This is a genomic window from Streptomyces sp. S07_1.15 (assembly GCF_020739505.1).
Taxonomy (GTDB): Bacteria; Actinomycetota; Actinomycetes; order Streptomycetales; family Streptomycetaceae; genus Streptomyces; species Streptomyces xinghaiensis.
Map to the genome: position 1 here is coordinate 1425719 of NZ_JAJBZK010000001.1, position 115343 is coordinate 1541061.

The window sequence follows — 115343 nt, forward strand, 5'->3', positions numbered from 1 at the left end:
AACTCGTCTCCCGCGGCCGGTATCCGCACCAGGGGCTGCTGCGCCAGTGGTCGTCGGAGGACGAGCGGGTCGTCGCCGCGTCGATGGACGCCACGGGGATCACCGACCTCGCCGACCGCACCGTGGACGAACTCTCCGGCGGGCAGCGGCAGCGTGTGTGGATCGCCATGGCCCTGGCGCAGCAGACACCGCTGCTGCTCCTGGACGAGCCGACGACCTTCCTGGACCTCGCCCACCAGATCGAGATCCTGGACCTGTGCGCCCGCCTCCACGAGGAGGAGGGCCGCACTCTGGTCGCCGTCCTCCACGACCTCAACCACGCGGCCCGGTACGCCACCCACCTCATCGCCATGCGCGAGGGGCGCATCGTCGCCTCCGGGCCGCCCGCGGAGATCGTCACGGCGGAGCTGGTCGAGGACGTGTTCGGCCTCGCCTGCCGGGTCATCGACGACCCCGAGACCGGCACACCGCTGGTCGTACCGGCGGCCAGGAACCGCCGCGGGGTGCCGTCGGACAAAACGGCGAAGACGGCGAAGACGCCGGAGACGCGGCCGGTGACGGAGGGGGCGGCGGGGACGGGGCGCTGACGGGCGCGTCGCCGGACACGGGCCCCGGCCGCTCCGGGCCCCGGGCCCCGGGCCTCGTGGCGCCGTCCCCGGGCCCGCCCGCGTTATCCGGATGTACGGACCTCTTCCGTTTTCCTCCCGCGGCGGCCGGTCGTCGGGGACCATGGGGGCCGATATCCCTACGCCCCTGCTGGAGCCCGAACATGGCGGAGAGCGTGCCGGTGCGCTGCCCCTCGTGCCGCCGCGAGCACTCGTACACCCCGAACACCTACCCCTGCGCCTGCGGTTCCCCGCTGACCCCGCGCATCCTGCGCGGCGGGCCTCCCGTCCGGGTCGAACACCACACCTGGGAGGACACCTGGGTCACCGTGCGCTGCGATGCCTGCGGACGGCGCAGCCAGTGGCCGCGGCCCGAACTGGGCTGCCCGTGCGGGCTGTTGCTGCGGCTGCCCGTCGCGCCGCTGACCAGTGCCTCCCCGGCCGTCCCGGACTCCCCCGCGGAACCGCCCCGGCAGCCCGCCCCGACCTCGGCGGTGCCGCGGCCCGCGTTCCGGCCGGTGACGATCCGCACCGGCCGGGACGCGGTCAACGCCGCCGCGAAGTACCTGCGCTGGCTGGGCTTCCGCGACGTCCTCGCCTGCGACGACCGCCCCGGCACCGGTGTGGACCTGCGCGGCACCGGGGTCGTCGCCCAGGTCGACCCGACCACCCGGCCGTCCGCGCTGCGCGAGGTCGAGTGCCTCTGGCTCAACGGGCTCAACGCCTCGGCGGTCGGGGTGTTCTTCTCCCTGGCCGGTTACGCCCACGACGCCCGGACCCGCGCCGACGAGTTACTGGTGCCGCTGTTCGTCATGGATCTCACCGGCACACCGCAGCCCGTGAACGACGCGGCGGACGACCTCATCCGGATGGGCGCCTGAGGCCGGGCGGGCCGGGCGGGGGCCCGGGCGCGCTCAGTCCCGCCGCCCCGTGCCGGTGAGTTCTCCGGTGGTGCGGTCGAGGAAGGCGGCGGCCCAGACCAGGGGCGCGTTCCAGTTGACGGCGTTCTCCTTGGAGCTCCAGGCCCCGGGAGCCGTGCGGGGGCCCGCGTAGGACTTGGCGGCGGGGCGGCCCTTGGGGGTGGCCTTGTCGTTGACGAGGGTGTTGTTGGGCCCGCCGGCCAGCCAGCCGCGGGGGAACGGGGCACGCGGGAAGCGGCCCCAGGCCCAGCGGTCGTGGAGGTCGGTCTCGCTGTGCTCGCCGTACCCGGTGATGTAGGAGAGGCGCAGGGCGTTGGTCCCCATGAGGTAGTCCATGGCGCGGTGCGCACCGCGCAGATAGCGCCGGTCGCCGGTCAGGTCGTAGGCGGTGCCGAGCAGCAGGATGCGGTTGACGACGGCGGAGTTGGAGCCCCACGGGTACTTCCGGTCCCCGGCGAGCGGGACGGGGTAGCCCTCCTTGCCGAGGACGGCCAGGATCCGGTCGGCCTCGGCGCGCAGGCGCCGCGTCATCCGGACCCGGTCGGCGGCGGGCAGGTCGTTGCGGGCGGCCAGCAGGGAGAGGGTGCCGGTGGTCGCGGTCCGCGCCCAGGAGAAGCGGCGGGTGATCTCCCGGTAGTGGCGGGAGCCGGTGACGGCCGTGCGGTAGGCGGCGGTTGAGGGGTCGGCGCGGCGGTGTCCGGTGAGGTAGAGCTCGGCCGCGGCGGCGTAGCGGTCGTCGCTGTTGCCGCGGTCCTCGTAGTCGCCGCCGCCCTCGGCGTCCTCGACGGCAGCGGTGTAGTCGGTGTCGGGGCGGGCCTCGGCGCGGGACCAGGCGTCCTCGGCGGTGCGCCAGAGGGCGGCGGCGCGCCGCGGGTCGTGGGGGGCGAGCACGCGGGAGAGGTGGGCGGTGGTGCGGGCGACCGCGTAGGTGGCGTTGGTGGAGGGCGGCATGGCGGAGCGCTTCATGGCGTTCTCGGCGGCCACCGACTCGGGCGGGAAGCCGCTCCACGCGTGGTTGTGGACCTTGTGCGAGGCGAGGCCCTCGCGGGGCAGCATGCCGGGGATGAAGCGGGAGCCGTAGGCGGTCTCGTCGAGGACGTCGGGGCGGCCGTTGGAGCGTTCGGGGATCGCGAGGGATCCGTCGGGCAGGGCCCGGGGGTCGCGTTCGTGGAGGTTGAGCAGGGTCCAGGCGGCGAGGGCGTGGTTGACCGGGTAGACGCCGAAATCGCCGGCGTCCGCCCAGGCGCCGCGGACGTCCAGCCGCTGCTTGCCGCACCACCGGCGGTAACAGGGGACGGACGCGTCGCCGGGGTGCAGGGCCTCGTGGGCGTGCGCCGGGTACTGGAGGTGGCGGGCCTCGACGGGGGTGCCCATCCGGTGGAAGTAGAAGTAGCCCATCGCGTCGCGGGCCAGCGCCGGGTAGAGGGCGCGGTCCCGTACGGAGAACGGGACGCTGCGGCCCGCGCCGTCCGCCTCCAGCACATAGCGGCCGGGGGTGCGGTGCCGGGAGAAGTCGGCGTGGTGGACATGGTCGCCGGAGGCCCGGTCGTGGCCGTGCACCCGGGTGCGGCCCGATGCCGCGACGGCGCCGGAGCCGTGGATCCGCAGCCGCCAGCCGACCGGCTTCCCGGCCGCGCTGACGACGGCGGCCACCTTGGCGGCTCCGGTGAGATAGCCGATCTGGTTGACGCGGACGGCGTCGCCGCTGCCGTCCTTCTCGCTGCCGCCCTCCTTCTCGCCGCCGCCGTCCTCCTGGCGGTCGCCGTCCTCCTGGCGGCCGCTGTCCTCGGCTCGCGCGGACGGCGGGCCGCCCTCGGCGGCCTGGGGGGTGAGGGCGGCGAGCGCGAGCCCGGCGGCCAGGGCGGCCGCCGCTCGCGCGTGCGGCCGCCGGGGCGGGCGTGGTCGGTTGGCCGGCATGGGGCATCCCCTTCGGTCGACGATGACGGGGCTTCGCTACCGTCATCGCCGCCCGGGGGTCCACCGGACTCACCCGTCCGGCCCGGGGGTTCACCCCGGAGGGTGTACGGCACGGGCCTGCCGCCACCGCGGCCGGTGGGTGACTCCGCCGCCGGTCACGTCCCGGCGCGGGCGCGTTCCGGGGAGCGCGACTGCTGCGGGGTACGCGCCGGTGCCGTAAAGCCCTCGCGCAGCTCGACCTTGCGCACCTTGCCGCTGACGGTGGTGGGGAAGGAGTCCATGACCCGCAGATGGCGGGGGACCTTGAAGTGCGCGAGCCGGCCGCGGCAGTAGCGGGCGAGCTCGTCGCGGGTCAGGGGGTCCGCCGGGTCGCGGAGGATGACGCAGGCGAGGATCTCCTCGCCGTAGGTCTCGTCCGGCACCCCGACCACCTGCACATCGGCGATCTTGGGGTGGCTGTACAGGAACTCCTCGATCTCCCGCGGATAGACGTTCTCGCCCCCGCGGATGATCATGTCCTTGATGCGTCCGACGATCCGGACGTAGCCGTCCTCGCCCATCACCGCCAGATCACCGGTGTGCATCCAGCGGGCGTGGTCGATGACCTCCGCGGTGCGCTCGGGCTCCTCCCAGTAGCCGAGCATCACCGAGTAGCCGCGGGTGCAGAGTTCACCCGCGGTGCCGCGCGGCACGGTGAGGCCGGTCGCCGGGTCGGTGATCTTCACCTCCAGGTGCGGCAGCACCCGGCCGACGGTGCCGACGCGGCGCTCCAGGTCGTCCTCGCGCCGGGTCTGCGTGGAGACCGGGGAGGTTTCGGTCATGCCGTAGCAGATCGACACCTCGGCCATGTTCATCTCGCTGACGACCCGCTTCATCACCTCCACCGGGCAGGGCGAGCCGGCCATGATGCCCGTCCGCAGCGAGGAGAGGTCGTAGTCCTCGAAGCCGGGCAGGCCGAGTTCGGCGATGAACATCGTCGGCACCCCGTAGAGGGAGGTGCAGCGTTCGGCGGCGACGGCTTCGAGGGTGGCCGCGGGGTCGAACGAGCGGGCCGGGATGACGATGCAGGCGCCGTGGGTGGTGGCGGCGAGATTGCCCATGACCATGCCGAAGCAGTGGTAGAAGGGCACGGGCAGGCAGATGCGGTCCTGCTCGGTGTAGTGGATCAGCTCGCCCACCCAGAAGCCGTTGTTGAGGATGTTGTGGTGGGAGAGGGTGGCGCCCTTGGGGAAGCCGGTGGTGCCCGAGGTGTACTGGATGTTGACGGGGTCGTCGCAGCTGAGTTCGGCGGCGCGCGCGGCCAGGCGCTCGCGCGGCACGCCCTGGCCGGCCCGGATGAGGCCCTGCCAGGTGGAGTCCTCGATGTAGACGACGTCGCGCAGGGCGGGGGCGTGGGCGCGGACCTGTTCGACCATGCGCCGGTAGTCGCTGGTCTTGTGCTCGACGGAGGAGACCATCACCCCGATCCCGGCCTGCTTGAGCACATACGCCAGTTCGTGCACGCGGTAGGCCGGGTTGATGTTGACCATGATGGCGCCGATGCGCGCGGTCGCGTACTGCACGAGGACCCACTCGGGGCAGTTGACGGCCCAGATGCCGACCCGGTCGCCCTTGAGGACGCCCTTGGCGAGCAGGCCGAGCGCCACCTCGTCGACGGCGGCGCCGAACTCGGCGTAGGTCCAGCGGCGGCCGGACACCACGTCCACGAGCGCCTCGCGGTCGGGGTGGGCGGCGATCGCGCGGTCGAGGTTGGCCCCGATGGTGTCGCCGAGCAGTGGCCCGTCCGCGGTGCCGGCGGCGTACGAGAGCTCGCCGGCCGCCGGTGTGGCGGCGCCGGCCGGGTCCGTCCCCTCCGGGGCGGTGCCGTCGCCCTCTGCGGTGCCGTCGGCGGAAACGGCGGAGCGCTTGCTCATGAGTGGTCCCCCTCGCGGTATGCGGTGGCGCTTGTGGTGCTTCCCTCTGCGGTACGTCGCCGCAGCTCGATCCGGCGGATCTTGCCCGAGACCGTCTTGGGCAGTTCGGCGAACTCGATCAGACGGACCCGTTTGTAGGGTGCCAAGTTCCGCCGGGAATGGGCGAAAAGCTCCCGGGCGGTCTCCGGCCCGGGCGTCCAGCCCTCGGCCAGGACGACATACGCCTTGGGCACCGAGAGCCGCAGCGGATCCGGCGCGGGGACGACGGCGGCCTCGGCGACCGCCTCGTGCTCCAGCAGCGCGCTCTCCAGCTCGAAGGGCGAGATCTTGTAGTCGGAGGACTTGAAGACGTCGTCGTCGCGGCCGACATAGGTGAGGTGGCCCCCGGCGTCGCGGGAGGCGAGGTCCCCGGTGTGGTAGTGGCCGCCGGCCATCACCTCCGCGGTGCGGGAGGCGTCGCCGTGGTAGCCGGTCATGAGCCCGACGGGGCGCTCGCCGTCGGGGCCGGTGAGGCGGACGCACACCTCGCCCTCGTCGCCGGGCTCGCCGGTGGCCGGGTCGAGCAGATCGATGGCGAAGCCGGGCATCGGGCGGCCCATGGACCCGGGTCTCACGGGCTGCCCGGGGCTGTTGGCGATCTGGACGGCGGTCTCCGTCTGGCCGAAGCCGTCCCGGATCGTCACCCCCCAGTCCGCCCGGACCCGTTCGATGACCTCCGGGTTGAGCGGCTCCCCCGCCGCGACCACCTCGCGCGGCGGGGTGGCCAGCCGGGTCAGGTCGGCCTGGACGAGCATCCGCCAGACGGTGGGCGGGGCGCAGAAGCTGGTGACGCCGAGGCGGTCCATGTGCTCCATGAGCCGGGCCGCGTCGAAGCGGGTGTAGTTGTGCACGACGACGGTGGCCTCGGCGTTCCACGGCGCGAAGAGGCTGCTCCAGGCGTGCTTGGCCCAGCCGGGCGAGGAGATGTTGAGGTGGGTGTCGCCGGGCCGCAGCCCGATCCAGTACATGGTGGCCAGATGGCCTACCGGATACGAGAGATGGGTGTGCTCGACGAGTTTGGGGCGGGCCGTGGTGCCCGAGGTGAAGTACAGCAGCAGCGGGTCGCCGGCGGCGGTGGGGCCGTCCGGGGCGAAGGCGTCCGGGAAGCCGCGGGCCTCTTCGTACGGGAGCCAGCCGGGCGGCGGGCCGGGGGCGTCCGGGCCGGTGCCGCAGACGGCGATCCGGGTGTAGTCGCCGGGGACGTCCGCGAACTTGGCGGTGTCCCCGGCCCGGACGACGACGTGCCCCGCCCGGCCGCGGGCGACGCGGTCGGCCAGGTCGGCCGGGCCGAGCAGCGGGGTGGCGGGGATGACGACGGCGCGCAGCTTCATGGCGGCGAGCGCGGTCTCCCACAGCTCGGTCTGGTTGCCGAGCATGACGACGATCCGGTCGCCGGCCCGCACCCCCTGGGCACGGAGCCAGTTGGCGACCCGGCCGGAGCGGGCGGAGAGCTCGGCGAAGGAGCTGCGGCTCTCGCGGCCGTCCTCCTCGACGATGTGCAGCGCGGTGCGGTCGTTGCCCTCGGCCACCCGGTCGAACCAGTCCAGGGCCCAGTTGAAGCGGGACGGGCGCGGCCAGCGGAACCCGGCGCGGGCGGCCTCGTAGTCCTCCCGGTGGCGGAGGAGGAAATCGCGGGCCCGGCGGAACTCCTCCGTGGCCTCCGTGGCGGCGGGCGGCTCACCGGCGCCGGCCGACGCCGTGATTCCGCTTCCCGTCATCTGTCCTCCTCGTGGTGGTGCGGCTCAGTAGCATCTTGAGGCAGTGACCTGCGTCTCACTACCCCCGGACGGGGGTGACACCGGTATATGCGTACGGGGGAGGGGAGTTGACCGTGGCCGAACTGGAGCACGGGGGCGCGAACGCGGAGGGGCCGCGTACGCCGGGCGCGACCGCCGAGGTCAGAGCGGCGCTGCTGCGCCTGCGGCGGACCAGCGGGCTGCCGGTGGCCTTCGGCGGGCTGCTGGTGGACGGCACGCGGCTGCGCATCGGCGAGCTCAGCGGCGCGTCCACCGGCTCCCTGGCGGGCCTGTCGGTGACGACCGGCAACGGCCTGGGCGGCAAGGCCCTGGCCCTGTCCCGGCCGGTGACGGTGACCGACTACCCGGCCTCACGGACCATCAGCCACGAGTACGACGGCGCGGTGGCGGCCGAGGGCCTGCGCGCCGTCCTCGCGGTCCCGGTGATCGTGGGACGGCAGGTGCGGGGCGTGCTCTACGGGGCGCTGCGGCAGCCGGTGCCGCTGGGTGACCGCACCCTGCACGCCGCGATGGGCGCGGCACGGGAGCTGGAACGGACCCTGGCGGTCCGTGACGAGGCACAGCGGCTGCTGGCGCGGGGACGGACCGGCACGGCGCGGGCGGCAGGGCCCGCCGGGGCGGGAGCGGCCGGGGTGTTCGCGGGACCCGGGGGCGCGGCGGACGCCGCCGGTGCGGGTGCGGGTGCCCTCGGCGGTCCCGGGGGTCCGGGTGGTTCGGGGCTCGGCGGGCCCGGTGGTCCGGACGGCTTCGGCGGCCCCGGCGACGCCGGTGATCCGGACGGGGCCGGCGGGGTGATGTCCGGAGCGGCGTGGGAGAGGGTGCGCGAGGCGCACGCCCGGCTGCGCGCACTGGCGCCGCGAGTGGCGGACCCGGAGCTGCGCGACGAGGTGCTGGCCGTCTGCGAACGGCTGGCCGAGGCCGGTTCGGCCGAGCCGGCGGCGGCGGACCGCCGCGGGGCCCCGGGCGGCACGGGACTGGCACCGCGCGAACTGGACGTCCTGGCGTGCGTGGCGGCGGGTGCCACCAACGCCGACGCGGCGGAGCGGCTGGGGGTGCGGCCGGAGACGGTGAAGGCGTACCTGCGGTCGGCGATGCGGAGGCTGGGAGCGCACAGCCGGCTGGAGGCGGTGGTGGCGGCACGGCGGGCGGGGCTGCTGCCCTGAGCCCACGGGCCGGGGTTGCCGCCCTGAGCCCACGGGTGACGGCGACGGACCGCGGACCGCGGGCCGCGCGCCACGGGCGAGCGGGGAGCCGGTCACCGTGAGCAGCAACTGGCCCGGTTCGCCGGCGGGCCGGCACGGCGGCCGGGCATCAGCGGGGGAACACCGGCCGCCGGCTTGTCCGCCCGCGGGGCCCTGCCTCCGGCAGCCCCCGGCTTCGGGCCCCGTCCGCGATCGGCACCGGCGCCGAGGCCCTCACCCGGGGCCTCCGGGCCTCCGGCCTCCGGCATCCGGCACGGCATCCGGCATCCGGCATCCGGCATCCGAAGGGAGAACTCCCGGCACGGCCCCGGCCTGCCGGTCCGGCCGAGCGGGTGCGCAGGAGCGCAGGACGCGATTGGCTGGCCGGGGGGCTCTTCTTGTAGATTCGAACAAAAGGCGGGGCCCGGGCCGCCGGAACGATCCCACCGGCCCGCGCCCCCTCCCCCACGCCTCCCCTGCACCCGTTTCCGACCGATCGGCGAGCGACCATGCGGCTCAGCGCCCTGCTGGAGAACGACGTCCTGGGCCTGCGCCTGCTCAGCGGCGAGGCGGAGCTGGACCGCACCGTGCGCGGCGTCATGACCACGGACCTGCGCGATCCCGGCCGCTATCTGTCGGGCGGCGAACTGGTGCTCAGCGGTCTGGCCTGGCACCACGGGCCGGAGGACTCGGAGCGGTTCGTCCGGATCCTCACCGATGCCGGCGCCGCGGGTCTGGCGGCCGGCGAGGCCGAGTTGCGTGCCGTCCCGGCGGACCTCGTGGCCGCCTGCGAGCGGCACCGGCTGCCGCTCTTCGCGGTGGACGAGAGGGTGGCATTCGCCACCATCACCGAGCACGTGGTGCGCCGGGTCTCCGGCGAGCGGGCCGGTGATCTGGCTGCCGTCGTCGACCGGCACCGCAGGATGATGACGGCCGGGCCGTCGGGCCGGGGCCCGGACGTGGTCCTCGATCTGCTCGGCGGCGATCTGGACCTGCGCGCCTGGGTGCTCTCGCCCACCGGCCGGCTCGTCGCGGGCCCCGGAGCCGGCGCGGAACCGGACGCCGGCGGGGAGCGGCCGGACCCGGAGCTGTGCGCGGCCCTCGCGGGCGAGCACCTGGCCGCGGAGACCGCCGGGCGGGCGGCCCCGCACCGGCTCGCCGCCTCCGGCACCGTCCATTCGCTCTTCCCCGTCCGCGCCACCGGCCCCGCCTCCGCACGGGAGACCGGCGACGCGCCGGCGGCCGTGCTCTCCGACTGGCTGCTGGCCGTCGAGGCCGACGCGGGCGACTGGCCCGCCGAGCGGCTCGACCTGCTGCACGGGGTCACCCAGCTGATCGCCGCCGAACGCGGCCACCGGGACGCCGCCCGGGCGGTACGGCGGCGGCTGGCCCAGGAGGTCGTGGACCTGCTGCGGGACGGCGCGCCGCTCGCCGAGACCGCGGCCCGGCTGCGGGCCGCCGCGCCCGTGCTGCTCCCGGGTCTCGGCAGCGCGCCGCACTGGCAGATCGTGGTCGCCCGGCTCGAACAGGAGCCCCCGGGCCCGGCGGAGGCCGCCGCGACGGGCGGGCCCGTCCGCCCCATCGGGGGCGAGCCCGGCGGGCCGGCGGCGCGGGCACTGCTGGAGGAGATCCTCCTCGACCCGCGCGCGGGCGGCCCGGAACCGGCGGACCGCAGCGCCGTGGCCTGCGGCGGTGACGAAGCCGTCGCGCTGATACCGCTGCCCGCGGTGGCGGGCCCGGACGGCGGAGGCCCGGACGGCACCGGCCAGGACGGCGGAGGCCAGGACGGCGGAGGTGTACGGACCGAGGATCTGCTCGCCGCCGCACGCGGGCCGCTGGAACGCGGCCTGGAGGCGGGCGGCGGGCGGCTCACCCTGGGCATCAGCGCGGTGGTGCTCACCCCCGAGGGCCTGCGCGGCGCGCTGGAGGAGGCCCGGCACGCCCGGCGGGTCGCCGCGGCCCGGACCGGCCGGGTGTGCGCGGCGGGGCATCAGGAGCTGGCCTCGCACGTGCTGCTGCTGCCGTTCGTACCGGACGATGTGCGGCGCGCCTTCACCGCGCGCCTCCTGGAGCCGCTGCGGGACTACGACCGCCGGCACCGTGCGGAACTGATCCCGACGCTGGAGTCCTTCCTCGACAGCGACGGCTCCTGGACCCGCTGCGCGGCCCGGCTCCATCTGCACGTCAACACCCTGCGCTACCGCGTGGGCCGTATCGAGCAGTTGACGGGCCGGGACCTGTCCCGCCTGGAGGACAAGCTCGACTTCTTCCTCGCCCTGCGGATGAGCTGACCCCGACCGCACCGCGGACGGGGGCGCCGGTCCGGTGGACGCCGCCGGTGCGGACGTCCTGCGGCTCCCGGAGGAGCAGACGCGCCCGGTGCACGACCCGGCCGCCTGCCGGAGACCGGTGCGGTACCGGCCCCGGGGGCTGGGGCGGCCCCGGGCGGACCCGGTCCGGTGGTTCCGCGGGCCCCGACGATCCTCGCGGAAGCAGGCGATCCTCACGGAAGCCGGCAAACCTCGCCGAAGCGGCGCGGGACCGCGGAGCCGGCGGCAGCACGGAAGCCGGGCGAAGTACGGAACCCGGCGGTCCGCATCCCATGGCGACGTCCCACGGCGGCGCCCGGAAGCCTACCGTCCGCTTATCGGGCACGACCCTCCGCGCGCCCCCTCCGCCGGGGCCGCGACACGGCCCCGCGCCCCCGTGCGCGAGCACCCTCCGCAGCCCGCTATCCTGCGCGTGACCTGGGTCACAGCAGTCTCGCGGTGCTTTGTGAATCCGTTCACCCAACCCCTTGGCTCCGCACCATGATTCATGCTGAGATTCGCCCACGGCTTTCCGGGCTCGACGGCGCGCATGGGAGGGAATGTGGCGGATACCGCCATGTCACGTTCTGGACCGAAGAACCCCGCTACGGAACCGGTCCCCTGGGACGACCCGCTCCAGAGCGCCGTGTGGCGGCTCCGCTCCCGCGGCTGCTGGGAGGACGCCGCCGCGCTGCTCGCCCCCTCGGCCCTCACGGAATCGGCGGCCGCGCTCGGGCGCACCGCCATCCTCGTGGAGCGGTGCCTGTTCACGGCCACGGGCTGGGAGGAGGCCGACGACGCCCTCCGCGCGGCCGAGGCGCTGGTCACCGGTGACGAGGAACGGGGCAGCGCCGCCTGCGAACGCGGCCATCTCGCCTACGCCTCCACCCTGTTCGGGGTGCGGGACCGCGCCGACGAGGCCCGCTCGGCCCTCGGCCGCGCCGCCGCGCTGCTGCCGCCCGGCTCGCCGAACCGCCCGCTGCTGGACTTCCGGCGCGGTCTCGTCGCCCAGCACCTGGCCGGGGACCCGCGCGGCGCCCAGGCGGCGTTCACCCGCGCGCACGCGGGGGCCTCCACGCTCGGCGACGACCTGCTGCTCTCGTTCACCTGGCGGCATCTGGCCTCGATGGCGGAGCAGGAGGGCAACCGGGCGGAGGCCCGGCACGGCTTCGCGGAATCACTGCGCATCCGCGAGGAGCTCGGCTACCTGATCGGCATCGCCCCGGCTCTGTCGGCCCTGGCCGACGTCGAACCGGAGCCCGACGCGTCCCGGCTGCGCGCGGAGGCCCTGCGGCTGGTGCGGCTGCTGGGCGGCGTGCCGTCCTGGCTGGCGGACCGGCTCCGGCCCGCCGGTGCGGCCGCCGCGGTGGAGACGGTGGAAACGGTGGAAACGGTGGAGGCGGCCGCAGCCGGGGACGCGGCACCGTCCGAGGAGACGGCGGACCTCGCGGTGACCGCTCCGGCGGGGGAGGCGGCCGCACCGGCCGCCACGGCGACGGCCACGGCGCCCCCGGCGGCGACTCCGGCCCGGACTCTCCCCCGCCCCGACTGACGGACCTTGGGTGACCGGCCCCGGCCGGCGGAGACCGGCCGGCGGAGACCGGCCGGGCCCGCGGCCGGGCGGCGGCGGTTCAGACCCGGGGCGGCCGGGCGGCGGTGAAGTGCTCGCGGGCGAGTTGCTCGACGGCCGCCGTGTCGCCCGTGCTCAGGGCGTCCAGCAGGGCGTTGTGTTCGGCCGCCTCCGCCAGGAGTCCCGCGGTCCCGGTGGCCCGGGTGCGGCCCGCCGGCGTCTGGCCCCGCCGGTGCAGTTCGTCGCCGATCAGGGCGAGCTGGCGGTTGCCCGAGAGGGCGAGCACTGCGTGGTGGAAGGCGCGGTCGGCCTCGGCGTAGCCGACGCGGTCGCCCCGGGCCGCCGCCGCCACGCCGGCCGCGGCGAGCGGGCGCAGCTCCTCCCAGCTCGCGGGCGGCCGGGTCCGCGCCAGCCGGAGCAGCACCGGGACCTCCAACAGGGCGCGCACCTCGGCCAGTTCGGCGAGGTCGCGCTCGCTGCGGCGGGCCACGCGGAAGCCCCGGTTGGGGACGACCTCCACGGCGCCCTCGGCGGCGAGCTGCTGCATCGCCTCCCGCACGGGCGTCGGGGAGACCCCGAACCGCGCGCCGAGGGCGGGCGCCGAGTACACCTCGCCGGGCAGGAGGTCGCCGCCGACCAGCGCGGTACGGAGGGCGTCGAGGATCTGGCCGCGCACGGAGTGGCGGGCGGGGAGCTTGCGCGGCGCCGGGCGCCCGGGGGCCCGCGCCGTCCCGTCCGGCTGTTCCCCGGTGCCGTAGGCGTGCGCGCCGGGCGCGGGCCCGTCCGCCGTGGGCCTCCCCCGGGTGCCCGCGCCCCGGCCGGGCTCGCCGCTCCCGCGCTCACCGGCTGCGTGCTCGCCGCTTCCGTGCTCCCGGGGTTCGCGGCGTGCCTGCGGGGACGGGTCCGGCCACGGCGCGCCCCGCGCACCGGCCCCGTACGAGCCGCGCCCGTGGTCCTCACGGACCGCCTCGCCCGGGCGGGTGCCGTCCGCCGGCGGGGAGATTCCCGGCCGCGGCGCACCCGCGCCCCGCCCGGCCTCTCCGCTCCCCCGGGGTGCTGCGGCTCGCGACTGCTCCATCGGGTCCTCCTGTGGTCCCACAGAACGATAAGCGGACCACCCCGCACGTCAAAGGTCCGAGCTGTCGGGTAAGGTAAGGCTTACCTGCAAACGATCGCGTTGAGTTGGTGGTCCCCGCATGTCCGTGGCACCGGCCGTACCGGCCCTCTCGCACCACCCCGTGACGGGGGCGTACTCCCGGCTCGCCGAGGTACTCCCCGCCGTGCGGCTGCTGGAGGGCGCTCCGCGCTCCGGCGGCGGCTGGGTGAAAGCCGGTGAGCTGGCGTCGGGCGGCCCCGCCCTCGACGCCTTCCTCGCCGCCGAGGAGGCCGAGGTCGTCGGCAACTACGGGCGGCCGGCCCGTCCCGACGTGACCGCCGGTTTCGGGCTGCACCGCTACGCCTGGTCCGCGTGTCTGCTCATCACCGTCCCCTGGTTCCTGCTCCGCCGCGTGCCGCGGCTGCCGGCCGGCGAGGTCGCGTACCACCGCGCACAGGGCCGGATGACCGCCCGGGTCCGGGAGTTCGCCTGCCTGCCGGACGACCCGGCGGCCGGGGTGCCGGGCGCGCGGGTCGTCAGCGGGGAGGACGTCCTGCGGGCCGAGGTCCGCGGAGCGCTCGCCGAGCATCTGGAGCCGGTGCTGGAGGGCTTCCGCCCCCGGATGCGGCGCGGACCGCGCGCCATGTGGGGCATGGCCACCGACGAGATCGTCGAGAGCCTCTGGTACGCGGGCCACCTGCTCGGCGAGGAGCGCCGGGCGATCGCGGAGCTGGAAGCCCTGCTGCCCGGGGCCACGAAGCCGTTCGTCGGCGCGCCGTCGTTCCGGGAGCTGACCGGGCCGGCCGGGGAGACGCTGTCCACCCGTGACCGGGCGAGCTGCTGCATGTTCTACACCCTGCGGCCGGAGGACACCTGTGTCACCTGCCCGCGCACCTGCGACGCGGAGCGCGTGGCCCGGCTCAGCGGCGCCTGACCGCGCGGGACGTCCGACCGCTCCGGAGACCGGGGCGGGAAGCCGGGGCCCGGTGCGGCGCCGTCCCGCGATGCGTCGGCGTCCGACGCCACCCGCGCCCGGCGGGGTCCGGTTCGGACCGGCGAACGACCGCCCCCGCACCGGGAAGCGAGCCCCCGACCCTACGGTCACGACCCGCGCTCCGTCCGCATGATCAGACCATTCGACCGGTTCTGATCGTGCGGACATATTTTCGGTTGCGTCTTCTGCCCATTGTCGATCCCTTGCCCTGAATCCGCCTGGCACAAGAACCGATTCCGCCAAGATGTCGCGGCAAGACCGCACGCGACACGGCACGGGCGGGACGGAAGCGAGGCGAGGAACCCGAGATGAGACTGACGGACATGGCGCTGAACTGGGTGTTGCCGGGCGCGGTGTTGCTCGTCGGCATCGCGGGCGCGGCGGTGGTCCTCGCCCGCGGCCGGCGCGCGACGGCCGAGAACGACGGCAACCTCGCCGACTCCTGGGAACGCAGCGAGGAACGCCGGCGGCGCAAGGAGGCCATCTACGGCTCCGCCTCGTACGTCCTGCTGTTCTGCTGCGCCGCGGTCGCCGCCGCCCTCTCCTTCCACGGTCTGGTCGGCTTCGGCCGGCAGAACCTCAACCTCTCCGGCGGCTGGGAGTACCTGGTCCCCTTCGGCCTCGACGGCGCGGCGATGTTCTGTTCGGTCCTGGCGGTGCGGGAGGCCAGCCACGGTGACGCGGCCCTCGGCTCCCGCCTGCTCGTCTGGACGTTCGCGGGCGCGGCGGCCTGGTTCAACTGGGTGCACGCGCCGCGCGGCCTCGACCACGCGGGCGCCCCGCAGTTCTTCGCCGGGATGTCCCTGTCCGCCGCGGTCCTCTTCGACCGGGCGCTCAAGCAGACCCGCAGGGCGGCGCTGCGCGAGCAGGGGCTGGTCCCGCGGCCGCTGCCGCAGATCCGCATCGTCCGCTGGCTGCGCGCACCGCGCGAGACCTTCGCCGCCTGGTCGCTGATGCTGCTGGAGGGCGTGCGGACCCTGGACGAAGCGGTCGACGAGGTCCGCGAGGACCGGCGGATCAAGCAGCAGAACCGGCAGCGGCGGCGGGACGAGGAGAAGCGCGAGCGCGCCCGCATCAAGGCCCTGAACCGGCAGCACCGGGTGTGGGGGCGGGCCCGGGGCGGCCGCCAGGTCGAACTGCCGGGGCTGCTGCCGGCCGGCGCCGCCCAGGCCGGCTCCGAACCCGCCAGAGCGGACGGACAGCCGGCGGCACTCCCCTCCTCCTCGCCCGCGGACGCCCCGGCAGGCGGCGGCCCGCTCCTGCAGGCCGTCCGCGTCGACCGGACTGACACCCCGGGAAGCGCCGGCTCCGGCTCGGACCCGGGTGGCGGCCGTACGGAGCGCGCTTCCCGGACCGTCGACCTCACGGCCGAGGACGACACCCTGACGATCCCCCGCCTCGACTCCCTGGAACGCAAACTCCAGGACCTGGAGCAGCAGTTCGGCTGACGGGGGGACGCCGGCGCCGGTCGGGGGAAACGGGACGGCAGCACCGGCTGAGCCGCCGGGCCACGGCTGCGGCCTCCGGGTCGCTCCGCCCGGCCCGGTCCTCGAACAGACCGCCGCCCCAGGGCTGCGCCGGCCACAGGAGGGCCACGCGGCCGGCGGGTCTCAGCGCCGTCCCGCACCGGCCCCGGAGGCAGCGCCTCGCGGGCTCGGCCGCCGGGCCGGCGGAGGTGACGGCCGGCCGGCCGGGTGCGGCGGCCCCGACCGGCGTGGTGCCCGGACAGGGCAATGCCCGGCACCGCCGGGAGTACGGTGCCGGGCATTCAGGGGAGGACGTTCGCGCGGTGGAGATCCGCGGCGCAACAGTCACTGACAGGTGGATTCCCCGGGTTCTTTCCCTACATGTCATGTATCCCGCTTTTCACGCGATTGCCGTAACCGCGGGACGCCGGGCGCTGGTACCGCCCCGGGCGGATCCCCCGCCCCGCCCGGTGGCTCCCCCGGCCGGAGCAGCGGCCCGGGCACGCGTACAGCGGCCGGGCCCGCGTACAGCCGCCGGGGCGGCGCGTCAGTCCTCCCAGACGGCGGCGGCCGTGCGGTCGTCGGCGTAGCCCTTCACCCGGAGCTGCACGTCGGAGAGGAACGCGGCCAGGCCCGGCGCCGGGGACACGGCCCAGCGCGCCGCCAGGAGGCCGGCCAGCGCGGGCTCGCCCCGCAGCGGGTCCGCGAGTCCGGCGGAGCACAGCAGCAGGGTGTCCCCCGGACGGGCGACGGAGGCGCGGAACCGGAAGGGCGCGGCACCCGGGTCGCCCGGCGACGCGGGACGGCCCGGGCCGCGGGTGCCCAGATCCACGGTGAGCCGGTCCCCGGCAGGCCCGGAGATCCGGTCGGCTCCCCCGGCCTCCCCACCGCCCGGCGGACGCGCCGTACCGTCGCCGGCGGGCGGCACGGCCGGGGCGGAGTCCGTCACAGCCGGCCCGGCCGCCTCCGGACCGACGGCGGCGGCCGGGCCGCGCGGGCCGCCTCCCTGGCCCGGCAGGACGGCGCCGGAGCCGGCCGGGGACCCGCCCGCGGCCTGCGGCTGCGCGGGCACCGAGGGCTCCAGGTCCTGCCACTCGCCGTCCCGCAGCCGGAACAGCCCGCCCTCGCCGATCCCGAAGAACACCCGGGTGCGGCACGCCGGATCGACGGGCAGCAGCAGACAGCGCAGCCCCGAGGTGTACGCGGCGGGCCGCAGGCCCAGCTCCGCCGCCCGCGCCCGCAGCTTGCCGTACGAACGGTCCGTCAGCCGGTGCAGCCCCGACTTGAGGGCGCCGCGCCGACCCTCCCTGATGTCCTCGGCCAGCCGGACATGGGCGCGGCCGACCGCTTCGGCGACCCACCGGCAGACGTCGGCGGCGGCCCGGTGCGCGTCCTCCGCGGCCCGGCCGCCGGTGGCCGTGGCGATCAGCAGCAGCGCCTGGTCGCCGCTGCCGAACCGGGCCGTCAGCAGCGCGTCCCGGCGCGGTTCGCCCCGGTAGCGCGCGGAGTCGCCGCGCAGCGAGGCGGCCCGGAGGGTCATCGTGCCGTAACGGGCGCCGTCGAGGACCGTGTCGGGGACGAGATCGTCCAGGTCCTTGGGGTCGGCCTCGGGGAGAGCCGTCGGCTCGCCCTGATAGGTGGGCGGGCGCTCGCCGACGTACCCGGGCTCCACGCCGGCCCGCACGCCCCCTCCGGTACTCACGGCCCCGGAACTCACAGCTCCGGTACTCCCGGCTCCGACGGGGCCCCCGTACCGCCCGCCGTCTCCGGCGGCCTCGTCGCCGTCGCGCCGAAGCATGCCCACTGCCACATGTCCTCCATCGGTCCGCGCCACCGCCCCGGTCCGGACCGGACCGGGATCGGCCGGTGTCCCGGCCGACGTGCTCTGCGCGCTCTGGTCGTTCTGGATGTCCTGGGTGCCCTGGTCGTTCTGGGTGAACTGGGTGCCCTGGGTGCCCTGGATGGTGTTACGGGCGTCCGGTCCGATCTGTTCGGTCCGCTCGGCCTGCTCGGTCCGCTGGTCCCGCCACAGCGGCACCACGGGGTTGTACGGGTCGGGAGCCGCTCCGTCCGTTCCGGCGGACCCGCCGTCCGGGCGGCTTTCCGCGCCGCTTTCCGGGCCGGTCTCCGTCGCATGGTACGGCCGTCCGGTCCGGCCGTACGGAGCGGTGGATGACGAGGTGCCGGGCTGACGGTCCCCCACCGGACCCCCGGTCGCGGCCTCTTCACCGTCCCATGACTCCGACGGGTCGAGCGGCGGCTCCCACGGGGCGCGCGGGGGCGTCATGGAGCGCATGGGGCGGGCGTTCCGTGGCGCCGGCGACGCGGCGGGAAGTCCGGCCGGCGGCTCCGGGCTTCGCGGGCCGGGCTCCGGTCCCCCTCCGGGCACGGCCGGCCCGGACCGTCCGTCCGCCGTGGTGGGGGTTCCGCCGGCCGGCGGGGCGGAGGACGGAGGGGCGGAGGACGGAGGGATGGAGGACGGAGGCGCGGCGGGTCCAACGGCTCCCGTGAAGGGCCGAGTTGTGCCGGATGTCGTGCCCGGCGGCTGCCACGGTGCGCCGGGGCCGGGCGCGGACGGGGGCGAGGGCGGGGGTGTGGCGGAGTTCCCGGAGGGCTGCGCACGGTCCCCGGAGGCCGTCGATCCGGCGGCGGGCCAGGGGGTGGCCGGGGTGCTGAACCACCATTCGTCCGGCGCCGGCTCCGTGGAGGGCGGGGACACGGCGGCCGTGTCCCAAGGGCCTCCGCTCCCGGCTTCTCCGGTCTCCCGAGGCGGAGGCGGGACCTGCGGCCGCGGCGGCTCCGTCCACTGCTCGGGAGCGGCGAACTCGGCGGGAGCGGGAATCTCCGTACCGGCATCGGTGGCGTCATCCGCGTCTGCGGGCTCGGCAGGAGCGTCCAGGCGGGCGGTAGGGCTTCCGGCGGCACCGGCTTCCGGTTCCGTGCGGTCGCCGGTGCCGGCCCCTCCGCCCCGGGGGCCGCCGCCGGTCCCGGACCAGTGGCCGGTGCCGCCGGCGCGGTGGCCGGTACCCATGGCACCGGTGCCGTCGGCGCCGGGCCCGGTGACGGGTTCTCCGCCCGGACCGGAACCGGCACGGGCACCGGCGTCCGGGACCTCGGCACCGGCATCCGACTGGGAGACAGGGCCGCCGGGGGCGCCACCGGCACCCGCTTCCGCCCGGTCGGCGGTACCGGTTCCGCCGGCGGCACTGGTGCCGGGCCCGGTGACGAGCTCGCGCGGGCCGGCACCGGGGTCTGCCCCAGCGGAACCGGCATCCATCCGGGCGGCGGGGCCTCCGGGAGCGTCGCCTGTGTCTGTTTCGCCTTCCACACGGTCGGCGGCGCCGGTTCCGTCGGCGGCACCGGTGCCGGGCCCGGTGCCGGTTCCGTCTGCGGCGCCGGTGCCCTCGGTGGCGCCGCTGCCGGGCCCGGTGACGGGTTCCTCACCCGGGCCGGGCGGCGGGCCGCCCTCGTGCCCCGGGGCCGGCGGGCCGCCGTGGGGGAAACCCCGGGCGGCGAACCATCCGGGCCGGGGGTCTCTCCCCGCCGGGCTCTCCCGGCCGGAGCGCTCCGGTGCCGGTCCGGGGTCGGCCGACGGTGGGCCGACCGCGCGGGAGGCCGAGTCGAAACGGTCGTCCAGGGAATCGTCCGCCGCGGCCGGTCCCGCGTCCGGCTTCTCCTCGCCGTACAACTCGCGCCACCACGCGTCCTCGTGGCTGTTCCGCTCCCCGTACTGACTCATGCCCATATCGTCCATCCTGCCCGCCCCGGGCCGGGGCTGCGCATTCCTCACCCGCCGGACGGCGGTCCGGCCGGTCCGGTGGGGCGGTGGCGGGGAACGGTGGCAGGGAGGGGCGGGGTACGGGGATGATGTGCCGATACGGGAGGGGAGACATGCCGGGTGCAACAGACTTGGACGAGGACCACGAGTCCGCGTACCGCACGCTCGTCGGACTGGGCGGCGCCGAACCGGCCGAGCTGGCCGCCCGGTTGACGCTCCCCGAGGAGGACGCCGCAAGGATTCTGCGGCGGCTGGAGCGGCACGGGCTGGCGGTACGTTCACCGGCCCGCCCCGGCCGGTGGCTCGCGGCCGGGACCGCGCGGCCGGACGGTACCGGGGCCCCGCGGCAGCGGCAGCCCGTACCCGAGGCGGGGGGTCCCGCACCCGGGGGAACGCGGCAGACGGCCGATCCCGCCGGGCCGGCCGGGCCGGAGGGCCACCGGGCCGGGACGCACGCGGCCGGTGCCGCCGGTGCCGGGGAAGGGGTGGGCGCGGAGTCCGCCCGGCCCGCCGTACAGGGCACCGCCGAGGGGCCGGACGCCGTGGATCTGCGCATCCTGTCCCTGCTGCTCGCCGGGCTGACCGACGCGAGCGCCGCGAAACAGCTCGACCTCGGCTTGCGCACCGTCCAGCGGCGGGTGAAACGGCTGATGGAGATCGCCGGGGTCTCCACCCGGCTCCAACTGGGCTGGTACGCCTGCGAACACGGCTGGCCGGCACGGACCCCCACCGGAAGGACGGCCGCCGGCTCCGGTCACGGCACCGGCACCGCCGCGGGCGCCGGCGCCGGGTCCTCTTCCGGGGCCGGGGCCGGAGCTGTATCCGGGACCTTAACCGGGACCGGCGTCCACGCCGGCGCCCACACCGGCGTCCACACCGGGGCCGCAACGGTGCAACGGGCGGCGGACGCGGAGCCCCTGCCCGGCCATCCGCCGCCCGTCACCGATCGCTGATCGCCGATCGCTGATCGCTGATCGCTGATCGCTGATCGCTGATCGCTGATCGCTGAACCCGGCCGCGCGGCGCGACTGGTACGCCGCCCGCCCCGCCCGCGCCATCCGCGCGCAGCCGGTACGCCGCCGGGCGCGCCGGGCATCGTCGTGCGACGCGTCGTGCACGACGATGCCCGGCGCGCCGCACAGCCGCCGCACGGTCCGGACGCGCGCCCGTGCGCTACCCGTGCGCTACCCGTGCGGCGCCTGCGCGGCCCCGGTGCGCGATCGGGGATCAGCGGTGCCCCGGGTGCGGCGCGGTCAGCGCTGCGGACCGCGCTTGCGCTGCACCAGGTGCTTGCCGAGTGCCTGCCGCTGCTTCCAGACCCCGCGGCGCTCGGCCCGCAGCCGGGCGTCCGTGCGGGAGGCGATCCACTCGTTCTCGCGGATCAGCTTGCGGTAGCTGTCCAGCCGGCGTTCCTGCAGGGTGCCGTCCTCCAGCGCGGCGAGGACCGCGCAGCCCGGCTCGGCGGTGTGCGCGCAGTCGTGGAACCGGCAGTCGCCGGCCAGTTCCTCGATCTCCGAGAAGACCTGCGCGACTCCGCCCTCGGCGTCCCACAGGCCGACTCCGCGCAGCCCGGGGGTGTCGATGAGCACGCCCCCGCCCGGCAGCGGAAGCGGCAGCAGGTCGCGTGTGGTGGTGGTGTGGCGGCCCTTGCCGTCGCTGTCGCGGACGGTTCGCACGGCCTGGGTCTCGCTGCCGAGCAGGGCGTTGGCGAGCGTGGACTTGCCCGCGCCGGACTGGCCGAGGAGGACGGTGGTGCCGCCGGCGACGGCGGCCGTCAGGACGTCCACGCCGTCACCGGTCGCCGCGCTCACCGTCAGCACGGAGACCCCCGGGGCCGTGGCCTCCACGTCCGCCACGAGATGGGCGAGCGTGGCCGGGTCCGGTACGAGGTCCGCCTTGGTGAGCACGACGAGGGGCTGGGCGCCGCTCTCCCAGGCGAGGGCGAGGAACCGTTCGGCCCGGCCGAGGTCGAGCTCGGCCGCGAGGGAGACCGCGATCAGGACGTGGTCGACGTTGGCCGCGAGGACCTGGCCGTCGGACCGCTTCGAGGAGGCGGAGCGCAGGACGGCCGTACGGCGCGGCAGCAGGGCCCGGACCGCGCGCTCGTCCGGATCGTAGGCGACCCAGTCGCCGGTGCAGGCCCAGCGGGTCGGGTCCGGGTCGGAGACGGGACCGAGGTCGGCCCTGACCGTGCGGAGCCCCGCGGCCGCCTCGGCGGAACCGGTACGGGGGCCGGACGGGACCGGGACGACGGCGTCGCACAGGCCCCGGTCGACCCGGACGATCCGGCCGGGCAGCAGCCCGTCCGCCGCATACGGGGCGAAGTCCGCGGCGAAGCCCTCGTCCCAGCCGTAGCGGGCGAGAGCGGCGGGGGACGCGGAGGGAGTGGAGTGGGAGGACGGAACAGAAGAGAGGTGATGCGCTTGCTGACGCAACGGGATGACCCTTCACGGGGGGGGCGGTCCCGGCTGCGGGTGCGCGCAGGGGCGGCGGCGCGATGGTGCGCCGTGGGGCCCTGCTGGAAGTGGCGTGAGCCGTCAGCCGGTGACCGCGGGAGTGGGATTGCTGGACTTCGGGACCCGGGCAGCGCCCGTCACAACGACCGTCGTCATCACAGTCCTCACCTCCCCTTGCGTTCGCTCACACGTCCGGTGCCGGCGGCTGTCCGCCGCCGTCCGGTTCGCCGGTCAGCCTAAGCCCGGACCGGAGACGGGCGCCAGCCGTTTTCCCGCGCGGCGCCCGGACCGTCCGCCGTCGGGCACGAGGAGCCGCGCAGAGCCGGGAGGTCCGTACGGCTGCTCCGTTTCGGGTGCTGCCGGTCGGCCGGTGGTCCGTGCGGGGTCGGCCGGTTGTCCGTGCGGGTCGGCCCGTTGTCCGTGCGGGGTCAGCCGCGGCCGCCTCGCCGCCCGGCATCCGTGTCCGCAGCCGTGTCGGCAGCCGTGTTCGCGTCCGTGTCCGTGTCCGCAGCCGTGTCCGCCGCCGGCGGCTGCCCGGGGCCCGTGCTCTCCCCCTGCGCCGGTCCCCCACGGCCCTCCGGCCGCTCCGCCCCCCGCCTCTGCTCCGTCGTCCCCCCGCGCCCGGTCCGTCCCGGCTCCCCCGACCCGGGGGCCGCATCGCTCTCCGTGCCGCCGGGCTCCTCCCCCGCGTCCGGCGCCTTGCCCTTGCGTCCCCGGCGGGTGTGCAGCGGGCTGTGCAGCCGGGAGCGTATGTCGTCCGGCGGCAGGAAGCGCGCCCAGCGTTCGGGGAACTCGGGCGGGGGCTCGCGGTCCGGGCCGTCCTCCCGCTCGTCCCAGTCGTCGTCCGTCTCGTCCGCCGCGGACCGTCCGCGGGCCGCGCGTTCGGCCTCCGCCCGGGCGATGATCTCGGCGGCCTCCGCCTCCCGCAGCCGCAGGTTCCGTTCCCGCGCCGCGGCGGTGGCGACGGACGGCCAGACACGGTCGATGGCGGCGTTGACCGCCGCGCCCACGAGCACCGCGAAGGCGGAGACGCCGATCCACAGCAGGACGGCCACCGGCGCGGCCAGCGAGCCGTAGATGGTGGGACCCTCGACGGTGCTGCTCAGGTAGATGCGCAGCAGGAAGCTGCCGAGCACCCACATGGCGAGGGCGACCAGGGCCCCGGGGACGTCCTCCACCCAGGGCGAGCGCACCGGCACCGACACGTGGTAGAGCGTGGTGAGGAAGACCACCGACAGCACCAGCACGACCGGCCAGTAGAGCACCCGGACGACCGCCGTGCTCCACGGCACGATCTCGATGACGGTGTCCGGGCCGGCGATCATCAGCGGCAGCACGACCGCCCCGATCACCAGTGCGACCAGGTACAGCAGGAAGGCCAGCAGCCGGGTCTTGACAATCCCCCGGTGCCCGTCCAGCCCGTACATGACGGTGATCGTGTCGATGAAGACGTTGACCGCCCGGGAGCCGGACCACAGGGCGAGCGCGAAGCCCAGGGAGATGACGTCGGGGCGGCCGCCCCGGGTCACGTCGTCGAGCAGCGGCCGGATGAGCTGCTCGACGCCCCGCTCGGAGAGGACGGTGCGGGAGGCGGTGAAGATGTTCTGCCGGATGCCCTCGATGGTCTCGGTGCCGATCCAGGCGTCGAGGTAGCCGAGGAGCCCGATCAGGCCGAGGAGCAGCGGGGGCAGGGAGAGCAGGGTGAAGAACGCCGCCTCGGCGGCGAGTCCGAGGATGCGGTACTCGATGCCGGAGTTGACGGTGTCCTTCAGCAGCAGCCAGGCCACTTTGCGCTTGGAGACGTGGGGGTACAGGGCGCGGGCCCTGCGCAGACGGCTCTGGGGCCGTTCGGGGGATGACTCGGCTGCGTGCACGCGCTTAACGTATCCGGCATGGCAGCCACCACACACACCGTGACCAACCAGGCTCCGCCGCTGGTCGGATATGACGTCTTCGCCGCGGACGCGGTCCTCACGGAGGGCGTCGCCCGGTACGCGGCGCCGGAGCGGCTCGGGGAGATCCGGACCGGGCTGGGCGAGCTCGGCCGGGCCGCCGGCTCGTCCCAGGCGCAGCGGTGGGGGGCGCAGGCCAACGAGCACCGCCCGGTGCTGCGCACCCACGACCGGTACGGCAACCGGCTGGACGAGGTCGAGTTCCACCCCGCCTACCACCGGCTGCTGGGGCACGCCGTCTCCGCCGGGCTCACCGGCGCCTGGTCCCGCCCCGACGGCCATCTGCGGCGGGCGGCGGGGTTCATGGTCTGGTCGCAGGTGGACGCGGGGCACGGCTGCCCGGTGTCGATGACGCACGCCGCGGTGCCGGCGCTGCGCTCCGACCCGGAGCTGGCGGCCGAGTGGGAGCCCCGGCTGACCTCGGACGCCTACGAGCCGGAGCTGCTGCCGCCGGGCGGCAAGCCGGGCGCGCTGTTCGGCATGGGGATGACGGAGAAGCAGGGCGGTTCGGACGTCCGGGCCAACACGACGGTCGCGCAGCCGCTGGCCGAGGAGGGGGCGTACACCCTCACCGGCCACAAGTGGTTCTGTTCGGCCCCGATGTCGGACGCCTTCCTGGTGCTGGCGCAGGCGCCCGGCGGCGTCACCTGCTTCCTGCTGCCCCGGGTGCTGCCGGACGGCAGCCGCAACACCTTCCGTCTTCAGCGGCTCAAGGACAAGCTCGGCAACCACTCGAACGCCTCCTCGGAGGTCGAGTTCGACGGCACCACCCGGGTGCGCCGGGTCGGCGAGGAGGGGCGCGGGGTCTCCACGATCATCGGGATGGTCGCGGCGACCAGGCTGGACTGCGTGCTCGGTTCGGCGGCGCTGATGCGCCAGGCCGTCGTCCAGGCCGTGCACCACGCCGCGCACCGCAGCGCCTTCGGCGGCCTGCTGGTCGACAAGCCGCTGATGCGCAACGTGCTGGCCGACATGGCGCTGGAGTCCGAGGCGGCGACGACCGTGGGGCTGCGGCTGGCGGCCGCCATGGACTCGGGGGACGAGCGGGACCGGCTGCTGCTGCGCCTCGCCGTCCCGGCCGCCAAGTACTGGGTGACGAAGCGGGCCCCGGTGCTCGCCGCGGAGGCGCTGGAGTGCCTGGGCGGCAACGGCTACGTGGAGGAGTCGGGGATGCCGCGGCTGCTGCGCGAGGCCCCGGTCAACTCGGTGTGGGAGGGCTCCGGCAACGTCCAGGCGCTCGACGTGCTGCGCGCCCTGCGGCGCGAGCCGGAGGCGCTCAACGCCTTCCTCACGGAGGTCGGCCTGGCCCGCGGCGCCGACCACCGGCTGGACGGCGCCATCAAGGACCTGCTCTCCGAACTCGCCGATCTGGAGGGCATCGAGGGCCGCGCGCGGCGGCTGGTGGAGCGGATGGCGCTGGTGCTGCAGGGCTCGCTGCTCGTCCGGTACGCGCCGCCGGAGACGGCCGACGCCTTCTGCGCCTCGCGGCTGGGCGGCGACTGGGGCGGCGCGTTCGGCACACTGCCGCACACCCTGGACCTGGCGTCGGTGGTGGAACGGGCCCGGGTGCCGTTCTGAGGGCGGGAGGGCCGGCCGGGAGCCGGGGCGGGCCCGGCCCGGGGAGCCCGGGGAGAGGGGCCCCGGCCCCGCTCCGGGTCGCCGGGGAGGGCTTGACCCGGAGCGTGGAGCGGTGGGTGGTGCTGCGCCGTCACGGCACCACCCCCGCCGCGGGAACGCCGCCTCCGCGGCACCCCAGTGCGCGTCGTACGGCGTCACCCCACTGTGCTGCGGCGCGTGGCCGGGTACAAAGGTTGCAGAGGTTGCGGCGGGTTGCAGCATTTGCGTCAAGTGGTGTGCTGTTCAGGCCGCTTGGGCGGCACCATGGGGGAAGCCGCCGTTCCGCCGGTGCCGACGCCGCCACCGGCCACCCCCTCCTTGACGGAGACCGCACCGTGAACCACACACCGCAGAAGCCGGCCCCGGCCGCACCCGGGGGTACGCGCGAAACCGCCCGGGTGCTCAGCGGTCTGCGGGAGGCCGGGCTCTCCGGTCTGCGTCCGCCGCCGGCCGCCCACCCGCTGATCGGCGAGTCCTGGATGCGGGTGCTGCGGCTCGGCCTGGACCCGGACCGCGGGGCCCCGGCCCGGCTGCTGCCGCTCGACGAACTGGAGCACCGCCGCCGCACCTCCCCGCTGGCCGCCGTCCTCCCGACGCTCCGGGAGGGGCTGGTGTCGGTCGCGGACGCGGCGCGGCACATCATGGTGGTCACCGACGCGGACGGCCGGGTGCTGTGGCGGGACGGCAACGCCCGGGTGCGGCTGGAGGCGGACCGTATCGGCCTGGAGCCGGGCTCCAGCTGGGCCGAGGAGTCGGTCGGCACGAACGGCATCGGCACCGCCCTGGTCACCGGCAGGCCGGTCCGGGTGCACTCCGCGGAGCACTTCGTCCGCAGCCACCACTCCTGGACCTGCGCCGCCGCGCCGCTGCACGATCCGCGGGACGGACGGCTGCTGGGCGTGGTGGACGTCAGCGGGCCGGCCGCCACCGTGCATCCGGCGACGGCGCGGCTCGTGGCGTCCGTCGCCCGGCTCGGGGAGAGCGAGCTGCGGGAGCGGCATCTGGAGACCATCGAGCGGCTGCGGGCCGTGGCGGCTCCCCTGCTGTGCCGGCTGGGCGGCGCCCGGGCCGTGGCGATCGACCGCTCCGGCTGGACGGCCGCCGTCACCGGGATGCCGCCCCCGGGGCGGCTGGCGCTGCCGGAGAACTTCGGCACGGGCAGCCGCCGGCTTCCCGCCCTGGGCCCCTGCACCGTGGAGCCGCTGCCGGACGGCTGGCTGATCCGGCTGGACGAGGTGTCCCCGCCCGGCCCCGGCGACGCCCCGCCGGTCACGGGCGTCGCGCTGGACCTGCGCCGGCCGGGCCGCCCCACCCTGACCGTCACCGGCGGTACGGGCGACTGGACGCAGCCGCTGAGCCCGCGCCACGCGGAGATGCTGTACGCGCTGGCGCGCCGCCCCGCCGGACGGTCCGCGGCCCAGCTCGCCGCGGACCTGTTCGGGGACCCGTCCCGCACGGTGACCGTCCGGGCGGAGATGTCCCGGCTGCGGCGGACCCTCGCCGGAGTCCTGGACCACCGCCCGTACCGCTTCGCGGACGGTGTGGACGTGCGGCTGCTCGCGCCGGATCACCCCGGTGACCTGCTGCCGCGCTCCACGGCCCCGCTGGTCGTCGCGGCCCGCCGGGCGGAGGACGGGCCGGCACCGTCCCGGCCGCCGCTGCCGGGGAGTTGAGCCCGGGGGCCCGGGGGCCCGGCGGGCCGGGGCCCCAAGGCGGCCGCTCGCCGAGGGCCGCCCGCCCGGGGGCGGGGCACCCGTTCGCACCACCGCTGTGGCCGTGCCCGTTCCGCGCCTCTAGCGTGCGAGAGGGGCGGTCGGCGTGCGACAAGGGGCCGGTCCGGCGCGGCGGAGGGCCCGCCCCGAGGGAGAGCGATGGACGGCGGCGGCAGCGGCGGCGAGGAGCGGGGCCCGGGCGGCCCCCGCCGCGCACGGCCCGGGCGCCGCGCTCGCCCCGGGACCGGCGTCTGGGGGCTGCTCGCGCTGCTCCTCCTCGCCGGGCTCACACTGCTGCACCAGGGCACGGCCGGCTCCGGCGGTCCGCCGCAGCCCGCGAACGCCCTGGCGGACCTGCGGAGTCCGCCCGCCGTGCGGGCCGCCGAGCCGCTGCCGCGTTCCGTGCCGCGGCGGGTGCGCGTCCCCGCCGTCCGCGTCGACGCCCCCCTGACGTCCGTCACCACGGACGGCGACGGCTGGATCGAGGCGCCGCCCGCCCGGGAGCGGAACCTCGCCGGCTGGTTCGCGGAGGCGGTGACCCCCGGGGAGCGCGGCACCTCGGTCCTGGTCGGGCATGTCGACAACGCGTCCGGACCGGCCGTCTTCTACCCCCTCGGGGCCGTCCGGCCCGGCATGGACGTCGAGGTGTCCCGGGCGGACGGGCGCACCGCGGTGTTCGGGGTCTACCGCGTCGAGGTGGTGGCCAAGGACCCCTTCCCGGCCGAGCGGGTGTACGACGGCACGGGCCACGCGGAGCTGCGGGTCCTCACCTGCGGGGGCGGTTACGACGAGAAGACCGGCTACGCGGGCAACGTCGTCGTCTACGCCCGGCTGACCTCGGTGCGGTGAGCACGGCCGCCCGGCTCCGGACCCCGGTCCGCGCCGCGGGCGTGACGGGGGTGACGAGGGTGACGGGGGCGCGGCGGGAGCGTGCGGGAGGCGTGATGGGATGACGCCATGAGCAGCAGCGTCACCGTGACCACCTGGTACCTGGAGCAGACCTCGGCCGCCGATCTGGTGCCCGCCGCGGCGCCGGCGGACGGGCGGGGGCCGCGCGTCGAGCGGGCGGAGATCCCCTCCCCCGAGTTCAGCCGCTTCCTCTACACGGCGGTCGGCGGCGACGTGACATGGACGGACCGGCTGGACTGGCCGTACGCCCGCTGGCGGGAGTTCCTCGGCCGGCCCGGCGTCGAGACGTGGGTGGCGTACGACCGGGGCACCCCGGCCGGGTACATCGAACTGGAGGCGCAGGAGGACGGGGTGGTGGAGATCGTCTACTTCGGCCTGATCCCGTCCTTCCGCGGCCGCCGCATCGGCGGGCATCTGCTGAGCCTGGGCACGGCACGCGCCTGGGACCTCGCCGTGCGGTGGCCGGGGCTCGCCCCGACGCGGCGGGTGTGGGTGCACACCTGCAGCAAGGACGGCCCGTACGCGCTGGACAACTACCGGCGGCGCGGCTTCCGGCTGTACGACACGCGCACCGCGGAGGAGCCGGCCACGCCGCCCCCCGGTCCCTGGCCCGGGGCCTTCTGACCCGGTCTCCGGCCCGCCTCCCCCGCCCTCCCCGCGCCTGTCCCGTCCTCACCGGCCTCGTCCTCACCGGCCCCGTTCGCCCGGAGGCCCCCGGCGCCTAACGGATCCGGCTGCGGACGGCGGCATCCGGCCACGGCCTGGGCGGCCCGGCCTGTGACCCCGGCCACAAGCGTCCACATTTCGAAACATTGTTGTCCAATTGGCGGACAACAATGGACTGCCCCACGAGCGCCATGGCACGCTCTCGGCATGTCTGAAGCTGGAATTGCCTTGGTGAGTCGGCGCCACGTCGATCTCTGCCGCATGTCCAGCGCCATCTGTCCGGCGGGCTGACAGTCCCAGCGCCACCGAGCTTCCCGCCGTCCCCGCCCTCGCGGACGAGCGAGCACCCCTGACCACCGCATGACCACCGCGGCGCCGCGGGCTCCGCCGCGCCGCGCGGTGGACTCGTGCCGCAGCACAGGTCAGCAGGGGTGTGCCCCGTTCACCTTGCGCTTCCGGCCCGACCGGCGGGAGGCATGCCCCCCTTGTCTCCTCCTGAGCAGCCCGAGAAGGACACCACCGCCATGGCCGCCACCTCAGAACGCGCCAGTACCGCCACGACCCGCCGGAAGGCCGGCCGCCACCGCGGCGAGGGCCAGTGGGGCGTCGGGCACCACACCCCGCTCAACGGCAACGAGCAGTTCAAGAAGGACGACGACGGTCTCAATGTGCGGACACGCATTGAGACGATCTACGCCAAGGCCGGTTTCGACTCCATCGACCCCACGGACCTCCGCGGCCGGATGCGCTGGTGGGGCCTCTACACCCAGCGCCGCCCCGGGATCGACGGCGGCAAGACCGCCGTCCTGGAGCCCGAGGAGCTGGAGGACACGTACTTCATGCTGCGGGTCCGCGTCGACGGCGGGCGCCTGACCACCGCTCAGCTCCGCGCCATCGGCGAGGTGTCGGAGAGCTACGCCCGCGGCACCGCCGACATCACCGACCGGCAGAACGTCCAGCTGCACTGGGTCCGCATCGAGGACGTCCCCGCCATCTGGGAGAAGCTGGAGGCCGTCGGGCTGTCGACCACCGAGGCCTGCGGCGACTGCCCCCGCGTGATCATCGGCTCCCCGGTGGCCGGCATCGCCGCCGACGAGATCATCGACGGCACCCCCGCCGTGGAGGAGATCCACCGCCGCTACATCGGCAGCAAGGAGTTCTCCAACCTGCCGCGCAAGTTCAAGACCGCGGTCTCCGGCTCCCCGGTCCAGGACGTCGTCCACGAGATCAACGACATCGCCTTCGTCGGCGTCGACCACCCCGAGCACGGCCCCGGCTTCGACCTCTGGGTGGGCGGCGGGCTGTCCACCAACCCCAAGCTCGCCCAGCGCCTCGGCGCCTGGGTGCCGCTGGACGAGGTCCCGGACGTCTGGGCCGGCGTCACCGGTATCTTCCGCGACTACGGCTACCGCCGCCTCCGCAATCGCGCCCGGCTGAAGTTCCTCGTCGCCGACTGGGGCACCGAGAAGTTCCGGCAGGTGCTGGAGGACGAGTACCTGAAGCGGAAGCTCACGGACGGCCCCGCCCCGCCGGAGCCCTCCACCCAGTGGCGCGACCACGTCGGCGTCCACCGGCAGCACGACGGCCGCTACTACGTGGGCTTCGCCCCGCGCGTCGGCCGCGTCGACGGCGCCACCCTCACCCGCCTCGCCGACCTGGCGGCCGCCCACGGCTCGGACCGGCTCAACACCACCGTCGAGCAGAAGATGATCATCCTCGACGTGGAGAAGGACCGGATCGACTCCCTCGTCTCCGGTCTGGAGGAGCTCGGCTTCCAGGTCAGCCCCTCGCCGTTCCGGCGCGGTGTCATCGCCTGCACCGGCATCGAGTTCTGCAAGCTCGCCATCGTCGAGACCAAGGCGCGCGGCATCACCCTCATCGAGGAACTCGAGGCCCGGATGCCGGACTTCGAGGAGCCGGTGACCATCAACATCAACGGCTGCCCCAACGCCTGCGCCCGCATCCAGACCGCCGACATCGGCCTCAAGGGCCAGCTGATGCTGGACGCCGACGGCAACCAGGTCGAGGGCTACCAGGTGCACTTGGGCGGCTCCCTCGGCTTCGACGCCGCCTTCGGCCGCAAGGTCCGCGGCCTCAAGGTCACCTCCGCCGAACTCCCCGACTACGTCGAGCGGGTGCTGCGCCGCTTCGAGAAGCAGCGCGAGGACGGCGAGCGGTTCGCCACCTGGGCGGCACGCGCCTCCGCGGAGGACCTGTCATGAGCGACCGCGCCGCGCCGTTCCACTGCCCGTACTGCGGCGACGAGGACCTGCGGCCCTCCGAGGAGGGCCACGGCGCCTGGGAGTGCGGGTCCTGCGCCCGCGCCTTCCGGCTCTCCTTCCTCGGGCTGCTCTCCGGCCCGCGCACCGGCCACCACGAAGGGGGAACCACCGCATGACCACCGCACCCTCACCCCGCCACACCACCGCCGAACTCCGCGCCCTCGCCGAGAAGGGCGCCGCCGAGTTCGGCGACGCCGGCCCCGAGGAGGTCCTGCGCTGGGCCGCGGACACCTTCGGCAGCCGCTTCTGCGTCACCTCCTCGATGGAGGACGCGGTCGTCGCCCACCTGGCGTCCCGCGTCCAGCCGGGCGTGGACGTGGTGTTCCTCGACACCGGCTACCACTTCCCCGAGACCATCGGCACCCGCGACGCCGTGGCCGCCGTCATGGACGTCAACGTGATCAGCGTGACGCCGCGGCAGACCGTCGCCGAGCAGGACGCCGAGTACGGGCCGAAGCTGCACGACCGCGACCCCGACCTGTGCTGCGCCCTGCGCAAGGTGGCCCCCCTCGAAGAAGGGCTGTCGGGCTACGACGCCTGGGCGACCGGGCTGCGCCGCGACAACGGCCCCACCCGGGCCGCCACCCCGGTCGTCGACTGGGACGCCAAGCGCCAGAAGGTCAAGATCTCGCCGATCGCCACCTGGACGCAGGACGACCTGGACGCCTACGTCGCCGAGCACGGCGTGCTCACCAACCCGCTGCTGACCGACGGCTACCCCTCGATCGGCTGCGCCCCCTGCACCCGGCGCGTCAAGCCGGGCGAGGACGTCCGGGCCGGCCGCTGGGCGGGCCGCGGCAAGACCGAGTGCGGACTGCACACCTGATGAGCGATCGCCCGGCTGGAGCCGCAGACCGAGAAGGACCCGGGGCGAACCGGGAAGACGGGCGCCGAGGAGGAGGGCCGACCATGACCACCACGACCGAGGCGGACGGGACCGCCGGGCCGGACGGACGGACCGCACCCGCCGCGAGCACGGACGCCGCGGAGGGCGCGGGCGCGGAGGGCACGGACACGGAGGGCACGGACACCGCCAGAGCCGGCGGCAGCCCGTACGCCCTGTCGCACCTGGACGCGCTGGAGTCCGAGGCCGTGCACATCTTCCGCGAGGTGGCGGGCGAGTTCGAGCGGCCGGTGATCCTCTTCTCCGGCGGCAAGGACTCCATCGTCATGCTCCACCTGGCGCTGAAGGCCTTCGCCCCCGCCGCCGTCCCGTTCTCCCTGCTCCATGTGGACACCGGGCACAACTTCCCCGAGGTGCTGGACTTCCGCGACCGCACCGTCGCCGAGCACGGCCTGCGCCTCCATGTGGCGTCCGTCCAGGAGTTCATCGACGCGGGCAAGCTCCGCGAGCGCCCGGACGGCACCCGCAACCCGCTGCAGACCGTCCCGCTGCTGGACGCCATCGAACGGAACCGCTTCGACGCCGTCTTCGGCGGCGGCCGGCGCGACGAGGAGAAGGCCCGCGCCAAGGAGCGCGTGTTCTCCCTGCGCGACGAGTTCGGCGGCTGGAACCCGCGCCGCCAGCGCCCCGAGCTGTGGCAGCTCTACAACGGCCGCCACTCCCCCGGCGAGCACGTCCGCGTCTTCCCGCTCTCCAACTGGACCGAGCTGGACGTGTGGCAGTACATCGCCCGGGAGAAGATCGAACTCCCCGCCATCTACTACGCCCACGAGCGGGAGGTGTTCGCCCGCAACGGCATGTGGCTCGCCCCCGGCGCGTGGGGCGGCCCCAAGGACGGCGAGCGGACCGAGACCCGCAAGGTGCGCTACCGCACGGTCGGCGACATGTCCTGCACCGGGGCCGTGGACTCCGGCGCCGACACCATCGAGGCCGTCATCACCGAGATCGCCGCCTCCCGGCTCACCGAGCGGGGCGCCACCCGCGCCGACGACAAGCTGTCCGAGGCCGCCATGGAGGACCGCAAGCGCGAGGGGTACTTCTAGCCATGAGCAGCACCGACACACCCGCCACCGCCGCCGCGGCGGCCGCCGCCGAGAGCCTGACCGCCGCCGGCGAGGCCGCCACGCTGCTGCGGTTCGCCACCGCCGGCAGCGTCGACGACGGCAAGTCCACCCTGGTGGGCCGGCTCCTGCACGACTCCAAGTCCGTCCTGGCCGACCAGCTGGAGGCCGTCGAGCACGCCTCCCGCAGCCGCGGCCAGGAAGCGCCCGACCTCGCGCTGCTGACGGACGGGCTGCGGGCGGAGCGCGAGCAGGGCATCACCATCGACGTGGCCTACCGCTACTTCGCCACCCCGCGCCGCCGGTTCATCCTCGCCGACACCCCCGGCCATGTGCAGTACACGCGGAACATGGTCACCGGGGCGTCGACGGCCGAACTGGCCGTCGTCCTCGTCGACGCCCGCAACGGCGTCGTGGAGCAGACCCGCCGGCACGCCGCCGTCGCCGCGCTGCTCCGGGTGCCGCACGTCGTCCTCGCCGTCAACAAGATGGACCTCGTCGGCTACGAGGAGTCCGTCTTCGCCCGGATCGCCGGGGAGTTCACGGCCTACGCGGCCGCGCTCGGCGTCCCGGAGATCACCGCCATCCCGATCTCCGCGCTGGCCGGGGACAACGTGGTCACCCCGTCCGCCACCATGGACTGGTACGGCGGCCCGACCGTCCTGGAGCACCTGGAGACGGTGCCCGTCACCGACGACCCGTCGGGTGACCCGGTGCGCTTCCCCGTCCAGTACGTCATCCGCCCGCAGACCCCCGAACACCCGGACTACCGGGGCTACGCGGGCCAGCTGGCCTCCGGGGTGCTGCGGGTGGGAGACCCGGTGACCGTGCTGCCGTCCGGCCGCACCAGCACCGTCACGGCCATCGACGCCCTCGGGGAGAACGTGGACGCGGCCTGGTCGCCGCAGTCCGTCACCGTCCTCCTCGACGACGACCTCGACATCTCGCGCGGCGACATCATCGTCACCACCGCGACCGCCCCGGCCGTCACCCAGGACGTCGAGGCGACCGTCTGCCATCTGCACGACCGGCCGCTGGCCGTCGGCGACCGGGTGCTGCTCAAGCACACCACCCGCACGGTCAAGGCGATCGTCAAGGACATCCCGTCCCGGCTGGCGCTCAGCGAGCCCGACGAGCACGGCGGTCTCGCGCGCCACCCGGCGCCGGGCGAGCTGGCGGCCAACGACATCGGCCGGATCGTGCTGCGCACCTCCGAGCCGCTCGCCCTCGACGCCTACGCCGACTCCCGCCGCACCGGATCGTTCCTGCTGATCGACCCGGCGGACGGCACGACGCTCACGGCCGGCATGGCGGGCGACGCGTTCACCGAGTCCGCGAACGGCACCGCGCGGGCCGCGGACGGCGCGGCCGACGACGGCTGGGACTTCTGACCGTGACCACCACGGCCCGTCCCGCCACCGAGAGCTGGTCGACCTTCGCCAAGGAGGGCGGCCGGGTCGGCAGCGGCGCCCTCGGCAGCGGCGAGGGCGGCGTCGGGCGATGTGCCCGCGGCTGAGCGGCTGACCCCGCGCACCGCACTCGCACCCACACCCGCACCGTCCCGAAATCGCCGCCCCGCCGGGCGCGCCGCCACCCCGCACCGAGCCCGGCCGCCCTCCGAGAGGACACCCCTCCCGTGCCTGCCGACCATCCCGCCCCGCTCCGGGGGCCGCGCCGCGCCCGCCGGGGGCACCGCCCCCGGCACCGGTACGCCACCGCGGCCGTCGCCGCCGCGCTCGCCGCGCTGCTGGCCGTCGCGCTCGGCGCCTGCGGCTACGGCTCCCGGGCCGAGACCGGCGGCGTCGCCAAGGTGCAGCCGCGCGGTGAACGCACCGGCGGGCTGGACGAGGTACGGCTGGGCTACTTCGCCAACGTCACCCACGCCACCGCGCTCGTCGGCGACCGGGAGGGTTTCTTCCAGAAGGAGCTGGGCGGGACCAAGGTAACCGCGCAGGTGTTCGGCGCCGGCCCGTCCGCCGTCGAGGCGCTCAACGCGGGATCCGTGGACATCGCCTGGCTCGGCCCCTCGCCCGCCGTCAACGGCTACACCAAGGCCGGCGGCCGGAACCTCCGGATCATCTCCGGCTCGGCCTCCGGCGGGGTCTCCCTCGTCGCCCACCCCGACCGGGTGAGCGGCCCGGACGACCTGCGCGGCAAGCGGATCGCCACACCCCAGCTCGGCAACACCCAGGACGTGGCGCTGCTCCACCACCTCGCGGAGAAGGGTCTGCGGGTCGATCCGGACAGCGGCGAGGGCGATGCGACCGTGCTGCGCATCGACAACAAGGAGACCCCGGCCTTCTTCCGGCGCGGCGACATCGACGCCGCCTGGGTGCCGGAGCCCACCGCCTCGCAGCTCACCGCCCAGGGCGGCAGGGTCCTGCTGGACGAGCGGGACCTGTGGGAGGACGGCCGGCACGTCATCACCACCATGGTCGTCTCGCAGAAGTTCCTCGCCCGGCACCCGGAGGCGGTGGAGGCCGTGCTGCGCGGCTCCGTGAAGGCCAACGCCTGGATCGGGAGCCACCCCGAGGAGGCCAGGGCCTCGCTCAACACCGCGCTGGAGCGGCAGGGCGGCAAGGCCCTGCCGCCCGAGGTGCTCGAGCCGGCGTTCGAGCACATCGAGGTGCTCGACGACCCGCTCGCCGCCACGCTCGCCCGCCAGGCCGAACACGCCGAGCGGGCCGGGCTGCTGGAGAAGCCCGACCTGCGCGGCATCTACGACCTGAGGCTGCTCAACAAGGTGCTGGCGGAGCGGGGCGCGCGGAAGGTCTCCGCCGCCGGCCTGGGCACCGGCTGACCGGCACCGCCCGCACCCGCATGGCCCGCACCGGCACCGCCCGTATCAGCACCGCCCGCCGCAGCACCGTCCACCGCAGCGCCGAACCCGTCCCCCCGGAGGTGACACCGATGGCCACCACGCTCCTCGCGCCGCACACCGAGGCCCCGGCCGACCACGCCGTACGGCTCGATCACGTGTCCAAGTCGTTCGGCCGCGGCGGCGGCCGCCAGCTCGTCCTGGACGACATCAGCCTCGATGTGGCGAACGGCGAGTTCGTCTGTCTGCTGGGCGCGTCGGGCTGCGGGAAGTCCACGCTGCTCAACCTGGTGGCGGGGCTCGACCGGCCCACCTCCGGGGAGATCGGCGTCCCCCACGGCCGGCCCGCCCTGATGTTCCAGGAGCACGCCCTGTTCCCGTGGCTCACCGCGGGACGCAACATCGAACTGGCCCTGCGCATGCGGGGCGTGCCCAAGGCGGACCGGCGCCCGGAGGCCGAGCGGCTGCTGGAGCTGGTCCGGCTGAAGGGCGCGTACGGCAAGCGGGTGCACGAACTGTCCGGCGGGATGCGGCAGCGGGTGGCGCTGGCCCGGGCGCTGGCCCAGGACAGCAATCTGCTGCTGATGGACGAGCCGTTCGCGGCCCTCGACGCCATCACGCGCGACGTGCTGCACGAGGAACTGACCCGGATCTGGACCGAGACGAACCTCTCCGTCCTCTTCGTCACCCACAACGTGCGCGAGGCGGTCCGGCTCGCGCAGCGCGTGGTGCTGCTGTCCTCCCGCCCCGGCCGGATCGCCCGGGAGTGGCGGGTGGACATCCCGCAGCCGCGCCGGATCGAGGACGCGGGCGTGGCCCGGCTCTCCGTGGAGATCACCGAACAGCTGCGGGGGGAGATCCGCCGGCATGGGCAGCACTGACACCCGGGGCGGCGCGGACGGCGCCGGGGGCGCCTCCCCGTCCCCGTCGTCCGCGGCCGCCTCCGCGAACGGCTCCCCCAACGACCTGGAGGGGCTGGAGGCCGGTCTCGACGCCCTGGAGACACACACCGCGTCCCGGGTGCCGTTCGGCCGGCTCCTGCTCGACAAGGTGCTGCCGCCGGTCGTCGCGATCGTCATCGTGCTGGCGCTGTGGCAGCTCGCGTACATCCTGGAGATCAAGCCGCACTACCAGCTGCCCGGGCCGCTGGACGTGTGGAACGCCCTTGCCGACGAGTGGTACAAGGGCACGATCCTCGGCGTGGTCTGGAACAGCGTCTCCCGGGGCGCGCTGGGCTTCGCCGCCTCGCTGGCCATCGGCACCCCGCTGGGCCTGATCGTGGCCCGGGTGAAGCCGGTGCGGGCGGCGCTCGGGCCCATCCTGTCCGGGCTGCAGTCGCTGCCGTCGGTCGCCTGGGTGCCCGCGGCCATCATCTGGTTCGGTCTCTCGGACGCGACGATCTACACGGTGGTGCTGCTGGGCGCCGTACCGTCGATCGCGAACGGCCTGGTCGCGGGCGTGGACCGGATCCCGCCGCTGTATCTGCGCGCCGGGCAGGTCATCGGCGCCACCGGGCTCAGGGGCGTACGGCATGTGCTGCTGCCCGCCGCGATGCCCGGCTACATCTCGGGCCTCAAGCAGGGCTGGGCGTTCTCCTGGCGTGCGCTGATGGCCGCCGAACTGATCGCCAAGTCACCGGAGCTGGGCGTCGGCCTGGGACAGCTCCTGGAAACGGGCCGGGTCTACCAGGACATGCCGCTGGTGCTCGGCGCCATCACCCTCATCCTCGTCGTCGGCATCGGCATCGAACTGCTCGTCTTCGCGCCCGTCGAACGCCGCGTGCTGCGCAGCCGCGGCCTGATCGCCGGCGCCCGCTGAACGGACACCGCCACCATGACCAGACAGCCCCTCCCGCACGGCCCGCACCTCCCGCACGCCGCTTCCGCCGCCCCCACCCTGGTGATCACCGCCCACGGCAGCCGCGACCCGCGCCACGCCGCGACCGTCACCGCGCTCGCCGAGCGGGTCCGCTCCCTGCGGCCGGGCCTGCGCGTCGAGACGGGCTACCTGGACTTCTGCGCTCCGAGCGTGCCGCGGCTGCTGGACCGCCTGGACGCGGAGGGCGTCCGCGAGGTCATCGCCCTCCCGCTGCTGCTGACCCGGGCCTTCCACGCCAAGTCCGACATCCCCGGGGTGCTGGGCGAGGCCCGCGCGCGGCTGCCCCGCCTGACGATCACCCAGGCGGACGTTCTCGGCCCGTCCCCGCTCCTCCTCGACGCCCTCGAACAGCGCCTGTACGAAGCCGGACTGGCCCCGGACGACCGCGCGTCGACCGGGATCGTCCTGGCCTCGGCGGGCTCCTCGGACCCGGAGGCGATCGCAGTGATCGCAGCAATCGCGCGGGAGTGGCGGCGCACCGGTTGGTGTGCCGTGCGGCCTGCGTTCGCCTCCGCTCAGCTCCCCCGCACGGCGGACGCCGTCCGCGCCCTGCGCGCGGACGGGGCCCGCCGGGTGGCGGTGGCCCCGTACGTCATCGCCCCCGGCCGCCTCCCGGACCGCATCGCGGCGGGCGCGCGGGAGGCGGGCGCGGACGTCCTGGCCAGCGTCCTCGGCCCGGACGAACGGCTGGCGCGGCTGCTCCTCGCCCGCTACGACGCGTCCCGCGCGGCCCGCCCGGCCCTCACGGCGCTGAGCGCCTGACCGGCCCGCCGCACGCTGCTCTTCGGGATGGCTCGCCGCCTCCGCGCTACTCGCTCAGCAACGCCGCAAGGCGGACGGCGGTCTTCTCGCCCGCCCGCTGCTTGATCAGACCTTCCTTGGCCGCCGCACGGAGCCCGACCGCCGAACCGCCCTCCCCGTCCCGTGTCACCAGAGCGGTGACCACGACGGGATTCATCCCGCCGACGCCGGCGCCGACGACGACCCGGATCGTCCACCGGTCCCCGCCGGGCTCGACGCGCACGGGCTCAACGGCCCGCCCGGCTCCTCCGAGCACGTCGGCGACACGCTTGACGGCGTCGTCGAACGGCAAGGGGATGACCAGGTCGATCTCGTGGACGTTCTTCTTCAACCGCTTGGCCACACCCCCGGTCAAGCGGCCACTGGCCCCGACCACCGTGCCCAGTGCCGCAATCTCTCCGGTCAGGATCTCGTCCTCACTCGGGTCCACAAGCCCCACCCTTCGCTGTTGGGCCACCCCTGCGGTCGGCCACGGGCCCCGCCGGTGGCGGTCGCCCGCCGGTCATCACCGCGGCCCGCCCACCGGACCGTATCGCGAACACCCGGGAGGGGCGGCGCGGGCCGTTCCCCCCGCTCCACCGGGACCCTGTCGGGAACGGCCAGTGTCAGACCGTCCCCCTAGGTTGCCCCCATGAGCGAATACGTACTGACGGCAGGCGCGTGGCTCGGAGCGTGGGCGTGGGACGAGGTGGTCCCGGAACTACGGGCGGCCGGGCACGGCGTGCATCCCCTGACACTGTCCGGGCTCGCCGAGAAGAAGGGCGTGCCCGCCGGACAGCAGACGCACGTGCAGGACATCGTCGGGGAGATCGAGCGCCGGGATCTGCGCGATGTCGTGCTGGTCGGGCACAGCTACGCGGGCATCCCGGCCGGCCAGGCCGCCGAGCGGATCGGTGACCGACTGGCCCGGGTGGTCTTCGTGGACTCCAACGTCCCGGCCGACGGCGAGTCGTTCGTCTCCGCCTGGCCGGACGGCAGAGCGATGGTCGAGGCGGCGATCGCCGCGAACGGAGGATTCTGGCCCGTCCTGGACGCGGACGAATTCGCCGGCCAAGGGCTCAGCCCTGGGCAGATAGACCGGATCACGGCCGATGGGACCCCGCACCCGGGTGCCACGCTCATCGAACCGGCTGTGCTGACCCGCCCGCTCGGCGAGCTTCCCGCGACGTACATCAAGTGCCTGCTCGACTGGCCCGAGCCGAGCCCCGACGTGGCCGAGTTGCTGAAGAGCGACCGGTGGCGGCTGGTCACGATGGACACCGGCCACTGGCCCATGTTTTCCCAGCCGCGCGAACTGGCCCGGATACTCCTCGCCGCGGGACCCGGCGAGTGAGCCCGAGAGGGAGCGGACCAGCCCCGGCACCGGTGGAGCACAACCCCGTCGATATTGGCTTGGCCGATCCGCCGCACGGTGCTGGGATGGCCGGATGGACACCGCCGCGATACTCGCCCTGTACGACGACCAGATGCGCCGGGGTGCGCCCGCGGACTCCCCTGGGGCCCGGGTCGAGCGGGTCGGTGACGTGGTGCGGCAGCTCGGGGCGGAAGGCGACTGGAACTGCGTGCTCTGGTCGGACCTCGGCGCCGGCTCCGCCGATGCGGCCATCGCCGCCCAGATCCGCCATTTCGCCTCGCTTGGGCAAGAGTTCGAGTGGAAGCTGTACGGCCACGACCGGCCCGCCGATCTCGGCGAGCGGCTGCGGGCGGCCGGGTTGGTTCCCGAGCCGGAGGAGACCCTGATGGTCGCCCCGACACAGGAGTTGAGCACCGCCGTCGAGCTGCCCGAGGGGCTGGCCCTGCGGCCGGTGACCGACTCGGACGGGGTGGAACTGATGGTGCGCGTCCACGAAGAGGTGTTCGGGCCGGGCCGGTCGCTGCGGCAGCATCTGACCGCACAACTCGCGGAACAGCCGGAGACCGTGGTGATGACCGTCGTCATGGCCGGCGAGCTGCCCGTCTCATCGGCCCGGCTGGAGCTGTACCCGGGCACGGACTTCGCCGGACTGTGGGGCGGCGGCACCCTGCCCGCCTGGCGGGGCCGGGGCGTCTACCGGGCCCTGGTCGCGCACCGCGCCCGGATCGCCGCCGAACGCGGCTACCGCTACCTCCAGGTCGACGCCTCCGACGAGAGCCGCCCGATCCTGCACCGCCTCGGCTTCACCGCCCTGAGCACCACCACCCCGTACGTCTTCCGGCCCTGACGGGCGGCGGCCCGGGCCTACGCGTATCCGGACCGGCCGCAGCGGAACCCGGGCACCGCACAACGCCCCCGGGCTCGCGAGCGGTTTCGTCTCTCAGCCGCCCACGGTCCACTGTCCGCCGCGCATGAGATCCCGCCCCTTGAGTTCATTGGCCTCGCGCCACGCCTGGAGCCGGTCCGGCGAGACCCGGTAGTAGAGGTACGCACCGGCTTCCTCGCGCGGATCGAAGCCCGTTCCGGCGGCGAACGCTTCGCCCAGGCCCTCCGGCAGTTCGTCGGCCGTCAGGGCGTCCACCGTGCCCTCGATCAGCACGACATCCCGGGTCGGCCCGATGCCCAGGCGGACCCTGCCCGTGGACCGCAGATTGCGGCCGGTCGGGCTGGACGCCGGGGTGGCCAGCCACAGGGAGGTGCCGTCCCAGAGGAAGGAGAGCGGGACCAGGTACGGAGTGCCCGTCTCCGGATCGGCCGTGGCCACCCAGGCGTCGACGTCGTTCTCGAGCCGCTCCAGCACGTCGCGTCTGCGTTGCTCCGGGGAACGGGCGGGCGCGGTCATCTCGGTGGGCCTCCTCGTATGGCCGGTCGTGACGGGATGGCGGAAGACCGCGTTCTCCCCACCCGAGCGGGTGTCATGGGAACGGCGACTCTCCGGCCATCCACCCTCTCCCGGCGGGCACCGGCACGGCAACGGCTGATCCTGTCCGATAACCAAGCGTCGGCACCGGGCACCCTCTAGGGTCCTCGCCGTGACCGGACTTTCCTCATCCCACCAAGCGACAGCCGACGCCTACGATGCCGTTGCCGTTCTCTATGCCGACCTCTTCCGCGACGCGCTCGACGCTCTGCCGCTGGACCGCGCGGTGCTCGCCGCGTTCGCCGAGACGGTGCGGGCCGCCGGTCCCGGGCCCGTCGCCGAGCTAGGATGCGGCCCCGGATTTCTCACGGCGCACCTGCGGGATCTGGGGCTGGACGTCTTCGGCGTCGACCTTTCGCCGGTGATGATCGGTCTCGCCCGGGAGGCGTACCCGGATCTGCGGTTCGAGGTCGGTTCCATGGACGCCCTGGACCTCGCCGACGGCAGGCTGCACGGCGTCGCGTCCTGGTACTCGGTCATCCACGCCCCGCCGGCGGATGTGCCCTCGTACTTCGCCGAGTTCCGCCGGGTCCTCGCGCCCGGCGGAACACTGCTGCTCGGCTTCTTCGAGTCGGAGGGCGAGCCGGTCACGGCGTTCGACCACAAGGTGACCACGGCCTACCGATGGCCGGTCGACGGTCTCGCGGGGCTGGCCGGTGAGGCCGGCTTCACCGAGGTCGGCCGGATGCTGCGGGAGCCGCTGGAGGGGGAACGATTCCGCCAGGGGCGCCTGCTGATGCGCGCGGGGAACTGACTCGGGGTGACGCGTGCCGCCATCGACGGCGCGCGCCCCCCGGAGCGGCGGTCTCGCCGCGCAGTGGGGGCTCGGCCGGGAGCAGCCACCGTCCGGTCCTACTCGCCCGGTCCGGTGGGCTGTTCCTCTCCGTCACTCCGCCATACGGCGGTCAGGGCGGCGATCTTCTCGGTGGTCCAGTTCTCCGCGGCCGCCTTGTCGATGCCGAGTGCGGTGAGCGGGCCCGCGCCGTCCTCGAACTCCAGCAGGGCCAGCAGGATGTGCTCGGTGCCGATGTAGTTGTGGCCGAGCCGGAGCGCCTGCCGGTAGGTCAGTTCGAGTGCCTTGCGCGCGTCCGCGTCGTACGGGATCAGGTCGGGGGCCTGTCCGGCTGCCGACGGCAGGGCTGCCGTCGCCGCCTGCCGCACGGCGTCCAGAAAGACACCCTGGTCGGTGATCGCCTTGGCGCCGAGCCCCTCGGGTTCCGCCAGCAAGCCGAGGAGCAGATGAGCCGGTCCGATGGTGTCGTTGCCGGCCGCGCGGGCCTCGTTCTGGGCGGCCATCACCACGTTCTTGGCGCGCGGGGTGAACCGGCTGAAGCCCTGGCTCGGGTCGAGGTCCTGCGCTTCGCCCGAGCCCTTCGGCACGAAGCGCTTCTGTGCCGCCTGCCGGGTCACGCCCATGCTGCGGCCGATGTCCGTCCAGGAGGCGCCCGAGCGGCGCGCCTGGTCCACGAAGTGGCCGATCAGGTGGTCGGCCACATCTCCGAGATGGTCCGCCGCGACGACCGCGTCGGTGAGTTGTTCCAGCGCGTCGGAGTGGGTCTTCTTGATCGCGTCGATGAGGTCGTCGAGCCGGACCGGATGCGTCATGCGTACGGGTTCCGTCATGAGGCAACCGTAGGTTGACAGTTGATGAGTGTCAACCTTGCGTTGACAGCCGCTCCGGGTTCGTCCCGCCCAGCCGTTCCTGCGGCCCGACACGCCAACCCCGCACAGAGGCCGCCCGGTTGGCCCAGCGCCGCCGGACGCGGCCGAAGCGGGGCGCTTGGCGGCCGACCCATCGGGACCCCGCGCGTGAGCCCGGCCGCCACCCCGGGAAAGGGTGACGGCCGGACTCCGGGGGGATGCGGATGAGCTGTTACTCGACAACCTTCAGCAGCCGGTTCGGGGTGGAACCGGTCGCGTTGGTGATGGCGCCGGCGGTGGCACCGCTGCTCAGGGCACTCGCGACCTGGGCCGGGGTGGCGCCGGTGTGGCGGCCCAGGTAGATGGCGGCGGCCCCGGCGACGTGCGGGCTGGCCATGGAGGTGCCGGAGATGGTGTTGGTGGAGGTGTCGCTGCTCCGCCAGGCCGAGGTGATGGAGGAGCCGGGTGCGTACAGGTCCACCACACTGCCGTAGTTGGAGTAGTACGGCTCCGAGTCGCTGCTGGTGCTGGCGGCGACGGTGATCGCCTCCTGGACCCGCGCCGGTGAGTAATTGGCCGCGTTGGCCGCCGAGTTGCCCGCCGCCACGGCGAAGGTGACACCCGAGGCGATCGCGGAGCGCACGGCCGCGTCCAGGGCCGCGTCGGCCCCGCCGCCGAGGCTCATGTTGGCCACGGACGGGCCGGAGGCGTTCCGCTGGACCCAGTCGATGCCGGCGACGACGCCGGCGGTGGTGCCGGAGCCGTTGTTGTCGAGCACGCGGACGGCGACGATCCTCGCCTTCTTGGCGACACCGTGCGCCGCGCCGGCGACGGTGCCCGCCACGTGCGTCCCGTGCCCGTGGCCGTCGGTGGCGGAGTTGTCACCGTCAATGGCGTCGTAGCCGAGGCTGGCACGGCCCCCGAAGTCCTGGTGGGTGACGCGCACGCCGGTGTCGATGACGTAGACGGTCACGCCCTCGCCGGCGCTGTCCGGATAGCTGTAGACGCCGTCCCGCGACCGGGAGGTCTGGTCGATCCGGTCCAGGCCCCAGGACGGCGGGTTCGCCTGGGAGCCGGTAATGCGGAAGGTCTTGTTCTGCACCACCTTGTCGACGGCCGGGTCGGCGGCGAGGCGTCTCGCCTCGGTCTCGCTGAGGCCGGTGGCGGAGAAGCCGTCCAGGGCGGCGTAGTTGTGGTCGAGCTTGCCGCCGTAGGTCTTGGCCAGCTCCTTCTTGCCGGTGGCCTTGAGGGTCTTGGCGGCGGCGCCGTCCTTGAGCAGGACGACGTAGCTGCCGTCGATGGCGGTCTTGGCACCGGCGCCGTAGATCTTGCCCTCGGCCGGGGCGGGGGCGGCTCCGGCGGGAACGGCCGCGAGGCCGGTGCCCGCGACGGCCGCGGTGGCGGCTATGGCGACGGTGAGGCGGCGCAGAGCGGAACGCGAGCGAGTTGCCATGAGGGGTCTCCTCGTGCACTGGGTGGGGGTGTGCGGGGGCGGAACGTCGCGGCAGGCCGTGGGGTCGAGGCCCGCTCCGATGAGTCAGCACGGTGACTGATTGACGCGCTCATATCAATACGTTCGCTCAGCGGTGTGACATGGGTTACATCGTCCGGTAATCGCGAATATCTGCGTGACGACGGAATCCGGCCACCGTCGGCAGTCGCTGACGTGGCGTCACTGGCCTCACTGGCCTCACTGGCCTCACTGGCGTCACTGGCGTCACTGGCGGGACCCTGCGGCCGCTCCCGGCCATGGCGACGGAAGACGAAGACTCGACGGGGGCACCCTCATGGACCGGCGCGGCGCCGTGGGCGTGAGGCCTGCGCCCGGCGGAGCGGGGGAGGAGGTTTCCGGGGCGGCGGGGTGCCGGGCCGGGCCGAGGACGCGGAAGGCATTCCCTGCCCGGTCGGCCGGAACCCACCGGGGGAAGCCGCCCCGTCCGCGTCGGCGGGCGCCGCGCCGAACTGCCTCAGGGCGCGGCCGGCTCCGTGTGGTGTGCGGCGGTGGCGAGTCCGGTCAGCTCTCCACCAGAGCCAGCAGTTTGGTGACGGTGCTCCAGTTCCTGGTCGTCGCCTCGACGCCCAGCTTCCGCTTGTCCAGGAACGGCGCGAGCCTGCTGCGGCCCTGGCCGTTCGGGAAGTACGCGTAGAGCTCACGGCCGCCGTCGGCCAGACGGTACTCGTCCGGGGCGTAGAGCGCCGGGTCGACCGCGTCCAGTTGTTCCGGGTCCGCCCGGCCGGCCAGAAAGGTGACCGTGTGTTTCGCGGGTTCGGCGGCCGGGTCCGGGAAGGGGTTGGCCTCCACGGCGGCGCGCAGTTCCCCGGCGGTGCGGACCACGACGGCGACCGGGAAGCCGAACCACTCGGCGAGGGCCTGCTCGACCTCGGCGGCCAGACGGCCGGGATCCCGGTGGTCCGGGGCGGCGAAGACGGCGTTGCCGCTCTGCAGCAGGGTGCGCACGTTCTCGTAGCCGAGGCCGGTCAGCACGGACCGCAGTTCGGCCATGGGGACCCTGTTGTTGCCGCCCACATTGATGCCCCGCAGCAGGGCCGCGTATGTCGTCGTCACAGACGGCACGCTACGGGAAGTGCGCCGGGGCCGGGCGCCTTCGCCGGCACGGCGTCCGGGGGCCGCCCCCGAACCGCGTACGCCCCCGTACCACGAGGGCACGGGCGGGGCGGGGCGCACGAGCCCCCGCCGACATGAGTCCGGCCGCCTCCCCGCGCGGGCGGGAGGGCGGCCGGACTCCGGCGGTGCGCACGCCGTCCGGCCCGGGGGCGGACCCGGGCCGGAGCCTGTGACTACTCGACGATCTTCAGCAGCTTGTTCGGGGTGCCGCCGGTCGCGTTCTTGATGGCACCCGAGGTGGCGCCGCCGGTCAGGGCGGAGGCGACCTGCGCCGGGGTGGCGGTGGTGTGGCCGCTCAGGTAGACGGCCGCGGCGCCCGCGACGTGCGGGGTGGCCATGGACGTGCCGGAGATGGTGTTGGTGGAGCTGTCGCCGCTGTTCCAGGTCGAGGTGATGGAGGAGCCGGGCGCGTAGAGGTCCACCACACTGCCGAAGTTGGAGAAGGACGACTGCTGGTCACCGCTGGTGCTGGAGGCGACGGTGATCGCCTCGGTGACGCGGGCCGGGGAACCGGTCGAGGCGTTCCTCGACTCGTTGCCCGCCGCGACGGCGAAGGTGACGCCCGAGGAGATCGCGGTGCGCACGGCCGCGTCCAGGGCCGCGTCGGCGCCGCCACCGAGGCTCATGTTGGCGACGGAGGGGCCGGAGGCGTTCTCGGCGACCCAGTCGATGCCGGCGACCACACCGGCGGTGGTGCCGGAGCCGTTGTCGTCGAGCACGCGGACGGCGACGATCTCCGCCTTCTTGGCGACTCCGTGCGAGGCACCGGCGATGGTGCCGGCCACGTGGGTGCCGTGGCCGTGGCCGTCGTCGGCCGAGTTGTCGCCGTCGATGGCGTCGAAGCCGAGGCTGGCGCGGCCCTCGAAGTCCTGGTGGGTGACGCGCACGCCGGTGTCGATGACGTACGCGGTGACGCCCTGGCCCGCGCTGTCCGGGTAGGTGTACGCGCCGTCGCCGGCGGTCGCGGTCTGGTCGATCCGGTCCAGTCCCCAGGACGGCGGGTTGTTCTGGGTTCCGGTGATGGTGAACTTCTGGTCCCGGACGACCTTGTCGACGGCCGGGTCGGCGGCGAGGCGCTTGGCCTCGGACTCGCTGAGGCCGGTGGCGGAGAAGCCCTCCAGCGCCGAGTAGTTGCGGGCCAGCTTGCCGCCGTAGGTCGTGGCGAGGTCCTTCTTGCCGGCCGTCTTCAGGGTCTTGGCGGCGGCACCGTCCTTGAGCAGGACGACGTAGCTGCCGCTGACGGCGCTCTTGGCGTCCGCGCCGTAGATCTTGCCTTCGGCGGGGGCCGCTCCGGCCGGGAGGGCCATGAGGGTGGTGCCCACGACCGCCGCGGCGGCGGTGACGGCAACGGCCAGGCGGCGCTTGCCGGAACGCGAGTGAGTAGCCATGAAGGGGGGTCTCCTCGTGCACTGAGTGGGGGGAGGTGGGGGGGATGTGGGGACGGCGCGGTGTCGTGGCGTGTCAGGGCCGTGGGGGGTGGCGGGACTCCGCGTGTCCGAAACCCTGACCGATTGACGCGCGCATTTCAATGTGTTCGCTCAGCGGTGTGACGTGGCTAACACTGTCCGGTAATCGCAAAGTCCGGCAGAACGGGCGCAGTTGGGGCAACGACAGCGGCACCGTGCGACGGCGTACCAGGAGTTGACGGCCGTCCGAGAGCGGGACGTGCGCTCCGGTCGGCTGCGGCGCCCGGTGCCGTCCGCTGACCGGACGAGCCCGACCCGGCCGCCGGATTCCCGGCCGCGCGGGCGCACCCGGAGCGGGCCGGAGAAGCCGGGGCGGACAGGCGGAGCGCCCGGGCGGAGACGGGAAGGCGGCGTGCCGGCCCCGGTCCCGGCCTCTGCCGGAGAGGCCGGGGGAGCACGGGGAAGCACGGGCGGGCGGGGAGGAGCCGGGGCGAGGGAGGTCCGTACAGGCGGACGGGCCCGGGGCGGTGTGCCCCGGGCCCGTGCCCGTCGCCCGCGGCGTGTGCCGCGTGCGGTGATCCTTCTCGTTCCGCTCCCCCGCTGCCACCCGCTCCCCCGTGACCGGGTGCACCCGGCCCGGGCTCAGGCCGCGGTCGTCGTCTCCCGGGGTGCCGACGGAACCTCCGGAGCCGGAGCCGGAGCCGGAGCGACGGCGGCGGCGGCCACGGCGGCCTCGGCACCCGCCGCGTCGAAGGACTCGAGGGTGCGGGTGAAGTCCCGCGTGGAGAGCAGCAGCTTGTAGATGATCGCCAGTTCGAAGACGAGCAGCAGCGCCGCGGCACCGATGGTCACCGGGGCGACGGCGCCCACCGCCGGGGCGATGATGAAGACCGCCATCTGGAACTCGATACCGCTGACCAGGTGGGTGCGGATGCGGTGGCGCAGCAGCAGGTTCCGGAACCGCCCGTACCAGGGGAAACGGCTCTTGAACTCCTGGTGCAGGTCGATGACCGGCCCCGCCGGCCGGGCGCCGGGAAGGACGGCCGCGTCCGCCGCCGCGGTCTCCCCCTCCATGCCGGCGTCGTGGCGCGCGGGCTCCGGCCCGTCGTCGGCGGCGGTGCGGTCCTCTTGGTCGAAGTCCGCCTCGGGGTTCTCGCGGAGCAGGTCCTCCATGAAGGAGACCCGCCGCTCGTCGTCCGCCCGCCGGGCCGCCCGGGCGCGAGCCTTGATCTGCTTGCGCATCCCGTGCCGGATCTTGAAGATCTGCAGGGCGTCGACGTACCGCAGCATGTCGAGGAAGACGACGGCGAGGGCCAGCCACAGGAAGACGACGTCCCCGGTGCGGGAGTACTGGCCGCCCATCAGCGCGATGGCGCAGACCAGGACCCGCACCCGGTCGAAGACGTAGTCGAGCCAGGCGCCGAAGACGGTGCCGGTACCGGTGAGCCGGGCCAGCTTCCCGTCCATGCAGTCCAGGATGAAGCTGAGGTGGTAGAGAGCCGCGCCCGCCAGCAGCCAGCCCCAGCTTCCGGTCGCGAAGCAGGCGGCCGCGCCGAGGCCGAGGAAGAGCGCGGCCCAGGTGATCTGGTTGGGGGTGATACGGGTCCACATCGCCGTCCAGCGGACGAGCGGGGTGGCCAGCGGGTCCACGAGCAGCACCGTCCACCAGGCGTCGCGCTTCTTCTCGGTGGTGCGGCGTACCTCCGCGAGCGGAGGAATATCTCTGCGCATGGTGAACTCTCTTGTCCGTTCCGGCTGTTCACCCGACGTTAAGAACCCCGCCACCCAAAGGACAAGATTCGCGCCGTACAACCTTTACCCATGGGTAAGGGTCGTCTTGGGTGGCCGTGTCCATGGATGCGTCAGGCTCGGACGCCCCCGGCGCCCGATGGCCCGGGCAGTTCCGCCTCGATGAGGCCGGCGGCGCGGGCGGTACCGCCCTCACCGGCCACATCGGACCGTACGGCCGCGCAGCGCTCCCTGACCCCGGGGTCATCGGCAAGGGCGAGCACCAGGTCCCGCAGCCGGTCCGCCGTGACCTCGCCCTTGGGCAGATGCCGGCCCACGCCGAGCCCCTGCGGCATATCGGCGTTCATCGGCCGGCCGGGCGGCTGCGGACGGGCCGCAGCGTGCGGAAGACCGTGAGCCACTGCTCCGGTGTGACATATGCGACGACGACGGAGCGGTCCAGCCGCGCTCCACGGAACGCGGCGTCGAGCGGCCCCGCCCGGTGGGCCCGGCGCAGCGACGCGTACAGCGATCCGCCCACCCCGGAGAACCCCAGCTCCACCATGCGGTGGTAGTCGCCGAGGGCGGCGGACGGCAGCAGGGGGCGCTCGCGCCGCTCGATCCGGAGGATGCCCGAGTCCACACGGGGCACCGGCCGGAACTCCCGGCGGGAGATCCGGCCGAGCAGCCGCCACTCGTGGCAGGGCCAGGTCCGCACCGTCAGCAGGCTCCAGCGTCCGTAGTCGCCGGTCCGCTTGCGGGCGTACTCGAGCTGGGTGACGAAGGTCGCCGAGGTGAGCGTGCGCGCCCGCAGCGCCCAGTCCACGATCTCCGCGGTGCGGGAGTAGGGGATGTTGCCCGCGAGGGCGAACGGCTCGCGGGGAACGGGGGCGGCCAGGAAGTCGCCGCCGCTGATCCGCACGTGGGCGTGGTGCGGGCCGCCGAACCGGTCGCGCAGCGCGGGCAGCAGACGGGGGTCGATCTCGTGGGCGACCAGCCGCCCGCAGTACGGGGCCAGCGCCTCGGTCAGGACGCCGCGCCCGGCGCCGACCTCCAGCAGTAGTCCGCCGGGGACCGGCCGGACCAGGCGTGCGACGCGCTCGGCGACGGCCCGGCGGGCGAGGAAGTTCTGCGAGAGCTCGCGCCGGGCGCGGGCAGGGCTGCGGCCGCCGTCGCGGCTGCCGGCGTTGCCGGGACTGCCGGGACTGCCGGGGCTGCCGGGGTCGGCGGGGCTGCGATCACGGTCACGGTCACGGCCGGGGGCGCGATCCGCACGGGTGCCGTACGACGGGTGGGCGCGGGAGGTCTCCCGCGAGCGGGCAGGGTGGGGCGATCGGCGTGCACGGGCCACGGCCGGTGTCCATTTCTCCGGAAGGTTCGGGGGGCGGACGGCACGGGGCCCCGACCGGAGAAAGGGAAAAGGAACAGGCGGCGGAAGACGGCAGCACGGCGCGCGCGGACGCCGGACGTGCGGGCGTCGTTCAGGCGCGCGGCAGGTGCCGCGGTGGTACTGCCGGGGAAGAGATCAGCAGACGGAGGCCGCCGGGCCGGTCGGGGCACCGGGGCCGCGTCGCGGCCGACGCGTCATCGGGAACGCGGTACAGACGGCGGCGGGAACAGCGCGGCCCTGGGTGGCCGGACCGCCGATACCCATACTCATGAGGACCACCTCTCGAGACGTGCCGCCAGGCGCCGAAGCGCGTGGACGCGGGCACGGAAAGCCGCCGTTGTCTGCTGCACCGGGAACGGTAGGCAGGGCACGGCTCACCCACAACTCCTTTTCCCCGCTCCCGGTGCCCGGCGGAGGCGGCCCCACCGGCGGAGCTGGGAGAATGCCATCGCACGAGCACACGAGCACAGACCGCGGAACGCACAGCTCACGACGCACGACGCACGACGACACCATCAGCGGAGGCCACAGTGCCGGAGGCAGCAGCGGGAACGGGAGCCGGGACGGCCGTGTTCAGCGAGCACCGGGCGCGGGAGGTGCTGGCGGCCGCCGGGCACCCCGGAGCGGCGGCGGACGCGCCCCTGATCGCGTTCGGCGAGAACGCCGTCCTGGCGCTCGGCGACGAGGGGCCGGTCGTCAAGATCGGCCGCAGCCCCGAACTGCTCGGCCGCGCCCGCCGCGAACTGGGCATCGCCCACTGGCTCGCCGAGCAGAACCTGCCCTCCGTGCGGCCCGCCGAGCCCGAGGCGCGGCTCGTGGACGGGCATCCGGTGACGTACTGGTACCGGCTGCCGGCGGCCGTCCGGCCGGCCCGCGCCGCCGACCTGGCGGAGCTGCTGAGAATGGTGCACGCCCTGCCGGATCCCCCCTTCGCCCTGCCCCGCCGGGAACTGCTGGGCGGCGTCGAGCGCTGGCTGCGGCTCGCCGGTGACGCGATCGACCCGGCCGACGCCGCCTATCTGCGGGAGCGCCGCGACCGGTTCGCGGAGACCGCGGCCGGGCTGGTGCCCCGGCTGGCGCCCGGCCCGATCCACGGGGACGCGCTCCCCCGCAATGTGCACATCGGCCCGGACGGCCCCGTGCTCGTCGATCTGGAGACCTTCTCGCACGATCTGCGCGAGCACGACCTGGTGGTGATGGCCCTCTCCCGGGACCGGTACGGCCTCCCGGCCGAGGAGTACACGGCCTTCACCCGCGGCTACGGCTGGGATGTGCGGGAGTGGGACGGCTGCGCCCTGCTGCGCGGTGCCCGGGAGACGGCCAGCTGTGCCTGGGTCGCCCAGAGCGCCCCGGGCAACCCGGCGGCGCTGGCGGAGTTCCGCCGCCGGGTGGCCTCGCTGCGGGAGGGCGACTCCGAGGTCCGCTGGCACCCGTTCTGACCGCGCCGGCCGGACGGCGGGCGGACAGACGGGCGGACGGGCGGGCGGACGGGCAGTGATCACCGCGCCGGGCAGCCGAACGGCTCCGGCCGCTCAGCCGCCCGGACCGGTACTCGCCGCACGACGCGCGGGCCCGACGCGCCGGACGGACCGGCACCTCAGCTCCCCGCGCCACCGGCCTCGGCGCCGCCTCCCGGCACCGGGCCGCCCACGCGCTCCCGCTGGGCGGGGATCAGCGGCCAGGCCCGCTCCACATACGCCCGCGGATCGGACGTCCGGCGCAGATAGCGCTGGAAGGAGGCCGCCTGGTCCGCCGCCGCCCGTATCTGGAGGTCGTGGAGCGCCGCCGGTTCCAGTGAGCCGACCGAGGCGTGCCGCCGGCCGATGCACGCGGCGACACCGGCGGCCGCGAAGGCGTCCGCCCCGGCGTCGTGAGCCCCCGTCAGCGGGATGTCGTAGTGCTCGCAGAGGGCCTGCAGGGTCCGCTTCCCCTTGCGGTAGCGGTCCACGTGCTTGTCGAGGACGAGAGGGTCGATCACCGGGCCCGGTTCCCGGCCGAGCCGGGCCGCGAGCGGGGTGATGCCGTACCGCCGGCACTCCCGGTCCAGCAGGGAGAGGTCGTAACGGGCGTTCATGACGGCCAACGGCCGCCCGGAACGCAGCACTTCGGCGACCGCGGTCACGATCTCCGCTACGCCGGCGGCGGCCGGAAGGCCGTCCCGCACGGCGCGCTCGGTGGTGATGCCGTGGATCGCGGCGGCCTCCCCGGGCACCGGGATGCCCGGGTCGAGCAGCCAGGTCCGTACGGAACCGGCCCGGCCGTCCGGCGTCAGCTCGGCGAGCGCGGCCGTCACGATGCGGTCCGTCTCGATGTCGGTGCCCGTCGTCTCCAGGTCGAACCCGATCAGCGCTTCGCGGTGCCACCCCATGACGGCTCTCCTTCTGTTGTGCGTCCCCCGATGTGCTCCACTCTCCCACCGGCCACTGACAGCGCGCCCGTTGGCGCCGGGAGCCGGACCGCGGGCCGCGGGCCGGCCGGGGACGCGGCCGCCGGCCCGGCCGGCCCGGAGTTCAGGACACCGGCCGGGAGTCGGCCCAGGCGCTCTCGAACTCCTCGCGGTAGGTGTCGAAAAGCCCCGCTTCCCGCTCCTTCCCGCCGTCCTCCCGCAGCGTCTGCCGCCGCCCGCCCCGCAGCACGAACACGGGCGCCTCCATGCCCCGCGCGCGGCGCAGATAGGGCTGCACCACCGCCAGGCCGTCCGAGCCGTCGCCGTTGACGAGGTAGGCGGTGAAGCGCGGGGTCTCGTCGAAGACGTTGATCTGGAAGGCCCCGGTGTCCCGCAGCCTCGCCCGCACCCGCCGCATGTGAAGGATGTTCATCTCGACGGAGCGGCTCAGCTCGTTCTTCTTCAGGCCGAGTTCGCGCTCGCGGCGGCGCACGGCGCTGCTGGCCGGGTTGAGGAAGAGCAGCCGGGTGCGGCACCCGGCCTCGGCGAGCCGGACGAGCCGCCGCCCGGAGTAGTTCTGCACCAGCAGGTTGAGTCCGATGCCGATTCCGTCGAGCCGGCGGGCACCGCCGAAGAGGTCCTCGGCGGGCAGCTGCCGCTGGAGCCGGACCCGGTCCGGGTGGACGCCGACGACGTCCGCGTAGCGGTCGCCGACCAGGTCCTCCACGGCGTCGACGGGCAGCCGGTCGGACGACGGGGTACCGGCCCCGGTGCCGAGGATGCGGAGCAGCCGGGCGGAGGCCCGCTCGGCCTGCGCCAGGACGGCCTCGGACAGGGCCCGGTTGCGGGAGACGACGTTGCGCGCCACCTCCAGCTCGTCCAGGGCGAGTTCGAGATCGCGGCGGTCGTCGAGATAGGGCTCGAAGCACGGCCAGTGCTGCACCATCAGCTCGCGCAGCTGCGGCAGGGTCAGGAAGCTGAGGACGTTGTCGTCGGCCGGGTCGAGCAGATAGCCCTTCCGCCGGCTGACCTCGCGGACGGCGACGGCGCGCTGCACCCATTCGTGCCCGGCGGGCCCGGCGGCGGCCACCACCCACTCGTCGCCGTGCACCGGTTCGTAGATCGGCCGGAGGACCGCGGCGACGACCGCGCGCAGCCGCTGCTCGACGAGATTCAGCCATATGTAGGCCCGTCCGGCCCGGCGGGCGCGTGTCCGCACCTCGTTCCAGGCGTCGGGGCCCCAGTCCAGCTCCGCACCGATCTCCATCGGCCGGGCCAGGGACACCGCGCCGGGAGGGACGTCCGTGGCGCCGCCGTCCTGACCACTGTCACCAGGTGGCAGCTCCAACCCGCCCGAGCTCACCTGTGCACCGCCTTCCGCCCCCGGGTCTTCGATCACCGGAGCCTACTGCGTGCGCGGGAGCCGGTGCACCCGGAACCCCGACGGGAACCGTGAGGGATCGATGACGGACCGCCACCCCCGGAGGACAACGGCGCGTCATTGCCCCCACTTGCCCAGCTGTCCTGGTTTTCCCCTGTAAAACAGCATAGGGAGCAGAAGGCCCCGGCCGGAGGATGAGGAGAAACCGTAGGAGGATGCTCCCTTTTCACGAGAGATCTGACGAAAGCGCCCCGGCGCGCCGCTGGTTGGGCGAGGATTCCTGTCCTGCCGGGGCCATCCCGTCCCGCGGAGCCCGGATCAGGAGTGGAAGAGTCGACATCATGCAGGTCTGGCCCGGACAGGCGTATCCTCTCGGCGCGACGTACGACGGCGCCGGCACCAACTTCGCGGTCTTCTCGGAAACCGCACGGAGAATCGAGTTGTGCCTGCTGCACGACGACGGTTCGGAGACGGCGGTGGAACTCCGCGAGTCCGACGCCTTCGTGCGGCACGCCTATCTGCCGGGCATCATGCCGGGCCAGCGGTACGGCTTCCGGGTCCACGGCCCGTACGATCCCGGCCGCGGCCACCGCTGCAACTCGGCCAAACTTCTGCTCGATCCGTATGCCAAGGCGATGAGCGGCAGCATCGACTGGAACGAGGCGGTCTACGGCTACCACTTCGGCAAGCCGCACGAGCGGAACGATCTCGACTCGGCACCGCACACGATGGCCTCGGTCGTGATCAACCCCTACTTCGACTGGGGCGACGACCGGCCGCCGCGCACGGACTACCACCGCACCGTGCTCTACGAGGCGCACGTCAAGGGCCTGACGATGACGCACCCGGCGCTGCCGGAGGAGATGCGCGGCACCTACGCGGGGCTGGCACACCCCGCGATCATCGAGCATCTGACCGAGCTCGGGGTGACGGCGCTCGAACTGATGCCCGTACATCAGTTCGTCCACGACCACCGGCTGGTCGATGTCGGGCTCGCCAACTACTGGGGCTACAACACCATCGGTTTCTTCGCCCCGCACAACGCCTACGCCTCCTGGGGCGACCGGGGCCAGCAGGTGCTGGAGTTCAAGTCGGCGGTGCGGGCGCTCCACCAGGCCGGGATCGAGGTGATCCTCGACGTGGTCTACAACCACACGGCCGAGGGCAACCACCTGGGCCCGACGCTGTCCTTCCGCGGCCTGGACAACGCCTCGTACTACCGGCTCACCGAGGACCCGACCTACTACATGGACACCACGGGCACCGGCAACTCCCTGCTGATGCGCAGCCCGCACGTGCTCCAGCTGATCATGGACTCGCTGCGCTACTGGGTGACCGAGATGCGGGTGGACGGCTTCCGCTTCGATCTCGCCGCGACCCTCGCCCGCCAGTTCCACGAGGTCGACCGGCTGTCCTCGTTCTTCGACCTGGTGCAGCAGGACCCGGTCGTCAGCCAGGTGAAGCTGATCGCCGAGCCCTGGGACGTCGGCGAGGGCGGCTACCAGGTCGGCAACTTCCCGCCGCTGTGGACCGAGTGGAACGGCATGTACCGCGACACCGTCCGCGACATGTGGCGGGGCGAGCCGCGCACGCTGGCCGAGTTCGCCTCCCGTCTCACCGGCTCCTCCGACCTCTACCAGGACGACGGCCGGCGGCCGCTCGCCTCGGTCAACTTCGTCACCTGCCACGACGGTTTCACCCTGCGCGACCTGGTCAGTTACGACCGCAAGCACAACGAGGCCAACGGCGAGGGCAACCGGGACGGTGAGTCGCACAACCGGTCCTGGAACTGCGGGGCGGAGGGGCCGACCGACGACCCGGGCGTACTCGCCCTACGCTCCCGGCAGCAGCGGAACTTCATCGCCACCCTGATGCTCTCCCAGGGCGTCCCGATGCTCAGCCACGGTGACGAGTTCGGGCGCACGCAAGCCGGCAACAACAACGCCTACTGCCAGGACAACGCGCTGGCCTGGGTGCACTGGCCCACGCCCGACGGCGGGGGCGGGGGCGGGGACGAGGGCGGGGCCGGGGACGAGGCCGCCGGCGGCCGGACGGGCGGCGGCCGGGCGGGCGGCGGGCGCGGCCGGGGCGGGGAACGCGGCGGCCGGCGCCGGGGCCCCGTCGAGGAGGGCACCGACCGGGAGCTGCTGGAGTTCACCCGTTCGATGGTGTGGCTGCGGCGCGACCACCCCGTGTTCCGGCGGCGCCGCTTCTTCCACGGCCGGCCGGTCGAGGGCACCCACGACGAGCTCTCCGACATCGCCTGGTTCACCCCGGACGGCGAGGAGATGACCCAGCGGGACTGGCAGGCGGCGCACGCGAAGTCCCTCACCGTCTTCCTCAACGGCAGCGCGATCTCCGAGCCGGGCCCGCGCGGCGAGCGGATCCGGGACGACTCCTTCCTGCTGCTGTTCAACGCCGGGGACACAGCCCTCGACTTCACCGTCCCCGTCAACCACGGACGGCAGTGGCAGGTCGTCGTCGACACGGCGCTCCCGCGCGGGGTGGAGCCGGGCAGCGGGCGGAGGGTCAAGGCCGGGGACCGGCTCACCCTCATCGACCGCAGCCTGACGGTGCTCCAGCGCCCGGCCTGAGCCCTCCGGACTCCCCTCTCCGGCTCTCCGGCTCTCCGGTCGCACCCTCCGGGACCCCGCCGGACCCGGTCTCCCCGCCGCGCCGCCGCCTCCCCTCACCCGGACGGCGCAACGGGCCGGGGTGGTCCGGGGTGGCCCGGATGCGCCGTTCAGCAGGCACGGGAGGCGTCCGTCCGGGTACATCCTTCCCATGACCTCCGAGCCGCTCGCGCCGTCCCCGGAACCGTCCGCCGCAGCGCGGGACGGCGGGAACACCCCACCGGGCGCCATACCCGGCGCCGTACCGACCGCGACCTACCGGCTGCAGATCCAGCCGGACTTCCCCTTCTCCGCGGCCGAGGCCGCCGTGCCCCACCTCGCCGCGCTCGGCGTCTCCCATCTGCATCTGTCGCCGGTGCTGGAGGCCGTGCCGGGCTCCGGTCACGGCTACGACGTGGTGGACCACTCCGCCGTGCGGGCCGAGCTGGGCGGCGAGGCGGGGCTGAGGCGGCTGGCGGCCACCGCGCGGGCCCACGGCCTGGGCATCGTCCTGGACATCGTGCCGAACCACATGGCCGTCCCCGTGCCGGAGCGGCTGAACCATGCGCTGTGGAGCGTGCTGCGGGACGGCCCCGGCTCACCGTACGCGCGCTGGTTCGACATCGACTGGGAGGCCGGGGCCGCGAACGCCCCCGGTGAGCACCGGGGGCGGATACTCCTGCCGGTCCTCGGCGGCCGGCTGGAGCGGGAACTGCGGCACTTCCGTCTCGAACGGGAGGACGAAGCGGGGGGCGGGGAGGACGGCCGAACGGGCAGCAGGGCGGCTGCCGGGGAGGACGCCGGGTATGTGCTGCGCTACTTCGATCACGTGTTCCCCGTCCGGCCGGGTACGGAGCGGCTGCCGCTGCCCGAACTGGTGGCCGCCCAGTGGTACCGGCCGGCCTGGTGGCGGCTGGCCCGCACCGAGCTGAACTACCGGCGGTTCTTCACCATTTCGGGACTGATCGGGGTGCGGGTCCAGGACCCGGCCGTGTTCGACGCCACCCACGCGACGGTGCTGCGGCTGCTGCGCGACGGTGTCGTCCAGGGCCTGCGCGTCGACCACCCGGACGGGCTGGCCGATCCGGAGGGCTATCTGCGGCGGCTCCGGGACGCCGGCGGCGGCTGCTGGACCGTGGTGGAGAAGATCCTGACCGGCGAGGAGGAACTGCCGGGGAGCTGGCCCGTCGCCGGCACCACCGGCTACGACGCGCTGCGCCGGGCCGACGGCCTGTTCACCGACCCGGCAGGCGCCCGCGAACTGGACTTTCTGCACCGGGAGTTCACCGGTGCCCCCGCCGACCGGGGCGGTGCGTGGGAGGCGACGGCCGCGCGGGCCGCGCGCGAGGTGGTGGAGCACGACCTGGCCGCCGAGGTGTCGGCGCTGACCCGCACGGCCGTCCGGATCTGCGGGACGGCGCCCGTACCGCCCGACCACGCCCCCTGGGCCCTGCGCACCGCGATCCGCGAGCTCCTGCTGCGCGTCCCGGTCTACCGCCCCTACACCGCCCCGGGGAAGGCCGTGCCGGAGCGGGACGCGGCGATGCTGCGCGAGGCCGCCGAGGGGGCGCGCACCGCCTTCGCCGTACCGGAGGAGGCCGGCGCGGTGGACCTGGTGCGCGATCTGGTGCTCGGCACCGCCGGTGACTCCCCCGCCCACCGGGAGTTCTGTGCGCGCTTCGCCCAGACCTCCTCCGCGCTGCGCGCCAAGTCGGCCGAGGACACCGCCTTCTACCGGTACACGCCTCTGCTGTCGGCCGCGGAGGTGGGCGGCGAGCCGGGCCGGCCGGGCGTCTTCCCGGAGGAGTTCCACACGTTCTGCGCGCGGCTCCAGCGCGACTGGCCGGAGACGGCGACGGTGCTGTCCACGCACGACACCAAGCGCAGCGCGGACGTCCGGGCGCGCATCGCGCTGCTGTCGGAGTCGCCCCTGGAGTGGGCGGAGCTGGTGGAGCGGCTGACCAAGGAGACGGCGCGCGCGAGCGGCGCCGGGGTGCCGGACGCCCATCTGGCCTGGACCGCCTGGCAGACCGCCTTCGGCCTCGGCTACGGCCTGTCCGGGCCGCTGCCGGCGGAGCGGCTCGTCCCGGCCGTCCTGAAGGCCGCGCGGGAGGCGGGGCTGCGGACCACCTGGACCGAGCAGGACGCGGCCTACGAGGACGCCGTACGGGCGTTCACGGAGGCGGGCCCGTGCGGGCCGCCGCATCCGGCGGCCGTGGCCTTCGCCCGCGCGCTGGGCGCGCACGCCCGCGCGAACATCCTCGGCGCGGCTCTCGTCCATCTGACGATGCCGGGGGTTCCCGACGTCTACCAGGGCACCGAACGGGAGTTCAGGGCCCTGGTCGACCCGGACAACCGGCCGCCGTTCCGGGCCCGCCCGGAGGAGCTCGCGGGGCTCGACGAGGGGCGGCCGCCGCGCAGCCTGCCGGAGGAGAAGCTGCGGCTCACCGCGGCCGCCCTCCGGCTGCGCCGGGAGCACCCGGACTGGTTCGGCCGCGCGGGCTCGTACCGGCCGCTGGCGGCGGAGGGCCCCGCGGCGGAGCACTGTGTGGCCTTCGGCCGCTCCGGCCGGGCGGTCACGGTCGTGACCCGGCTCTCCCGGCTGCTGGACCGCTCCGGCGGCTGGCGGGACACCGCGCTGCGGCTGCCCCCGGGCCGCTGGCGGGACCGGTTGACCGGGGCGGAGGCCGAGGGCTCAGTGGCCCTGGCCGAGTTGCTGGAACGGTGGCCGGTGGCCCTGCTGGTCCGCGTCTGAGGGGCGACCGGGCCGCCGGTGAGGGGCGGCCGGGGCCCGTCAGCGGGAGACGAGGCGGAAGCTCAGGCGGCCGAAGCCGACCTGGTCGCCGGGGTGCACGACGGCCGTGTCCGTCACCCGGCGGCCGTTGACGCAGGTGCCGTTGGCGGAGCCCAGGTCGCGCAGGATCCAGATCCCGCCGTGCGACACCAGTTCGGCGTGGAAGCGGGAGACGGTCTCGTCGCCGAGCCGCAGTCCGTTGGTCGGTTCCCGGCCGATCCGCAGCGGGCGGGGGCCCGGCTCCGGGAGCAGCAGCCGGGGCAGGCGCTCGGTCTGCCAGGCCCGGCGCAGCCGCACGGTGAAGGAGGAGACGGCCGCCACCGAGCCGAACACCGCCCGGGACCACCGGCTTTCGTCGGGGAGGTCCGCGGTGAGGGCGCGCAGGTCGTCCCGGGCGCGGGCCGCGAGGGCGAGTTCCATGCGGCGCAGGAAGGTGTCCTGGGACAGCCGGCCCTCGGCGGCGCCTTCCCGGAGCCGGCTGATCGCCCGGTCCCGGTCGGCGTCCGACACCCGGGCGGGACCGCGCGGGACCGGGCCCGGCCGGGGCTGGAGCTCGTGGGACGACGTCACGGGCCCGATTCTCCGATCACGGACCCTGACATGTCCAGTGCGCCGTGTACCAGGACCGTACCGGGACCGCACCGGCCGGCGCGGGATCCGTCAGTCCCGGTCCGGGGCGGCGATGCCGTGGAAGGCCAGGGAGAGGAGCAGCCGCACCTGGGCGGGGGCGTCCTCGCAGCGCCGCTCCGCCCAGTCGCGCAGGGCGGCCTCGTAGGCCCGTCCCACATGGGCGGCGAGGAGCGGGGCGGGCACATCGGCGCGGAGCACGCCCGCGCCGGCCGCCTCGGTGAGCATGCTCTCCACCGTGTCGAGCACCGGTGGCCGCGCGCCCTCGCCGAGCAGCGCGGCGTGGCGGATGGGCAGGGTGTAGACGAAGCGGGCCAGCACCTCGTCCCCCAGCATCCGTTCCGCCGTGGCGACGAGCAGGTCCTCCACGCGCTCCAGGGTGCGTTCGGGGCCGCCCGGCGGGGCGGGGACGGGCTCGCGGCCGAGGAGCCGGGCGAACAACTCGGCGAGGATCTCCTCGCGCTCGGAGAAGTACTTGTAGAAGGTGGCCCGGGAGATGCCCGCCTCGGTGGCGATGTCCTCGACCCTGACCCCGATGTATCCGCGCTCGGAGAACAGCCGCAGCGCCGTCTCCACCACCTGGTCCCGGGCCTTCTCCCGCCGCTCGGCCCTGGGGCTGCCGAATCCGGGTGGCCGTACGGTCATCGTTCCTCCTGTTGCGCCGGTCGCGCCGCCGGGGCGGGTGCGGTCGGTGGCCCGTGCCGGTCGTGCTCGCCCCCGATCTTCCTCGGCGGCCCGCTCCTTCCGCAACGCCGGTCCTGCGGGCCCGTGCCGCACCCCGCTCCGGACGGTTCCGCACCTCTCACCTCAGACGCATGTTTGGCAGCTGCGTAGACATGTGTCTACTCTTGCGTCAAGGCACGTGTCGCGGAGTGAGTCCGAGTGAGCCCGGAGTGGGCCCGGCCCCCCGCGCGCCCCGACCCATGGAGGCCGTCTTGCTCTCTGCCCTGGCTCGTTTCTCGGTGCGGCACCGGTGGCTGGTGATCGCCCTCTGGCTGCTGGCGGTGGCCGGCGCCGGCCTCTCCGCCCGTGCGGCGGGCGGTGAGTTCTCCAACGACCTCACGCTCAGCGACTCCGACTCCCAGGCCGCCTACGACACCCTCCGCGAGCGCTACCCGGACATGTCCGGGGACGGGATGCAGGTGGTGATCCACAGCGGCGGGGACGTGGCCTCGCCGGAGGTGAAGGCCGCCGTCGCGGACGCCCTCACGGCGGTGCGCGGCTCGGAGGACGTCGCGGCGGCGCGGTCCCCGTACGGCCCGGGCCCCGCCATGGTCTCGGCGGACGGGCACACCGCGATGGCCACCGTGCAGTTCGAGGGGCGCGCCAAGGACGTGCCCGAGGAGTCGGTGGAGGCCGCGCAGGAGGCGTTCGCACCGGTACGGGACGCGGGCGCGCAGGTCGAGTTCGGCGGCGCCGTGCTCCAGGCCGAGAGCGGCCCGTCCGGCAGCGAGGCGATCGGCCTGGCCGCGGCCGTGCTGGTGCTGCTGGTGGCCTTCGGCTCGGTCTTCGCCATGGTCGTGCCACTGGTGACGGCGCTGTTCGCGCTCGCCCTGGGGCTGTCGGCCGTCCACCTGGCCGCCGGTCTCACCACCATCGGCACCTCCGGCCCCGTGGTCGCGGCCATGATCGGGCTCGGGGTGGGCATCGACTACGCGCTGCTGGTCGTGACCCGCCACCGGGAGGCCCTGCACGCCGGGCACGCCCCCGCCGAGTCGATCCCGCTCGCACTGGCCACCGCCGGACGGTCGGTGCTGGTGGCGGGGGCCACGGTGATCGTGGCCATCCTCAGCCTCTATCTGATCGGCATACCCTTCGTGTCGGCGCTCGGCCTGGCCAGCGCCCTCACGGTGGCGGCCACCCTGCTGGCCGCCGTCACCCTGCTGCCGGCGCTGCTGGCGGTCTTCGGGCACCGGCTGGACCGGTTCCGCGTCCGGCGGCTCCGCTTCGACCACGGCAGCGGCCGGGTGAGCGGCTGGCACCGCTGGACCGGCCACGTCCAGCGCCACCCCTGGCCGTACCTGCTGGCCTCGGCCGTCGCCCTCGTCGCCCTCGCCCTGCCCCTGTTCTCCCTGCGCCTCGGTACGGCCGACGGCGGATCGGCCCCCGAGAACACCACCGAGCGCCGCGCCTACGAACTGGTCGCGGAGGACTTCGGCCCCGGCTGGACGGGCCCCCTGGTCGTCACCGCGGACTTCGGCGAGGACGGGTCCCGGGCGGAGGTGAAGCGGCGGGCCGCGGATCTCCGCACCGAACTGGCGGGCACGGAAGGGGTGGACGAGGTGCGCCCGCCACGGCTCGACGGGAGCGGGACGACCGCCCTCTACACCGTCGTCCCCGAGGGCTCCCCGGACGAGGAGTCCACCGAGGAACTGGTGCACCGGCTGCGGGACGACGTGCTGCCCGGCGCCGTGGCGGACACGGAGGGCGGCGAGGCGCATGTCGGCGGCTCCACCGCCACCGCCATCGACCTCGCCGACCGGCTCGGCCGGGAGATGGCCTGGTTCATGACCTTCGTGGTGAGCCTGAGCTTCCTGCTGCTGATGGTCGAATTCCGTTCCCTGGTCGTCCCGTTGAAGGCCGCGGTGATGAACCTGCTCTCCGTGGGAGCGGCCTACGGCGTCGTGGTCGCCGTCTTCCAGTGGGGCTGGGGCGCCGGGCTGCTCGGGGCCGAGCCGGGGCCGGTGGAGTCCTTCGCCCCGATCATGCTCTTCGCGGTGCTCTTCGGGCTCTCGATGGACTACGAGGTGTTCCTGCTCAGCCGGGTCCGCGAGGAGTATCTGCGCACCGGGGACACCGGGGGCTCCGTCCGGGACGGCATTGCCGCCACCGCCCGGGTCATCACGGCCGCCGCGTCCGTCATGGTCGTGGTCTTCGGCAGCTTCCAGCTGAACGATCAGCGGGTCGTCAACCTCTTCGGCTTCGGTCTGGCCGTCGCCATCGCGATCGACGCCACCCTCGTCCGGCTGGTGCTCGTCCCGTCCGTGATGGCGGTGCTGGGCCGGGCCGCCTGGTGGATGCCGCGCCCGCTGCTCCGGCTGCTGCCGCGGCTGCCCGGCGAGGCGGCGGCCGGGGGCGGCCGGACGGCCGCCGTGCCCGGAAGCGGCCCGGCCGGTGACGGCACACCGGGCGGCGGGCCGCGGCACGACGGCGGGTCGCCGGCCGGGCCGCCCCACGAGCGCGCCCCCGAGGACGGCCGGGTGCCCGGGAGGCGCTCATGACGGACGGGAAGCGGGCCGGGGGCTCCCCCGCCCGGCCCGCTTCCCGTCCGCTCCGCCCCTCGCCGTGCCGCGCCACGGCACCGGGCCCCGGCCGGTCCGCAGGACCGGTTCACACTCCGCGAGCAAGGAAAGGCAGGACACCCCATGACCGGACACCCCATGCCCCTCGACGACGGCCCTGAGCACGACGGCCGCGCCACCCCCGGTGCCGCCGCCTCCGGCGCCGGGACGGCGGGGCGGCGGAACGCCCCCGATGTGGACGTCCTCATCGTGGGCGCCGGCCCCACGGGGCTGACCGCCGCCTGCGAGGCCCGCCGCCACGGCCTCACGGCACGGATCGTCGACCGGGCGACGGGCCGCTCGGGCTTCTCCAAGGCGCTGGTCGTCCACGCGCGGACCATGGAGGTCTTCGAGACCATGGGGGTGGCCGACCGCGTCCGGGCCGCGGGCGCCCGGTTCGCGGCCCTCAACGTGAACACCCGGAACCGCGCCCCCGTCCGCGTCGATCTGCTCGGCCTCCCGTGGGGCGACACCGCCTACCCCTTCTGGCTGTCGGTCCCCCAGTACGCCACCGAGCACATTCTCGAATCGCACCTCACCGCCGGGGGCGGTGAGGTCGAGTGGGGCGTCGCGCTCAAGGATCTCCGCGAAGGCGGCGAGGGCGGCGGCGACGGCTCGGTCGAGGCGATGCTGGAGCACGGGGACGGCCGCCGCGAGACGGTCCGCGCCCGGTGGGTGATCGGCTGCGACGGCGGCCGCAGCCGGGTCCGGGAAGCGGCCGGACTGCGGCTCGACCGCTCGGACGCCGGGGCGGTCTTCGTCCTGGCCGATGTCCTGACCACCGCGGACCTCACCGAGGACGAGGGGCACGTCTTCCTCGGCCCCGAGGGCCTGCTGCTGATCGTCCCCATGCCGGAGCCCCGCCGCTGGCGCGTCATCGCGCATGTCCCGGGGGCCCGCGGGGAAGAACGTCTCACCCTCGACGCGCCCTTCCTGGACGAGCTGATCCGCCGCCGTGCCGGAATCGCGTTCGGCAGCCACGGGGTGACCTGGCAGTCGCGGTTCGCCCTCGGCCACGGCCTGGCGGACCACTACCGCCGGGGCCGGGTCTTCCTCGCCGGCGACGCCGCGCACATCCACAGCCCGGTCGGCGGCCAGGGACTCAACACCGGTGTGCAGGATGCCCACAACCTGCTGTGGAAGCTGGCCGCCGCCCGGCGCACCGAACCGGCCCGGGCCGAGGCGCTGCTCGACAGCTACGAGGCCGAACGGCGGCCCGTGGCCCGGGCCATGGTGTGCGGCACCGCCCGGGCGACCAGAGCGCTCACCACCCGAACGGGTATGACGCGCGCCCTCCTGGGCACGGTCGCGCCCACCCTGCTCGGCCGCCGCCCCGTACAGGCCCGCCTCGGCCGCGGTGTCGGCATGCTGGACATCGGCTACCCGGACGGCGGCCCGGCCGCGGGCCGGACCGGGCGGGGAGCCCGCACCGCGGCGGGCCGCCGGCTCCCCAACCCCGTGCTGGGCGACGGCGGCGGACGGCTCCACCAGCGGCTGGCCCCCCTCGGCTTCACCTGGGTCGTCCGGGCGCGTCCCGGCGAGACATGGCCGGCGGGCGACGACCGGGCGTGGGCGGGGATACCGGTGGTCTTCCTCTCCGACGAGGAGTGGGCGGGGCTCTCCGGGCCGGGAACGGCGGCACCCGTCATACTCGTCCGCCCCGACCGGTACATCGCGGCCGCGGGCAGCACAGCGGCCTCCGTCCTGTCGGCGGTGGGACCGCGCATGCTCCCGGGCACCGCTCCGCGCCGTCCCGGGCGCCTCACCGGCTGACGGCCCGCGGGCCGCGCACCCGGTGGCGGAACCGGGCCCGGACGCGGAAGCGGGCCCGGACGCGGAAGCGGACGGCGGAGGCCGGAGCGGACCTCGGACCCGGGCACCGCGCGCCTCCCGCGGAAAGGCGTTCGACAACCCCGACCACCGCCGCTATGTTCACCGTTGACGCCCAACGACCAGCCGGAGAGGAGGCGAGAGCCGTGCACATCACCGCCATGCCACGCTCCCGCCCCGTCCGACGGGCGTCCCACGGCTGAGCCGACCGCCGTCCGGGAGCGCGCACCCGCTTTCCGGAAGGACCCCATGACCGAGCTGGTCTTCCGCGCGCTCACCGAGAGCGACGCACATCTGTTCACCTCCCTCTCCCACCCCGACACCGGCCTCGTCGGCCGCGCGTCGCTGGGGCACGTCCACCGCCCCGTCCACGAGGGCGGCGAATACCGCCCCGACTGGACCCGGGTCGCGCTGCGCGACGGCCGGGTCGTGGCGCGCGCCGCCTGGTGGGGAGCGCCCGGCGACACGGAGCCGGTGCTGCTCAACTGGTTCGACTTCGCCGAGGGCGAGGACGAGGCGGCCGCCGAACTCCTGCGCACCTCACCGCTGCGGACCGAGTACGAACTGATGCTCCCCACCGGCTGGCGTGACCAGCCACGGGTGCGAGCCGCAGCCGAACGGCGGCTCGGCGCGGCGCGCGCCGCCGGGCTGCGGCCCCTCGTCGAACGCTTCCGCTACACGTGGACGCCCGGCTGCGGTCTGCCCGAGCGGCCGGGCCGGCTGCGCTTCCGCGCCGAGCCGGACGACGCCGTGTTCCTGGACGCCCTGCGCCGGATCGCGGAGGGCAGCCTCGACGCCCACACCCGGAACACCGCCGCCCGGCACGGTGCCGAGGCCGCGGCCCGGGAGGAGCTGGACTTCTTCCACTGGTGCCCGTCACCCCGCGCGTGGTGGCAGCTGGCCCACGCCCCGGACGGCACCCTGGCCGGGATGCACATCCCCGCCCACAACCCGGGCGGTCCCTGTGTGGGCTTCATCGGGGTGCTGCCGGAGCACCGGGGCAACGGCTACGCGTACGAACTGCTGGCCGAGTGCACGCACAAGCTGGCCGCCGAGGGCGCGGACCGCATCGCCGCCGCCACCGACCAGGGCAACTTCCCCATGGCCGCGGCCTTCGCCAAGGCGGGCTATCCCCTCACACAGGAGCGGATCTGCCTCGTGCCGCCGCCCGCGGACGGCTGACGGCTGACGGCTGACGGGGCAGAACGGCCCCGCGGCCCGGCGGCCGCCGCCCCGGACGCCGCCCCCGGCCCGCACGGCCCGGGGCGGCGTCCTCCTGGCTCCGCTGCGCCCCAGCTGCCGCGCCCTGCTGCGCCCCCGCCCCCGATCGCGGAGCATGGAGGCCCGGCCGTTCCCGGCCGGCGGGGGCGCCGGCGCGCGGCCCCGACGCGAGCACCGGCAGGAGGAGCGTCCGTGGACTTCGAGGTGTGGGCACCGCGAGCCGGTGCCGTCGCGCTGCACGTGGAGGACGGCGACGGTGCGGTCACCGCCATGGAGCGCGACCCCGTCCGCCCCGGCTGGTGGCGGGCGGAGGCACCGGCCGCGGACGGCACGCGCTACGGCTTCGCCCTGGACGGCGGCCCCGTGCGGCCCGACCCGCGCGCCCCGCGCCTCCCCGACGGCCCCGGCGGCACGGGCGCCGTCGTGGACCACGGCCTGTTCGACTGGCGGCATCCCTGGTACGGGCGGCCGCTGCCCGGAGCCGTGCTGTACGAGCTGCACATCGGCACGTTCACGCCCGAGGGCACGTTCGGCGCGGCCGCCCGGCGGCTGGGCCATCTGGCCGACCTGGGCATCACCCACGTCGAACTGATGCCCGTCTGCCCGTTCCCCGGTACGCACGGCTGGGGCTACGACGGGGTGGCGCCCTGGGCGGTGCACGAGCCGTACGGCGGGCCCGACGGGCTCAAGCGGTTCATCGACGCGGCGCACGGGCACGGGCTCGGCGTCGTCCTGGACGTGGTCCACAACCATCTCGGCCCCTCCGGCAACCAGCTCCCGGAATTCGGCCCGTACTTCACGGAGCGTCACCACACCCCGTGGGGCGCGGCGGTCAATCTGGACGCCCCCGGCTCCGACGAGGTCCGCGCGTACCTCACCGGCAGCGCCCTGTCCTGGCTGCGCGACTACCGCGCCGACGGCCTGCGGCTCGACGCCGTGCACGCCCTGCGCGACGACCGGGCCCGCCACTTCCTCGCCGAGCTCTCCGCGGCCGTGGACGCGCTGGCCGCGCGGACCGGGCGGCCGCTCTTCCTGATCGCCGAGTCCGACGTCAACGACCCGCGCACCACCACACCCCGCGCGGCGGGCGGCCACGGGGTCCACGCCCAGTGGAACGACGACTTCCACCACGCCCTGCACACCGCGCTCACCGGCGAACACCAGGGCTACTACGCCGACTTCGCCGAGGACCCGCTGCACGCCCTCGCCAAGACGCTCACCGGCGGCTTCTTCCACGACGGCGGCTGGTCCAGCTTCCGGGAGCGCTCGCACGGCGCCCCGCTCGACCCGCGCACCACGCCCGCGCACCGGCTGCTGGCCTACGCCCAGACGCACGACCAGATCGGCAACCGCGCCCTCGGCGACCGGCTCGCCGCCGGCCTCTCCCCCGGCCTGCTGGCCTGCGCCGCCGCGCTCGTCCTCACCTCGCCGTACACGCCGATGCTGTTCATGGGCGAGGAGTGGGGCGCCCGCACACCCTGGCAGTACTTCACCGACCACCCGGACCCGGAGCTGGCGGAGGCCGTACGGCGCGGCCGGCGGCGGGAGTTCGCCTCGCACGGCTGGGCGGAGGAGGACATCCCCGACCCGCAGGACCCGGCGACCCGCGGCCGCAGCTGCCTGGACTGGAGCGAGCCGGAACGCGATCCGCACGCCCGGCTGCTCGCCTGGCACCGCGAGCTGATCGCCCTGCGCCGCGTCCAGCCGGAGCCGGCCGCCGGCCCCGGCCTGGACGGGACGCGGGTCTCCCACGACCGGGCCGGGCGCTGGCTGTGCGTCGCCCGGGGCGCGCTGCGCACCGTGGTGAACCTGTCCGCCGGCCGCGAGGCCCGCGTGCCCGCGGAAGCCCCGCACGCCCGGGTGCTGGCGGCGTGGGGCGACTGCGGGGCCCCGGGCGCCGACGGGGTGGTCCGGCTGTCCCCGGAGTCGGCGGCGGTGCTGGCGGTGCCGTGATGCCGAGCTTCTTCGGGGCCCGCGCGGCGGGACGGCCGGGGCCGGTGCGGCCGCCCCGCCCGCCGCACGCCCCGTCCGCCCCTGCCCCGTCCGCCCCTGCCCCGTCTACCCGCTGCCCCGTCTACCCGCCGCCCCGTCCGCCCGGTGCGCGCCCGTACGCACGCGCCCCCGGCCGGGACACCGGTCCACGGGGCGGGCCGCCGCTCAGCTCGTGGCCGCGCTCCACGTCCGCTCGCGGTGGTCCCGCGCGATGGCGATCAGTTCGTCCAGGGTGTGCCGGGTCCGTATGAGGTCGTCGATGTGTTCGGAGAGCCGGGCCCGCTCCCGCTCCATCCGATCCAGCGCGGCGCCGGAGGTCTGCTCGCTGGGTGCGTCGACGCAGGGCAGCAGTCCGGCGATGGTGCGGCTCGACAGCCCGGCGGCGTAGAACCGCTGGAGGAACCGCACGCGCTCGACGGCCTCCTCCCGGTAGTACCGCTGCCCGCCGGGGCTGCGGCCGCTGGTGAGCAGGCCCTGCTCCTCGTAGTAGCGCAGCGACCTGACGCTGGCGCCGGTACGCGCCGCGAGCTCCCCGATCCGCATGACTGGCCTCCCGCTGAGGTCCGCCGGCCGGGGATCACCACTGTGAACCGCGACACAGCACTTGCCCCTCACATCAGTGTCAGGTTTTAGCGTAACCCCGTGCCCGCGACATCCGGGCACGGGACCTGATGGAGGAGACCAACATGCCCACCCTGTTCAGCAGTTACCGGCTCGGCGCCCTGACGCTGCCCAACCGGGTCGTGATGGCCCCGATGACCCGGGTGCGGGCCGCCGCCGGCGGCCTGGCCACCCCCTCGATGGCGGCGTACTACGCGCAGCGGGCCACGGCCGGGCTGATCGTGTCGGAGGGCGTACAGCCCAGTGTCATCGGGCAGTCCAACCCGGGCACGCCCGGACTCCACACCGACGAGCAGGTCGCGTCCTGGCGGCCGGTCACGGAGGCCGTGCACGTCAACGGCGGCCGCATCTTCGCCCAGATCATGCACGGCGGCCGGGTGTCGCACCCCGCCACCACCGGCTGCCGGCCCGTCGGCCCCTCGGCCGTGCCGGCCGTCGGCGAAGTCTTCACTCCGGCAGGCCGGCAGCCGGCGCCCGTGCCCCGGGCACTGGCGGCGGACGAGGTGCCCGAGCACGTCCGGTCCTACGCCGACGCGGCCCGCCGCGCGGTGGACGCGGGCTTCGACGGGGTCGAACTGCACGGCGCCAACGGCTACTTGATCTCGCAGTTCCTCTCCTCCAACGCCAATCTGCGCACGGACCGCTACGGCGGCGGCATCACCGGCCGGATCCGGTTCGCCGTCGAGGCGGCCGCCGCAACCGCCGACGCCGTGGGCGCGCACCGAACGGGCATCCGCCTCTCACCCGGCGGCGGCTTCTGGGGTGTCGAGGAGACCGACGCCGCCGAGCTCAACACCGCGCTGCTGACCGAACTGGCCCGCCTGGACCTGGCGTACGTCCATCTGGAGGCGACAGCCGGGGAGGATGTGCTCCGGGGGCTGCGCACGGCCTGGCCCGGCCCTCTGATCATGAACCCGGTGCTGCCGCTGGGCCCGCGGCAGGCCGGTCCCGACGAGGCCCGTCACTGGCTGGGGCTGGGCGCCGACCTCATCAGCTTCGGCCGCGGCTTCATCGCCAACCCCGACCTGGTCGAACGCCTCCGCGCGGGCCTGCCCCTGGCCCCCGTGGACGAGTCCACGTACTTCATGGGCGGCGACGCGGGCTACCTCACCTACCCGGCGTACCGGTACGGGGCCGGCGATCCCGTCTCCGTTCCCGCGTGAGGCGGTCAGCCCTCGTCCGGGGCCAGGCGGAGCGAGATGGAGTTGATGCAGTACCGCTGGTCCGTGGGCGTCGGGTAGCCCTCGCCCTCGAAGACGTGGCCGAGGTGGGAGCCGCAGCGGGCGCAGCGGACCTCGGTGCGGACCATGCCGTGCGAGCGGTCCTCGACCAGTTCGACGGCGTCCGAGTCCTTGGGGTCGTAGAAGGACGGCCAGCCGCAGTGCGACTCGAACTTGGTGTCGGACCGGAAGAGTTCGGCGCCGCAGGCCCGGCAGGAGTAGACACCGGCGGCCTTGGTGTCGGTGTACTCACCGGTGTACGCGGGTTCGGTGCCCGCCTTGCGGAGCACGGCGTACTCGTCCGGGGACAGCTCCGCGCGCCACTGCTCGTCGGTCTTGTCGATCTCGTACGGCATCTGCGGTCCTCTCCTCGTGCGTACCTGCGTACGTGTGTGCGGGCGCGGGCCGGGCGGCGGCTCAGCTCTCCAGCCGGGCCAGGATCCGCGGGCCCAGCTCGGTGACGTCGCCCGCGCCCATGGTGAGAACCAGGTCGCCGGGCCGGGCCATTCCCGCGATCAGCTCCGGCACCGCCTCCATGGCGTGCTCGGCCCGGACGTCGGCGCCCTTGGCGGTGGCCGCGTCGATGATCAGGGCGCTGGTGACGCCGGGGACCGGGTCCTCGCGGGCCGGGTAGATGTCCAGGACGACGGAGGAGTCGGCGAGGGTCAGCGCCTCGCCCATCTCGATGCCCAGCTCCTGGGTGCGGCTGAAGAGGTGCGGCTGGAAGACGACGAGGACACGGCCGTCACCGGCGCTGCCGCGGATGGCCTCCAGGTCGGCGGCGATCTCGGTGGGGTGGTGCGCGTAGGAGTCGATGACCTGCACACCGTTCACGGTGCCCTGGAGCTGGAGGCGGCGCTTGACGCCGGTGTACGAGCCGAGGGCCGAGGCGAGGTTGTGCACGGGCAGGCCGAGCGCGGTGCCGGCGACCAGGGCGGCGACGGCGTTGCCCGCGTAGTGGCGGCCGGGGACGGAGACGGTGAAGGTGATCACGCGGCCCTCGAAGACCACGGTGACCTCGCTGGTCAGCCCGCGCGGCTTGATGGTGACGATCCTGACGTCGGCGTCCTCGGCCTCGCCGTAGGTGACGATCCGGAGGTCCCGGCCCGGGGCCCCGCCCGCGGTGACCCGCGCGGTGAGCTCCCGGGCGCCCGGCTGGTCGGCGGAGACCACGAGGGTGCCGCCGGGGCGGACGCGGTCGGCGAAGGTCTGGAAGGACTCGTAGATCTCTTCCATGGAGGCGTAGTTGGCGTGGTGGTCCAGCTCCACGTTGAGCACGACGGCCACCTCGGGCGCGTACTTGTGGAAGCTGCGGTCGCTCTCGTCCGCCTCGGCCACGAAGATCTCGCCGTTGCCGTGCAGCGCGTTGGAGCCGGGCGCGTCCAGGTCGCCGCCGATGGCGTACGAGGGCTCGCGGCCGAGGGTGGTCAGGGCGACGGCCAGCATGGAGGTGGTGGTGGTCTTGCCGTGGGTGCCGGCGACGGCGATCGGCCGCAGCCCCTCCATCAGCGCGGCGAGGGCGTCGGAGCGGTGGATCACGGGAATGCCGCGTTCGGCGGCCGCCGCCAGCTCCGGGTTGTCGGCGCGGATGGCGCTGGAGACGATCACGCAGCTCGCGTCGGCGGCCAGATGCTCCGCCGCGTGGCCGATGTGCACGGTGGCGCCGAGCCCGCGCAGCGCCTCGGCGGTCGCCGAGTCCCGGGAGTCGCTGCCCGCCACGCGCGCCCCGCGCATGGCGAGGATCTTGGCGATTCCCGACATGCCCGCACCGCCGATGCCGATGAGGTGCGGGCGGTCCATGGCGGACGGGACGGCGGGTGCCATGCGGGTATCTCCTGGGGTCGCTGCGGGCCGGCGGGCCCGGGGGTGTGAGCGGCCTCAGCCTATTCGGTGTGGGCGTAGAGCTTGAGCACCGGGACGCCGACCTTGTGCCGGGCGCGGGAGGTCCAGTCGCGGTGGAAGAACTCCTCGACGAGGTGCGGCGCCGTCAGCACGATGACCTCGTCGGCGCGTGTCTGTTCGACGACGCTCTTCAGCAGGTCGAGCGGGTGTTCCTCGACGATCTGCCCGACCGCCTCGGCGCCGGCCGCCCGCAGCGACTCCAGGGAGTGGGCGAGGGCGCGCTCCGCCGGGCCGGCCGCCTCCTCGCCCTCGGGCTCGTCCGCCTCGCGGATCGCCTCCCCCAGTTCGCCGAGGGCCACGTCGTCGAGGGCTCTGAGCAGCCGGTCCTGGTCGCCGTGGGGCTGCATCAGCACGACGAACGCGACGGGTTCGTCCCCGTGGAGCGTGGTGACGAGCTCCACGTCGGCGGGCACCAGCGGCTTCTCGATCATGAGTACGGAGGTGAACACGGCGAGCGCCCTTCTTCCTCTCGGGCCCGGGGGCCCTACAGAAACCATCCTGCCCCGCGCTCGCTCGCACGGGGTCCGTCCAGCCAAGCCTGCCGCCCGACGGGGTCAAGCGGAACGATATCTTCCGGGAGTTGACCGGCTCCCGGCTTCCCCGTCCGGGCGTTCACCCCGGCTCCCTGCGGTAACGGGTGAAGAGAAACCCGTCCTCCTCCAGGACCGAGGCGAGAGCGAATCGTTCCGGCACGGTGATCGCCGGGCCCTCCATGATGCGGGGCGCCGCTCCTGCGGTGACCACCGGGGCCAGGGTGAAGCACAGCTCGTCCAGCACGCCGGTCACGGCGAACTGGCCGAGCAGCCGCGGGCCGCCCTCCGTGAGCTGGCGGGTCAGCCCCCGCTCCGCGAGCAGCCGCACGGCCGCCGCCGGCTCGACGCCCTCGCCGGGCCCCGCGGTGAGCACCTCCGCGCCGGCGTCACGGGCACGCCGGACCCGTTCGGGGCGCTCCGCGACGGCGGCCTCGCCGGTGAGGACGAGCGTGGGGACCGCCGGCTCCGTGAACAGCGGCAGGGAGTAGTCCAGGTCCAGGCTCGCGCTCACCACGGCGATCACCGGGGCCGGCGGCTGCCCCAGGGCGGCCCGGCGGGCCGCGAACGCCTCACGGGCGCGGGCCGGGCGGTACCCCTCCTTGCGCACGGTCTCCGCTCCGGCGATCACGACGTCCGCCAGGCCGCGCAGCACGCCGAAGAGGCGCATGTCGGCCGGGCAGGAGAGCGGCTGGGACCGTCCGTCGTGGTACGCGGCCCCGTCGAGGGAGGCGACCATGTTGCCCCGCAGCCAGGGCCGCGCGCCGTCCTCCGGATAGGCGTAGGCGTCGGCCAGTTCGCCGGGGTCCCACTCGCGCTCGACGAGCAGGTCCGGGGCCGCGGACTCGGCGGTCAGGGGGAACAGACGTCGCATGGTCAGCAGTCTGTCACGCGCCCCGGCGGAGCATTCCGGGGCGCGCGAAGCGCGGCCGCCACCGCCGGAAGCCCCGCCCCGGGGCCGCGCCGGACCGGCCCGCCGGACGGCTGCCCCGGCGGCCGGTGTGCGCGGGATCACGGTCCGCGACCGGACGGATGTCCGGATAGGCTGGGGTGCTGTGCACTCTTCCTCCGCCGCCCCGAGCCCGATGACCGACGTCACGGGGACTCCGCTGTCGCTCTGCGCCCGTGAGCCGCAGGTGCCCGCCGAGCGCCTGGTCGCGGAGATGGTGCCGCCGCCCCGCTTCCGGGACGCCCGCTTCGAGACCTACCTCCCGGACCCGGCGCAGCCCAGCCAGGCGGAGGCCGTCGAGGTGCTGAGCGGTTTCGCCGCCGGACTCGGCTCCGGCACCGCCGCGGGCGGCGGGAAGCGCCGCTGGTTCGCCCGGAAGCCGGCCGCGCCGGCGGGCCCGCGCGGGGTGTACCTCGACGGCGGCTACGGCGTCGGCAAGACCCATCTGCTCGCCTCGCTGTGGCACGCCACGCCCGCCCCGCCGGAGCTGAAGGCGTTCGGCACCTTCGTGGAGCTGACCCATCTGGTCGGCGCGCTGGGCTTCCAGCAGACCGTGCGGACGCTCGGCGACCACCGGCTGCTGTGCATCGACGAATTCGAGCTGGACGACCCGGGCGACACCGTGCTCGTGTCCACGCTGCTCGGCAAGCTGGTGGACGCCGGGGTCGGGCTCGCCGCCACCTCGAACACCCTGCCGGGCAAGCTCGGCGAGGGCCGGTTCGCCGCCCAGGACTTCCTCCGCGAGATCCAGGGCCTCTCGGCGCACTTCCGGCCGCTGCGGATCGACGGCGAGGACTACCGTCACCGCGGTCTGCCCGAGGCTCCGCCGCCCTTCGCGGGCGAGGTGGTCGAGCGGGCCGCGCACCGCACCCCGGGCGCCTCGCTCGACGCCTTCCCCGCTCTGCTGGAACACCTCTCCCGGATCCACCCCAGCCGCTACGGCGCGCTCACCGACGGGCTCCGCGCCGTCTGCCTGACCGGGGTGCGGCCGGTGCCGGACCAGTCCACGGCCCTGCGCCTGGTCGTTCTGGCGGACCGGCTGTACGACCGCGAGATACCGGTGCTGGCCTCGGGCGTGCCCTTCGACCAGCTGTTCGGCGAGGACATGCTCAAGGGCGGCTACCGCAAGAAGTACTTCCGGGCGATCTCCCGGCTCACGGCGCTCGCCCGGGACGCCGGACCGCTGGCGGAGGCGTAGCCCCCTTCCGGCGGCAGCCGGCGGTGGCACGGCCCCGGAACCGCCGCGGCCGCCCCGCCGTCCGGGAGTTTCCCCGACCTGACGCCCGCCCGCCCGCTCCGGGCCGCGGCCCGCACGGGCGTCCGGCCGTACGCGGCCCGCTCCCTCCCGGCCGCCGCGCGTCAGTTCGACGCGGGCACCGGCTTCGCCTCGCTCGGCCGGACGATGACGAACCCGTCGCCCTCCAGCCGGAGTTGCACCGCCTCGCCCGAGCCGCCGCGGATCATCGAGCCGACGCTCTGCGAGCGGTGCAGGGAGGACGCGAGGTGCGCGCTCCAGCCGACGACCGCGTCGGTGTCCACGAAGACCGGGGCCTGCGGCGAGACGGGGATGACGATCGGATCGCCCTCGCAGACCACCGCGAGCCGGCCCTGGCCGCTGAAGACGCTGTTGAACAGTCCGCCCCCGGCCATCCCCGCGCCCTTGACGACCTTGATCTCGTAGCCCAGCCCGGCGTCGAAGCAGAGGACGTTGCGGCCGTTGACGGTGAGGGTGTCGCCGGGGACGAAGTCGATGATGAAGCAGTTGGCCGCCTCGTGGGCGAACCACGCCTCGCCCTGGCCGCGGACGGCCATCAGGGCCAGCCCCTCCCCCGTGACGGCGCGTTTGAGGAAGTTCCCCACGCCCTGGCCCTGCTTCTCGAACCGGAGATTGCCGCGGAAGGCGATCATCGAGCCCTGGCGGGCATAGCACTCGCCGTTCACCACATATTTGACCGCCTTGGGGTTCTGGAGCACCATGCCCGGCGCGGTGGGTGGCTGAACCATGTTCTCGGAGGCGAAGAGATCGCTGCGCATGGGGCAATGCTGTCCCGGAATGCATCATTCCGCCAAGGAGGCGCCCGCGGGCACGTGCCGCGCGGGCTGGCAGACTGGCCGGATGACCTCCGCCGACGCCGACGCCGACATCCACACCGGCACCGACACCGGGAGCGAGGCCGGCCGCAGCCACCCGGACACCGCCGCGTTCCGGCCCGGGGCCGCGGACCGCGACGCCGCACCGCAGTTCGTGCTGCCCCTGGTGGCCCGTATCGAGAAGGCCGCCCCGCCGTCCCGCACGGACGCGCTGGAGACCGCAGCCCGGGCGGTGCTCGTGCTGCTGTCGGACGAGCGGGCGGCGGACCCGCACGGCGCGTGGTACCGGGCCGTGCGCGACTGGCAGGACGCCCGGATCCGCAAGGTGGTGCGCAGGGCGCGCGGCGCGGAGTGGCGGCGCGCGGCGGCCCTGCCGGGCATCACCGTCACCGGCGGCTCGGCCGAGGTGCGGGTGTACCCGCCGGTCCCGGTCGACGGCTGGCCGAAGGAGCTGGCGAAACTCCAGGTGTCCGGCACGGAGCTGGACGACCCGGCACCGCCGGCCGCCCCGCCGCCCGGACGGCCCGTGCTGTGGCTCAGCCCGGAGCTGGAGATGTCGGCGGGCAAGGCGATGGCACAGGCGGGACACGGCGCCCAGCTGGCCTGGCTGAGCCTGCCGCCCGCCGAGCGTTCGGCATGGCGCGCGGACGGTTTCCCGCTCGCCGTACGGACCGCGGAGCCGGCGCGCTGGGCGGCCCTCACGCGGAGCGGGCTGCCGGTGGTGCGGGACGCGGGCTTCACGGAGATCGCCCCCGGTTCCTGCACGGTCGTCGCGGAACACCCGGCGCTCACGGGGCGCTGAGCGGAGCCCGCGCGCTGGAGCGCACGCGGGCCCGTGCGGAGGCCGGGGCAGGGGCCCGGAGCCGCCGGGGGCACGCCGGACGGTCCCCGAGCCCGGGCCGGGCCGGGCGTACCCGGTCGTGCACATCCGGAGCGGCAGGGCCCCGGTCGTGAACATCCGGAGCGGATCGATCACCGCTTTGAACACCTCCCGCCTCCCGTACGTATCGATCCCCGACGCCACCGGACCGGGCACCGCCCGGCCGGCGGCAGACCAACCGGCTTGACCAACCGCTCAGTCCACGCTGGTCCGGCACGCCACGCCGCTCCTCATGACGGCGCGGCGGGCCGGCCCCGCTCCTCGCTCCCTGCGAGTGCGCCGCCATGGCAGGAGATACTTTGCGACGCATCAACGGAACCGCCGCCATCCTCGTGGCGATCGCCGCGACCATCGGTGCGCTGATCTATCCGATCTGGAGTTACGAGGACCGGTCCGGCACCGGTCTCGCGAACCTCCAGTCACAGACCGTGTCCACCAAGTGGGGGCCGCTGTCGGCCGTCGACCGGGACTTCCTGGTGAAGGTGAGGCTCGCCGGTCTGTGGGAGCTGCCCGCCGGCCGGCAGGCCATGGAGCGGGCGCCCAACCAGGCCATCCGCGACGCCGGCGACCATCTCGTCGTCGGCCACGCGGACCTGGACCGGCGGGCCCGGGACATCGCCGCCAAGCTCGGCGTGGAGCTGCCGAACGAGCCGACCGACCAGCAAAAGGGCTGGCTCAGGGAGATGACCGACGCCCAGGGCGAGGACTACCAGCGGAAGTTCGCCAACATCCTGCGGACGGCCCACGGCAAGGTCTTCGGGCTCATCGGCAAGGTGCGGCACACCACCCGCAACGAGCTGATCCGCGACCTGGCGGACGCGGCCAACATCACCGTGCTCGACCACATCACCATGCTGGAGAACACCGGCATGGTCGACTTCGACACCATCGCCGCCGAGGAGGCCGCGGCCGCCACGGAGAAGCCGGCTCCCCCGCCGCCGCCCCCGTCGACCTCGTCGGTCATCGGCTCGCCGGTGCCGGTCGTCACGCCTCCCGGCGCCACGTCCCTGCCGTCCGCCGTGCCGGAGACCACCGCGCCGGCGGACGACCCGGGGCAGCCCACCGCGACGCCCACGGCCGACCAGCCCGCCCCCGGCGCCGGCGCACCGGCCGGCTCCGCCCCGTAACGGGCCGACGGGCCACGACGGGCACCGCGGTCCGCCGGGGCGGCCGACCCCGGTGCCGGGGCGGAGGGGTGGTCCCACCCCCCACCAGACCACTCCTCCGCCCACTCCCCCGCCTCCCGCACCCCGCCCCGCGGCGGTAGCTCAAATCAACCTCTGGAACCGGCCCCCGCGCGGTTCGGCGGACCCCGCGGAGGCCATGTCTCCCGGAGAGGACCGGTCCACGGAGAAACCGGTACACGGACGAGGGGGGCCGCCGGACCATGGCACACCTGGGGACGGGCATCGGCTGGCGGCCCGAGATCGCCGGCCACGTCGAGGAGTTGCCGGGCCTGGACTGGGTCGAGGTAGTGGCGGAGAACATCTGCCCCGGCCATCTCCCCGACGCGCTGCTCCGGCTGCGCGAGCGCGGCACGACGATCGTCCCGCACGGGGTCTCACTCGGCCTCGGCGGTCCCGAACCGCCCGATCCCGCCCGGCTCGCCGCGCTCGCCGAGCGCGCCGGGGCCCTGGGCGCCCCGCTCGTCACGGAGCACATCGCCTTCGTCCGCGCGGGCGGCCCGCTCACTGCCTCACCCCGGCTGGAGGCCGGCCACCTGCTGCCGGTGCCGCGCACCCGGGACGCCCTGGACGTCCTCTGCGCGAACGTCCGGATCGCGCAGGACGCGCTGCCGGTGCCGCTGGCGCTGGAGAACATCGCCGCGCTGATCTCCTGGCCCGGCGAGGAGCTGACGGAGGGGCAGTTCCTCGCCGAACTGGTGGAGCGCACGGGGGTGGGGCTGCTGATCGACGTCGCCAATCTGCACACCAACGCCGTCAACCGGGGCGAGGACCCGTCCGCGGTCCTCGACGCCCTGCCGTGCCACGCGCTGGCCTACGTCCATGTGGCGGGCGGTGTCGAACGGGACGGCGTCTGGCACGACAGCCACGCCCACCCCGTCACCGGCCCCGTGCTGGACGTCCTGGCCGAGCTGTGCGCCCGGGCCGACCCGCCGGGCGTCCTGCTGGAGCGGGACGACGACTTCCCGGGCCCGGACGGACTCGCGGCCGAACTGGACGCCATCCGGGCCGTGGTGACGAGCGCACGCGCGGCCCGCACGGCCGGCGCCGCCCCGGCCGGACGGGGCTCGCTCTCCCTGCCCGAGGCGGGCCCGGGCAGGGGCGCGGGCACGGACGGGGACGGGGGTGCCCCGGCGGTGCCCGCCGAGACCGTCACCGCGGCGGCGGAGGCGGCGGGCCTGGCCGCGTCCGTGGCGGCGGGCGCGGCGGCCGCCGACGCACGCGCACGGCCGGCCTGCGGAGCCCCGCCGGCCGCGCCCGGGCAGCCCGCCGCCACCGGAACGGGCACCATCGGGACGAGCACCACCACCGCGACCGGCGCCACCGCCGGTGCACCGGACCGGAGCGACCCGCCGACGACCGAGGCCGCGCGGCTGCGGCTGGCGTTGGCGCAGACGGCGCTGCTGTCCTCCCTCGTCGCCGGCACCCCGGCGCCCGACGGCTTCGACCGGGGCCGGCTGGGCGTGCAGAGCCGGGCGCTGGTCCGGAAGCGGGCCGGTGTGATCGCCAGGGTGGCGCCCGAGCTGCCGGAGATCCTGGGCCCCCGGTTCCGCGCCGAGTTCGAGGACTACGCCCGGAACCGGCCGCTGACCGGCGGCCACCGGCAGGACGCGCTGAACTTCGCGGCGCACGTCCTGAGCCCGGCCGGGCCCCGCCTGGAACCGGCGGTGCGGCGGCGGCTCGGCCGCTGGTGGCGCGAGCGCTCCCGCCCGGCCCCGCCGCTGCGCCACCGGGTCGCCGTCCTGCTCCGCGGCGGAGTCCGCCGGCTGTCCGGGCTCACGGGGGCCCGGCGGGCTCAGGCCAGCCCGGCCACCAGTTCGGAGACCGCCTTCCGCCGCCCGGTGTAGAAGGGGACCTCCTCGCGGACGTGCATCCGCGCCTCGGAGCCGCGCAGATGCCGCATGAGGTCGACGATCCGGTACAGCTCGTCGGCCTCGAAGGCCAGGAGCCACTCGTAGTCGCCGAGCGAGAACGAGGGCACGGTGTTGGCCCGGACGTCCGGGAAGCCGCGCGCCATCTTGCCGTGGTCGGCGAGCATCCTGCGGCGGTCCTCGTCCGGCAGCAGGTACCAGTCGTAGCTGCGCACGAAGGGGTACACGCTGACGTACTGGCGCGGCTCCTCGTCGGCCAGGAACGCCGGGATGTGCGACTTGTTGAACTCGGCGGGGCGGTGCAGCGCCATGTTCGACCACACGGGCTCCAGCGCGCGGCCGAGCTTCGTCCGGCGGAAGAGGTTGTACGCCTCCTGGAGGGCGTCGGCCGTCTCCGAGTGCCACCAGATCATGAGATCGGCGTCGGCCCGCAGACCGGACACGTCGTAGGTGCCGCGCACGACGACGTCCTTCGCGGCGAGCTGGGCGAAGAGCTCGTCCACCTCCTCCGCGTAGCCGCCGCGGTCCTCCGGGAGCACGTCCCGCAGCCGGAAGACCGACCAGAGGGTGTAGCGGATGACCTCGTTGAGGTCCTTGGCCTTCTTGCCGGCGTTCGGGGTCTTGTCAGGAGCAGTCATGGCCCTTATTGTCCTCCGTCTTTCCCGGCGCTCCGCGCCAGGGTGTCCAGTACGGCGCCGGCCGCGCCGTGCGCGCTCGCGATGCAGGCCGGGATGCCCACACCGTCGTAGGCCGCCCCGCAGAGCCGCAGGGACGGCATCCCCGCCAGCCCTTCGCGGACGCGGGCGACCCGGTCCGGATGGCCCACCGGGTACTGCGGCAGGCCGCCCGTCCAGCGGGTGACGCGGGTGGCGACGGGGCGGGCACGGAGTCCGACGGCCTCGCCCAGGTCCCGGAGCGACACCTCGACCAGGCCCTCGTCGTCCCGTTTCAGCTCCGCCTCCTCGCCGAAGCGGCCGACGGAGGTGCGGATCACGAAGAGGTCGGGGGCGGCGGCGTCGATCCAGCCCCACTTCCGGCTGGCGAAGGTGGCCGCCTTGATGGTGTGCCCGTCCACGGGCGGCACCAGGAAACCGCTGCCCTCGGGGACCGGCGTCAGGTCGGCGCGGCGGAACACCATGCTCACCAGGGCCATGGACGCGTACTCGACGGCCGCCAGCCCGGCGGCCGCGGCCGGGGCCTCGGCGGCGAGCAGCCGCCCGGCGACGGGGGCGGGCACGGCCAGCACCACGGCGTCGGCCTCGATCACCGCCCGCCCGGGGCCGGACCCGCCGCCCCCGGTGGACGGCCGCGGCTCGCCGGACGCGCCGCTCGCACCGGACGCGCCGCTCGCACCGGGCCGGCCCGCCGCGACCGCCGCCTTCTCGGCGCCCGGCCCCTCGACGACCAGCCGCCAGCCCGCGCCCGTGCGCCGCAGCTCCGTCACGGACGCCCCGGTCGCGACCTCCGCGCCCGCCGCACGGCAGGCCTCGGCGACGGCCGGGGGCAGCGTGCCGACGCCGCCGTCGATGCCCATGAAGACCGGTCCCGGGTCCGGCTGCCCGGCGGCGCGACGCTGGAGCTCCCGCGCCCCCTCGGTCAGCGACCGGCCCTCGCGCGCCAGCCGGTACAGCTGCGGTACCGCCGCGCGCAGCGAGATGCGGTAGGCGTCGCCGGCGTAGACGCCGCCGAGCAGCGGTTCGACCAGCCGGTCGACGACCTCGCGGCCGAGCCGGTCCGCGAGGTACTCGCCGACGGCCACGTCCTCGCCCTCGCCGATGACGGCGGGCGGCAGTTCCGGCTCGCGCGCGATCCGGGCCAGGCCCTCCTCCGAGATCACCCCGGAGGCCGCCAGCGCCTCCGCGTCACCCGGTACGCCCATGACGTGCCCCTTGGGCATCGGGCGCAGCGCGCCCCGCGTCCAGAGCGTGGCCGAGGCGGTGGCGGGCGGCTGGAGCCGGCCGGACAGGCCCGCGGCGCGGGCCAGGTCGACGGCTTCCGGGCGCCGGGCGAGCATGGATTCCGCGCCGAAGTCCACGGGGACGCCCGCGAGTTCACCGGCGAGCAGCTTTCCGCCGACCCGCGGGGACCCTTCGAGCACCGTCACCCGGGCGCCGCCCGCGAGCAGCCGGTGCGCGGCCGCCAGACCGGAGACACCGCCCCCGACGACAACGACATGGCCTGCGGATGCGTGCGTCTCACTCATGCCGCCCACTCTCTCAGAGCCCGGCCCGGCGGGCGCCAGGGTCCAATGGCCCCTCCGGGGGTATCCGGACCGGCCGTGATACCGCCGGGCCCCTCCCGGCTCTCCGCTCTCCCCCGCGTCCCGCCCGGCCGCGCGCTGCTTCCCGCCGGTATCTCCCCGGTATCCCACCGTGACCGCATCGGGACCGCGGACCGGCAACCCGGCCACCACCCGCCCCGTCAGAAGGGCGACATCATCGAACACTCCTGGGGGGACCAGCGATGACACATCCGATACGGCACATACCGGAGCGCCCGGAGCGCCCGGAGAGCCCGGGAAGCCGCGCCGGAGGCGGCCGGCGCGGCAGGAACCGGCGGCACCGGCCGGCCCGCGCCGCGGTGGCCGCGGCCGTTCTGCTCACGGCCCTGCTCGGCGCCGCCGGCTGCGGCAGCGGTGGCGGGGCCGACGGCAAGTCGGCCGCGGACGCCCCCGCGGCACAGCGGGACGGGGGTGCCGGCAGCGCGGCGGACGGCCCGGCCGCCGGTGAGGCCGGGGCCGGGGACCGCGCCGCACAGCCGGGCGGTACGGAGGACGCCGCCGGCCCGGCCTCGCCGGGGGACACGCGCCGGACGCCCGCGTCCGTGCCCGCGCACGTCATCCGCACGGCGACCCTCACCGTCCGCGTCAAGGACGTGCCGTCCGCGCTCGACACGGCCCGTACGGCGGCGGAGAGCGCGGGCGGCTACATCAGCGACGAGACGACGGACCGCGACTCCGACGGGCGCGAACGGTCGCGTCTCGTGCTGCGGGTCCCTCAGGAGAAGTACACGGGCCTGCTGGAGGAGCTGGCCGGCACGGGCAAGCTCCTCGAACGGAAGGTCGACGCGCAGGACGTCACCGACCAGGTCGTCGACGTCGAGAGCCGCGTCAAGTCGCAGCGCGCGAGCGTCGCACGGGTGCGCGAGCTGATGGACCGGGCGGACAAGCTCAGCGACATCGTCACGCTGGAGGGCGAACTGAGCACCCGGCAGAGCGAGTTGGAGGCTCTGCTCGCCCAGCGGGCGTCGCTGGAGGACCGCACGGCGATGGCCACCGTCACGCTGAGGCTGACCGAGACGGAGCGGGCGGAGAAGTCCGGGGACGAGCCCTCCTTCCCCGACGCCCTGGCGGGCGGCTGGCACGCCTTCACCACGGCGCTGCGGTGGCTGGCGGTGGCGGTGGGCGCCGTCCTGCCGTTCGTGGTGGCCCTGGCCCTGATCCTGCTGCTGATCCGTCTGGCCGGGCGGCTGCTCCCGGGCCGTGCCGCCGGCCGGCAGCGCGGGCCGGCTCAGCCGGCTGAGCCGGCGGCCGAGGCCGCGTCCCCGGCCCCGGCTCCGGCACCGGGCACGGGACCGGCGCCGTCGGGCCGGGCCGCGGAGGAGTAGACCCGCGCAGGGGGCGCCGTCCACGGCGAACAGCCGGCCGGCGCCCCCCACCGGCTCCTCCGGACACGGACACCCGGCCCCGGAGGGCAGCACACCCCGGCCACCGGCGCGCGTGGACGGAGTCGGGGGCCCACGGGCGGGCCGCATCCATCCGGCGCCCGCCGGGCAGCCGTCCTACCGTGGGGGCGGGAAAGCGAAGCCCGGGCGAAAGGACACCGTATGGCGGCGCGGCGGATGCTCATCATCGGCGGAGACGCGGCCGGCATGTCCGCCGCGTCCCAGGCGCGCAGGCTGAAGCGCCCGGACGAACTGGAGATCCTCGCCTTCGAGCGGTCCGCCTTCACCTCGTACTCCGCCTGCGGCATCCCGTACTGGGTCGGCGGCGTGGTCGACGGCCCGGACGCCCTGGTGGCCCGGACCGCCGCCGAGCACCGGGCCCGCGGCATCGACCTCCGGATGCACACCGAGGTGACCGCGATCGACACCGCGGCGCAGCGGGTGCGGGTCCGCGACCGGGAGGGCGGCGAGCGCTGGGAAGGGTACGACGAGCTGGTCGTCGCCACCGGTGCCCGCCCCCTGCGGCCGGACATCCCCGGCATCGACGCGCCCGGCGTGCACGGGGTGCAGAACCTCGACGACGGCCGGGCGCTGCACGAGGCCCTCGGCAGGGACGCCGAGGGGCTGCGCGCCGTGGTCGTCGGCGCGGGCTACATCGGCGTGGAGATGGCCGAGGCCCTGGTGAACCGGGGCTGCCGGGTCACCGTGCTGGAGCAGGCCGAACAGCCCATGTCGACGCTCGACCCGGACATGGGGCGGATCGTCCACGAGGCGATGTGCGGGCTCGGCATCCGCACCGTGACCGGCGCCGAGGTGACGGAGGTGCTCACCGGGGACGACGGCCGGGCCGCCGGCGTCCGCACCCGGGAGGAGGAGTACCCGGCCGATCTCGTCGTCCTGGGCCTCGGCGTCCGGCCCGAGACGCGGCTGGCCCGGGAGGCGGGACTGCCGCTCGGCGCGTCCGGCGGGCTCCTGACGGACCTCGCGATGCGGGTGCGCGGCGAGGAGAACGTCTGGGCCGGCGGGGACTGCGTGGAAGTCCTCGATCTGTTGTCCGGCCGGACCCGGCACATCGCCCTCGGCACCCACGCCAACAAGCACGGGCAGGTCATCGGCAGCAATGTCGGCGGCGGCTACGCCACCTTCCCCGGTGTGGTCGGCACGGCGGTCAGCAAGGTCTGCGATCTGGAGATCGCCCGGACCGGCCTGCTGGAGGCGCAGGCCCGGCAGGCCGGGCTGGACTTCGTCACGGTGACCATCGAGTCGACCAGCCGGGCGGGCTACTATCCCGGCGCCCGCCCCATGACGGTGAAGATGCTCGCCGAGCGGCGCACGGGGCGGCTGCTCGGCGTGCAGATCGTCGGGCGCGAGGGAGCCGGCAAGCGGGTCGACGTGGCGGCGGTCGCGCTGACCGCGGGCATGACGGTGGAGCAGATGACGGCACTCGACCTGGGGTACGCGCCCCCGTTCTCCCCGGTCTGGGACCCGGTCCTGGTGGCCGCCCGCAAGGCGACGGGGGCCGTGGCCGCCGACGTGCGGGCCCGCTGACGTCCGGCGGGCGCCCGCGGCGTCCGGGGATCTCCCGTTCCCCGCACGGGAGTTCCGGGCCCGCGGGTTCCCGGCGCGGCGGGTGCCGCCACTCGGTGATAATCGCCCCCATGCTCGAACGCACCCACGCACCACCGGCCGCCCGCCCCGGTGCCCTCCTCCTCCGCGAGCGCGCCGAGGCCGCGCTGCGGGACGCCGCACCGGCCCTCCTGGCCTACGCGGCGGTGCGGCTCACCGGTCTGCTGCTGCTCACCGTGCCGGCGGTGGCCACCGGCCGGGACGTCCTCGGCCTGCTCAGCAGACGCTGGGACGCCGTCTGGTACACGCGGATCGCCGAGCACGGCTACGGCTTCGAGATCGCGACCCCCGACGGCGTCCACTCCAACCTCGCCTTCTTCCCGCTGCTGCCCGCCCTGGAGCGGGTGCTGGCGGCCCTGACCCCGTTCGAAGCGGCCACCTCCGGCCTGCTGGCCGGCTGGCTCGCCTCCCTCGCCGCCGCCTGGGGCATCTACGCGGTCGGCGCCCGGCTCCGCGGCCCGGCCACCGGGGTCGTGCTGGCGGCGCTGTGGGGCGCGTACCCGACCGGCTTCGTCCAGTCGATGGCCTACACCGAGACCCTGTTCACGGCCTTCGCCGCCTGGTCCCTGTACGCGGTGCTGACCGGCCGCTGGCCGGCGGCGGGCGCCCTCGCCGTGCTGGCGGGGCTGACCCGCCCGACGGCGGCGGCGCTCGTCGCGGCCGTCGTCGTCCCGGCGGGCGTGGCCCTCGTCCGCGACTGGCGGGCCGGCATCCCGCCGGCCGTGCTGCTCCGCCTGCACCGGCCGATGCTGCTCGGCCTGCTGCTCGCCCCGCTGGGCTGGCTCTCCTACGTGCTCTACGTGGCGGCCCGCCGGGACGACCTGCTCGCCTACTTCGCGGTGCAGGAGGCGTGGGGCAACGGCTTCGACGGCGGCCGGGCCCTGGCGGGCTTCACCGCGGAGACCCTGCGGTCGAACACCCTTGCGGGGCTCGGCCTGTGCGCTGCCCTCGCGCTGGTGTTCTGGCTGCTGCGGCTGTGCGTGCGGCAGCGCCAGCCGCTGCCGCTGCTGGTGTACTCGTTCGCCGTCGTCGCCGTCTCGCTGGCCGGCTCCGGCTACTTCGGCTCCCGGCCCCGGCTGATGATGCCCGCGTTCCCGCTGCTGCTGCCGGCGGCCGTGGTGGTGGCCCGGCAGCAGCCGGCGCGGGCGGCGCTGATCTGCGCCGTCGCGGCCGTGGCCTCGGGCCTCTACGGTGCCGTCACGCTGCTGGGCCCGGGCCCGCCGTGAGCGGGGACGCCGCCGGACCACGCGCCGCGGGTCCCGCCGGCGCGGCCGGCGGCGGTACCCGCGGCACGGGCGCTCCGGTGCTAGCGGGCGCTCCGGCCGTGGACGTACTCGACGAGCCGGGTCAGCGCGTCCGGGTCGGTCGAGGGCAGCACTCCGTGCCCGAGGTTGAAGATGTGGCCGGGCAGGTCCCGCGCCGCCTCCAGCACCTCGCCGGCCTTGGTCTCCACGACCTCCCGCGGCGCGAACAGCACCGCCGGGTCGAGGTTGCCCTGCAGGGCCTTGCCGGGACCGACCCGCCGCGCGGCCTCGTCCATCGGCACCCGCCAGTCGACGCCCACCACGTCGGCGCCGGCCTCGCCCATCAGCCCGAGCAGTTCGCCGGTGCCCACACCGAAGTGGATCCGCGGCACACCGTGCCGGGCGACCGCGTCGAACACCTTGGCGGAGGCGGGCATCACCGAGCGCCGGTAGTCGGCGGGGGCGAGCGCGCCCACCCAGGAGTCGAAGAGCTGCACGGCCGAGGCCCCCGCCTCGATCTGCACGTCGAGGAAGGCGGCGGTGATGTCCGCGAGCCGGTCCAGCAGATCGGCCCAGAGCTCCGGGTCGCCGTACATGAGCGCCTTGGTGTGCTCGTGGTTGCGGGACGGGCCGCCCTCCACGAGGTAGCTCGCCAGCGTGAACGGGGCCCCGGCGAAGCCGATCAGCGGGGTGTCGCCGAGTTCGCCGGTGAGCATGCCGACGGCCTCGGTCACGTACTTGACGTCGTCCGGCTCCAGCGGGCGCAGCCGCTCCAGGTCGGCGCGGGTCCGGACCGGCCGCTCGACGACCGGGCCGACCCCCGGCTTGATGTCGAGGTCGATGCCGATGGCCTTGAGCGGCACGACGATGTCGCTGAAGTAGATGGCCGCGTCGACCTTGTGCCGGCGGACGGGCTGGAGGGTGATCTCGGTGACCAGGTCCGGCCGCATGCAGGAGTCGAGCATCGCGATGCCCTCGCGGACCTTGAGGTACTCCGGCAGCGACCGCCCGGCCTGGCGCATGAACCAGACGGGGGTGTGCGGGACCGGCTCGCGCCGGCAGGCCCGCAGAAAGGCCGAGCCGGCGGTCCTGCCGCTCTGCTGCGGGCTCGTCATCGGGCCTCCCCGGCTGCGGCGGAACGGAGAGTCCGGGAGGGGATCTCGCCCGCTCGGACCGAGCGGAGAGCTTGGGGAACGTCGTTGGCACTCACCCCCGAATCTTCGCACGCGGGCACCCGCGCGGATCCGCCCGCCCGCCTTTCCCCCCACCCGGGTGTCCTCCGTGGCTGCGGGGCCCGTTCCGCCTAGTCTTCCCGGCATGGCTGCGGCTCAGGGACATCTTGCGGACGGTCCGGACAACGGGGGCGGGGACGAGGCGCCGGCCGCGTTCCTCAGCGCGGTCGAAGGGCTGCGCGGCGCCCGCCTGCGTCCCGAGCTGGAGGTCGCGGTGACCCGCGCCCCGGCCCGGCTCGCCCCGCACGCGTACGCGCTGGAGGCGGCGGTCGTCCAGGAGGACGAGGACCTCGCCGACGGCCGTCTGATCCTGCTGCACGACCCGGCCGGGCACGACGCCTGGCAGGGCACCTTCCGTCTGGTGACCCTGGTCCGGGCGGAGCTGGAGCCGGAGATGGCCGGCGACCCGCTGCTCCCCGAGGTGTGCTGGTCCTGGCTGACCGGCGCGTTCGAGGCCCGGGGCGTCGCCCACGAGGAACTGAGCGGGACCGTGACCCTCGCGGGCTCGCACTACTTCGGCGGCCTCGGCGACCGCCCCCCGGCCACCCAGATCGAGATCCGCGCCTCCTGGACCCCGCGCGAGGGCCGCGAGGGCGTACCGGACACGGCCGCGCACCTCACCGCCTGGTGCGAGCTGCTCTGCCAGATCGGCGGCCTGCCCCCGACGGGCGGCGTGGACGCGGCCGTGGTCACCCTCCCGCAGCGCCGGGGCCCGCGCGCCCGCTGAGCCGCGCCCGGCCGAAGCCCGGCCGCTGTCCCGGGCGGCGCACCCGGGCAGCGCTCGTCCGGGGACCCCGGCACCGCACCGGGCCGCCCCGGCGGCTCCGCTCTCCTCGTCTCCCGTGCCCCTGCCGCACCCCGGCCGCGTCGGCCGCCCCGGCTCGCACCCCGCCCCGGCCGGCGCCCTCTCCGGGCCCGGCGCGCACAGGGCCGGCACCACACAGGGCCCGGCGCACAGGGCTCGGAAACGCCGCACGTCCCGTGCGGGACACCGCCCGGGGCGCCCGCTCCCGGGCCGTCCCGCGATCGAGCAATCGTCCGAATTGCCCGAATTGTTACTCACTAAATCGTGATCATTCGCTAAAGACTCCCCCGAATGCTGCCGAAGGACCAGGTGTCCCCCACGGGACGCAGCCCCCGGCTCACCCCCCATATCGAGCCCTTCCCCCGCACTCCCCCAGCAGGAGGCCTGGTGTCCGTTCTTCTCGAGCAGCCCGCAAGCCTGGTCGCCTACCGTCCGAACAAGCCGACGGCCATGGTCGTCGTCGCCGACCCCCGTGTCCGCTCCACCGTCACCCGTCACCTCTGGGCGCTCGGAGTCCGGGACGTCATCGAGGCCTCCTCGATCGCGGAGGCCCGCCCGCGGGTCGCCAACCCCCGCGACATCTGCGTCGCCGACGTCCACCTCCCCGACGGCTCCGGTCTCACCCTGCTCTCCGAGACCCGCGCCGCGGGCTGGCCCAACGGCCTCGCCCTCTCCGCCGCCGACGACATCGGCGCCGTCCGCAACGCCCTCGCCGGCGGCGTCAAGGGTTACGTCGTCACCGGCACCCGCACCAACCTCGGCATCCCCGGGCGCCCCGGCGCCGTGCCCGTCGGCGCGGCGGCGGCCCGGATGCACCGCCGCCCGCCGGGCGCCCCCGGTCACCCGGGCGGCTACCGGGAACTGTCCGGCCGCGAGGTCGAGGTGCTCCGGCTCGTCGCCGAGGGCCAGTCCAACAAGGCGATCGGCGTGTCCATGGGGCTCTCGGCCCTGACCGTCAAGAGCCACCTCGCCCGGATCGCGCGCAAGCTGGGCACCGGCGACCGCGCCGGCATGGTGGCCGTCGCCCTGCGCACCGGCATCATCCACTGACCCCCCTCCGCACCCCGCCACCCGGCCTGCTCACGCCCGCCGACGGAACGTTCCGTCGGCGGGCGTCGGCCACTCATGGATACCCTGGTCCGGTGACCGACGCCCAAGAGACCGCAGAAGACCGCACACTGCGCATTCCCGGGGGCGCTCCCCCGGATGTTGCCGTCCACAGCGCGCCGGTTCCGCTACTGGATCCCCGTGAGGGCATCCCCCCGGTGACGGCCGACCCCGGAGAGCTGGAGCGGGTGGCGGCCGCCTTCGCCGCGGGCACCGGCCCCGTCGCCGTCGACGCCGAGCGCGCCTCGGGCTACCGCTACGGCCAGCGCGCCTACCTCGTCCAGCTGCGCCGCGAGGGCGCCGGCAGCGCCCTGATCGACCCGGTCGGCTGCCCCGACCTCTCCGTGCTCGGCGACGCCCTCGCCGACACCGAATGGGTGCTGCACGCCGCCAGCCAGGACCTTCCCTGCCTGCGGGAGATAGGCATGCGGCCGGCCCGGCTGTTCGACACCGAGCTGGCCGGGCGCCTCGCCGGCTTCGCCCGCGTGGGCCTCGGCGCCATGGTGGAGAAGGTGCTCGGCTTCGCCCTGGAGAAGGGCCACTCGGCCGTCGACTGGTCGACCCGCCCGCTCCCCGAGCCCTGGCTGCGGTACGCCGCGCTCGACGTCGAGCTGCTGGTGGATCTGCGGGACGCGCTGGAGGAGGAGCTCGACCGGCAGGGCAAGCTCGGCTGGGCGCACCAGGAGTTCGGCGCCATCGCCGCCGCGCCCCCGCCGCCGCCGCGCAAGGACCCCTGGCGCCGCACCTCCGGTATGCACAAGGTCCGGCGGCGCCGCCAGATGGCGGTCGTCCGGGAGCTGTGGACGGCCCGCGACCGGATCGCTCAGCGCCGTGACGTGTCGCCCGGCAAGGTGCTGAGCGACACCGCCATCGTCGAGGCCGCCCTCGCCCTGCCGCAGAACGCGCAGGCGCTGGCCGCCCTCCCGGGCTTCGGGCACCGGATGGGCCGCAAGCAGCTGGAGCAGTGGCAGGCCGCCGTCGACCGGGCCCGCGCGCTTCCCGACGCGGAACTGCCGCAGCCCGGACAGGCCGTGACCGGACCGCCGCCGCCCCGCTCCTGGGCGGACAAGGACCCGGCCGCCGCGACGCGGCTGTCGGCGGCGCGGGCGGCGGTGACCGCGCTCGCGGAGAGCCTGAACCTCCCGCAGGAGAACCTGATCACCCCCGACACGGTCCGCCGGCTCTGCTGGGAGCCGCCGGCCGAGCAGAGCCCGGAGGCGGTCGCCGAGACGCTCGCGGGGCACGGCGCCCGGCCCTGGCAGATCGAGCTGACCGCGCCGCTGCTGGCGGGCGCCCTGTCGGCCACTCCGGCGGAGTAGGGCCTCCGGGTCCGGGCGCCGGACCGGAGCACCCGGGTCCGCGCCGGGCTTCAGGGCCTTCCGGGTGGCAATCTCCGGCCCGTACGGGGCCGGGGATCCGCGCGCGGGGGCGGCGTCCGGCGTGTGATCTCCGCCGCTCCGGCGGGCAGGGGTGGGCAGCCTGGTTACCCGCAAGTAGCATGGCGGGAGTCCGCCGTCCCCGCACGGCGGTGTGAGCCGCTGTCGCAGGCAGCCCCGCAGTGCCCGTTACGCATCAGGAGGAGAGCCAACGTGCCTCGTACCGCTAGGGATGTCGTCTTCGTCGACGGCGTCCGCACCCCGTTCGGCAAGGCGGGCCCGAAGGGCATCTACCACGAGACCCGGGCCGACGATCTCGTCGTCAAGTGCATCCGGGAGCTGCTGCGCCGCAACCCGGACCTGCCGCCGGAGCGCGTCGACGAGGTCGCCCTCGCCGCCACCACCCAGATCGGCGACCAGGGCCTGACCCTCGGCCGCACCGCCGCCCTGCTGTCCGGGCTGCCCCAGTCGGTGCCGGGCTACTCGATCGACCGGATGTGCGCCGGTGCGATGACCGCCGTCACCACCACCGCCGGCGGCATCGCCTTCGGCGGGTACGACATCGCGATCGCGGGCGGTGTCGAGCACATGGGCCGCCACCCGATGGGTGAGGGCGTGGACCCCAACCCGCGCTTCGTCTCCGAGAAGATCGTCGACCAGTCCGCCATGTTCATGGGCATGACGGCCGAGAACCTGCACGACCGGCTGCCGCACATCACCAAGCAGCGCGCCGACGAGTACGCGGCCCGCAGCCAGGAGAAGGCCGCCAAGGCCTACGCCGACGGCAACATCCAGGCCGACCTGGTGCCCGTCTCCGTCCGCCGCACCAACGCCGAGGCCGGCGAGACCGGCTGGGGCCTGGCGACCGCGGACGAGCCGATGCGGCCGGGCACGACCGTCGAGATGCTGGCCGGACTGAAGACCCCGTTCCGCCCGCACGGCCGGGTGACCGCGGGCAACGCCGCCGGTCTCAACGACGGTGCCACCGCCTCGGTGATCGCCGCCGAGGACGTCGCGCGCGAGCTGGGCCTGCCGGTCAAGATGCGCATGGTGTCGTACTCCTTCGCGGGCGTGGAGCCCGAGGTCATGGGCATCGGGCCGGTGCCCGCCACGGAGAAGGCGCTGGCCAAGGCCGGGCTGTCGATCGGCGACATCGGCCTGTTCGAGATCAACGAGGCCTTCGCGGTGCAGGTGCTCTCGCTCCTGGACCACTACGGCATCGCGGACGACGACCCGCGCGTCAACCAGTACGGCGGCGCCATCGCGTTCGGCCACCCACTGGCCTCCTCCGGCGTCCGGCTGATGACGCAGCTCGCCCGCCAGTTCGAGCAGCAGCCGCACGTCCGCTACGGCCTGACCACCATGTGCGTCGGCTTCGGCATGGGCGGCACCGTGATCTGGGAGAACCCGCACTTCGACGGAGGCAACAAGTGAGCACGACCGCTGAACTGCTCAAGGGAGCGGCCGAGCTGTTCCCCGACGAGGTCGTGACGCAGGCGCACGTGCGCCACCTCGACCTCCCCCAGGGCGCCGGGCGCTTCGCGCTCATCACCCTGGACAACGGCCTGGACCACACCAAGCCGACCACCATCGGCCCGCAGTCGCTGGCGAACCTCAACGCCGCCCTCGACCAGGTCGAGAAGGAGGCCGCCGCGGGCGAGATCAAGGGCGTCGGTGTCACCGGCAAGCCGTTCATCTTCGCCGTCGGCGCCGACCTCAAGGGCGTCGAGCTGCTGAAGCGCCGGGAGGACGGGCTCGCCATCGGCAAGGGCGGCCACGACGTCTTCAAGCGGCTCTCCGGCCTCTCCGTGCCGACCTTCGCCTACTACAACGGCGCCTCGATGGGCGGCGGTGTCGAGATCGGTCTGCACTGCTCCTACCGCACCGTCTCCACCGCCATCCCTGCCTTCTCCCTCCCCGAGGTCTTCCTCGGGCTGGTCCCCGGCTGGGGCGGCTGCGCGCTGCTGCCGAACCTCATCGGCGCCGACCGCGCGGTCAAGGTGATCATCGAGAACTCGCTCAACCAGAACAAGCAGCTCAAGGGCAAGCAGGTCTACGAGCTCGGGATCGCCGACGCGATCTTCGAGGGCGCGGACTTCCTGGAGCAGTCGCTGATCTGGACCGCGTCCGTGCTCAACGGGCAGCTGGAGGTCATCCGGCCGGACGTCGACCGCGGCGAGGCGTGGGACCAGGCCGTCGCGCGCGGCAAGGCGTTCGCCGACGGCAAGGTGCACGGCGCGGCCCCGGCCGCGTACCGCGCGCTGGACATCATCGCCCAGGTCAAGAACGGCGACCTGGGCGCCGGCTTCGACGCCGAGGACGAGGCCCTCGCCGACCTGATCATGGGCGGCGAGCTGCGCAGCGGCATCTACGCCTTCAACCTGGTGCAGAAGCGCGCCAAGCGCCCGGCCGGCGCCCCGGACAAGTCGCTGGCCCGCCCGGTCTCCAAGGTCGGCGTGGTCGGCGCGGGCCTGATGGCCTCGCAGCTGGCGCTGCTGTTCGCCCGCCGTCTGGAGGTGCCGGTCGTACTGACCGACATCGACCAGGCGCGGGTCGACAAGGGCGTGGGCTACGTCCACGAGGAGATCGACAAGCTGCTGCTCAAGGGCCGCGTCAACCAGGACAAGGCGAACCGCCTCAAGGCCCTGGTCACCGGCTCCCTCGACAAGGCCGCCGCCTTCGGTGACGCGGACTTCATCATCGAGGCCGTCTTCGAGGAGATGGGCGTCAAGCAGCAGGTGTTCGCCGAGGTCGAGGCGGTCGTCCCGGAGACGGCGATCCTCGCCACCAACACCTCCTCGCTGTCCGTCAGCGAGATGGCGTCGAAGCTGAAGCACCCGGAGCGGGTCGTCGGCTTCCACTTCTTCAACCCGGTCGCCGTGCTGCCGCTGCTGGAGATCGTCCGCGGCGAGCGCACCGACGACGCCTCGCTGGCCACGGCCTTCGCCGTCGCCAAGAAGCTGAAGAAGACCGCGGTGCTGGTGAAGGACGCCCCCGCGTTCGTCGTCAACCGCATCCTCACCCGCTTCATGGGCGAGATCCAGAACGTCATCGACGAGGGCACCCCGGTCGAGACCGCGGAGAAGGCCATCGAGCCGCTCGGTCTGCCGATGTCCCCGCTGGTGCTGCTGGAGCTGGTCGGCCCGGCCATCGGCCTGCACGTCTCCGAGACGCTGAACCGCGCCTTCCCGGAGCGGTTCACCGTCTCCGCGAACCTGGCCGCCGTCGTCAAGGCGGGCAAGCGCGGCTTCTACGTCTACGACTCCGGCAAGCCGGAGCTGGACCCGGAGGTCGCCGCGCTGCTGCAGCAGGGCGACACCGTCCTCACCGAGGAGCAGGTCCGCGACCGGGTGCTGGACGCCGTCGCGCAGGAGATCGGCCTGATGCTGGAGGAGGGTGTCGTCGCCGAGGCGCAGGACATCGACCTCTGCCTGATCACCGGCGCCGGCTGGCCCTTCCACCTGGGCGGCATCACGCCGTACCTGGACCGGGAGGGCGTCTCGGAGCGGGTCAACGGCAAGCGGTTCCTGGCCCCGGGCGTCGCCAGCGTTCCCCAGTGACGGAGTGACGCGGACGCGGTGACGCGGTGACGCGCCACGGTGTGTGAGCGGCGGGCCGGGCAGGAGGATCCCCTCCTGCCCGGCCCGTTCGCCGTACCGGCCGCCGCCCCGGGTGCGCCGGCCGGCTCGCCGGGGGCCGGCGGACCGTCCGGACTGCGCGGCTGCCCCCCGGCTGGCGCGGGCCCTGCCCGGCCGAGCGGGCGGCCGGGCGGGAGAACTGGGGCTCATGGGGCGGGAGTTGCGCATATGCTGCCCAGCACCAGCACCATTCACCCCGGGCCGGCCGCCTCCCCCCACCCGACCCACCGCCCCGTCCCACGGGCGTCGCATCGGAGGAGCACCCGGCCATGCCGCACACCACCACGGACACCGGCCCGCAGGACGCGGACGGAACGGACCGGACCGGCGCCGGGGAGGAACCGGAGCGCGGGCGGAAAGCAGGGCGCCGCCTCCGTCCGGCCGTCCTCGTCCCGCTGGTGCTGCTGGCCCTTCTGCTGGGCCTGGGCGGCACCGCCTGGTGGCTGTACCGGGGCCTCGACGCGAATCTGGCGAACGTCGACATCGACAAGGCGCTCGGTGACGACCGCCCGGAGAAGCTGCCGACGAGCGGCCGCAACATCCTGGTCCTCGGCTCGGACTCACGGGCCGGGGACAACGCCGCCCTCGACGCGGGCAAGGCCCCCGGAGCCCGCTCCGACACCGCTCTCGTCGTCCACATACCCGAGGGGCGGAACCGGGCCACGGCGGTGAGCATCCCCCGCGACACCCTGGTGAACCGCCCCGCGTGCGAGACCTCCGCGGGCCGGCCCCTCCCCGGGGCGCGCCGCGTGATGTTCAACTCGGTCTACGCGCAAGCCGGTCCGGCCTGTGTGGTGAAGACGGTCGAGCGGATGTCCGGGATCCGCATGGACCATTATGTGGAGATCGACTTCGCCGGATTCCGGGACCTCGTGGACGCGCTGGGCGGAGTCACCGTCACCACCGACCGCGCCATCGACGACAGGGCGACCGGCCTCCGGCTCGACGCGGGCACCCACCGGCTGGACGGTGAGGAGGCGCTGCGGTTCGTCCGTACCCGGTACGGCGTCGGGGACGGCAGCGACCTCGGGCGCATCGGGCTGCAGCAGCAGTTCCTGATGGCGCTGCTCACCGAGATCAAGCAGCAGGAGATCCTGACCAGCCCCGCCAAGCTCTACAAGGTCGCGGACGCGGCGACCGCCTCCCTCACCACGGACACCGCCATCGGCTCCCTGACCGGCCTCGCGGACTTCGGCCGGAGCCTCCAGGGCATCGACCCGGCCGCCATGGAGACGATCACGCTGCCCGTCGTCCCCGACCGGCGGGACCCCAACCGCGTGGTGCCCGTACAGCCCCGGGCGGACGAGCTGTGGAAGGCCCTGCGGACCGGCGCGGCCGTGCCGGAGCCGGCCGGTCAGTAGTCGTACTCCTCCGGGGGCTCCTCGTCCCAGAAGCCGGGCGGGTCGTCACCGGACGATGCCTGCGGGGCCTCCGCGGCGGGCGCCCCGGAAGCGGCCGGGGCAGGGGCCGGAGCTGCCGGGGCGGGCGCCGCTGCCGGTGCCCCCGCCGCCGGTGCGGCGCCCTCGGCGGCCTCCGGGGCCGTCCCCGGGCCGTCGGCGAGCAGGTCCAGGATCTGCTGCCCGTACTTGGCCAGCTTGTTCTCGCCGACCCCGCTCACCGTGCCCAGCTCGGCCGGGCTCCCCGGAGCCGCGGTCGCGATGGCGCGCAGCGTCGCGTCGTGGAAGATGACGTACGCGGGCACGCCCTGCTCCTTGGCCGTGGCGGCCCGCCAGGCGCGCAGCCGCTCGAACACCGGCACCGCCTCCTCCGGCAGATCCGCGGGCGCGGCGGCGGCCCGCCGCCCGGAGGACGGGCTCTTCGCCGCCTTGGCCGCCGGGCGCTCCGGTTCCCGCCGCAGCCGGACCTCGCGCCGCCCGCCCAGCACCTCCGCGCTGCTGCCGGTCAGGACGAGCGTGCCGTAGTCGCCCTCGACGGCGAGCAGACCCTGGGCGAGCAACTGGCGTACCACGCCCCGCCATTCGGCCTCGCTCAGCTCGGTGCCGATGCCGAACACGGACAGGGTGTCGTGGTCGTGCTGGATGACCTTGGCCGTCTTCCGGCCGAGCAGGATGTCCACGATCTGGCCGGCGCCGAACTTCTGCCGCCGCTCCCGCTGCAGCCGGACGACGGTGGACAGCACCTTCTGGGCCGGGACCGTGCCGTCCAGGGACTCGGGCGGGGTGAGGCAGGTGTCGCAGTTGCCGCAGGCGCCGCTCTTCTCGCCGAAGTAGTCCAGCAGGAAGACGCGGCGGCACCCGGCCGTCTCGCAGAGCGCGAGCATCGCGTCGACGTGGGCGCGCAGCATCCGGCGGTGCGCCTCGTCGCCCTCGGAGGTCTCGATCATCTTGCGCTGCTGGACGACGTCCTGGAGGCCGTAGGCGAGCCAGGCGGTGGACGGCAGGCCGTCCCGGCCGGCGCGGCCCGTCTCCTGGTAGTACCCCTCGACGGACTTGGGCAGGTCGAGATGGGCCACGAAGCGCACATCGGGCTTGTCGATGCCCATGCCGAAGGCGATGGTGGCGACCACCACCACGCCGTCCTCCCGCAGGAAGCGCGCCTGGTTGGCCGCCCGGACCCCGGCGTCGAGCCCGGCGTGGTACGGCACGGCCTCGATGCCGTTGCGCACGAGGAACTCGGCGGTCTTCTCCACGGAGGCCCGGGAGAGGCAGTACACGATGCCCGCGTCACCGGGGTGCTCGGTGCGCAGCAGCTGCAGCAGCTGCTTCTTCGGGTCGTTCTTGGGCGCGATGCGGTACTGGATGTTGGGGCGGTCGAAGCTCGCGACGAAGTGCCGGGCACCGCGGAGGCTCAGCCGGTCCGCGATTTCGCCGTGGGTGGCCTCGGTGGCCGTCGCGGTGAGCGCGATGCGCGGCACGTCCGGCCAGCGCTCGTGCAGGGCGGAGAGCGCGAGGTAGTCGGGGCGGAAGTCGTGGCCCCACTGGGCGACGCAGTGCGCCTCGTCGATGGCGAAGAGGGAGACGGTGCCGCGGTCGAGCAGGCTCATGGTGGCCTCGCCGCGCAGCCGCTCCGGGGCCAGATAGAGCAGGTCGAGCTCGCCCGCGAGGAACTCGGCCTCGACCAGGCGCCGCTCGTCCAGGTCCTGCGTGGAGTTGAGGAACCCGGCCTGCACCCCGAGGGCCCGGAGGGCGTCCACCTGGTCCTGCATCAGGGCGATCAGCGGTGAGACGACGACCCCGGTGCCCGGCCGCACCAGCGCGGGGATCTGGTAGCAGAGCGACTTCCCGCCGCCGGTCGGCATCAGCACGAGGGCGTCGCCGCCCCCGACCACATGGTCGATGATCTCCTGCTGCGGTCCCCGGAAGGAGTCGTAGCCGAAGACCTTGCGCAGGACGCGCAGCGCCTCGCTGCCGTCGTCGCCGCTGTCGGGACGGATGGGGTCGCCGGTGCCGGTGGTGTCGTCGAGGGCGGTCATCCGGGCAGTCTACGAGGACGGCAGGGGCCGCCGCGGCGCCTGTGGACAACCCGGGAGACCGGCGGTGGGGCTCCGCCCGGGCCCGGCTCCGTCCCCCGCCCGGCTCCGTCCCCCGCCCGGGTCCGCCGCACGGGCGGGCACCGCGCCACACTGGGGGCATGACTCCCGCACTGGTCGTCGTGGACGCCGCCAACGTCGTCGGATCCGTACCGGACGGCTGGTGGCGCGACCGCCGGGCCGCCGCCGGGCGGCTGCGCGACGCGCTGGCCGGGTACGGGCGGGACGGTCTGCCGGAGGCGGCGGGCCTGCCGCCGTGGACGGCCGAGCCGCCCCTGGAGGTGGTGCTCGTCGTGGAGGGCGCGGCCCGTGGCCTGCCGTCGGTGCCGGAAGTGCGGGTGGAGTCGGCCCCCGGCAGCGGGGACGACCGGATCGTGGAGCTGGTCGGCGAGGAGGCCCCGGCGTCCTCCGGACGGCCCTGCCTGGTGGTGACGGCGGACCGGGAACTGCGCCGCCGGGTCACCGCCCTGGGCGCGGTCTGCGCGGGCCCGCGTACCGTCCGCCCGGGGGCGGGCGGCAGCACCGGACGGGGCGCCGGGACGGAACCGGAGCGGCCTCCGGGAACCACGGAAGCGCGGGAGGCGGACGGCCGCATCCGGGGGGACACCCCCGGCGCGTAGGTGTCTCCGCCGTCCGGACGAGGGTCCCGGCGGGGTCCGGTTCTTCCACCCGGATTCCTCGTCCCGTTGCCCGGGCTCGCGCGCATCGGCGCCGGGACAGCGGGCGGGCCCCGGGGAACGGGCCGGGAGCCGGCCCCGCGAGACGCTTTCGGGCGTCGTGCCGCGGGCCCCCGGGGCCGGAGCGTGCGCGGCCGCTCAGGCGTGGCTGACGCGCTGCGCGGTGGCGAGGGCCGCCTCGGTGTCGGCGGTGGCCAGGTCGGCGTTCATGTGCGCCCCGGCTAGGGCGCCGGCCGCGGCTGAGGCACCGACCTGCGCCATCGGCTCGGTGGCGTTGCCGGCCACCCACACGCCCGGCACCTCGGTGGCGCCGGCCGTGCCGCCGGCGACGTGGCGGCCCATTCCGCCGGGCAGCTCCCGCGTCGGCAGCGCCAGTTCCTCCAAGCCCTCGGTGCGGGCCAGCAGGGTGGTCACCACCGCGAGAACCCGCCGCGGCACGATCTGTCCGTCGCTCAGGCGTACGCCCGCGATGCCCCCGTCCTCACCGGTCACGACCTCGGTCACCGGGGTGCCGACGACGCGCACGCCGCGGGCGGCGAGGCGGGCGCGGGTGCCCTCGTCCAGCTCGGTGCCGCGGGTGAAGTAGACCAGGTCGTCGGTCAACTGGCGGAACAGCAGCGCGTGGTGGACGGAGGCCGGGCCGGCCGCCAGGATCCCGATGGGCTCGTCGCGCACCTCCCAGCCGTGGCAGTAGGGGCAGTGCACCACGCCGCGTCCCCAGTGCCCGGCCAGCCCGGGAACGTCCGGCAGGACGTCCCGCAGTCCGGTGGCGACCAGCAGGCGGCGCGCCCGCAGGGTCCCGCCGCCCGCCAGGGTGACGGCGAAGCGCGGGTCGCCCCCGGCGGACGGCGCGGCGGGACGGGCGGAGACCACGTCGCCGGTCACGACCAGGCCGCCGTAGCGGCGCACCTCTTCGCGGCCTCTCCGCAGCAGCTCGGCGGGCGGTGTGCCGTCCAGGCCGAGCAGTCCGTGGACGCCCTCGGCCGGGGCGTTGCGCGGGGTGCCGCTGTCGATCACGACCACTGAACGGCGCGAGCGGGCGAGCATCAGCGCGCCGTTCAGGCCCGCCGCTCCCCCGCCGATCACCACGGCGTCGACGGTCTCGTCCGGCAGCTTGTCGGTCGCGTGCGCGACGGTGGTCCCAGGCATGGCGTCGTCCCTCTCCTCCACGGGTCCCGCTCGTTGCGGGGCCCTGCACGGACGACGGTAGGCACCTGTTGCCACTGCGGCATACCATGTTGCTCATGACGCAAAATGAAGGCGAGTTGGAGAGCCTGGTGCGCAAGCGGATCCGCGCGCTGCGCGTCGCCCAGGGCTGGTCCCTGGAGGATCTGGCCACGCGCGCCCGGGTCAGCCAGTCCACCCTCTCCCGCATCGAGAACGGGCAGCGCCGTCTCGCCCTGGACCAGCTCGTCACCCTCGCGCGAGCCCTGGACACCTCCGTCGACCAGCTCGTCGCGACCGCCACCGAGGACGTCGTGACCAACCCGGTGATCGACAGCGCCCACGGGCAGAAGCGCTGGCCCGTCAAGGCCGACCCCGGGGTGATCGTCGTGCGCCAGCGCCTGACGAACCCGCCGCCGGACAACCCTGCCCGGATGCGTGCCCACCCCGGCCGCGAGTGGCTGGTCGTCCTCTCCGGCACCGCGGTCCTGATGCTGGGCAACCGGCGCTTCCGCGTCGAGACCGACCAGGCCGCCGAGTTCCCCACGATGCTCCCGCACGCCCTCGGCGCCGAGGGCGGACCGTGCGAGATCCTGGGCATCTTCGACCGCGACGCCCGCCGCGGCCACCAGCGCGGCGAGGACACGGGCGACGGCGGCCGGCCCGTCCCGTGACGCACCGGGCGGACCACGGCGCGGAAGCGCGGCACCGGGGCGCGGACGAGGGGCGCGGGGCGCGGGCGAGCCGCTTGCGCGTCCGGCAGTTCTTGCGGCCATCGTCTTGCGCACTCCGGGATCCATGGTGCCGATACGGCATGACGGGTCCAGCATCGCTGTCATGACCCACACCTCGGCACACACAGCCCACGACCACGCCAACGGCCCTTCCCCGCACGAGCCGGACGCCGACGACATGGCGGACTTCCTCGATCTGGAGGCGGCCGTGCTCGCCGGGCACCTGGCCTCCGTCACCGCGTGGCTGCCCGTCACCACGGAACCCCGCCACGTGGTGGACCTGGGGTGCGGAACCGGGGCCGGCACCTTCGCCCTGTTCACGCGCTTCCCCGGGGCGGCCGTGACCGCCGTCGACGCGTCGGCCCCCCACCTGCACCGCCTGCGGGAGAGGGCCGAGGCGGACGGGGTGGCCGGCCGGGTGCGCACCGTGCGGGCCGATCTCGACGCGGACTGGCCCGGCCTCGGCCGGCCCGACCTGGTGTGGGCGTCGGCGTCGCTGCACCACGTGGCCGACCCCGACCGCACCCTGAGCACCGTCCATGACCTGCTCGCGCCAGGAGGGCTGTTCGCCCTCGTCGAGGTCGACAGCTTCCCCCGTTTCCTGCCCGAGGACGCCCCCGAGGACCGGCCCGGCCTGGAGGAGCGCTGCCACGCCGCCGTCGCGCACCGCCGTGCCGAGCACATGCCGCACCTCGGCGCCGACTGGGGCCCCCGGCTGACCGCCGCCGGCTTCACCGTCGAGGGGGAACGCACCATGACCGTGCACGTGGAGAGTTCCGGCAACGAGGCGGTCGGCCCCTACGCGCTCAGTGTCCTCGGCCGCCTGCGCGACAGTGCCGCCGATGCCCTGGAGGCCGAGGACGTCGCCGCCCTCGACCGTCTGCTCGACACCGCCGGACCGGGCAGCGTCCTGCGCCGCGGCGACCTCGCCGTCCGCACGACACGCACCGTGTGGGCGGCGCGCCGCACCTGACCGCCGTCACACGGCGGCGACGCCGCACGGCACCGGCCGTCGCCCGCGCTCCCGCCGGCCGGGGCCGGCGCCCCGGCGCTCAGCCGCCCGCGCCACCGCCCGCGCCGCCCGCGGCGTCCCCGCGCAGCACGTACAGCACCGCCCCGTCCACCCGCTCCACCGACTCGTAGCGCTCGCGCAGCAGCTCGCGGAGTTCCGGGACGCGGACGGGGCCGTACGGCTTGCCCCGGGAGTCGTCCACGATCACCTCCGGTGGTGCGGACGCGAGTTCGCGCCGGAAGACCGGCCAGCTCCCCGGCACGGCGTGGCGCGGGCCCACCTGCCGGCCGTCCTCCCGGCCCCCGCTGTAGTTGGTGAGCAGCCCGGCCGTCAGGTAGCGGGTGACGGGCGGGCGGCCGGCGAACCAGTACTGCTCGGGGTGCATCCCCCAGAACAGCACCCGGTCGGACGGGTCCGTGCGCCGCTCCACCCGCTCGGCCAGCCGCCGGGCATGGTCCAGTTCCCCGCTGGGCGCGAGCACCCCCCACCCGGCGAACGCCAGGCAGGAGGCGGCCGAGACGAGGACGGCGCCGCGCGTCCACGGCCGGGGCAGCCGCCGCAGCGCCGCCGTGCCAAGGAGCACCAGCGGCGGGATGAGCTGGAGGAAGTAGTGCCCGAAGAAGTGGAACCCGGTGGTCACGGCGAGCGCCGAGGAGACCGTCCACACCCACAGGTCCCCGGTGAGGGCACCGGCACGGAGGGCACGGCGGCACAGTACGGCCGCGAGCGGCACCAGCAGCCCGGCGCAGGCCGCGGCGAGCAGGCCCGCGTTGCCCGCCGCGCGGCTCAGGACGTGGAGCGCGGAGCCGTCCGGGGAGGCGTAGCCGGCGGAGCCCGTGACCGTCCAGAAGAGGAAGCCGCGGGGATCGGTGCGGAGCGCCGCCGCGGCGACCGGGGCCGCGGCGCAGCACGCCAGCCGCAGCAGCGCCCGCCACCGCTTCCCGGGGAGGCCGTGCCGCCAGAGCAGCCACAGGACGGGCAGCAGCACGGCCGCCCCGGTCTGCTTGGTGAGGGCGGCCGCCGCGACCATCAGCCCGGCGGTGCCCCACCGGGCGCGGTCGGCGGACCACACCGCGGCGGCGGTCGCGGGCAGCATGAAGACGCCGAAGGAGGCCGCCTGGGTGTCCTCGGGGTTGAGGCCGATGGAGACCAGCGCGTAGAGCACACCGGCGGTGCGCCCGGCCGGGTCGCCCCAGCGGCGGCGGGCGAGCGAGGCGAGCAGCACCGCCGTCAGCAGCTGGGCGAGGACGGCGAGGACGCGCAGCGGCCACAGGGAGTCGTCGCCGAAGAGGGCGAAGGCGCCCTGGTAGAGCCAGGGCATCAGTGGTGGCTTGCGGTCGACGACCGTCTCGTAGAGCGATCCGCCCGCGGCGAGCATCCGCGCCTGGACGGCGAGATAGCCCTCGTCCGGGTTCCACAGCGGGCGGAGGAAGGACGGCAGCCGCGCCACCAGGACGATCCCCGCGAGCAGCGGCAGCAGCCGCGCCCAGTACCGCCGCCGGCCCGGGTGCGCGGGCGGTCCGTCCGGCCCGTCCGGTCCGCCCGGCCTCCGGGGCGCGGGCAGCGGGACGCCCCGCGGGGACGGGGCGTCGGCGCGTACGGGAGGGGATGACTCGGCGGGCATGCGCTCTAACGTAGGCTGCCGCGCCGGGCCGCGGACGGCGAGCCCCGGTTCAGGGGGCCGCCGCCCGTCGGGAGCCTAGGCCGCGGGCCGGTCCGCGCCGCCGTGGAGGCGGCTGCGGCGGCGGCCGTAGAGGAAGTACAGCAGGGCGCCCGCGGCCATCCAGACGACGAACCGCAGCCAGGTCTCGCCGGAGAGGTTGAGCATCAGCCAGCCCGAGGCCAGCACGGAGACGACCGGCAGCAGCGGCACCAGCGGGGTGCGGAAGGAGCGCGGCAGGTCGGGCCGGGTGCGGCGGAGGATGATCACGCCGAGGGCGGTGACGACGAAGGCGAAGAGGGTGCCGATGTTCACCAGTTCGGCGAGCTCCGAGATGCTGGTGAACCCGGCGATGACGGCCGCGGTCACGCCGAGCAGGACCGTGGAGCGGTAGGGCGTGCGGAAGCGCGGGTGGACCTGGGAGAAGGTCTTGGGCAGCAGCCCGTCACGGCTCATCGCGAAGAAGACCCGGGTCTGGCCGAGCAGCATGATCATGCAGACGGTGGTGAGGCCGACGGCCGCGCCGAAGCTGATCAGCCCGGCCCAGAAGGGGTGGCCGGTCGCCTTGAAGGCGTCGGCGAGCGGGGCGTCCACGGACAGCTCGGTGTACTTCTGCATCCCGGTCACGACGATGGAGACGGCGATGTAGAGCACGGTGGTGACGGCGAGCGTGCCGAGGATGCCGCGGGGCAGGTCGCGCTGCGGGTTGCGGGTCTCCTCGGCGGCGGTGGCGACGATGTCGAAGCCGATGTACGCGAAGAAGACGATGGCGGCGCCGGTGAAGATCCCCATCAGGCCGAAGGTGGACGGGGTGTAGCCGAAGAGCAGCTGGACCAGCGGCGCCCCGATGTCGGCGCCGCCGCCGGAGCCGGTGTCCCGCGCAGGCGGCACGAAGGGGTCGTAGTTCTCGGCCCGGATGAAGAAGGCCCCGACGACGATCACGATCAGCACCACGGCGACCTTGACCGCCACGATCACGGAGGTGACGCGCGCGGACAGCTTCATCCCCGCGACGAGGACAGCCGTCAGCGTCAGCACCAGCAGGAAGGCCAGCAGGTCGAAGGCGAACCCGGTCTGCTCACTGGTGCCGGCGAGGGCCTCCGGCAGCTGCCAGCCGGCGTTGTCCAGCAGGGAGCGGATGTAGCCGGACCAGCCGACGGCCACCACCGCGCAGCCGAGGGCGAGTTCGAGCATCAGGTCCCAGCCGATGATCCAGGCGGGCAGCTCGCCGAGCGAGGCGTAGGCGAAGGTGTACGCGGAACCGGCCACGGGCACGGTGGAGGCGAATTCCGCGTAGCAGATGGCCGCCAGGGCGCAGACGAGGCCGGAGACGGCGAAGGAGACGGCCACCGCCGGGCCGGCGGTCTCCTTGGCCACGGCGCCGGTGAGCACGAAGATGCCGGTGCCGATGACGACGCCCACGCCGAAGACCATGAGGTCGAAGGCGGAGAGCGACTTGCTGAGCCGGTGGTCCGGTTCCTCCGTGTCGCTGATGGACTGTTCGACCGTCTTGGTCCGGAGGACGCCGCCCGGCCCGCGGGTTCCCGTCTTTCCCTGGCTCACCGTCCACCTCCACGCGCTCGCTCGTCGGCGTCATGCTTCACGTGCCCCCGTCCGGGCGGGGCACTACACCGCCGGGCGGAAGGGAATTCACCCCATCGGACGAGCGCGGGGCGCGGGAACGGGGACGGAGCCGCCCGCGCACGGAGACGGGCCGGCCGGCGCGACCGTCACGGCGCGCCCGCCGGCCCGGGGCCGTACGGAGGTGGGGTGGGGCGGGCGGGGCGGGTCAGTCGCCGGCCACCTCGGCGGGCTCGGTGTCGTAGCGGCCGTCGAGCTTCGCCACCAGCCCGGTGACCTGGCGGGCGATGTCGGGCGCCGTCAGGCCGATCTCGGCCAGGACCTCCTTGCGGGAGGCGTGGTCGAGGAAGCGCTGCGGGATGCCGAAGTCGCGCAGCGGCACGTCCACGCCGGCGTCGCGGAGCGCCTGGGCGATCGCCGAGCCGACGCCGCCGGCGCGGCCGTTGTCCTCGACCGTGACGACGACCCGGTGCCGGTCGGCGAGCGCGGGCAGCTGCTCGTCCACGGGCTTGACCCAGCGGGGGTCGACGACGGTGGCGGAGATGCCCTGCTTGTCCAGGAGGCCGGCGATCTCCAGGCACATCGGGGCGAGCGCGCCGACGGAGACGAGCAGGACGTCCGCCTGGGAGCCGTCCCGCGTCTGCGTGTCCTCGGCGGGCTCGCGCAGGACGTCCATGCCGCCGATGCGGCGGACGGCCGCGACCGCCGGGCCGACCGCGCCCTTGGAGTAGCGCACGACGGTGGGGGCGTCGTCGACGGCGACGGCCTCGCGGAGCTGGGCGCGGAGCTGGTCGGCGTCGCGCGGGGCGGCGATCCGCAGGCCGGGCACGACCTGGAGGATGGACAGGTCCCACATGCCGTTGTGCGAGGCGCCGTCGGTGCCGGTGACGCCGGCCCGGTCGAGGACGAAGGTGACCCCGCACTTGTGCAGCGCCACGTCCATCAGCACCTGGTCGAAGGCGCGGTTGAGGAAGGTGGCGTAGACGGCGAAGACGGGGTGCAGGCCGCCGGTGGCCAGGCCGGCCGCCGAGACGGCGCCGTGCTGCTCGGCGATGCCCACGTCGTAGACCCGGTCGGGGAAGGTCTTGGCGAACTTCTCCAGGCCGACCGGCTGGAGCATGGCCGCGGTGATCGCGACGATGTCCTTCCGCTCCCGGCCGAGCTTCACCATCTCCTCGCCGAAGACGGAGGTCCAGTCGGCGCCGGCGGCGGAGACCGGCAGGCCCGTGTCGGGGTGGATGACGGGGACGGCGTGGAAGCGGTCGGCCTCGTCCTCCAGGGCGGGCGAGTAGCCGCGGCCCTTCTCGGTGAGGCAGTGGACGATGACGGGGCCGCCGAACCGCTTGGCGCGCACCAGGGCCGACTCCAGGGCCTCGATGTCGTGGCCGTCGATGGGGCCGACGTACTTGAGGCCGAGGTCCTCGAACATGCCCTGCGGGGCGATGAAGTCCTTGAGGCCCTTCTTGGCGCCGTGCAGCGTCTCGTACAGCGGGCGGCCGACGACCGGGGTGCGCTCCAGGAGGTCCTTGCCGCGGGCGAGGAAGCGCTCGTAGCCGTCGGTGACGCGGAGGGTGGCGAGGTGGTCGGCGAGGCCGCCGATGGTGGGGGCGTAGGAGCGCTCGTTGTCGTTGACGACGATGACCAGGGGGCGGTCCTTGGCGGCGGCGATGTTGTTCAGGGCCTCCCAGGCCATGCCGCCGGTCAGGGCGCCGTCGCCGATGACGGCGACCACGTGGTCCTCGCGGCCCAGCACCTGGTTGGCCTTGGCCAGGCCGTCGGCCCAGCCCAGCACCGTCGAGGCGTGGCTGTTCTCGATCACGTCGTGCTCGGACTCGGCCCGGGAGGGGTATCCGGACAGGCCGCCCTTGGCCCGGAGCTTCGAGAAGTCCTGACGCCCCGTCAGGAGCTTGTGCACATAGGACTGGTGGCCGGTGTCGAAGAGCACCTTGTCCCGCGGGGACTCGAAGGCGCGGTGCAGGGCGATCGTCAGCTCGACGACGCCCAGGTTCGGTCCGAGGTGACCGCCCGTCCTGGAAACGGCCTCGACGAGGAAGGTCCGGATCTCGCCGGCCAGCCGGGCGAGCTGTTCCTGGTCCAGCCGGTCCAGATCGCGCGGTCCGGTGATGCGGGACAGCAGCTCCCGCTCTTCGCGCGGCACCATTGCCACTGTGTCTCCTCTTGGCCGTCTTGCTTTCGAGCACATTGCCGGTCCGCTGAGTCTAATGTTCCCTTTCGGACGGCGCGGACCCGGCCGCGGCCGAGGACGGCCCGCACGGACCGCCGGAGCGGTCCGCGCGGACCCGGCCGCGCGGCGGGAGGCCCGTCCCCGCGGGCCCCGGGGGCCGTCCGCCGGCCCTCCTGCGCCCCGGCGCCCGGACGCGCGAATGCCCGGCACCGGCCGCGAGGCCGGTACCGGGCACGTCCGCACGGGCAGCCGGTCAGGTGCGGCCCGCCGACTTCTGGGTGCGGCGCGAGACCGAGTCGATCACGACGGCGGCGAGGAGCACCGCGCCGGTGATCATGTACTGGATCTCACTCGCCATGCCGAGCAGGTTGAGGCCCTGCTGGATGGACTGGATGACCAGCATGCCCAGCAGCGCGGACCAGATCTTGCCGCGTCCGCCGAAGAGGCTGGTGCCGCCGATGACCGCGGCCGCGATCACGCTCATCAGCACGTTGCCGGCGCCGAGGCTCTTGGTCGCGCCGCCCGACTGGCTGGCGATGAAGAGGCCGCCGAAGGCCGCCAGCAGACCGGCGATCATGAAGACCGTGATCCGGATCTTCTCCACGTTGATACCCGCGCGGCGCGCCGCCTCGGCGTTGCCGCCGACCGCGAAGATCTGCCGGCCGTAGGTCGTCCGCCGGACGATGAAGTCGGCGAGCACCAGCACGGCGAGGAAGAGCACCAGCGCCAGCGGCAGGCCGCGGGACTGGTTGAGCTGGTACGCGGCGGCGAACGCGACGGCCGCGAGCAGGCCGGCCCGGAAGAGCACCTCGCCGAAGGGACGGTGCAGCAGCCCCGCGGCACGCCGGCGGCGGCTGTCGAGCACCATCGCGAGGAAGTAGAGGGCGACGGCCGCGCCGGCCAGGCCGTAGGCGGCCGCGACGTCCGAGAAGTAGTAGTTGGTCAGGTTCTCGACGATGCTGCCGGAGGGCGTGTTGATGCTGCCCTCGGAGCCCATCAGCCAGATCTGCAGACCGCTCCAGCCGAGGAAGCCGGCCAGGGTGACCACGAAGGCGGGGACGCCGACCTTGGCGAAGAAGAAGCCGTGGAGGCCGCCGATGAGGGCGCCCGCGGCGACGGCGATCAGGACGGACTGCAGGTCCCCCATGCCGTTGGTGACGCTCAGCACCGCCCAGATGGCGGCGCCCACGCCGGCGACGGAGCCGACGGAGAGGTCGATCTCGCCGAGCAGCAGGACGAAGACGATGCCGACGGCCATGATGCCCTGGCCGGCGATGTAGACGCTGATGTTGCTGAGGCTGCCCGCGGAGAGGAAGCTCTCGTCCAGCGACTGGAAGATGATGCCGATGGCCACCAGGCCGAGGACGACCGGTATGGAGCCGAGCTCGCCGCCGCGTATCTTGCGCTTGAACTCGGTGAGGTAGCCCTTCAGTCCCTGCTCGCGGACGAGCAGCCGGGGGTCGACGGCGCCGGCCGGGGCGGGCGCTCCCTGGGCGGAACCTTTCTGCACGGTGTGGCTCATCGTCCTGCCTCCGTGGTGCGCGCCTGGCGACGGGTCACGGCGTTGTCCGTGGCGCCCGTGATGGCGGCGATGATCTGTTCGTGTGAGGTCGTCCGGACCGGGAAGACCCCGTTGTTGCGGCCGAGGCGCAGCACCGCCACCTGGTCGGCGACGGCCTTCACATCGGCCATGTTGTGGCTGATGAGGATGACGCCGAGGCCGCGTTCCCGCAGCCGTTCCACCAGGTCGAGCACCTGCGCGGTCTGCTCGACGCCGAGGGCCGCGGTCGGCTCGTCCAGGATGACGACCTCGGGGTCGCCGACCAGGGCGCGGGCGATGGCCACCACCTGGCGCTGGCCGCCGGAGAGGGAGGCGACGGGGATGCGGACGCTGGGGATGCGGATGGAGAGGGTGTCCAGCAGCTGCTGGGCCCGCTTCTCCATCGCGACCTCGTTGATGACCCCGGCGCGGCGGAGCTCGCTGCCGAGGAAGAGGTTGGCGACGACGTCGAGGTTGTCGCAGAGCGCCAGGTCCTGGTAGACGGTGGCGATTCCCAGGTCCTGGGAGTCGTGGGGCTTGTCGATCCGGACCTTGCGGCCCTTCCACTCGATGACGCCCTCATCGATGGGGTGCACCCCGGCGATGGTCTTGACCAGGGTGGACTTGCCGGCGCCGTTGTCGCCGACCAGGGCGACGACCTCGCCCGGATGGATCTCCAGTTCGACGTCGGTGAGCGCCTGTACGGCGCCGAACCGCTTGGAGACCCCGCGCAACGCCAGCACGGGCGTAGCGGACACGTGAATCATCTCCTTAGCCGCCTTCACAGGCGGAGGGGGGTGCCGCGCCTTGTGGGCGCGAAGGTGGTGCGAGCAGCGACGGATGGTGCCGCCGTTGCCCGGCACCCGCCCCCGGCAGCGGGGTGAAGTGGGGGGCGGGTGCCGGGCAAGTCCGGCGGGCCGGTGGCGCGGAGGGCGCCTGCCCGGTCAGAGGAGTCCGGCGTCCTTGCAGGCCGCTTCGAACTCCGTGGTGCAGATCTGGTCCACGGTGTAGACCTTGTCCGCGATCAGGGTGTCCTTGATGTTGTCCTTGGTCACGACCTTGGCGTCGAAGAGCTGGCTCGGGATGCCCTTCTTGCTCTTGCTGTCGACCTTGTGCTCGGTGAACTCGTCGATGCTCTCGCCGTTCAGCAGGGCGACGGCTATCTCGGCGGTCCGCTCGGCCTCGGGCTTGATGCCCTTGTAGATCGTGAAGGTCTGGCTGCCGGCCACGATGCGCTGCAGGCCCGCGAGCTCGGAGTCCTGGCCGCCCACCGGGACGTCCTTGATGCCGCGCGACTTCAGGGCGGTGATGATGCCGCCGGCCATGCCGTCGTTGGCGGAGTAGACGGCGTCGAAGCCGTCCTTGCCGAGCGTGGTGATCGCGGCGGCCATCTTCTTGTTGGCCTCGTCCGGCGACCAGTCCGGGATGTCCTGCTCGTAGACGATCTTCTTGACCTTGCCGTCGAGGGCCGTGTGCGCGCCCTTCTTGAACAGCGCGGCGTTGGGGTCGGTCGGCGAGCCGTTGATCATCACGAGCTCGCTGTCCTTGGCCTTGTCGCCGAGGGCCTGGAGCACGGCCTCGCCCTGCAGCTCGCCGATCCTCTCGTTGTCGTAGCTGATGTAGGCGGAGACATCGCCCTCGGCGAGGCGGTCGTAGGCGACGACCTTGACGCCCTTCTTGGCGGCCGCGTCCACCCAGGACTTGGTCGCGGTGGCGTCCACCGCGTCCAGGATGATCACCTTGACACCCTTGGTGATCAGCGCGTCGAACTGCTTCTTCTGCAGCTCGGTCTCCTGGTTGGCGTTGTTGTAGGAGATCTCGCAGTCGGAGCAGAGCGCCTTGATCTTCTTTTCCATCAGCGGCCGGTCGAAGGTCTCGTACCGGGTCGTCTTGTTCTCCGGCAGAAGAATGCCGATGGACTTCTTGTCGCTGTCTGCCGCGTCACTGCCGGCCTCTCCGCAAGCCGCTACGGACAGGGCCATCGAGATCGCTGCGGTGCCGATGACGACACGGCGCATCGTGCTGTTCATGTACGGAAACCTCCCTGACGAGGCCGCTGTCCCTGCGGCCGAGGTGTGGGGAAGTCAACTCGGCCGGGTCGTAACCGTCAAGAAGTAAAGACTTAACGAGATGACAACGGCGCCAACCGTTATCTAGTGAAGGCGGGGGTCGCCGTGGCGACCGATCCGTCCAGAAGTGTCGAATCGCCCATTTCATTGAGTACGAGCGCGAGGGCCCCCAGCACCTCGGCCCGCCCCCCGAGCGCGCCCGGAAGGACGGACAGCCGCCGGGCCGCGCTGGGGATCGCGTAACGCGCCACGGACTCCCGGATCGGCAGCAGCACCAGCTCCCCGGCCTCCGCCAGGTCCCCGCCCAGCACGACCCGGCTGGGGTTGAGGAGATTGCACAGGTTGGCCACCCCGGTGCCGATGTACCGGCCGACGTCGGCGATCACCCGGCGGCAGCCCGGATCGCCCTCGCGGGCGAGCTGCACCATCCGCTCGATCGTCAGATCCGGGCCGTGGCTGGTGCGCAGGAGATCCAGGACGTGCCGGGCCGCGGTGAAGGTCTCCAGGCAGCCCCGGTTGCCGCAGCGGCAGACCGGTCCGGACTCGTCGATGGTGATGTGCCCTATCTCGCCCGCCGTACCGCCCGGGCCGCGGTAGATGTGACCGTTGATCACCAGGCCCGCGCCCACACCGCCGGCGACCTTGATGTACGCCAGGTCCTTCACTCCGCGGCCGGTGCCCCAGACCAGCTCGCCGAGGGCGCCGAGGTTGGCGTCGTTGTCGACGGAGACCGGCACGCCGAGCCGGGCGGCCAGCTCCTCCTTGGGATTGGTGCCGGCCCAGCCCGGCAGGATCGCCGTGGACCCCAGGGCGCCGCTGTCGACGTCGATCGGCCCGGGCACGCCGAGCCCGACCCCGATGACCTTGCCCACGCCGAGGCCGGTGGAGTCGATGAGCCGCTTCACCAGGGTCTCGGCCCGGTCGAAGCCCTGGGTCGCGGAGGCGTCCACGTCCAGCGGCTCGGCCTCCTCGGCCAGCACCTGGTGGGCGAGGTTGCCGACGGCCACCCGCAGATGGGTGTGGCCGAAGTCGACCCCCACCACGATCCCCGCGTCCCCGCTGAGCGAGACGCTGCGCGCCCGCCGGCCGCCCGCGGACGTGGGCGTGACCTGCACGATCCCGCTGTCTCTGAGCTCCCGGACGATATTGGAGACCGTGGCCGCGGACAGGCCCGTGGTACGGGCGATCTCCGCCTGGGTGAGGGAGCCGGCCAGGCGCACCGCGCGCACGACCCGCTCCAGGTTGGCCCGGTGCAGCGACGACTGCGATCCCGGAGTCTCCACGATCATCCACTCCCGCCTGGAACGGCGGCTCGACCGCCGCCCGGCCCGCTCCCCGCAAGGGTGATCCGGCCGTTCCTCCAACTTGTGAACTCTAAGCTGAGCCCGTGGAGCAGATCTCGTCAAGAGCTGGACCCGCGGCGGGAGCCGATGCGCCCCCGCCCGTACCGCGTGCGACCTGCCCGGGCACCGGTGCGCCCCCCGGCCCCGGACCCGCGGTCGCGGCGGTAGTGGCCATGCACCATCCGAACACAAGTTGCGCATACCCCAAGAAAGCCCCCTTTGCCGGACTTTCGGGCCGGCCCGGCCCGGAGCCACCCAGTGGCGGGATATCTCACAGCGGGGCGGGCGGCCCGGACGGGCACGGCTCCGGGGTACGGCCCTACTTCAGCGCCCCGGCCGTCAGCCCCGCGACCACCTGCCGCTGGAAGACGATGTACGCCGCGAGGACCGGCAGCATCGCCATCACCAGCCCGGCGAAGAGCCCGGACCAGTCGCCCTTGTAGCCCTGGCTGACCGCGAGCTGCACCAGGCCCTGGGAGAGCACCTTCCGCTCCGGGTCGGTGTTGAGCACGGTCGGCAGCATGTACTGGTTCCACTGGCCGAGGAAGTTGAAGATCCCCACGCTGATGAGCCCGGGCCGGGCCATCGGCAGCATCACCTGGAAGAAGGTCCGGGCGTGCGAGGCCCCGTCGATGAGCGCGGCCTCCGCCACCGTCGTCGGCAGGGTCCGGAAGAAGGCCGTGAGGAAGAAGACGGTGAACGGCAGCGAGTAGGCGATGTACGTCAGGATCAGCCCGTGCAGGGTGTTGAGCAGGGCGAGGTTGTTGAGCACGTAGAACAGCGGCACCAGGGCGAGGATGACCGGGAAGCTCATCCCGCCGATGAAGAGGAAGTACAGGAACCGGTTGCCGGGGAACTCGAAACGGGCCAGCACATAGGCGGCCATGGAGCCCAGCAGCATGGTGCCGGTCAGCGAACCCCCCACCACCAGGACGGTGTTGAGGAAGTAGTCGCTCATGTGCGCCTGGCTCCAGGCGCGGGCCCAGTTCTCGAACTGCGGCGAGGCGGGCAGGCTCCACGGTGCGGTGAAGATCTCCCGGTCGGTCTTGAAGGAGGTCATCACCGCCCACAGCAGCGGCATGGCGACCATGAAGGCCCACAGCACGAGCATGCCGTGGGAGAAGGCGTTGAGCGTCCTCCCCTCGCCGCTCCTCCGGGGCCGTCGGCGCCCGCCGGGCCCGGTCTTCCGTACCGGCGGCTCCTCGGGGACGCCGTGCCGGGGGACGGCGTCGGGGGCCGGCGGGGGCGGGGTGTCGGTGGTCTCCATCGGTGTCAGTACTCCAGCCGCTCGCGCCGGCCCAGCCGCATCACCACGGCCGCGAAGGCCAGGGTGACGACGAGCAGGGCGACGCCGATCGTCGTCGCGTAGGCCGCCTGTCCGTCACGGAACGCCTTCACGTACACGTACAGCGGCAGCACGGTCGTGGAGTAGTCGGGGCCGCCGCCGTTGGCGCCCACGGTCATGATCTGGACGACCGCGAAGGCCTCCGCGCCGAGCGCCAGGATGCCCATGTAGATCCACCCGGACTGCACCGTGTCCCACAGCAGCGGCAGCGTGATCCGGAAGAAGGTGGTGACGCGGCTCGCGCCGTCCAGCAGGGCCGCCTCGTAGAAGTCGAGGGGGATGGAGGACATGCCGGCCGAGAAGAGCACCACGAAGAAGCCGACCGTGCACCAGACGAGCACCGCCATCACCGACCACAGGGCGTAGTCGGGATCGCCGAGCCAGTCCGGCTGGACGGAGTCCAGGCCGACGGCCCGCAGCCCGGCGTTGATCGCGCCGTTGCCCGGGTTGTACGCGAACTGGAAGAGCAGGGCGACGATGGCGATCGAGAGGACCTGCGGGAAGAAGTAGACGATCTTGTAGAAGGCGGAGCCGCGCACGCCCGTGACGGCGGCGCCCCGACGGCGCCGCCCGCCGACGTTGAGCATGAAGGCGAAGAAGAGCGCGAGGGCGATCGTCACCAGCGGCACCAGCACCACGAGGAGCACGCTGTGCTGGAACGACTTCCAGAAGACCTGGTCGTCCAGCAACCGTTCGTAGTTGCGCAGCCCCGTGAAGGCGAAGTCGGGGCTCAGGCCCGTCCAGTCGGTGAAGGAGTAGTAGACCGCCTGGAGGAAGGGCCAGATCACGAAGACGGTGTAGAGCGCGAGCGGGCCGGCCAGGAACCCGGCGATGAAGCGGTACTTACCGTGATGCATGGTGACCGACTCCGTTCCCCGGCCGCGCCGCCCGCGCCGGCCGCTGGTGACGTGCTCTCACTGGTGCCGGTAGTGCTTGACGGAGTCGTCGTTCGCCGCCTCGTTGGTGTAGATCTGGATCTTCTTCACCGCCTCGGCCGGGGTGATCCGGCCGGCCATCATCTCGCCGAGCCCGCCACCGACCTTCTCCTTCCACAGGGCGACGTACCAGTCCTTGATCCGCGGGTTGACGATGTTGTCCCCGGCCCGGTCCAGGGCGTCCACCGCGGAGGTGAGCCCCGGCGGCAGGGACAGCCCCTCGGTGCCGCCGTCGTAGGAGGTCAGCGAGGAGACCTGGCGGGTGAAGTTCTTCGACGACTGCTCCCCGAGCATGGTGCGCAGCAGCTCCATGCCGCCGTCGGGGTTCTTCGCCTTGGCCGGGACGATGAACGGCTCGCCGCCGGCCGCCCAGATGGTGCCGGCGGGCATCTTGTCGGAGCCGTCCAGCCCGGAGGGTGCGGCGACGCGGAGTTCGAAGTCCTCGGGGGTGGTCGCCTTGGACTCGTTCTCGACCCAGGAGCCGTTGGGGATGAAGAGCGCCTTCCCCTCCGTCCAGGCGGTCTGCGACTCGATGTGGCTCAGGCCGGGGGTGCCGTTGAGGACGTAGCCCTTTTGCTGAAGCTCGTAGTACGCCTCCAGGGCCGACCTGACCGCGGGGTCGCGCCAGGCGTCGGGCTCCAGGTTGTCGATGGCGTCGAGGACCTGCCGGCCGCCGATCTTCGCCATGAAGGGGAAGAGGCTGAAGCTGAGGTAGTACGGGTTCTTGCCGGCGTAGGTCCAGCCGGCGATGCCCTTCTTCTTCGCCTTCGCGCAGAGGGCGAGCATGTCGTCCCAGCTCTGCGGGTACTCGGCGTCGAGCTTGTCGAGGGCCGTCTTCGAGTACCAGACGCCGTGCACGTTGTAGGCGTAGTAGAGGACGTGGACGGGGTCGCCGTCGAACTGCCCCATCTCGGCGACGCCCGGGCGGAGGGTGTCGCGCACCTTCTTGTCCGGGTCGTCGTAGGACGGCGCGTCCAGCAGCGGGGTGAGGTCGGTCAGCTGGTCCTTGCCGACCAGGACGCCCAGGTCCATCTGCTCGGCGCCGGAGTTGTCGATGAGGTCGGGCGGGGTGCCGCCGTTGAAGCGGGGCTGGAGCACCGACTGGATCTTCTGCGTCGCGGCGTGCTTCACCTCGGCGTCCGGGAACTTCTTCCGGTAGACGGCCTGGGCGTCCTTGGCGTATTGGTCGCCGAATCCGCCGTCGAAGATGACGACGTCCAGGGGGGCGCTCCCGTTGACCCCGAGCGGGTTGGCGGCGCTCTTCTCGCCCTTCTCGACCTTGTCCCCGCCGGTGGCGCTGGAGGCGCAGGCCGCGAGGG

General features: G+C 74.5%; 87 protein-coding genes and 4 pseudogenes (2 of these 91 running past the window's edge). 50 read left to right on the plus strand and 41 right to left on the minus strand.

The annotated features are described in order from the left end of the window. On the plus strand, positions 1-587 hold the 3' portion of the coding sequence (locus tag LIX60_RS06045) for an ABC transporter ATP-binding protein (RefSeq protein WP_227957526.1). Its footprint begins 376 nt before the window's first position; only the last 587 of its 963 coding nucleotides appear in the window; its start codon lies off the left edge, out of view; it ends in the stop codon at positions 585-587. A 182-nt stretch (positions 588-769) separates the two neighbouring features. Next, positions 770-1486 (plus strand): hypothetical protein, encoded by a 717-nt coding sequence (locus LIX60_RS06050; RefSeq protein ID WP_227957527.1) that lies wholly within the window; start codon positions 770-772, stop codon positions 1484-1486. Between the two features lie 33 nt (positions 1487-1519). On the opposite strand, the gene LIX60_RS06055 is transcribed toward LIX60_RS06050, so the two are convergent. The 3 genes from LIX60_RS06055 to LIX60_RS06065 form a co-directional block, all read right to left on the minus strand. Next, positions 1520-3442, minus strand: coding sequence for a glycoside hydrolase family 9 protein (locus LIX60_RS06055; protein WP_227957528.1), 1923 nt, complete (start codon positions 3440-3442; stop codon positions 1520-1522). A gap of 155 nt (positions 3443-3597) precedes the next feature. Next, positions 3598-5355, minus strand: a complete 1758-nt coding sequence (locus LIX60_RS06060; RefSeq protein WP_227957529.1) for an AMP-binding protein — start codon at positions 5353-5355, stop codon at positions 3598-3600. Further along, complete coding sequence (locus tag LIX60_RS06065) at positions 5352-7112, minus strand: AMP-binding protein (RefSeq protein ID WP_227957530.1); 1761 nt, start codon at positions 7110-7112, stop codon at positions 5352-5354. The genes LIX60_RS06060 and LIX60_RS06065 overlap by 4 nt, the downstream gene beginning before the upstream one ends. A 113-nt stretch (positions 7113-7225) precedes the next feature. On the opposite strand from LIX60_RS06065, the gene LIX60_RS06070 reads away from it, so the two are divergent. From LIX60_RS06070 to LIX60_RS06080, 3 genes and pseudogenes are all read left to right on the plus strand, one after another. Further along, positions 7226-8314 (plus strand): LuxR C-terminal-related transcriptional regulator, encoded by a 1089-nt coding sequence (locus LIX60_RS06070; protein WP_227962650.1) that lies wholly within the window; start codon positions 7226-7228, stop codon positions 8312-8314. A 527-nt stretch (positions 8315-8841) separates the two neighbouring features. Next, the gene (locus LIX60_RS06075) at positions 8842-10623 is read left to right on the plus strand and encodes a PucR family transcriptional regulator ligand-binding domain-containing protein (RefSeq protein WP_227957531.1); all 1782 of its coding nucleotides are present in this window, start codon (positions 8842-8844) and stop codon (positions 10621-10623) included. 595 nt (positions 10624-11218) lie between these two features. Further along, positions 11219-12001: pseudogene (locus LIX60_RS06080) on the plus strand (hypothetical protein); the annotation flags it as partial. Positions 12002-12272: 271 nt separating this feature from the next. On the opposite strand, the gene LIX60_RS06085 reads toward LIX60_RS06080, so the two are convergent. Further along, the gene (locus tag LIX60_RS06085) at positions 12273-13214 is read right to left on the minus strand and encodes a GntR family transcriptional regulator (RefSeq protein ID WP_374117964.1); all 942 of its coding nucleotides are present in this window, start codon (positions 13212-13214) and stop codon (positions 12273-12275) included. 193 nt (positions 13215-13407) lie between these two features. On the opposite strand from LIX60_RS06085, the gene LIX60_RS06090 reads away from it, so the two are divergent. Continuing rightward, the gene (locus LIX60_RS06090; protein ID WP_227957533.1) at positions 13408-14241 is read left to right on the plus strand and encodes a (2Fe-2S)-binding protein; all 834 of its coding nucleotides are present in this window, start codon (positions 13408-13410) and stop codon (positions 14239-14241) included. A 368-nt stretch (positions 14242-14609) separates the two neighbouring features. Next, the gene (locus tag LIX60_RS06095) at positions 14610-15749 is read left to right on the plus strand and encodes a DUF2637 domain-containing protein (RefSeq protein ID WP_227957534.1); all 1140 of its coding nucleotides are present in this window, start codon (positions 14610-14612) and stop codon (positions 15747-15749) included. 565 nt (positions 15750-16314) lie between these two features. Here the strand turns inward: LIX60_RS06095 and LIX60_RS06100 are convergent. Beyond that, positions 16315-17805, minus strand: coding sequence for a protein phosphatase 2C domain-containing protein (locus LIX60_RS06100; RefSeq protein ID WP_227957535.1), 1491 nt, complete (start codon positions 17803-17805; stop codon positions 16315-16317). Positions 17806-19658: 1853 nt separating this feature from the next. Here LIX60_RS06100 and LIX60_RS06110 point away from each other — a divergent pair. Continuing rightward, positions 19659-20267 (plus strand): annotated as a pseudogene (locus LIX60_RS06110) (hypothetical protein); the annotation flags it as partial. Positions 20268-20798: 531 nt separating this feature from the next. On the opposite strand, the gene rsgA reads toward LIX60_RS06110, so the two are convergent. Both rsgA and LIX60_RS06120 read right to left on the minus strand, forming a co-directional pair. Next, positions 20799-21980, minus strand: a complete 1182-nt coding sequence (gene rsgA, locus LIX60_RS06115) for a ribosome small subunit-dependent GTPase A (protein WP_227957537.1) — start codon at positions 21978-21980, stop codon at positions 20799-20801. Positions 21981-22642: 662 nt separating this feature from the next. After that, positions 22643-23875, minus strand: a pseudogene (locus tag LIX60_RS06120) (YihY/virulence factor BrkB family protein); the annotation flags it as partial. Positions 23876-23893: 18 nt separating this feature from the next. Between LIX60_RS06120 and LIX60_RS06125 the strand changes: the two are divergent. From LIX60_RS06125 to LIX60_RS06185, 15 genes are all read left to right on the plus strand, one after another. Continuing rightward, the gene (locus LIX60_RS06125; protein WP_227957539.1) at positions 23894-25531 is read left to right on the plus strand and encodes an acyl-CoA dehydrogenase family protein; all 1638 of its coding nucleotides are present in this window, start codon (positions 23894-23896) and stop codon (positions 25529-25531) included. A 374-nt stretch (positions 25532-25905) separates the two neighbouring features. Further along, positions 25906-27243, plus strand: a complete 1338-nt coding sequence (locus tag LIX60_RS06130) for a helix-turn-helix domain-containing protein (protein ID WP_227957540.1) — start codon at positions 25906-25908, stop codon at positions 27241-27243. Positions 27244-27441: 198 nt separating this feature from the next. After that, positions 27442-28131: a class F sortase gene (locus LIX60_RS06135; protein WP_227957541.1), complete on the plus strand. Its 690-nt coding sequence runs from the start codon at positions 27442-27444 to the stop codon at positions 28129-28131. A gap of 108 nt (positions 28132-28239) precedes the next feature. Further along, positions 28240-28815 carry a GNAT family N-acetyltransferase gene (locus tag LIX60_RS06140; RefSeq protein ID WP_227957542.1) on the plus strand — a complete coding sequence of 192 codons (576 nt, stop codon included), beginning with the start codon at positions 28240-28242 and terminating at the stop codon, positions 28813-28815. A gap of 249 nt (positions 28816-29064) precedes the next feature. Next, complete coding sequence (locus LIX60_RS31915) at positions 29065-29148, plus strand: putative leader peptide (protein ID WP_311133484.1); 84 nt, start codon at positions 29065-29067, stop codon at positions 29146-29148. 233 nt (positions 29149-29381) lie between these two features. Continuing rightward, positions 29382-31079 carry a nitrite/sulfite reductase gene (locus LIX60_RS06145; protein WP_227957543.1) on the plus strand — a complete coding sequence of 566 codons (1698 nt, stop codon included), beginning with the start codon at positions 29382-29384 and terminating at the stop codon, positions 31077-31079. Beyond that, on the plus strand, positions 31076-31255 hold the full coding sequence (locus LIX60_RS06150; RefSeq protein WP_019711014.1) for a hypothetical protein: 180 nt from the start codon (positions 31076-31078) through the stop codon (positions 31253-31255). Before LIX60_RS06145 ends, LIX60_RS06150 begins: the two co-directional genes overlap by 4 nt. Continuing rightward, positions 31252-31965 carry a phosphoadenylyl-sulfate reductase gene (locus LIX60_RS06155; protein WP_019711015.1) on the plus strand — a complete coding sequence of 238 codons (714 nt, stop codon included), beginning with the start codon at positions 31252-31254 and terminating at the stop codon, positions 31963-31965. The genes LIX60_RS06150 and LIX60_RS06155 overlap by 4 nt, the downstream gene beginning before the upstream one ends. A gap of 83 nt (positions 31966-32048) precedes the next feature. After that, positions 32049-33086, plus strand: coding sequence for a sulfate adenylyltransferase subunit CysD (cysD, locus tag LIX60_RS06160; protein WP_227957544.1), 1038 nt, complete (start codon positions 32049-32051; stop codon positions 33084-33086). Between the two features lie 2 nt (positions 33087-33088). Next, positions 33089-34495 (plus strand): sulfate adenylyltransferase subunit 1, encoded by a 1407-nt coding sequence (locus tag LIX60_RS06165; protein ID WP_227957545.1) that lies wholly within the window; start codon positions 33089-33091, stop codon positions 34493-34495. A gap of 2 nt (positions 34496-34497) precedes the next feature. Continuing rightward, positions 34498-34620, plus strand: a complete 123-nt coding sequence (locus tag LIX60_RS31400; RefSeq protein ID WP_265585947.1) for a hypothetical protein — start codon at positions 34498-34500, stop codon at positions 34618-34620. 120 nt (positions 34621-34740) lie between these two features. Continuing rightward, a complete protein-coding gene (locus LIX60_RS06170) occupies positions 34741-35904 on the plus strand; it encodes an ABC transporter substrate-binding protein (protein ID WP_374117809.1) in 1164 nt (387 codons plus the stop codon). A 110-nt stretch (positions 35905-36014) separates the two neighbouring features. After that, entirely contained in the window at positions 36015-36803 is a 789-nt protein-coding gene (locus LIX60_RS06175; protein WP_227957546.1) for an ABC transporter ATP-binding protein, read from the plus strand. Then, positions 36790-37740 carry an ABC transporter permease gene (locus LIX60_RS06180; RefSeq protein WP_227957547.1) on the plus strand — a complete coding sequence of 317 codons (951 nt, stop codon included), beginning with the start codon at positions 36790-36792 and terminating at the stop codon, positions 37738-37740. Before LIX60_RS06175 ends, LIX60_RS06180 begins: the two co-directional genes overlap by 14 nt. A gap of 15 nt (positions 37741-37755) precedes the next feature. Beyond that, positions 37756-38562, plus strand: coding sequence for a sirohydrochlorin chelatase (locus LIX60_RS06185; protein WP_227957548.1), 807 nt, complete (start codon positions 37756-37758; stop codon positions 38560-38562). A gap of 46 nt (positions 38563-38608) precedes the next feature. Here the strand turns inward: LIX60_RS06185 and LIX60_RS06190 are convergent, their stop codons facing one another. After that, on the minus strand, positions 38609-39031 hold the full coding sequence (locus LIX60_RS06190; RefSeq protein WP_227957549.1) for a hypothetical protein: 423 nt from the start codon (positions 39029-39031) through the stop codon (positions 38609-38611). A 201-nt stretch (positions 39032-39232) separates the two neighbouring features. On the opposite strand from LIX60_RS06190, the gene LIX60_RS06195 reads away from it, so the two are divergent. Beyond that, positions 39233-39934: an alpha/beta fold hydrolase gene (locus LIX60_RS06195; protein WP_227957550.1), complete on the plus strand. Its 702-nt coding sequence runs from the start codon at positions 39233-39235 to the stop codon at positions 39932-39934. 94 nt (positions 39935-40028) lie between these two features. After that, a complete protein-coding gene (locus tag LIX60_RS06200) occupies positions 40029-40802 on the plus strand; it encodes a GNAT family N-acetyltransferase (protein ID WP_227957551.1) in 774 nt (257 codons plus the stop codon). Positions 40803-40895: 93 nt separating this feature from the next. On the opposite strand, the gene LIX60_RS06205 is transcribed toward LIX60_RS06200, so the two are convergent. Beyond that, positions 40896-41357, minus strand: coding sequence for a pyridoxamine 5'-phosphate oxidase family protein (locus tag LIX60_RS06205; RefSeq protein ID WP_227957552.1), 462 nt, complete (start codon positions 41355-41357; stop codon positions 40896-40898). Positions 41358-41547: 190 nt separating this feature from the next. Between LIX60_RS06205 and LIX60_RS06210 the strand changes: the two genes are divergently transcribed. After that, positions 41548-42189 carry a class I SAM-dependent methyltransferase gene (locus LIX60_RS06210; RefSeq protein ID WP_227957553.1) on the plus strand — a complete coding sequence of 214 codons (642 nt, stop codon included), beginning with the start codon at positions 41548-41550 and terminating at the stop codon, positions 42187-42189. 98 nt (positions 42190-42287) lie between these two features. Here LIX60_RS06210 and LIX60_RS06215 read toward each other — a convergent pair whose 3' ends face one another. From LIX60_RS06215 to erm(S), 7 genes are all read right to left on the minus strand, one after another. After that, positions 42288-43058, minus strand: coding sequence for a Clp protease N-terminal domain-containing protein (locus tag LIX60_RS06215; RefSeq protein ID WP_227957554.1), 771 nt, complete (start codon positions 43056-43058; stop codon positions 42288-42290). Positions 43059-43308: 250 nt separating this feature from the next. Then, positions 43309-44529, minus strand: coding sequence for a S8 family peptidase (locus LIX60_RS06220; RefSeq protein WP_227957555.1), 1221 nt, complete (start codon positions 44527-44529; stop codon positions 43309-43311). 561 nt (positions 44530-45090) lie between these two features. Further along, a complete protein-coding gene (locus tag LIX60_RS06225; protein WP_227957556.1) occupies positions 45091-45642 on the minus strand; it encodes a DUF1697 domain-containing protein in 552 nt (183 codons plus the stop codon). A 233-nt stretch (positions 45643-45875) separates the two neighbouring features. Beyond that, positions 45876-47090, minus strand: coding sequence for a S8 family peptidase (locus LIX60_RS06230; protein WP_227957557.1), 1215 nt, complete (start codon positions 47088-47090; stop codon positions 45876-45878). 660 nt (positions 47091-47750) lie between these two features. Further along, positions 47751-48839: a CDP-alcohol phosphatidyltransferase family protein gene (locus LIX60_RS06235; protein ID WP_227957558.1), complete on the minus strand. Its 1089-nt coding sequence runs from the start codon at positions 48837-48839 to the stop codon at positions 47751-47753. 131 nt (positions 48840-48970) lie between these two features. Continuing rightward, positions 48971-49204 (minus strand): hypothetical protein, encoded by a 234-nt coding sequence (locus LIX60_RS06240; RefSeq protein ID WP_374117811.1) that lies wholly within the window; start codon positions 49202-49204, stop codon positions 48971-48973. Then, positions 49201-50187, minus strand: coding sequence for a 23S rRNA (adenine(2058)-N(6))-methyltransferase Erm(S) (gene erm(S) / locus LIX60_RS06245; protein ID WP_227957559.1), 987 nt, complete (start codon positions 50185-50187; stop codon positions 49201-49203). Before erm(S) ends, LIX60_RS06240 begins: the two co-directional genes overlap by 4 nt. Positions 50188-50756: 569 nt before the next feature. On the opposite strand from erm(S), the gene LIX60_RS06250 reads away from it, so the two are divergent. After that, positions 50757-51665 carry an aminoglycoside phosphotransferase family protein gene (locus tag LIX60_RS06250; RefSeq protein ID WP_227957560.1) on the plus strand — a complete coding sequence of 303 codons (909 nt, stop codon included), beginning with the start codon at positions 50757-50759 and terminating at the stop codon, positions 51663-51665. 158 nt (positions 51666-51823) lie between these two features. Here LIX60_RS06250 and LIX60_RS06255 read toward each other — a convergent pair whose 3' ends face one another. Together LIX60_RS06255 and LIX60_RS06260 are read right to left on the minus strand one after the other, a co-directional pair. Then, entirely contained in the window at positions 51824-52594 is a 771-nt protein-coding gene (locus tag LIX60_RS06255) for an exonuclease domain-containing protein (RefSeq protein WP_227957561.1), read from the minus strand. 142 nt (positions 52595-52736) lie between these two features. After that, positions 52737-53975, minus strand: coding sequence for an SAV2148 family HEPN domain-containing protein (locus LIX60_RS06260; RefSeq protein WP_227957562.1), 1239 nt, complete (start codon positions 53973-53975; stop codon positions 52737-52739). 359 nt (positions 53976-54334) lie between these two features. Here LIX60_RS06260 and glgX point away from each other — a divergent pair, with 359 nt between their 5' ends. Then, a complete protein-coding gene (glgX, locus tag LIX60_RS06265) occupies positions 54335-56587 on the plus strand; it encodes a glycogen debranching protein GlgX (protein ID WP_227957563.1) in 2253 nt (750 codons plus the stop codon). 190 nt (positions 56588-56777) lie between these two features. Further along, positions 56778-59360, plus strand: coding sequence for a malto-oligosyltrehalose synthase (gene treY, locus LIX60_RS06270; protein ID WP_227957564.1), 2583 nt, complete (start codon positions 56778-56780; stop codon positions 59358-59360). Positions 59361-59399: 39 nt separating this feature from the next. Here treY and LIX60_RS06275 read toward each other — a convergent pair whose 3' ends face one another. Together LIX60_RS06275 and LIX60_RS06280 are read right to left on the minus strand one after the other, a co-directional pair. Then, entirely contained in the window at positions 59400-59969 is a 570-nt protein-coding gene (locus LIX60_RS06275; RefSeq protein WP_227957565.1) for a DUF1707 and FHA domain-containing protein, read from the minus strand. 90 nt (positions 59970-60059) lie between these two features. Continuing rightward, positions 60060-60671 carry a TetR/AcrR family transcriptional regulator gene (locus tag LIX60_RS06280; RefSeq protein WP_019711039.1) on the minus strand — a complete coding sequence of 204 codons (612 nt, stop codon included), beginning with the start codon at positions 60669-60671 and terminating at the stop codon, positions 60060-60062. 290 nt (positions 60672-60961) lie between these two features. Between LIX60_RS06280 and LIX60_RS06285 the strand changes: the two genes are divergently transcribed. From LIX60_RS06285 to treZ, 4 genes are all read left to right on the plus strand, one after another. Beyond that, the gene (locus tag LIX60_RS06285) at positions 60962-63247 is read left to right on the plus strand and encodes an MMPL family transporter (protein ID WP_227957566.1); all 2286 of its coding nucleotides are present in this window, start codon (positions 60962-60964) and stop codon (positions 63245-63247) included. Positions 63248-63391: 144 nt separating this feature from the next. Beyond that, positions 63392-65080: an FAD-dependent monooxygenase gene (locus tag LIX60_RS06290; RefSeq protein WP_227957567.1), complete on the plus strand. Its 1689-nt coding sequence runs from the start codon at positions 63392-63394 to the stop codon at positions 65078-65080. Positions 65081-65386: 306 nt separating this feature from the next. Continuing rightward, positions 65387-66319 (plus strand): GNAT family N-acetyltransferase, encoded by a 933-nt coding sequence (locus LIX60_RS06295; RefSeq protein ID WP_227957568.1) that lies wholly within the window; start codon positions 65387-65389, stop codon positions 66317-66319. A gap of 231 nt (positions 66320-66550) precedes the next feature. Continuing rightward, a complete protein-coding gene (gene treZ / locus LIX60_RS06300; RefSeq protein ID WP_227957569.1) occupies positions 66551-68311 on the plus strand; it encodes a malto-oligosyltrehalose trehalohydrolase in 1761 nt (586 codons plus the stop codon). 204 nt (positions 68312-68515) lie between these two features. Here the strand turns inward: treZ and LIX60_RS06305 are convergent, their stop codons facing one another. After that, positions 68516-68893 (minus strand): MerR family transcriptional regulator, encoded by a 378-nt coding sequence (locus LIX60_RS06305; RefSeq protein ID WP_227957570.1) that lies wholly within the window; start codon positions 68891-68893, stop codon positions 68516-68518. A 143-nt stretch (positions 68894-69036) separates the two neighbouring features. Between LIX60_RS06305 and LIX60_RS06310 the strand changes: the two genes are divergently transcribed. Continuing rightward, complete coding sequence (locus LIX60_RS06310) at positions 69037-70134, plus strand: alkene reductase (protein ID WP_227957571.1); 1098 nt, start codon at positions 69037-69039, stop codon at positions 70132-70134. Positions 70135-70139: 5 nt separating this feature from the next. Here LIX60_RS06310 and msrB read toward each other — a convergent pair whose 3' ends face one another. The 4 genes from msrB to LIX60_RS06330 form a co-directional block, all read right to left on the minus strand. Next, positions 70140-70547, minus strand: a complete 408-nt coding sequence (msrB, locus tag LIX60_RS06315; RefSeq protein ID WP_227957572.1) for a peptide-methionine (R)-S-oxide reductase MsrB — start codon at positions 70545-70547, stop codon at positions 70140-70142. 61 nt (positions 70548-70608) lie between these two features. Beyond that, on the minus strand, positions 70609-72015 hold the full coding sequence (gene murC / locus LIX60_RS06320) for a UDP-N-acetylmuramate--L-alanine ligase (protein WP_227957573.1): 1407 nt from the start codon (positions 72013-72015) through the stop codon (positions 70609-70611). Between the two features lie 59 nt (positions 72016-72074). Then, a complete protein-coding gene (locus LIX60_RS06325) occupies positions 72075-72542 on the minus strand; it encodes an indole-3-glycerol phosphate synthase (RefSeq protein WP_210989069.1) in 468 nt (155 codons plus the stop codon). Positions 72543-72705: 163 nt separating this feature from the next. Beyond that, complete coding sequence (locus LIX60_RS06330; protein WP_227957574.1) at positions 72706-73497, minus strand: pyrimidine reductase family protein; 792 nt, start codon at positions 73495-73497, stop codon at positions 72706-72708. A 211-nt stretch (positions 73498-73708) separates the two neighbouring features. Between LIX60_RS06330 and zapE the strand changes: the two genes are divergently transcribed. Next, positions 73709-74770 (plus strand): cell division protein ZapE, encoded by a 1062-nt coding sequence (zapE, locus tag LIX60_RS06335; protein ID WP_265585170.1) that lies wholly within the window; start codon positions 73709-73711, stop codon positions 74768-74770. A gap of 161 nt (positions 74771-74931) precedes the next feature. On the opposite strand, the gene LIX60_RS06340 is transcribed toward zapE, so the two are convergent. Continuing rightward, positions 74932-75606, minus strand: a complete 675-nt coding sequence (locus LIX60_RS06340; RefSeq protein WP_227957576.1) for an AIM24 family protein — start codon at positions 75604-75606, stop codon at positions 74932-74934. 82 nt (positions 75607-75688) lie between these two features. Here LIX60_RS06340 and LIX60_RS06345 point away from each other — a divergent pair, with 82 nt between their 5' ends. The 3 genes from LIX60_RS06345 to LIX60_RS06355 all read left to right on the plus strand — a co-directional run bounded on the left by LIX60_RS06345 (position 75689) and on the right by LIX60_RS06355 (position 79574). After that, positions 75689-76465, plus strand: a complete 777-nt coding sequence (locus LIX60_RS06345) for an aminoacyl-tRNA hydrolase (RefSeq protein WP_227957577.1) — start codon at positions 75689-75691, stop codon at positions 76463-76465. Positions 76466-76842: 377 nt separating this feature from the next. Further along, positions 76843-77670, plus strand: coding sequence for a DUF4142 domain-containing protein (locus LIX60_RS06350; protein WP_227957578.1), 828 nt, complete (start codon positions 76843-76845; stop codon positions 77668-77670). 260 nt (positions 77671-77930) lie between these two features. Further along, the gene (locus LIX60_RS06355; RefSeq protein WP_227957579.1) at positions 77931-79574 is read left to right on the plus strand and encodes a DUF692 domain-containing protein; all 1644 of its coding nucleotides are present in this window, start codon (positions 77931-77933) and stop codon (positions 79572-79574) included. On the opposite strand, the gene hemQ is transcribed toward LIX60_RS06355, so the two are convergent. Then, complete coding sequence (gene hemQ / locus LIX60_RS06360; RefSeq protein WP_019706350.1) at positions 79523-80236, minus strand: hydrogen peroxide-dependent heme synthase; 714 nt, start codon at positions 80234-80236, stop codon at positions 79523-79525. The genes LIX60_RS06355 and hemQ overlap by 52 nt on opposite strands. Positions 80237-80241: 5 nt before the next feature. After that, positions 80242-81801, minus strand: coding sequence for a protoporphyrinogen oxidase (gene hemG / locus LIX60_RS06365; protein WP_227957580.1), 1560 nt, complete (start codon positions 81799-81801; stop codon positions 80242-80244). Positions 81802-82061: 260 nt separating this feature from the next. Between hemG and LIX60_RS06370 the strand changes: the two genes are divergently transcribed. The 3 genes from LIX60_RS06370 to LIX60_RS06380 all read left to right on the plus strand — a co-directional run bounded on the left by LIX60_RS06370 (position 82062) and on the right by LIX60_RS06380 (position 86113). Continuing rightward, positions 82062-83204 (plus strand): DUF4349 domain-containing protein, encoded by a 1143-nt coding sequence (locus tag LIX60_RS06370; RefSeq protein ID WP_227957581.1) that lies wholly within the window; start codon positions 82062-82064, stop codon positions 83202-83204. A 219-nt stretch (positions 83205-83423) separates the two neighbouring features. Next, positions 83424-84809, plus strand: a complete 1386-nt coding sequence (locus tag LIX60_RS06375; RefSeq protein ID WP_227957582.1) for an FAD-dependent oxidoreductase — start codon at positions 83424-83426, stop codon at positions 84807-84809. A 110-nt stretch (positions 84810-84919) separates the two neighbouring features. Then, positions 84920-86113 carry a hypothetical protein gene (locus LIX60_RS06380; RefSeq protein WP_227957583.1) on the plus strand — a complete coding sequence of 398 codons (1194 nt, stop codon included), beginning with the start codon at positions 84920-84922 and terminating at the stop codon, positions 86111-86113. A gap of 80 nt (positions 86114-86193) precedes the next feature. Here LIX60_RS06380 and hemE read toward each other — a convergent pair whose 3' ends face one another. Continuing rightward, positions 86194-87246: a uroporphyrinogen decarboxylase gene (gene hemE / locus LIX60_RS06385; protein WP_227957584.1), complete on the minus strand. Its 1053-nt coding sequence runs from the start codon at positions 87244-87246 to the stop codon at positions 86194-86196. Positions 87247-87448: 202 nt separating this feature from the next. Between hemE and LIX60_RS06390 the strand changes: the two genes are divergently transcribed. The 6 genes from LIX60_RS06390 to LIX60_RS06415 all read left to right on the plus strand — a co-directional run bounded on the left by LIX60_RS06390 (position 87449) and on the right by LIX60_RS06415 (position 95650). Then, complete coding sequence (locus LIX60_RS06390) at positions 87449-88090, plus strand: DUF3000 domain-containing protein (protein ID WP_095756716.1); 642 nt, start codon at positions 87449-87451, stop codon at positions 88088-88090. Between the two features lie 465 nt (positions 88091-88555). Further along, positions 88556-89218, plus strand: coding sequence for a response regulator transcription factor (locus tag LIX60_RS06395; protein ID WP_030544346.1), 663 nt, complete (start codon positions 88556-88558; stop codon positions 89216-89218). A gap of 92 nt (positions 89219-89310) precedes the next feature. Further along, on the plus strand, positions 89311-90594 hold the full coding sequence (locus LIX60_RS06400; protein WP_227957585.1) for a ribonuclease D: 1284 nt from the start codon (positions 89311-89313) through the stop codon (positions 90592-90594). Between the two features lie 270 nt (positions 90595-90864). After that, positions 90865-92085: an acetyl-CoA C-acyltransferase gene (locus tag LIX60_RS06405; protein ID WP_019711052.1), complete on the plus strand. Its 1221-nt coding sequence runs from the start codon at positions 90865-90867 to the stop codon at positions 92083-92085. Continuing rightward, positions 92082-94211 carry a 3-hydroxyacyl-CoA dehydrogenase NAD-binding domain-containing protein gene (locus LIX60_RS06410; protein WP_227957586.1) on the plus strand — a complete coding sequence of 710 codons (2130 nt, stop codon included), beginning with the start codon at positions 92082-92084 and terminating at the stop codon, positions 94209-94211. Before LIX60_RS06405 ends, LIX60_RS06410 begins: the two co-directional genes overlap by 4 nt. 347 nt (positions 94212-94558) lie before the next feature. After that, positions 94559-95650, plus strand: coding sequence for an LCP family protein (locus tag LIX60_RS06415; RefSeq protein ID WP_227957587.1), 1092 nt, complete (start codon positions 94559-94561; stop codon positions 95648-95650). On the opposite strand, the gene recQ is transcribed toward LIX60_RS06415, so the two are convergent. Further along, positions 95644-97722: a DNA helicase RecQ gene (gene recQ, locus LIX60_RS06420; protein ID WP_227957588.1), complete on the minus strand. Its 2079-nt coding sequence runs from the start codon at positions 97720-97722 to the stop codon at positions 95644-95646. The genes LIX60_RS06415 and recQ overlap by 7 nt on opposite strands. 158 nt (positions 97723-97880) lie before the next feature. On the opposite strand from recQ, the pseudogene LIX60_RS06425 reads away from it, so the two are divergent. Then, positions 97881-98285, plus strand: a pseudogene (locus tag LIX60_RS06425) (NTP pyrophosphohydrolase); the annotation flags it as partial. A 309-nt stretch (positions 98286-98594) separates the two neighbouring features. Here the strand turns inward: LIX60_RS06425 and LIX60_RS06430 are convergent. Then, entirely contained in the window at positions 98595-99605 is a 1011-nt protein-coding gene (locus LIX60_RS06430; RefSeq protein WP_227957589.1) for an NAD(P)/FAD-dependent oxidoreductase, read from the minus strand. A gap of 86 nt (positions 99606-99691) precedes the next feature. Between LIX60_RS06430 and LIX60_RS06435 the strand changes: the two genes are divergently transcribed. After that, a complete protein-coding gene (locus LIX60_RS06435) occupies positions 99692-100294 on the plus strand; it encodes a helix-turn-helix domain-containing protein (protein ID WP_227957590.1) in 603 nt (200 codons plus the stop codon). A gap of 163 nt (positions 100295-100457) precedes the next feature. Beyond that, positions 100458-101327, plus strand: a complete 870-nt coding sequence (locus LIX60_RS06440; protein WP_227957591.1) for a trans-aconitate 2-methyltransferase — start codon at positions 100458-100460, stop codon at positions 101325-101327. A gap of 79 nt (positions 101328-101406) precedes the next feature. Here LIX60_RS06440 and LIX60_RS06445 read toward each other — a convergent pair whose 3' ends face one another. The 10 genes from LIX60_RS06445 to ngcE all read right to left on the minus strand — a co-directional run. Continuing rightward, positions 101407-102990: a glycosyltransferase family 39 protein gene (locus LIX60_RS06445; RefSeq protein WP_227957592.1), complete on the minus strand. Its 1584-nt coding sequence runs from the start codon at positions 102988-102990 to the stop codon at positions 101407-101409. Between the two features lie 75 nt (positions 102991-103065). Next, entirely contained in the window at positions 103066-104589 is a 1524-nt protein-coding gene (locus LIX60_RS06450) for an amino acid permease (protein WP_227957593.1), read from the minus strand. A 226-nt stretch (positions 104590-104815) separates the two neighbouring features. Continuing rightward, complete coding sequence (dxs, locus tag LIX60_RS06455; RefSeq protein ID WP_227957594.1) at positions 104816-106768, minus strand: 1-deoxy-D-xylulose-5-phosphate synthase; 1953 nt, start codon at positions 106766-106768, stop codon at positions 104816-104818. 277 nt (positions 106769-107045) lie between these two features. Further along, entirely contained in the window at positions 107046-108314 is a 1269-nt protein-coding gene (locus LIX60_RS06460; RefSeq protein WP_227957595.1) for a sugar ABC transporter permease, read from the minus strand. Continuing rightward, positions 108311-109099, minus strand: a complete 789-nt coding sequence (locus LIX60_RS06465; RefSeq protein WP_078649015.1) for an ATP-binding cassette domain-containing protein — start codon at positions 109097-109099, stop codon at positions 108311-108313. Before LIX60_RS06465 ends, LIX60_RS06460 begins: the two co-directional genes overlap by 4 nt. Before the next feature lie 177 nt (positions 109100-109276). Next, positions 109277-110362, minus strand: a complete 1086-nt coding sequence (locus LIX60_RS06470; RefSeq protein ID WP_227957596.1) for a sugar ABC transporter substrate-binding protein — start codon at positions 110360-110362, stop codon at positions 109277-109279. A 119-nt stretch (positions 110363-110481) separates the two neighbouring features. Continuing rightward, complete coding sequence (locus LIX60_RS06475; protein WP_227962652.1) at positions 110482-111684, minus strand: ROK family transcriptional regulator; 1203 nt, start codon at positions 111682-111684, stop codon at positions 110482-110484. A gap of 379 nt (positions 111685-112063) precedes the next feature. Continuing rightward, a complete protein-coding gene (locus LIX60_RS06480; protein WP_227957597.1) occupies positions 112064-113011 on the minus strand; it encodes a carbohydrate ABC transporter permease in 948 nt (315 codons plus the stop codon). Between the two features lie 5 nt (positions 113012-113016). Beyond that, positions 113017-113946 carry a carbohydrate ABC transporter permease gene (locus LIX60_RS06485; RefSeq protein ID WP_227957598.1) on the minus strand — a complete coding sequence of 310 codons (930 nt, stop codon included), beginning with the start codon at positions 113944-113946 and terminating at the stop codon, positions 113017-113019. Positions 113947-114003: 57 nt separating this feature from the next. Then, on the minus strand, positions 114004-115343 hold the 3' portion of the coding sequence (gene ngcE / locus LIX60_RS06490) for an N-acetylglucosamine/diacetylchitobiose ABC transporter substrate-binding protein (protein WP_227957599.1). It continues 85 nt past the right edge of the window; only the last 1340 of its 1425 coding nucleotides appear in the window; its start codon lies beyond the right edge, outside the window; its stop codon occupies positions 114004-114006.

Excerpts from the sequence above, each read along its gene's own strand:
- LIX60_RS06180 (WP_227957547.1), top strand. The coding sequence starts at position 36,790 with ATGGGCAGCACTGACACCCGGGGCGGCGCGGACGGCGCCGGGGGCGCC.
- LIX60_RS06065 (WP_227957530.1), bottom strand. The coding sequence starts at position 7,112 with ATGACGGGAAGCGGAATCACGGCGTCGGCCGGCGCCGGTGAGCCGCCC.
- LIX60_RS06090 (WP_227957533.1), top strand. The coding sequence starts at position 13,408 with ATGTCCGTGGCACCGGCCGTACCGGCCCTCTCGCACCACCCCGTGACG.
- LIX60_RS06355 (WP_227957579.1), top strand. The coding sequence starts at position 77,931 with ATGGCACACCTGGGGACGGGCATCGGCTGGCGGCCCGAGATCGCCGGC.
- LIX60_RS06165 (WP_227957545.1), top strand. The coding sequence starts at position 33,089 with ATGAGCAGCACCGACACACCCGCCACCGCCGCCGCGGCGGCCGCCGCC.
- LIX60_RS06215 (WP_227957554.1), bottom strand. The coding sequence starts at position 43,058 with ATGACGGAACCCGTACGCATGACGCATCCGGTCCGGCTCGACGACCTC.
- LIX60_RS06075 (WP_227957531.1), top strand. The coding sequence starts at position 8,842 with ATGCGGCTCAGCGCCCTGCTGGAGAACGACGTCCTGGGCCTGCGCCTG.
- LIX60_RS06305 (WP_227957570.1), bottom strand. The coding sequence starts at position 68,893 with ATGCGGATCGGGGAGCTCGCGGCGCGTACCGGCGCCAGCGTCAGGTCG.
- LIX60_RS06200 (WP_227957551.1), top strand. The coding sequence starts at position 40,029 with ATGGACACCGCCGCGATACTCGCCCTGTACGACGACCAGATGCGCCGG.
- LIX60_RS06440 (WP_227957591.1), top strand. The coding sequence starts at position 100,458 with ATGACCCACACCTCGGCACACACAGCCCACGACCACGCCAACGGCCCT.
- LIX60_RS06345 (WP_227957577.1), top strand. The coding sequence starts at position 75,689 with ATGACCTCCGCCGACGCCGACGCCGACATCCACACCGGCACCGACACC.
- LIX60_RS06235 (WP_227957558.1), bottom strand. The coding sequence starts at position 48,839 with ATGCGCAGAGATATTCCTCCGCTCGCGGAGGTACGCCGCACCACCGAG.
- LIX60_RS06485 (WP_227957598.1), bottom strand. The coding sequence starts at position 113,946 with ATGCATCACGGTAAGTACCGCTTCATCGCCGGGTTCCTGGCCGGCCCG.
- dxs (WP_227957594.1), bottom strand. The coding sequence starts at position 106,768 with ATGGTGCCGCGCGAAGAGCGGGAGCTGCTGTCCCGCATCACCGGACCG.
- LIX60_RS06255 (WP_227957561.1), bottom strand. The coding sequence starts at position 52,594 with ATGGGGTGGCACCGCGAAGCGCTGATCGGGTTCGACCTGGAGACGACG.
- LIX60_RS06060 (WP_227957529.1), bottom strand. The coding sequence starts at position 5,355 with ATGAGCAAGCGCTCCGCCGTTTCCGCCGACGGCACCGCAGAGGGCGAC.
- LIX60_RS06470 (WP_227957596.1), bottom strand. The coding sequence starts at position 110,362 with ATGAACAGCACGATGCGCCGTGTCGTCATCGGCACCGCAGCGATCTCG.
- LIX60_RS31915 (WP_311133484.1), top strand. The coding sequence starts at position 29,065 with ATGTCTGAAGCTGGAATTGCCTTGGTGAGTCGGCGCCACGTCGATCTC.
- LIX60_RS06230 (WP_227957557.1), bottom strand. The coding sequence starts at position 47,090 with ATGGCTACTCACTCGCGTTCCGGCAAGCGCCGCCTGGCCGTTGCCGTC.
- hemE (WP_227957584.1), bottom strand. The coding sequence starts at position 87,246 with ATGACGAGCCCGCAGCAGAGCGGCAGGACCGCCGGCTCGGCCTTTCTG.
- LIX60_RS06050 (WP_227957527.1), top strand. The coding sequence starts at position 770 with ATGGCGGAGAGCGTGCCGGTGCGCTGCCCCTCGTGCCGCCGCGAGCAC.
- LIX60_RS06125 (WP_227957539.1), top strand. The coding sequence starts at position 23,894 with ATGGCAGCCACCACACACACCGTGACCAACCAGGCTCCGCCGCTGGTC.
- LIX60_RS06445 (WP_227957592.1), bottom strand. The coding sequence starts at position 102,990 with ATGCCCGCCGAGTCATCCCCTCCCGTACGCGCCGACGCCCCGTCCCCG.
- LIX60_RS06220 (WP_227957555.1), bottom strand. The coding sequence starts at position 44,529 with ATGGCAACTCGCTCGCGTTCCGCTCTGCGCCGCCTCACCGTCGCCATA.
- murC (WP_227957573.1), bottom strand. The coding sequence starts at position 72,015 with ATGGCACCCGCCGTCCCGTCCGCCATGGACCGCCCGCACCTCATCGGC.
- LIX60_RS06140 (WP_227957542.1), top strand. The coding sequence starts at position 28,240 with ATGAGCAGCAGCGTCACCGTGACCACCTGGTACCTGGAGCAGACCTCG.
- LIX60_RS06195 (WP_227957550.1), top strand. The coding sequence starts at position 39,233 with ATGAGCGAATACGTACTGACGGCAGGCGCGTGGCTCGGAGCGTGGGCG.
- LIX60_RS06310 (WP_227957571.1), top strand. The coding sequence starts at position 69,037 with ATGCCCACCCTGTTCAGCAGTTACCGGCTCGGCGCCCTGACGCTGCCC.
- LIX60_RS06370 (WP_227957581.1), top strand. The coding sequence starts at position 82,062 with ATGACACATCCGATACGGCACATACCGGAGCGCCCGGAGCGCCCGGAG.
- LIX60_RS06185 (WP_227957548.1), top strand. The coding sequence starts at position 37,756 with ATGACCAGACAGCCCCTCCCGCACGGCCCGCACCTCCCGCACGCCGCT.
- LIX60_RS06055 (WP_227957528.1), bottom strand. The coding sequence starts at position 3,442 with ATGCCGGCCAACCGACCACGCCCGCCCCGGCGGCCGCACGCGCGAGCG.
- LIX60_RS06480 (WP_227957597.1), bottom strand. The coding sequence starts at position 113,011 with ATGGAGACCACCGACACCCCGCCCCCGCCGGCCCCCGACGCCGTCCCC.
- LIX60_RS06415 (WP_227957587.1), top strand. The coding sequence starts at position 94,559 with ATGCCGCACACCACCACGGACACCGGCCCGCAGGACGCGGACGGAACG.
- LIX60_RS06280 (WP_019711039.1), bottom strand. The coding sequence starts at position 60,671 with ATGACCGTACGGCCACCCGGATTCGGCAGCCCCAGGGCCGAGCGGCGG.
- LIX60_RS06435 (WP_227957590.1), top strand. The coding sequence starts at position 99,692 with ATGTTGCTCATGACGCAAAATGAAGGCGAGTTGGAGAGCCTGGTGCGC.
- cysD (WP_227957544.1), top strand. The coding sequence starts at position 32,049 with ATGACCACCACGACCGAGGCGGACGGGACCGCCGGGCCGGACGGACGG.
- zapE (WP_265585170.1), top strand. The coding sequence starts at position 73,709 with ATGACCGACGTCACGGGGACTCCGCTGTCGCTCTGCGCCCGTGAGCCG.
- LIX60_RS06135 (WP_227957541.1), top strand. The coding sequence starts at position 27,442 with ATGGACGGCGGCGGCAGCGGCGGCGAGGAGCGGGGCCCGGGCGGCCCC.
- LIX60_RS06295 (WP_227957568.1), top strand. The coding sequence starts at position 65,387 with ATGACCGAGCTGGTCTTCCGCGCGCTCACCGAGAGCGACGCACATCTG.
- LIX60_RS06330 (WP_227957574.1), bottom strand. The coding sequence starts at position 73,497 with ATGCGACGTCTGTTCCCCCTGACCGCCGAGTCCGCGGCCCCGGACCTG.
- LIX60_RS06430 (WP_227957589.1), bottom strand. The coding sequence starts at position 99,605 with ATGCCTGGGACCACCGTCGCGCACGCGACCGACAAGCTGCCGGACGAG.
- LIX60_RS06205 (WP_227957552.1), bottom strand. The coding sequence starts at position 41,357 with ATGACCGCGCCCGCCCGTTCCCCGGAGCAACGCAGACGCGACGTGCTG.
- msrB (WP_227957572.1), bottom strand. The coding sequence starts at position 70,547 with ATGCCGTACGAGATCGACAAGACCGACGAGCAGTGGCGCGCGGAGCTG.
- LIX60_RS06340 (WP_227957576.1), bottom strand. The coding sequence starts at position 75,606 with ATGCGCAGCGATCTCTTCGCCTCCGAGAACATGGTTCAGCCACCCACC.
- LIX60_RS06095 (WP_227957534.1), top strand. The coding sequence starts at position 14,610 with ATGAGACTGACGGACATGGCGCTGAACTGGGTGTTGCCGGGCGCGGTG.
- hemG (WP_227957580.1), bottom strand. The coding sequence starts at position 81,801 with ATGAGTGAGACGCACGCATCCGCAGGCCATGTCGTTGTCGTCGGGGGC.
- LIX60_RS06290 (WP_227957567.1), top strand. The coding sequence starts at position 63,392 with ATGACCGGACACCCCATGCCCCTCGACGACGGCCCTGAGCACGACGGC.
- glgX (WP_227957563.1), top strand. The coding sequence starts at position 54,335 with ATGCAGGTCTGGCCCGGACAGGCGTATCCTCTCGGCGCGACGTACGAC.
- hemQ (WP_019706350.1), bottom strand. The coding sequence starts at position 80,236 with ATGACTGCTCCTGACAAGACCCCGAACGCCGGCAAGAAGGCCAAGGAC.
- LIX60_RS06240 (WP_374117811.1), bottom strand. The coding sequence starts at position 49,204 with ATGAACGCCGATATGCCGCAGGGGCTCGGCGTGGGCCGGCATCTGCCC.
- LIX60_RS06375 (WP_227957582.1), top strand. The coding sequence starts at position 83,424 with ATGGCGGCGCGGCGGATGCTCATCATCGGCGGAGACGCGGCCGGCATG.
- LIX60_RS06175 (WP_227957546.1), top strand. The coding sequence starts at position 36,015 with ATGGCCACCACGCTCCTCGCGCCGCACACCGAGGCCCCGGCCGACCAC.
- treY (WP_227957564.1), top strand. The coding sequence starts at position 56,778 with ATGACCTCCGAGCCGCTCGCGCCGTCCCCGGAACCGTCCGCCGCAGCG.
- LIX60_RS06390 (WP_095756716.1), top strand. The coding sequence starts at position 87,449 with ATGGCTGCGGCTCAGGGACATCTTGCGGACGGTCCGGACAACGGGGGC.
- LIX60_RS06465 (WP_078649015.1), bottom strand. The coding sequence starts at position 109,099 with ATGATTCACGTGTCCGCTACGCCCGTGCTGGCGTTGCGCGGGGTCTCC.
- LIX60_RS06460 (WP_227957595.1), bottom strand. The coding sequence starts at position 108,314 with ATGAGCCACACCGTGCAGAAAGGTTCCGCCCAGGGAGCGCCCGCCCCG.
- recQ (WP_227957588.1), bottom strand. The coding sequence starts at position 97,722 with ATGACCGCCCTCGACGACACCACCGGCACCGGCGACCCCATCCGTCCC.
- LIX60_RS06150 (WP_019711014.1), top strand. The coding sequence starts at position 31,076 with ATGAGCGACCGCGCCGCGCCGTTCCACTGCCCGTACTGCGGCGACGAG.
- LIX60_RS06380 (WP_227957583.1), top strand. The coding sequence starts at position 84,920 with ATGCTCGAACGCACCCACGCACCACCGGCCGCCCGCCCCGGTGCCCTC.
- LIX60_RS06145 (WP_227957543.1), top strand. The coding sequence starts at position 29,382 with ATGGCCGCCACCTCAGAACGCGCCAGTACCGCCACGACCCGCCGGAAG.
- LIX60_RS06155 (WP_019711015.1), top strand. The coding sequence starts at position 31,252 with ATGACCACCGCACCCTCACCCCGCCACACCACCGCCGAACTCCGCGCC.